This window comes from Lewinella cohaerens DSM 23179, from assembly GCF_000379805.1.
GTDB lineage: Bacteria > Bacteroidota > Bacteroidia > Chitinophagales > Saprospiraceae > Lewinella > Lewinella cohaerens.
Map to the genome: position 1 here is coordinate 1 of NZ_KB903544.1, position 115,343 is coordinate 115,343.

The 115,343-nt window shown below is 45.0% G+C and carries 98 protein-coding genes and 1 tRNA gene (1 of these 99 running past the window's edge); 51 read left to right on the forward strand and 48 right to left on the reverse strand.

The window, feature by feature from the left end; all coding sequences use genetic code 11:
- Positions 1–369: 369 nt before the first annotated feature.
- Positions 370–987, reverse strand: a complete 618-nt coding sequence (locus A3EU_RS0113420; RefSeq protein ID WP_020536690.1) for a DUF4294 domain-containing protein — start codon at positions 985–987, stop codon at positions 370–372.
- Positions 988–1,371: 384 nt separating this feature from the next.
- On the opposite strand from A3EU_RS0113420, the gene A3EU_RS0113425 reads away from it, so the two are divergent.
- The gene (locus tag A3EU_RS0113425; RefSeq protein ID WP_063824175.1) at positions 1,372–4,482 is read left to right on the forward strand and encodes a basic secretory protein-like protein; all 3,111 of its coding nucleotides are present in this window, start codon (positions 1,372–1,374) and stop codon (positions 4,480–4,482) included.
- Between the two features lie 231 nt (positions 4,483–4,713).
- On the opposite strand, the gene A3EU_RS0113430 is transcribed toward A3EU_RS0113425, so the two are convergent.
- Entirely contained in the window at positions 4,714–6,555 is a 1,842-nt protein-coding gene (locus A3EU_RS0113430; protein ID WP_020536692.1) for a hypothetical protein, read from the reverse strand.
- 165 nt (positions 6,556–6,720) lie between these two features.
- Between A3EU_RS0113430 and A3EU_RS35270 the strand changes: the two genes are divergently transcribed.
- The 4 genes from A3EU_RS35270 to A3EU_RS0113445 all read left to right on the forward strand — a co-directional run bounded on the left by A3EU_RS35270 (position 6,721) and on the right by A3EU_RS0113445 (position 10,494).
- Complete coding sequence (locus A3EU_RS35270; protein ID WP_156825758.1) at positions 6,721–7,077, forward strand: MFS transporter; 357 nt, start codon at positions 6,721–6,723, stop codon at positions 7,075–7,077.
- Between the two features lie 2 nt (positions 7,078–7,079).
- The gene (locus A3EU_RS30420; protein WP_169433353.1) at positions 7,080–8,042 is read left to right on the forward strand and encodes an MFS transporter; all 963 of its coding nucleotides are present in this window, start codon (positions 7,080–7,082) and stop codon (positions 8,040–8,042) included.
- Positions 8,043–8,137: 95 nt separating this feature from the next.
- Entirely contained in the window at positions 8,138–10,060 is a 1,923-nt protein-coding gene (mnmE, locus tag A3EU_RS33630; RefSeq protein ID WP_020536693.1) for a tRNA uridine-5-carboxymethylaminomethyl(34) synthesis GTPase MnmE, read from the forward strand.
- Between the two features lie 17 nt (positions 10,061–10,077).
- Positions 10,078–10,494 carry a hypothetical protein gene (locus A3EU_RS0113445; RefSeq protein ID WP_020536694.1) on the forward strand — a complete coding sequence of 139 codons (417 nt, stop codon included), beginning with the start codon at positions 10,078–10,080 and terminating at the stop codon, positions 10,492–10,494.
- A 28-nt stretch (positions 10,495–10,522) separates the two neighbouring features.
- Here A3EU_RS0113445 and A3EU_RS0113450 read toward each other — a convergent pair whose 3' ends face one another.
- Positions 10,523–11,326: an alpha/beta fold hydrolase gene (locus tag A3EU_RS0113450; RefSeq protein WP_020536695.1), complete on the reverse strand. Its 804-nt coding sequence runs from the start codon at positions 11,324–11,326 to the stop codon at positions 10,523–10,525.
- Positions 11,327–11,483: 157 nt separating this feature from the next.
- On the opposite strand from A3EU_RS0113450, the gene A3EU_RS0113455 reads away from it, so the two are divergent.
- Entirely contained in the window at positions 11,484–12,452 is a 969-nt protein-coding gene (locus tag A3EU_RS0113455) for an endonuclease/exonuclease/phosphatase family protein (protein WP_020536696.1), read from the forward strand.
- Here A3EU_RS0113455 and mqo read toward each other — a convergent pair.
- The 5 genes from mqo to A3EU_RS0113480 form a co-directional block, all read right to left on the reverse strand.
- Entirely contained in the window at positions 12,439–13,947 is a 1,509-nt protein-coding gene (mqo, locus tag A3EU_RS0113460; RefSeq protein WP_020536697.1) for a malate dehydrogenase (quinone), read from the reverse strand. The genes A3EU_RS0113455 and mqo overlap by 14 nt on opposite strands.
- A gap of 120 nt (positions 13,948–14,067) precedes the next feature.
- Positions 14,068–14,466 (reverse strand): VanZ family protein, encoded by a 399-nt coding sequence (locus tag A3EU_RS0113465; protein ID WP_020536698.1) that lies wholly within the window; start codon positions 14,464–14,466, stop codon positions 14,068–14,070.
- Between the two features lie 184 nt (positions 14,467–14,650).
- Positions 14,651–16,054, reverse strand: a complete 1,404-nt coding sequence (locus tag A3EU_RS0113470; RefSeq protein ID WP_020536699.1) for an L-serine ammonia-lyase — start codon at positions 16,052–16,054, stop codon at positions 14,651–14,653.
- A 255-nt stretch (positions 16,055–16,309) separates the two neighbouring features.
- Entirely contained in the window at positions 16,310–17,227 is a 918-nt protein-coding gene (locus A3EU_RS0113475; RefSeq protein ID WP_020536700.1) for a kinetochore Spc7 family protein, read from the reverse strand.
- A 416-nt stretch (positions 17,228–17,643) separates the two neighbouring features.
- The gene (locus A3EU_RS0113480) at positions 17,644–19,017 is read right to left on the reverse strand and encodes a glutamine synthetase family protein (protein ID WP_020536701.1); all 1,374 of its coding nucleotides are present in this window, start codon (positions 19,015–19,017) and stop codon (positions 17,644–17,646) included.
- Between the two features lie 165 nt (positions 19,018–19,182).
- On the opposite strand from A3EU_RS0113480, the gene A3EU_RS0113485 reads away from it, so the two are divergent.
- From A3EU_RS0113485 to A3EU_RS0113505, 3 genes are all read left to right on the forward strand, one after another.
- A complete protein-coding gene (locus A3EU_RS0113485; RefSeq protein ID WP_020536702.1) occupies positions 19,183–19,473 on the forward strand; it encodes a hypothetical protein in 291 nt (96 codons plus the stop codon).
- A 481-nt stretch (positions 19,474–19,954) separates the two neighbouring features.
- Positions 19,955–20,296, forward strand: a complete 342-nt coding sequence (locus A3EU_RS35525) for a T9SS type A sorting domain-containing protein (RefSeq protein ID WP_020536704.1) — start codon at positions 19,955–19,957, stop codon at positions 20,294–20,296.
- 445 nt (positions 20,297–20,741) lie between these two features.
- Entirely contained in the window at positions 20,742–21,668 is a 927-nt protein-coding gene (locus A3EU_RS0113505; protein WP_020536706.1) for a glutaminase, read from the forward strand.
- Positions 21,669–21,674: 6 nt separating this feature from the next.
- Here the strand turns inward: A3EU_RS0113505 and A3EU_RS0113510 are convergent, their stop codons facing one another.
- Entirely contained in the window at positions 21,675–23,177 is a 1,503-nt protein-coding gene (locus A3EU_RS0113510) for a leucine-rich repeat domain-containing protein (protein WP_020536707.1), read from the reverse strand.
- A gap of 199 nt (positions 23,178–23,376) precedes the next feature.
- Between A3EU_RS0113510 and A3EU_RS0113515 the strand changes: the two genes are divergently transcribed.
- Both A3EU_RS0113515 and A3EU_RS0113520 read left to right on the forward strand, forming a co-directional pair.
- Complete coding sequence (locus tag A3EU_RS0113515) at positions 23,377–24,600, forward strand: hypothetical protein (protein WP_020536708.1); 1,224 nt, start codon at positions 23,377–23,379, stop codon at positions 24,598–24,600.
- A 57-nt stretch (positions 24,601–24,657) separates the two neighbouring features.
- Positions 24,658–25,758, forward strand: coding sequence for a glycosyltransferase family 4 protein (locus tag A3EU_RS0113520; RefSeq protein WP_020536709.1), 1,101 nt, complete (start codon positions 24,658–24,660; stop codon positions 25,756–25,758).
- Positions 25,759–25,869: 111 nt separating this feature from the next.
- On the opposite strand, the gene A3EU_RS0113525 is transcribed toward A3EU_RS0113520, so the two are convergent.
- From A3EU_RS0113525 to A3EU_RS32815, 5 genes are all read right to left on the reverse strand, one after another.
- Positions 25,870–26,451, reverse strand: a complete 582-nt coding sequence (locus tag A3EU_RS0113525) for a pseudouridine synthase (RefSeq protein WP_026211389.1) — start codon at positions 26,449–26,451, stop codon at positions 25,870–25,872.
- 65 nt (positions 26,452–26,516) lie between these two features.
- A complete protein-coding gene (locus A3EU_RS0113530; protein WP_020536711.1) occupies positions 26,517–27,068 on the reverse strand; it encodes a PepSY-associated TM helix domain-containing protein in 552 nt (183 codons plus the stop codon).
- A gap of 24 nt (positions 27,069–27,092) precedes the next feature.
- A complete protein-coding gene (locus A3EU_RS0113535; protein ID WP_020536712.1) occupies positions 27,093–27,932 on the reverse strand; it encodes a 2,3,4,5-tetrahydropyridine-2,6-dicarboxylate N-succinyltransferase in 840 nt (279 codons plus the stop codon).
- Positions 27,933–28,069: 137 nt separating this feature from the next.
- Complete coding sequence (locus A3EU_RS0113540) at positions 28,070–28,876, reverse strand: hypothetical protein (RefSeq protein WP_156825759.1); 807 nt, start codon at positions 28,874–28,876, stop codon at positions 28,070–28,072.
- Between the two features lie 5 nt (positions 28,877–28,881).
- Complete coding sequence (locus A3EU_RS32815; RefSeq protein ID WP_020536714.1) at positions 28,882–29,541, reverse strand: hypothetical protein; 660 nt, start codon at positions 29,539–29,541, stop codon at positions 28,882–28,884.
- Between the two features lie 88 nt (positions 29,542–29,629).
- Here A3EU_RS32815 and A3EU_RS0113550 point away from each other — a divergent pair, with 88 nt between their 5' ends.
- The 4 genes from A3EU_RS0113550 (at position 29,630) to A3EU_RS0113565 (ending at position 35,208) form a co-directional block, all read left to right on the forward strand.
- The gene (locus tag A3EU_RS0113550) at positions 29,630–30,055 is read left to right on the forward strand and encodes an HIT family protein (RefSeq protein WP_020536715.1); all 426 of its coding nucleotides are present in this window, start codon (positions 29,630–29,632) and stop codon (positions 30,053–30,055) included.
- Positions 30,045–31,067 carry an SGNH/GDSL hydrolase family protein gene (locus A3EU_RS0113555; protein WP_020536716.1) on the forward strand — a complete coding sequence of 341 codons (1,023 nt, stop codon included), beginning with the start codon at positions 30,045–30,047 and terminating at the stop codon, positions 31,065–31,067. The genes A3EU_RS0113550 and A3EU_RS0113555 overlap by 11 nt, the downstream gene beginning before the upstream one ends.
- Positions 31,068–31,205: 138 nt before the next feature.
- On the forward strand, positions 31,206–32,660 hold the full coding sequence (locus tag A3EU_RS0113560) for a hypothetical protein (protein WP_020536717.1): 1,455 nt from the start codon (positions 31,206–31,208) through the stop codon (positions 32,658–32,660).
- Between the two features lie 205 nt (positions 32,661–32,865).
- The gene (locus A3EU_RS0113565; RefSeq protein WP_020536718.1) at positions 32,866–35,208 is read left to right on the forward strand and encodes an efflux RND transporter permease subunit; all 2,343 of its coding nucleotides are present in this window, start codon (positions 32,866–32,868) and stop codon (positions 35,206–35,208) included.
- A gap of 393 nt (positions 35,209–35,601) precedes the next feature.
- Here the strand turns inward: A3EU_RS0113565 and A3EU_RS0113570 are convergent, their stop codons facing one another.
- Both A3EU_RS0113570 and A3EU_RS0113575 read right to left on the reverse strand, forming a co-directional pair.
- A complete protein-coding gene (locus A3EU_RS0113570; RefSeq protein ID WP_156825760.1) occupies positions 35,602–37,395 on the reverse strand; it encodes a hypothetical protein in 1,794 nt (597 codons plus the stop codon).
- A 143-nt stretch (positions 37,396–37,538) separates the two neighbouring features.
- Complete coding sequence (locus A3EU_RS0113575; protein WP_020536720.1) at positions 37,539–38,798, reverse strand: M16 family metallopeptidase; 1,260 nt, start codon at positions 38,796–38,798, stop codon at positions 37,539–37,541.
- 73 nt (positions 38,799–38,871) lie between these two features.
- Here A3EU_RS0113575 and A3EU_RS0113580 point away from each other — a divergent pair, with 73 nt between their 5' ends.
- Positions 38,872–39,342, forward strand: a complete 471-nt coding sequence (locus tag A3EU_RS0113580; protein ID WP_020536721.1) for a hypothetical protein — start codon at positions 38,872–38,874, stop codon at positions 39,340–39,342.
- A gap of 60 nt (positions 39,343–39,402) precedes the next feature.
- Here the strand turns inward: A3EU_RS0113580 and A3EU_RS0113585 are convergent, their stop codons facing one another.
- From A3EU_RS0113585 to A3EU_RS0113605, 5 genes are all read right to left on the reverse strand, one after another.
- Positions 39,403–40,890, reverse strand: coding sequence for a tetratricopeptide repeat protein (locus A3EU_RS0113585; RefSeq protein WP_020536722.1), 1,488 nt, complete (start codon positions 40,888–40,890; stop codon positions 39,403–39,405).
- Between the two features lie 54 nt (positions 40,891–40,944).
- Complete coding sequence (locus A3EU_RS0113590; RefSeq protein WP_020536723.1) at positions 40,945–41,694, reverse strand: zinc ribbon domain-containing protein; 750 nt, start codon at positions 41,692–41,694, stop codon at positions 40,945–40,947.
- A gap of 168 nt (positions 41,695–41,862) precedes the next feature.
- Positions 41,863–42,903, reverse strand: a complete 1,041-nt coding sequence (locus tag A3EU_RS0113595; RefSeq protein WP_020536724.1) for a Nif3-like dinuclear metal center hexameric protein — start codon at positions 42,901–42,903, stop codon at positions 41,863–41,865.
- Positions 42,903–43,388, reverse strand: a complete 486-nt coding sequence (gene rfaE2 / locus A3EU_RS0113600) for a D-glycero-beta-D-manno-heptose 1-phosphate adenylyltransferase (protein ID WP_020536725.1) — start codon at positions 43,386–43,388, stop codon at positions 42,903–42,905. The genes A3EU_RS0113595 and rfaE2 overlap by 1 nt, the downstream gene beginning before the upstream one ends.
- Positions 43,385–44,311, reverse strand: coding sequence for a PfkB family carbohydrate kinase (locus A3EU_RS0113605; RefSeq protein WP_020536726.1), 927 nt, complete (start codon positions 44,309–44,311; stop codon positions 43,385–43,387). The genes rfaE2 and A3EU_RS0113605 overlap by 4 nt, the downstream gene beginning before the upstream one ends.
- Positions 44,312–44,417: 106 nt before the next feature.
- Here A3EU_RS0113605 and A3EU_RS0113610 point away from each other — a divergent pair.
- The 6 genes from A3EU_RS0113610 to A3EU_RS0113630 all read left to right on the forward strand — a co-directional run bounded on the left by A3EU_RS0113610 (position 44,418) and on the right by A3EU_RS0113630 (position 48,830).
- Positions 44,418–44,491, forward strand: a tRNA-Asn gene (locus A3EU_RS0113610).
- A gap of 62 nt (positions 44,492–44,553) precedes the next feature.
- Entirely contained in the window at positions 44,554–44,685 is a 132-nt protein-coding gene (locus tag A3EU_RS35530) for a GIY-YIG nuclease family protein (RefSeq protein ID WP_083937404.1), read from the forward strand.
- A gap of 111 nt (positions 44,686–44,796) precedes the next feature.
- A complete protein-coding gene (locus A3EU_RS30435; RefSeq protein WP_020536727.1) occupies positions 44,797–45,321 on the forward strand; it encodes a C40 family peptidase in 525 nt (174 codons plus the stop codon).
- A gap of 218 nt (positions 45,322–45,539) precedes the next feature.
- Complete coding sequence (locus A3EU_RS32820) at positions 45,540–47,729, forward strand: PAS domain-containing sensor histidine kinase (RefSeq protein ID WP_020536728.1); 2,190 nt, start codon at positions 45,540–45,542, stop codon at positions 47,727–47,729.
- A 14-nt stretch (positions 47,730–47,743) separates the two neighbouring features.
- The gene (locus tag A3EU_RS0113625) at positions 47,744–48,145 is read left to right on the forward strand and encodes a nuclear transport factor 2 family protein (protein ID WP_020536729.1); all 402 of its coding nucleotides are present in this window, start codon (positions 47,744–47,746) and stop codon (positions 48,143–48,145) included.
- 316 nt (positions 48,146–48,461) lie between these two features.
- Positions 48,462–48,830, forward strand: coding sequence for a hypothetical protein (locus tag A3EU_RS0113630; RefSeq protein ID WP_156825761.1), 369 nt, complete (start codon positions 48,462–48,464; stop codon positions 48,828–48,830).
- Positions 48,831–48,883: 53 nt separating this feature from the next.
- On the opposite strand, the gene A3EU_RS35020 is transcribed toward A3EU_RS0113630, so the two are convergent.
- Both A3EU_RS35020 and A3EU_RS0113640 read right to left on the reverse strand, forming a co-directional pair.
- Positions 48,884–49,600 carry a diacylglycerol/lipid kinase family protein gene (locus A3EU_RS35020; protein WP_425412685.1) on the reverse strand — a complete coding sequence of 239 codons (717 nt, stop codon included), beginning with the start codon at positions 49,598–49,600 and terminating at the stop codon, positions 48,884–48,886.
- A complete protein-coding gene (locus tag A3EU_RS0113640) occupies positions 49,527–49,853 on the reverse strand; it encodes an acylglycerol kinase family protein (RefSeq protein ID WP_026211391.1) in 327 nt (108 codons plus the stop codon). The genes A3EU_RS35020 and A3EU_RS0113640 overlap by 74 nt, the downstream gene beginning before the upstream one ends.
- A 45-nt stretch (positions 49,854–49,898) precedes the next feature.
- On the opposite strand from A3EU_RS0113640, the gene A3EU_RS0113645 reads away from it, so the two are divergent.
- The 5 genes from A3EU_RS0113645 to A3EU_RS0113665 all read left to right on the forward strand — a co-directional run bounded on the left by A3EU_RS0113645 (position 49,899) and on the right by A3EU_RS0113665 (position 54,021).
- Entirely contained in the window at positions 49,899–50,810 is a 912-nt protein-coding gene (locus tag A3EU_RS0113645; RefSeq protein WP_020536732.1) for an ABC transporter ATP-binding protein, read from the forward strand.
- A gap of 12 nt (positions 50,811–50,822) precedes the next feature.
- Positions 50,823–52,133: an ABC transporter permease gene (locus A3EU_RS0113650; protein ID WP_020536733.1), complete on the forward strand. Its 1,311-nt coding sequence runs from the start codon at positions 50,823–50,825 to the stop codon at positions 52,131–52,133.
- Positions 52,134–52,143: 10 nt separating this feature from the next.
- The gene (yjjX, locus tag A3EU_RS0113655) at positions 52,144–52,677 is read left to right on the forward strand and encodes an inosine/xanthosine triphosphatase (protein WP_020536734.1); all 534 of its coding nucleotides are present in this window, start codon (positions 52,144–52,146) and stop codon (positions 52,675–52,677) included.
- 260 nt (positions 52,678–52,937) lie between these two features.
- Entirely contained in the window at positions 52,938–53,333 is a 396-nt protein-coding gene (locus A3EU_RS0113660) for a 2TM domain-containing protein (protein ID WP_020536735.1), read from the forward strand.
- Between the two features lie 13 nt (positions 53,334–53,346).
- Entirely contained in the window at positions 53,347–54,021 is a 675-nt protein-coding gene (locus A3EU_RS0113665; protein ID WP_020536736.1) for a Crp/Fnr family transcriptional regulator, read from the forward strand.
- Here A3EU_RS0113665 and A3EU_RS0113670 read toward each other — a convergent pair whose 3' ends face one another.
- Entirely contained in the window at positions 54,022–54,954 is a 933-nt protein-coding gene (locus A3EU_RS0113670) for an NAD(P)-dependent alcohol dehydrogenase (protein WP_020536737.1), read from the reverse strand. It lies immediately after the preceding gene.
- A 256-nt stretch (positions 54,955–55,210) separates the two neighbouring features.
- On the opposite strand from A3EU_RS0113670, the gene A3EU_RS32825 reads away from it, so the two are divergent.
- The 5 genes from A3EU_RS32825 (at position 55,211) to A3EU_RS0113695 (ending at position 61,318) form a co-directional block, all read left to right on the forward strand.
- Positions 55,211–56,857 (forward strand): serine hydrolase domain-containing protein, encoded by a 1,647-nt coding sequence (locus A3EU_RS32825; protein ID WP_020536738.1) that lies wholly within the window; start codon positions 55,211–55,213, stop codon positions 56,855–56,857.
- A 123-nt stretch (positions 56,858–56,980) separates the two neighbouring features.
- A complete protein-coding gene (locus A3EU_RS0113680) occupies positions 56,981–59,191 on the forward strand; it encodes an amino acid permease (RefSeq protein ID WP_020536739.1) in 2,211 nt (736 codons plus the stop codon).
- 27 nt (positions 59,192–59,218) lie between these two features.
- Positions 59,219–60,157, forward strand: a complete 939-nt coding sequence (locus A3EU_RS0113685; RefSeq protein WP_020536740.1) for a hypothetical protein — start codon at positions 59,219–59,221, stop codon at positions 60,155–60,157.
- A 37-nt stretch (positions 60,158–60,194) separates the two neighbouring features.
- Entirely contained in the window at positions 60,195–60,947 is a 753-nt protein-coding gene (locus A3EU_RS0113690) for a hypothetical protein (RefSeq protein WP_020536741.1), read from the forward strand.
- Positions 60,948–60,949: 2 nt separating this feature from the next.
- Positions 60,950–61,318, forward strand: coding sequence for a hypothetical protein (locus tag A3EU_RS0113695; protein ID WP_020536742.1), 369 nt, complete (start codon positions 60,950–60,952; stop codon positions 61,316–61,318).
- Here A3EU_RS0113695 and truA read toward each other — a convergent pair.
- The 5 genes from truA to A3EU_RS0113720 all read right to left on the reverse strand — a co-directional run bounded on the left by truA (position 61,315) and on the right by A3EU_RS0113720 (position 66,388).
- The gene (gene truA / locus A3EU_RS0113700; protein WP_020536743.1) at positions 61,315–62,061 is read right to left on the reverse strand and encodes a tRNA pseudouridine(38-40) synthase TruA; all 747 of its coding nucleotides are present in this window, start codon (positions 62,059–62,061) and stop codon (positions 61,315–61,317) included. The genes A3EU_RS0113695 and truA overlap by 4 nt on opposite strands.
- A gap of 3 nt (positions 62,062–62,064) precedes the next feature.
- Entirely contained in the window at positions 62,065–63,249 is a 1,185-nt protein-coding gene (locus A3EU_RS0113705) for a S41 family peptidase (protein WP_020536744.1), read from the reverse strand.
- A gap of 76 nt (positions 63,250–63,325) precedes the next feature.
- Positions 63,326–64,135, reverse strand: a complete 810-nt coding sequence (locus A3EU_RS0113710) for a hypothetical protein (protein ID WP_020536745.1) — start codon at positions 64,133–64,135, stop codon at positions 63,326–63,328.
- Positions 64,136–64,257: 122 nt separating this feature from the next.
- Entirely contained in the window at positions 64,258–65,433 is a 1,176-nt protein-coding gene (locus tag A3EU_RS0113715) for a Pycsar system effector family protein (RefSeq protein ID WP_020536746.1), read from the reverse strand.
- A 112-nt stretch (positions 65,434–65,545) separates the two neighbouring features.
- Positions 65,546–66,388, reverse strand: coding sequence for an aminotransferase class IV (locus A3EU_RS0113720; protein WP_020536747.1), 843 nt, complete (start codon positions 66,386–66,388; stop codon positions 65,546–65,548).
- 253 nt (positions 66,389–66,641) lie between these two features.
- On the opposite strand from A3EU_RS0113720, the gene A3EU_RS0113725 reads away from it, so the two are divergent.
- Together A3EU_RS0113725 and rsmG are read left to right on the forward strand one after the other, a co-directional pair.
- Positions 66,642–67,328: an RluA family pseudouridine synthase gene (locus tag A3EU_RS0113725; RefSeq protein WP_020536748.1), complete on the forward strand. Its 687-nt coding sequence runs from the start codon at positions 66,642–66,644 to the stop codon at positions 67,326–67,328.
- A 26-nt stretch (positions 67,329–67,354) separates the two neighbouring features.
- Positions 67,355–67,984 carry a 16S rRNA (guanine(527)-N(7))-methyltransferase RsmG gene (gene rsmG, locus A3EU_RS0113730; RefSeq protein WP_020536749.1) on the forward strand — a complete coding sequence of 210 codons (630 nt, stop codon included), beginning with the start codon at positions 67,355–67,357 and terminating at the stop codon, positions 67,982–67,984.
- Positions 67,985–68,238: 254 nt separating this feature from the next.
- Here rsmG and A3EU_RS0113735 read toward each other — a convergent pair whose 3' ends face one another.
- Together A3EU_RS0113735 and gpmI are read right to left on the reverse strand one after the other, a co-directional pair.
- A complete protein-coding gene (locus tag A3EU_RS0113735; protein ID WP_020536750.1) occupies positions 68,239–68,811 on the reverse strand; it encodes a hypothetical protein in 573 nt (190 codons plus the stop codon).
- 17 nt (positions 68,812–68,828) lie between these two features.
- On the reverse strand, positions 68,829–70,367 hold the full coding sequence (gpmI, locus tag A3EU_RS0113740) for a 2,3-bisphosphoglycerate-independent phosphoglycerate mutase (RefSeq protein WP_026211395.1): 1,539 nt from the start codon (positions 70,365–70,367) through the stop codon (positions 68,829–68,831).
- A 296-nt stretch (positions 70,368–70,663) separates the two neighbouring features.
- On the opposite strand from gpmI, the gene A3EU_RS0113745 reads away from it, so the two are divergent.
- Both A3EU_RS0113745 and rlmN read left to right on the forward strand, forming a co-directional pair.
- Positions 70,664–71,044, forward strand: a complete 381-nt coding sequence (locus A3EU_RS0113745) for a DUF4783 domain-containing protein (protein ID WP_020536752.1) — start codon at positions 70,664–70,666, stop codon at positions 71,042–71,044.
- Between the two features lie 246 nt (positions 71,045–71,290).
- Entirely contained in the window at positions 71,291–72,346 is a 1,056-nt protein-coding gene (gene rlmN, locus A3EU_RS0113750) for a dual-specificity RNA methyltransferase RlmN (RefSeq protein ID WP_020536753.1), read from the forward strand.
- Between the two features lie 7 nt (positions 72,347–72,353).
- Here the strand turns inward: rlmN and A3EU_RS0113755 are convergent, their stop codons facing one another.
- Entirely contained in the window at positions 72,354–72,914 is a 561-nt protein-coding gene (locus A3EU_RS0113755) for a hypothetical protein (protein WP_020536754.1), read from the reverse strand.
- Between the two features lie 40 nt (positions 72,915–72,954).
- On the opposite strand from A3EU_RS0113755, the gene A3EU_RS0113760 reads away from it, so the two are divergent.
- A complete protein-coding gene (locus A3EU_RS0113760; RefSeq protein ID WP_020536755.1) occupies positions 72,955–74,622 on the forward strand; it encodes an ABC1 kinase family protein in 1,668 nt (555 codons plus the stop codon).
- 71 nt (positions 74,623–74,693) lie between these two features.
- Here the strand turns inward: A3EU_RS0113760 and A3EU_RS0113765 are convergent, their stop codons facing one another.
- Positions 74,694–75,230, reverse strand: a complete 537-nt coding sequence (locus A3EU_RS0113765; protein ID WP_020536756.1) for a GNAT family N-acetyltransferase — start codon at positions 75,228–75,230, stop codon at positions 74,694–74,696.
- A 224-nt stretch (positions 75,231–75,454) separates the two neighbouring features.
- On the reverse strand, positions 75,455–77,296 hold the full coding sequence (locus tag A3EU_RS0113770; protein ID WP_020536757.1) for a glycoside hydrolase family 13 protein: 1,842 nt from the start codon (positions 77,294–77,296) through the stop codon (positions 75,455–75,457).
- A 347-nt stretch (positions 77,297–77,643) separates the two neighbouring features.
- Between A3EU_RS0113770 and A3EU_RS0113775 the strand changes: the two genes are divergently transcribed.
- The 7 genes from A3EU_RS0113775 to A3EU_RS0113805 all read left to right on the forward strand — a co-directional run bounded on the left by A3EU_RS0113775 (position 77,644) and on the right by A3EU_RS0113805 (position 91,103).
- Positions 77,644–81,846 (forward strand): hypothetical protein, encoded by a 4,203-nt coding sequence (locus A3EU_RS0113775; protein ID WP_020536759.1) that lies wholly within the window; start codon positions 77,644–77,646, stop codon positions 81,844–81,846.
- Between the two features lie 24 nt (positions 81,847–81,870).
- Complete coding sequence (locus A3EU_RS34575) at positions 81,871–82,020, forward strand: hypothetical protein (protein ID WP_020536760.1); 150 nt, start codon at positions 81,871–81,873, stop codon at positions 82,018–82,020.
- Positions 82,021–82,045: 25 nt separating this feature from the next.
- The gene (locus A3EU_RS0113785) at positions 82,046–85,462 is read left to right on the forward strand and encodes a hypothetical protein (RefSeq protein WP_020536761.1); all 3,417 of its coding nucleotides are present in this window, start codon (positions 82,046–82,048) and stop codon (positions 85,460–85,462) included.
- Between the two features lie 45 nt (positions 85,463–85,507).
- Complete coding sequence (locus A3EU_RS0113790; RefSeq protein WP_020536762.1) at positions 85,508–85,861, forward strand: hypothetical protein; 354 nt, start codon at positions 85,508–85,510, stop codon at positions 85,859–85,861.
- A 75-nt stretch (positions 85,862–85,936) separates the two neighbouring features.
- Entirely contained in the window at positions 85,937–86,296 is a 360-nt protein-coding gene (locus A3EU_RS0113795) for a hypothetical protein (RefSeq protein WP_020536763.1), read from the forward strand.
- Positions 86,297–86,340: 44 nt separating this feature from the next.
- Entirely contained in the window at positions 86,341–89,022 is a 2,682-nt protein-coding gene (locus tag A3EU_RS32830) for a DUF6603 domain-containing protein (protein ID WP_156825763.1), read from the forward strand.
- Between the two features lie 20 nt (positions 89,023–89,042).
- Positions 89,043–91,103: a hypothetical protein gene (locus tag A3EU_RS0113805; RefSeq protein WP_020536765.1), complete on the forward strand. Its 2,061-nt coding sequence runs from the start codon at positions 89,043–89,045 to the stop codon at positions 91,101–91,103.
- A gap of 136 nt (positions 91,104–91,239) precedes the next feature.
- On the opposite strand, the gene A3EU_RS0113815 is transcribed toward A3EU_RS0113805, so the two are convergent.
- The 6 genes from A3EU_RS0113815 to A3EU_RS0113840 form a co-directional block, all read right to left on the reverse strand.
- On the reverse strand, positions 91,240–91,752 hold the full coding sequence (locus tag A3EU_RS0113815; RefSeq protein WP_020536767.1) for a DinB family protein: 513 nt from the start codon (positions 91,750–91,752) through the stop codon (positions 91,240–91,242).
- The gene (locus A3EU_RS0113820) at positions 91,749–92,270 is read right to left on the reverse strand and encodes a DUF6985 domain-containing protein (RefSeq protein WP_020536768.1); all 522 of its coding nucleotides are present in this window, start codon (positions 92,268–92,270) and stop codon (positions 91,749–91,751) included. The genes A3EU_RS0113815 and A3EU_RS0113820 overlap by 4 nt, the downstream gene beginning before the upstream one ends.
- A gap of 10 nt (positions 92,271–92,280) precedes the next feature.
- Entirely contained in the window at positions 92,281–93,324 is a 1,044-nt protein-coding gene (locus tag A3EU_RS0113825) for an aldo/keto reductase (protein WP_020536769.1), read from the reverse strand.
- An 87-nt stretch (positions 93,325–93,411) separates the two neighbouring features.
- Positions 93,412–93,927, reverse strand: coding sequence for a DUF2867 domain-containing protein (locus tag A3EU_RS30455; RefSeq protein ID WP_020536770.1), 516 nt, complete (start codon positions 93,925–93,927; stop codon positions 93,412–93,414).
- Between the two features lie 10 nt (positions 93,928–93,937).
- The gene (locus A3EU_RS0113835; protein WP_044085912.1) at positions 93,938–94,276 is read right to left on the reverse strand and encodes a hypothetical protein; all 339 of its coding nucleotides are present in this window, start codon (positions 94,274–94,276) and stop codon (positions 93,938–93,940) included.
- 4 nt (positions 94,277–94,280) lie between these two features.
- Positions 94,281–94,727: a hypothetical protein gene (locus A3EU_RS0113840; protein WP_020536772.1), complete on the reverse strand. Its 447-nt coding sequence runs from the start codon at positions 94,725–94,727 to the stop codon at positions 94,281–94,283.
- A gap of 360 nt (positions 94,728–95,087) precedes the next feature.
- Between A3EU_RS0113840 and A3EU_RS0113850 the strand changes: the two genes are divergently transcribed.
- A complete protein-coding gene (locus A3EU_RS0113850; RefSeq protein WP_020536774.1) occupies positions 95,088–95,675 on the forward strand; it encodes a nitroreductase family protein in 588 nt (195 codons plus the stop codon).
- A 306-nt stretch (positions 95,676–95,981) separates the two neighbouring features.
- The gene (locus tag A3EU_RS0113855) at positions 95,982–98,240 is read left to right on the forward strand and encodes a sodium-translocating pyrophosphatase (protein WP_020536775.1); all 2,259 of its coding nucleotides are present in this window, start codon (positions 95,982–95,984) and stop codon (positions 98,238–98,240) included.
- A gap of 458 nt (positions 98,241–98,698) precedes the next feature.
- Here the strand turns inward: A3EU_RS0113855 and A3EU_RS0113860 are convergent, their stop codons facing one another.
- The 4 genes from A3EU_RS0113860 to A3EU_RS0113875 all read right to left on the reverse strand — a co-directional run bounded on the left by A3EU_RS0113860 (position 98,699) and on the right by A3EU_RS0113875 (position 102,639).
- Positions 98,699–100,318 (reverse strand): alanine/glycine:cation symporter family protein, encoded by a 1,620-nt coding sequence (locus tag A3EU_RS0113860; protein ID WP_020536776.1) that lies wholly within the window; start codon positions 100,316–100,318, stop codon positions 98,699–98,701.
- Between the two features lie 219 nt (positions 100,319–100,537).
- The gene (locus tag A3EU_RS0113865) at positions 100,538–100,876 is read right to left on the reverse strand and encodes a hypothetical protein (protein ID WP_020536777.1); all 339 of its coding nucleotides are present in this window, start codon (positions 100,874–100,876) and stop codon (positions 100,538–100,540) included.
- Between the two features lie 135 nt (positions 100,877–101,011).
- Positions 101,012–101,380, reverse strand: a complete 369-nt coding sequence (locus A3EU_RS30460) for a hypothetical protein (RefSeq protein WP_020536778.1) — start codon at positions 101,378–101,380, stop codon at positions 101,012–101,014.
- 152 nt (positions 101,381–101,532) lie between these two features.
- Complete coding sequence (locus tag A3EU_RS0113875) at positions 101,533–102,639, reverse strand: hypothetical protein (RefSeq protein ID WP_020536779.1); 1,107 nt, start codon at positions 102,637–102,639, stop codon at positions 101,533–101,535.
- A gap of 79 nt (positions 102,640–102,718) precedes the next feature.
- Here A3EU_RS0113875 and A3EU_RS0113880 point away from each other — a divergent pair, with 79 nt between their 5' ends.
- On the forward strand, positions 102,719–103,204 hold the full coding sequence (locus tag A3EU_RS0113880) for a GyrI-like domain-containing protein (protein ID WP_020536780.1): 486 nt from the start codon (positions 102,719–102,721) through the stop codon (positions 103,202–103,204).
- A 117-nt stretch (positions 103,205–103,321) separates the two neighbouring features.
- Here the strand turns inward: A3EU_RS0113880 and A3EU_RS0113885 are convergent, their stop codons facing one another.
- From A3EU_RS0113885 to A3EU_RS0113895, 3 genes are all read right to left on the reverse strand, one after another.
- Entirely contained in the window at positions 103,322–104,575 is a 1,254-nt protein-coding gene (locus A3EU_RS0113885; protein WP_020536781.1) for a tetracycline resistance MFS efflux pump, read from the reverse strand.
- A 43-nt stretch (positions 104,576–104,618) separates the two neighbouring features.
- Positions 104,619–105,893, reverse strand: coding sequence for a heparan-alpha-glucosaminide N-acetyltransferase domain-containing protein (locus A3EU_RS30465; protein ID WP_020536782.1), 1,275 nt, complete (start codon positions 105,891–105,893; stop codon positions 104,619–104,621).
- A 342-nt stretch (positions 105,894–106,235) separates the two neighbouring features.
- Positions 106,236–106,526 carry a hypothetical protein gene (locus A3EU_RS0113895; protein ID WP_020536783.1) on the reverse strand — a complete coding sequence of 97 codons (291 nt, stop codon included), beginning with the start codon at positions 106,524–106,526 and terminating at the stop codon, positions 106,236–106,238.
- Between the two features lie 160 nt (positions 106,527–106,686).
- Between A3EU_RS0113895 and A3EU_RS0113900 the strand changes: the two genes are divergently transcribed.
- From A3EU_RS0113900 to A3EU_RS33790, 3 genes are read left to right on the forward strand one after another with little or no spacing between them, the layout of a single operon-like run.
- Positions 106,687–107,778: a hypothetical protein gene (locus A3EU_RS0113900; RefSeq protein WP_020536784.1), complete on the forward strand. Its 1,092-nt coding sequence runs from the start codon at positions 106,687–106,689 to the stop codon at positions 107,776–107,778.
- Positions 107,775–108,713: an AAA family ATPase gene (locus A3EU_RS0113905; RefSeq protein WP_020536785.1), complete on the forward strand. Its 939-nt coding sequence runs from the start codon at positions 107,775–107,777 to the stop codon at positions 108,711–108,713. The genes A3EU_RS0113900 and A3EU_RS0113905 overlap by 4 nt, the downstream gene beginning before the upstream one ends.
- Positions 108,714–108,719: 6 nt before the next feature.
- Complete coding sequence (locus A3EU_RS33790) at positions 108,720–113,300, forward strand: SUMF1/EgtB/PvdO family nonheme iron enzyme (protein ID WP_020536786.1); 4,581 nt, start codon at positions 108,720–108,722, stop codon at positions 113,298–113,300.
- 115 nt (positions 113,301–113,415) lie between these two features.
- Here A3EU_RS33790 and A3EU_RS0113915 read toward each other — a convergent pair whose 3' ends face one another.
- Complete coding sequence (locus A3EU_RS0113915) at positions 113,416–114,270, reverse strand: tetratricopeptide repeat protein (RefSeq protein WP_026211396.1); 855 nt, start codon at positions 114,268–114,270, stop codon at positions 113,416–113,418.
- Between the two features lie 251 nt (positions 114,271–114,521).
- Here A3EU_RS0113915 and A3EU_RS30475 point away from each other — a divergent pair, with 251 nt between their 5' ends.
- Positions 114,522–115,343: the 5' portion of a flavin-containing monooxygenase gene (locus A3EU_RS30475; RefSeq protein WP_020536787.1), read on the forward strand. The gene runs 318 nt beyond the window's last position; only the first 822 of its 1,140 coding nucleotides appear in the window; its start codon is at positions 114,522–114,524; the stop codon falls past the right edge of the window.

Genomic DNA, 115,343 nt, shown 5'->3' on the forward strand with positions numbered 1-115,343 from the left:
GAGTCAGAAGATATTATGCCTTTGGTGAAAGCCGAGTTGGGTATAGAAGAGTAAAGGAAGATTGCCTTGAATCTCGGGGGACTTTAAATGAGTCATCCCGAATTTTGGCTTAGGCCAAAATCCAAGCTGACTACAACTAAGAACTAGTCATTAAGCATCTGAAAAGAGTGATTTATCTGACTATTTGTACGAAACCCCATGATTTCACTAGTAGAAATCATGGGGTTTCGTCTTTAACGATAGGTTTTGCAGTTGGTCAGCACGGATTTTGATGACAATCAAAATTCGGGATGACTCATGTTGTTTTTGATGTGATTAGCATAGTTGAAGAATAGCGGCGTCATATTTATTATGGCTCAATAGCTATACTTAGTTACCGGTAGCTGCAGGGACATCATAGGATACATTAAAGTCATCTAGGACTGCATCCAAAATCCGATCTTCACCATCGATGTAACCGTCTTTTATACTGTGACCAAAGAGCTTGCCCATGGTGTTCCAGTAAGAGGCCGTTATGCCGCCGCGCAAATTTTTGATCAAATCATACATCGGGGTATCAAGCTCTCGCTCAATCATCTTGATGAGGATTAACCCTTGTGTTTTACTCAGGTTCTTTAGAGGGTCGGCAAATTCATCTTTTAGTTCTCTTTGGAGTCGACGGATATAGCGCTTGGATTCTCGTTTGGAGAGGTTATTCATGGCGTATTCCGTTTCTCTGAAAATACGAATTGCTTGTATTGCGTAAGGGTAAACCTTGAGTGCATACTGACGGTAGCGACGATAGCGGCGATAGTCATCTTCGTTTTCAAATGCACGTAACGAAGAAATCGATACTCCTTCCAGGCTGGCGACAATCAAGGTGTCTCCGCAATCATCGATCATGTATTTGTAGTATTGATCATTTACTCTGGTGTACCCCCCTGTTTCCTGAGCGGTCAGGCTGGTTCCAAAAAAGATGATCAGGCTACTTAAAACTAGGTACTTCATAACATTCGGCTTTTATGCTTTTCAGCATTTCACTTTGACACTATCCTTAAGATACCGCATTTACACCATTTGGCGGGTGTTGTTTTGGGGTATTTCATAATTGAGACGTCAAAGCTCTGGATAATAACGCTTACAGGAGCTATTTAGTCGGCAAATTGTAGAAGAAATTTAATGCTTTAGCAATACTTAGAGCAAACTAATCACTGATAATCATGGTTTTAGAAAGAGAGGAGATGTGTCTTCAGGCTTGCGCTAGGCTTTAGTTTAAGAAATGTTTAACGCATTGGGTACCCATCCTATACATCTTGTAATGGCGTCTAGCGTTTTATATGTGCTTGATTAAACTTGTTATCCCTTTTGAACCAAATAAAAAAATTGCCTCTCATGCGATTATCAATAATCACAATGGTTTTGGCACTCTTCATTGCCTCACCAGAAGCCGAGGCTCAGTACTTCGGCCGTAACAAACCTAATTACGAAAACTTTGATTTCAAGGTTTTAAAATCCCCTCATTTCGAGTTGTATCACTATCTCGATAATGATGCCTATATCCAGAATTTTGTCGCTCAGGCAGAAGAATGGTATGGGCAGCACCAAGCGATCTTACACGACACGATCAGAGAACGAAATCCCTTTATTCTTTATGCTAACCATGCTGATTTTCAGCAAACCAATGCTATCGGTGGTAGTATTGGGGTAGGTACTGGTGGAGTGACGGAGGCCTTCAAAAATCGGGTTATCATGCCCATTGCTATGTCGAACCAGCAAACGCACCATGTTTTGGGGCACGAGCTGGTACACGCTTTTCAGTACAACATGATCATTAACGGGGACTCTACGAGCCTGCGCAACTTGGGGAATCTTCCGCTTTGGATGGTAGAAGGTTTAGCCGAGTATTTGTCGATAGGGTCAGTGGATGCCCATACAGCTATGTGGATGCGCGATGCCGTTTTGCATGATGATTTTCCTACTCTGAAGCAACTCAATAATCCTAAATATTTTCCCTACCGTTATGGACAGATGTTTTGGGTGTTTGTCACGGGTTTGAAAGGGGACGATATTATTGCTCCTTTCTTTGAGGAGACAGCGAAGTATGGTTTTGATACTGCATCTAAGCGAGTCCTCGGTATGGGAAGTGACGATCTTTCGAAATTATGGAAGAACACTATCGTTGATTATTATCAAAAAATGATTGACGGCCGAACAGAACAGTTTCCTGGGAAAGAACTAATCAGTAAAGAGAATGGTGGCCGATTGAATATTGCTCCAGAAATTAGCCCTAACGGTCGTTATGTGATTTTTCTTTCCGAGAAAGATGTTTTTGGTATCGACCTTTTTCTGGCGGAAGCCCGCACGGGTAAAGTTATCCGTAAGGTAGCAAGTAGTACACGTAGTGGTCATATCGATGATTTCAATTACATCGAATCATCGGGTACCTGGTCGCCTAATAGTCAAGAGTTTGCTTATGTAGGTGTTGCGAAAGGCGACAATATTCTTCTCATCAGTGATGCGGAGACTGGTAAGACAACTTTTGAAGAACCAATTCCGGGCGTACCTGCTTTTAGCAATCCAGCATGGTCGCCAGATCGTCGAACGATTGTGGTGACGGGCTTGGTGAATGGCCAGGTAGACTTATACGCTTTTGATATTCGTACTAAAAAAGTGACCCAGTTGACGGACACTCCTTTCTCTGAATTGCACGCAAGTTGGTCAGAAGATGGTAGTCGACTCTATTTTGCAACCGATGAAAGCAGTATGCGCGAGGATAGCCGTCCTTTTGGAAAATACCACTTTAATATCGCTGAGTTGGACGTAGCTTCAGGCGTAATCACGAATTACCCCTTTTTTCCAGGAGCAGATAACCTGAACCCGGAAGAAGACGCTAACGGAAACATCGTTTTCTTATCTAACCGTGATGGCTATCGCAACTTATATCGTTACAATAAGGGTACCGCAGAGATGGTACAGTTGACAGATTTGATCACTGGTGTGAGTGGTATCACTCATTTCTCTCCTGCATTTAGTATCGACAGGAAACGCAATCGCTTGGTGTATACCTACTTTAGTTCCCAGGGCTACCGCATTTATCAGGCGGAAACCGAGGATTTATTAACCGAGGTAGTAGACCCTTTGGCAGTAGATATGACGGCTGCGACTTTGCCTAGAGTAAATAAAAGGGCTCCGAGTATCGTAGATCCACTGTTGGCGTTGAATACCGCCGGAGTTGATTTAAACGACAGTCTTTCTCTGCAACCGGGAATTTACCAATCGAAATTTAAGCTAGACTATATTGGCGGCGGTGGTGGTGTAGGTATTGGAAGCAACCAAACCTTTGGGACTACTACTGGTGTTGCTGGTGGCGTAGACCTGATGTTTAGCGATATTTTGGGTAACAACCAGTTTTTTGCGAGTATTGCGATGAATGGTGAGCTGATAGACGTTGGCGGTATTGTCGCGTATATTAACCGCAAGAACCGAGTTAATTGGGGTGTTTCCCTATCTCACCAGCCTTTCCGTAGTTTTAACGGAAGTGAGATTGAATTAAGAGATACACTTTTCGGAACTGGAGGAGAGCCTATTTCTCTGGTTGATCGGCAATCGTTATTTGAGACCAGGATTTTTCAGGAACAGCTTGGTGTATTCGGGCAACTCCCCCTGTCTAGTACAATGCGGGTAGAGCTGAATGCCAATTACTCTCTTTATTCAGGTCGTTTAGACCGTCGTGATTTTTACTACCAACCCAATACATTTCTCTTAGTAGGGCAGGAACGCAACAAGGTGGATGATATCCCTGGTTTTCAAATCGGACAAGTAGAAGCTGCCTGGGTGAGCGACAACTCCTCTTTTGGGATGGCAGCTCCGCTAAACGGACATCGTTACCGAGTGGCATTGGGTAAGTATTTTGATGAATACAACTTTACCTCTGCTACGGTAGATTTTAGGAAATATGAATTTGTGCGTCCAGTAAGCTTTGCTTTTCGGGCGACCCATTATGGCCGTTATGGTGGTAATAGCGATCAACTCTTTCCGCAGTATCTGGGATACCCCTGGTTTATTCGTGGATTGAATACAGCAGCTGGTCAGGAAATTTTCTTAGGTTCCGGTCGTGATTTTGATGAACTGACGGGATCTAAGATTTTTGTTTCCAGCTTTGAGGTGCGCTTGCCGTTTACGGGGCCTGAGCAATTGGCATTGATAAAGTCAAAAGCCTTGTTCTCCGATTTCAACCTCTTCATTGATGGGGGGATAGCGTGGACGCAGAATGATCAGCTTAGCGGCCCTATTTATACCTTGGATCGTAATGGTGAACCATTGATTAACCCGGAAACGGGGAACCCTTTTGTGGCTTATCCGCAAGTGAAGCCTGTTTTTACAGCGGGTGCTTCGCTTAGAATTAACCTTTTTGGCGCTTTGGTGGTGGAACCTTACTATGCGGTACCATTGGTAAAGAATACCCGAGGGGTCTTTGGGTTAAACTTGATCCCGGGCTGGTAGTAATGGACTTTGGTACGATAACTTTATAAGGAGTAGTAGTAACCCTAGGTCGCTATGAATAGTTGCGTCAGTGTGATTTTCTCAAAAAAGCTGATTGCTACTCAATAATTGAGCGGTATCGAAATACTTCGATACCGCTCATAATAATAGGGTCATCTTAACCCAATATGCTGATTTTTATAGGCTCAAGATTTGGGGTGGCTTATATACCTCCTCGTTTGTCAGCCTGATTTATAAGATGTTTAAATAATCACGTTCCTCTACGCTTTTGGTAATGGTTGATCCATCGCCTATTTTGTAAGAAATGTCAAGCCTTTTTTTAATACCATGGTAAGGATCATGTCCCATGATATTGTTCCGCACATGTATTTTAGTTGAGCCATTATTGATATATGCTTGAATACGGTCTTTAACGTCGATTGTTTGCCCATTTAATCCGTATATAGCACTTGTTACTACGATGTCTTCAACGGTTGAATCCCAAGAGCTAGACTCATACCCCAAAAAGTTAGCGGCAAGTTTTTCAGCGTTCGAAAGATGAGTCCATTTTTTGTAAAAAGAAGTCGGCTTTGGACTGTTGGTATCCCAATTTGTTGCACTCCAACCCAAGGTTTTCCATAAATCCTGTTCTGTTGTTGCAATATCATCCCAATTAAACTCATACCAATAAGTATCTGGAGCACCAGAGCTTCTCGCCAAATAACCTCGGGGTGGATCATTGTCCCAACTTTCCTGGTCGTAACCAAGATCTTTAACGGCCTGTTTTTCAGAAGAATTCAAATTATTCCATTCCGTGACAAATGTCCTTGGGTATTGACTTCTTGGGCCATCCCAATTTCTATCATTCCAGCCTAGGTTGCTCCATAATGACTGGTTATAGGAGCCCAGCTCTTCCCAAGAGTACTTGTTCCAGTAAACATCTGGATCCTTTTCTTCTTTCGCTGCTTTTGCTGTAGGGTAAGTCGGAGGTTGTTCAGGGCCGGCATAGATCTTAAAATCTGAGTACATTGTTGCAATATTGAAGCAATAGCTAACACCTAAACCTACTCCTGCTTCTCCTCCTACGCCTACACCGACTACGATTTGTACCAATGAAGGGGGGAAGTAAGATACAGGGTCAAAGGCTACTGCAATGCTGGCACCTGCTTCACATTCAAAAGATGCCCCTACGTCAATTGCTACACCAGGAACGCCTTCTGGTTTATTCACATGGTAGCCTAATAATAAATTAGCAGATACCCCTCCTTCTACGCCTAAGCCAAGTCCAGCAACAGCGACAAAAGCAAAGATGGCTCCGTTGTAATCTTCGATCAATTTTGCATCTGGTGTGTTGAGTATCTTGTTGTATAAATTGTCCGCATTTTTAATCATGTGGATAAATATCCCTATGTCAATTACTATACCAATCGCGGCATTCACACTTACTACGGCTCCTCCTTCTACAGATCCGTAAATCACAATACTCCCAATGTCTTCATCCTCTATTTTGTTGATAATAGCGTCGAACGCGGATAATTCCTTTAGTAGTTTCAGGAGCTGTAAGATAGTTTTTTTGCCGTCACCGTCAGCAATAGCTTTACCTAGGTCGACAGCCTCGTCAAAGATTTCTTTTAGGTCTTCAAACCAATTTAATACAGGCAAGGAATGATCAGCTAGTGTATCTGCAAGTGTTTTAAGGCGGTCGGCTAGTTGTTCTTCGACAAACTCTTTAGCTGCCTCGTAGCCTTCTTTAGCCAAGTCTTTAGCTCCTTCTAATGCGTCATCTCCTATTTCTTCAACACCATCAATAATACCTTCTCCAAAGTTGGCGGCGTCTTTTCCTATGTCCACCATTTTATCAAATCCAGCTTCTCCTTGTTCACGGGCAAATCTAACTCCTTCTTCTATAATGTCTTTGCCATTTTCGAAAAGGAGTTCTCCCCCTTGTTCACCAGCTTCCTTCATGTGATTAGCAAATGCTAACCCTGATTGAAAAGCATCCCCTGCTGCACCGGAAACGACATGTAAGCCATCTTGAGCTGTGTCAGAAAGTGTTTCGAACCCTTTTTTCAGGGTTTTTCTTGGATCCCACATAGATTTTAGTTTTAGTTGCTAAGTGTTGAAACCAATGATAAATTTTTCACTTAGCTGTTCAGTTAAGAATGATTTGGCTTCATTCTTTTATGTAGATGAATTGTCAAGAGGTAAGTGGAAACGAGATTTTTTTCGGAATTGCTGATTTTTTAGTTCAAAAAATCTTTGTGTAGACTTCAAATCTGGTCGTTGGGGCTTCAGAAAGGTAGAATTTCTATTGTCTTTATAAATACCTTTAAACTAGAAGAAATACTGAGCGTAAAGTACCTTGTACTAGATGTCAATATTGTAATTTCGCGGATGATTCCTAACCTCCATTTACGACTTTCCGTCTTACAGTTTTTGCAATTCTTTATTTGGGGCAGCTGGTTTGTAACAGCGGGCACTTACCTGCAAGGCACATTAGGCTTTAGTGGCTTGGAGGTGGGGATGATTTATGGGACTACAGCCATAGCGGCTACTATTTCTCCTTTTCTTTTAGGTGTTCTTGCTGATCGTTTTTTTCTACGGAAAAGATTTTAGGTTTGCTACATATTGTTGGTGGAGGCTTGTTGTTTTGGGTCTCACAGGTACAGGAATTTGCCTGGTTTTATCCGCTAATGTTGCTGTATGTGCTTTGTTATTTACCGACCTTTAGTTTGTCGAATGCACTGTGTTTTCATCATATTGAAGACACGAAGCGAGATTTTCCTCGAATTCGAGTTTGGGGTACTGTTGCCTGGATTTTAGCTGGCCTTTTGATAAGTTGGTTGAAAGTAGAAGATCAAGTGTTGCCTTTTCAGATAGCGGCTACCTGTTCGGTATTACAGGGGCTCTATTCTTTAACGCTCCCTGCAACGCCTCCGCAAAAGCAAAAAGAAAACCTGTTACAAAGTCTGCGTGGATCTGAAATGCAGGCATTGTTCAAGGATCGTTCGCTGGTAGTGATGGTTGTCGCAATAGCGCTTATTTGTATTCCGTCTTCTTATTACTACAGTTTTGTTAATCCATTTTTGAATGAATTTGGGGTAACCAATGCCGCCGGAAAAATGGCTTTGGGCCAGATCACGGAAATCATTTTTATGCTGGCGCTGCCCTGGTTTTTTGTGCGTTGGCGTTTGAAGTACATCATTTTTGTGGGTTTACTGACTTGGGGCTTGCGCTATGGTTGCTTTATTCTCGGGATTCATTTTCATTCAGAAGCTTGGCTAATGTTGGGAATAGGAATGCATGGGCTTGCCTACATTTTCTCGATGTTATCAGCGCAAATTTATCTGGATACTCGGGTGCCTGTTCATTTACGGGGTACAGGTCAGGGGTTTTATTCTTTGCTTACGTTGGGGATCGGTGTTTTTATTGGTTCCACAATTGCGGGTCAGACAGTCAGTGCTCATACGCTTGCCGATCATTCCCATAACTGGGCACAAATTTGGTGGCTTCCGACTTGGTTTGGGGTAGCTGTAGCGTTTGGCTTTCTCTATTTTTTCAAAGGGAAGCAGCGGGCTTAGAGCAAGTCTGAAACAGACGCTTAGTAATTCTAGTTTTTATTCTAATTTTGTTTTTGTGTCGATTGTATTGCTGTTTTTTCTTATTAAAACGCTTCATGGGATATTCTACGCATAATTTATCGGATACGATTGTGGCTTTAGCTACTCCGCAAGGAGTGGGAGCTATTGGAGTGATTCGGCTTTCAGGGCCGGCAGCGATTTCCATTGTAGACAAGACGTTTAAAGGAAAAAACCTAAGAGAACAAGCAAGTCATACCGTACATTTTGGCACTATCCGTGATGAATCGGACAAGATACTGGATGAAGTATTAGTGACCCTGTTTGTAGCGCCAAGCTCTTATACAGGTGAAAATGTGGTAGAGGTAAGTTGCCATGGTTCTGACTTTATTATCCAGGAGCTGATGCGGTTGTTCATTCGCCAAGGTGCGCGTTTGGCGCAAGCCGGAGAGTTTACGATGAGGGCTTTCTTGAATGGGCAGATGGATTTGAGTCAGGCAGAGGCGGTAGCCGATTTGATAGCCTCTAGTTCGGAGGGGAGCCATGAATTGGCCATGCAGCAGATGCGAGGTGGTTTTAGTCATGAAATTGCTGCTTTACGGCAGCAGTTGATCGATTTTGCAAGTCTAATTGAGCTAGAGCTAGATTTTGGTGAAGAAGATGTAGAGTTTGCCAACCGGGATGACCTGCGCGAGTTAGTAGAAAAAATTCAAGGTGTACTGCGGCAGTTAATTCAGAGTTTTCAGCTAGGCAACGTCATCAAGCAAGGCGTAAATACCGTAATTGCAGGTCGGCCTAATGCAGGCAAGAGTACCCTTTTGAATGCCTTGCTCAATGAAGAGCGCGCAATAGTAAGTGAGATCGCAGGTACAACGCGTGACACGATTGAAGAAGTACTGAATATAAAAGGTATCCAGTTTCGACTGATTGACACTGCAGGTATCCGAGAAGCAGAAGATGCAATTGAAGCCATCGGTGTAGAAAAAACTATGGAAAAGGTACGGCAGAGTAGCCTGCTGGTTTACGTTTTTGATGTGGTTGATACCCAGCCCGCAGAGGTTCGTGCCGACCTTGCTAAGCTGGTGACGCCCGGTATGCACGTGCTGGTGGTCGCGAATAAAATGGATTTGAATCCGTATACGAAGTGGGAGGACTATGGCTCCACCCCCGGCCCCTCCTCGCGAGGAGGGGAGGTAAGGGAGGGGGAGGAGATTGCCTTCGGCTCCTCCTCCTCCTTTGGTTCTGCCTCCTCCTTAAAAGGAGGTGTGGTTGGTAAATGGAGGACAGCGGAAGGTAGAATTTACAAGCTCTTGAAAGAGAAAGCACGGGAGATGAGGAAAAATCCTACTGAGGCAGAGGCGGCTTTGTGGATTCATCTGCAAAGAGAACAAATGGAGAATTGCGAATTTAGAAGACAGCATGTCATTGGTAATTTCATCCCTGATTTTGTTTGTCTAGACCGGAAATTGATTTTGGAAATAGATGGGGGTTATCACCAATTGCCAGAAGTGAAGTTGAGCGATCAGCAAAGGACTACGGTTTTAGAAGAAATGGGCTACCGCGTACTACGCTTTAAAAACGAAACAGTCTTTAATAACATAGGTAGTGTGCTGAATACTATCAGGCAAGCGCTGCAAGAGCCCTTGCCTAGCGAAAATCGCGCAGCTGTCTCCCCTCCTCCGGAGGAGGGGCCAGGGGTGGAGCAAAACAACTGGGTACCTATCATCGCTCGCGAGGGCATGAACGTACCTCACCTCAAAGACAAACTCTATGAGGCAGTGCTCTCAGAGAAAGTGAATGCCGATAGCACCATTGTGAGTAATGCTCGCCACTATGAGGCGTTAGAAAAATCCTACGAAGCACTAGCTGCTGTGTTGGAGGGGATGGCAACAGGAGTGACTTCCGACTTTATAGCGATGGATATCAGGCGATCACTACATCACCTTGGAGAGATTACGGGAGAAATATCTACGGATGATTTGCTAGGGAATATTTTTGGAAAGTTTTGCATCGGGAAGTAGTAATAAAAACAAACAACATGAAAGAACCACCCCTGTATCAACAAGCCTTTATTCAATCCATCGAGTTTACGGTGCTCGAAATTCGGGAGGAGTTTCCTAAATTGTTGGATGGTGATGTGGTATTTGCTTTTGATCAACTCGTTATCTATTTTCAGACCTTGGCTAAGGGGAAAGAGGCCAAAGAGCCCTTGTCTTCTTCTGACAGGCGCCAAGCGCTTTTAGATGAAATACTCAACGTTATTGAAGAAAGGGAAGAGTTGGAAGCAGACTCGTCTGTTGTCAATAATCCGGAAATTAAACCTAATGGTAACCCGATACCCTCGTTGCCGGCATTTTATGCAACATGTATAAAAACGTTATCAAAATCTGTACGGTTCTGGAGCAAGGAGGCAGGGAAGACGGGATATCTAAACTACATTAATAATTTCCTCTAAGTTGTTGCTTATTCAGGCGTGCCAACAATCACTCCCCCATCTTCTCGTTCAGGAATTCAAGGCACAATTGGTTGAATATGCTTGCCTTTTCGATAGAAACGACATGGCCGCATTTAGGTACAATCTTCAAGTGGGTATACTGGCTGTGCATCCTTGCGTATGCTTGGGCAGCATAAAGAAAAAGATGGTCCTGTGCACCACTCACAAGTAAATGAGGATGTGATAGTGGTTGTTGAAAAAGCCTCTTTAGTGTTTTGTTTAGACCATAGTACATATTGGTCCATTTACGGAACTCCTNGGTAGTGAGTACGCGTGACTCCTTAATGAAAACTTTTCTCGATTTTTGGTGATTGGTGCGCGGCATCATAATCAGCGCACTAAGTTTGTAGAAGTTGGGATAACCAATGATTTTGGCCAGTCCCAAACTCATGGAAGCGAGCACTTTTAGCTTGGTGTTTAACTGAAGGATAGGCCCTGATAAAATGATAGACATGGTTTGTTTCGGGCGCAATTCCCGCATCTCTAAAACAATAATAGCACCTAAGGATACCCCTACCAGATGAGAGGCTTTGATCTGTAAATGGTCAACGACTTGCCAGATAGCAGAAGCAATGGCTCCAAAGGTGTAAACATCAGCAGAGTTGCTGCGTTTAGCCATCTCGCCGTGCCCTGGCAAATCAATAAGGAGTAGGTTGTAAGTTTGACTCAAGTCATCAATTTGTCTACGCCAAGTCCTGGTACTTCCTCCTGCGCCATGTACAAATAGCATCCAAGCCGCATTGGGCTTGTCGCAAGGATAGGTTTCATAATAAAGCAATTGGTTATTCAACATGCAGTAAAAACGTATTAAGGACGGAGTGGTTATTTTTTCGGCTAGTTATTATGCCGAATGATAGCCTTTGTTAGGAAGTATCCTGATGAAAATCAACACAAAGTACTTCTTCTGCGTTAAAACAATGTTAACTTAAGGACAGATATAACCACTGGCCATGAAAAATGAACTTGCATCCGCTAAAATTCCTGCCAAGATAGCAGCAGAATTAGAAGAGTTAGAAGATGTACTCGACCAATCGATTCCTGCTAAAAGCCTGGATCGTAACCTCCTGGTTGCTACCTGGAATATTAGAGCATTTGGGAATATCACCAAGGAGTGGCAATCGGGGAAAGAAGATTCTCCTCGTAGAGATATGCATTCCCTTTATCTGATTGCAGCCATCGTAGAGCGGTTTGACGTCATTGCTATTCAAGAGGTGAAAGCCAATGTTGCCGGGTTGCACCAAATGATGGAAATATTGGGGGACGATTGGAGTTTTATCCTTACGGATGTTACGGAAGGAGATGCGGGGAACGGAGAACGAATGGCTTTTGTCTTTGATACACGACGGGTAAAACTCTCAGGTCTCGCCTCGGAGTTGGTTGTTCCCAAGGAACAGCTTGATAACATTTCAGCAGGGGCTTTAAGAGAGCAGTTTGCCCGCACGCCTTATGCTGTGAGTTTTAAAAGTAAGGGCGAAACGTTTATTCTGGTAACCCTCCATATTCTTTATGGAAAATCTAGTGGAGACCGTATTCCAGAACTTAAAGCAATTGCAGATTGGATGGCAAAGTGGGCTTCTGGCTCCGATAGCTATAGTGATAATTTAATCGCTTTAGGAGATTTTAATGTAGATGCTCGGGGCGACTTGTTGCACGAAACTTTTATTTCCAGTGGGTTGTATATTCCTGACGATTTAGCCGCTGTGACCAGGAGTATTTTCAATACGAGCAAGTTTTATGACCATATTGCCTGGTTTAATGGCCGTAGCAAAAAGTCTAAGTTGAGTATGGAATACATTAAGGGAGGAAATTTCGACTTTGTCCCGCATGTATTGAAAAACAGAGGTCTTAATACCCAACAAATCTCCTGGATGATTTCGGATCATTATCCGCTTTGGGCGGAGTTTTCTATTCGGGATTAGTAACATCCTCTTCCAACTTCAAAATATCTGTCGTCCTTGTACGGGTTTTATCAAGAAGCTCTTTATTGGTAATTAGAGATTGCCCATAGGATGGGATCATCGTTTTTATCTTCTTGGTCCATTCTGGAGAAGCTAGATTGTCAGGGAAGCATTTAGTTAGTACCTCCAGCATGATTGATACGGAGGTAGATGCCCCAGGGGAAGCTCCCAGAAGGGCAGAAAGTGTTCCATCTGAACTGCTCACTACTTCGGTGCCAAACTGAAGCTTGCCGCCTTTTTTGTCGTCTTTTTTAATGATCTGTACGCGCTGCCCTGCGGTTTCTTGTTGCCAGTCTTCGATCTTCGCTTCCGGATAATACTGCTGGAGGAAGCGGAACTTATCCTTTTTATCTTGTAGCACCTGCTCTACCAGGTATTTAGTAAGGTCCAGGTTTTTGGCACCTGCTGACAGCATTGGCCAAACATTGTGCATCTCAATAGAGAGAAAAAGATCAAGGTAGGAGCCATTCTTTAAAAACTTGGTAGAGAACCCTGCATAAGGACCAAACAGCAGACAGCGTTCGCCATTGATCATTCGGGTATCTAAATGAGGCACCGACATAGGTGGCGAACCCACAGCTGCTTTCCCGTATACTTTGGCTTCGTGCCGTTGGATAATATCTTTGTTGTTGCAGCGCAACCATTGCCCGCTCACGGGGAACCCACCGAAGCCATTGGCTTCCGGAATGCCTGATTTGTCTAATAGTTTTAAAGCTCCCCCACCAGCGCCGATAAACACAAAATCGGCTAATACTTCTTTATTCTTTCCTGTAGTAAGGTTTTCTGTACCCACTAGCCAGCGGCCGTCTGGCTGCTTTTCGATATCTTGTACTTCGTGCGCCATATTCACCTCTACACCCTTCAAATCCTCAAGGTAGCGGATCATGCCGCGCGTGATATCACCAAAGTTAACGTCGGTACCAATGGCCATCCGGGTAGCTGCAATCGGATATTCGTCCGTGCGTCCTTTCATCATCAGAGGAATCCATTCAGCGATCTGTTGCGGGTCTTCTGAGTAAAGCATATCTTCAAAAATGGGATACTGCACCATGGCCTCGTAGCGCTTCTTGAGGAACGCAACATTGTCAGCACCCCAAACCAGCGACATGTGGTCGATATCATTGATGAATGCTTTCCTTTGAGACAAGTTTCCTCTTTCTTTGAGGTAAGCCCAAAACTGTTTGGACACTTCAAATTGTTCTGAAATCCGCAAAGCTTTACTCAGGTCTATCGTCCCGTCTTCTTTTTCCGGCGTATAGTTTAGTTCACAAAAAGCCGAATGCCCGGTACCTGCATTGTTCCAGGCATCGGAGCTTTCTTGTCCGGCCTTGTCTAGCCTTTCAAAAATGGTGATTTGTGCATTTGGGAGCAGCTTCTTGAGCAGTACCCCTAGCGTAGCGCTCATGATTCCGGCCCCGATTAGGGTGATGTTCTGCTTAGATTGCTCAATATTCATTTAGCTGGCAATGATTTCGTTTGGGGCAAAAAGCTGCTTGTGTTACGATCTACTTGATCGCAAGGAGTCCGTAAGTTACGGAACTTGTATATTCTGCCCATTTCTGCCCGCTAAAAGTAATCAGTTCTCAGGTTTACTAATTCGTAAAGCCAACCAAGAAAATAGGGTAATTCCCAGTAGGTCGCAAAACATATCCCATAGCTCAAAGTTGCGTGTCGAAAGGGCCATTTGTGTAAACTCCTCTAGTATTGCAAAAACCAATACGAGCAAACCTCCCAACAGTATTTGATGGCCTGAGATAGCAATCTTCCTGTTTTTTAATGCCAGGTTGACCAAAAAAGCAAGGACACCATAGAGGAAAAAGTGCCCCAGTTTGTCCCCAAAAGGCAGGTGCCTGACGAACTTACTAAAGCCTATGCTCTGGCCGAGGTCTGCCTGGATGATGATCCAAAAAATGAAAGCCAGGAAGGACAGTGCCAAGACGGGCCAGAAAAGTTGTTTTATCGCTAGTTGCTTCATTAGTCAAAGTACTTTGAATTTAAAAGTCAATAGATATAACCGAATGACAAGCACATTTATTTTCCAGGGAGCTTAATTGTATGGTGTTTTTTTTGGGGCTGAATGGCCCCAATGTAAAACCCAACAGCCAGGGCTAATTCATGAATTAGCCCTGGCTGTTGGGTTCACCCTAGCTATTGATTTCTTAACAGTTAGGTAGCACTACCGGCAGGTTAAAAGCAAGTCCGCCCTCGGACGTTTCCTTGTACTTGTGATTCATGTCTTGGGCGGTATCCCACATGGTTTTTACGACCACATCGAAGTTTACTTTACAATCATCAGGATCGCCGGAGAGTGCCAGGTTGGTAGCAGTTATTGCTTTGATTGCTCCCATGGTATTGCGCTCAATGCAGGGTACCTGAACCAGCCCTCCGATGGGGTCGCAGGTAAGGCCAAGGTGGTGTTCCATTGCTATTTCGGCGGCCATGAGTGCCTGTTTGGGGCTTCCGCCTAAAACCTCGGTGAGACCAGCAGCAGCCATAGCGGAAGAAACGCCAATTTCGGCTTGACAACCACCCATGGCTGCGGAAATGGTAGCCCCTTTTTTGAAAAGGCAGCCTACTTCACCCGAGGCGAGTAAAAAACGTTCGACATGGTCCAATGTATTGCAATCACAAAAACAATACATGTATAAAATCACGGCAGGAATAACCCCTGCTGCGCCATTTGTTGGGGAGGTGACTACCCTGCCTAGCGCTGCGTTTTCTTCGTTGACCGCGAGCGCGAAACAACTTACCCACTTGTTGACGGTTACAAAATCTCGGGACGATTTCATTACGAGCGCTAGCCACTCGTCGCGATTACTAAAAGCTGCCCCTTTGAGTAATTCCTGGTTTAGCTTGTAGGCGCGGCGGCGGACGTTTAAGCCTCCGGGCAAAATACCCTCGGTGGTGACNCCTCGGTATACACAATCCAGCATCGCTCGGAAAATGCCATCCATTCTGCTTTTGAAGGACCGGAAATTGCGAAATCGCAGCTCGTTGGCCCAAACAATATCCGAAATCCGACAATCGTGCGTATTGGTATAGTCCAGTAATTCCGATCCCTCGTCGATCGGGAACGGTAGCCACGCTTGCCGGATATCTGTTTGGGATACGCCCTCTTGTTCGATAAACCCACCGCCGAGAGAATAGTAGGTGTGTTCTTCTATCAATTCATCCTTATAGAAGGCCTTAAAGGTAAGGGTGTTGGGGTGGCCGGGGAGGCTGTGCCCGTGGAAGATGATGTCCTGTTTGGGGGAGAAAGTGATATCGTTCTTATTGACTTCCAGTCGCTCCTCTCTAAGAATTCGTTCAATGATGGCGGGAATTTCCTGGGTGTCAATAATGACGGGGTCGTGGCCTTCCAGGCCTAGCTGTACGGCCACATCGGTGGCGTGCCCGCGGCCTGTTTTTGACAGTGAACCGTAGAGGTGAACCTCGAGGTGGTCAATGTCTTTTCCCCAAAGTGCTGCCGCAAACTGGGTTGCAGCATTCCAAGGGCCAAGCGTATGCGAGCTGGATGGGCCTACGCCGATTTTGTAAATATCAAATATGCTTAAGCGTTCCATAGTAAAACACTTGTGGTGACCACTGGTTAGCAGTGGCAATGGTGGTTAGGGCAAAATACCTTACGGCAGCTATACTTTGGTAGAAGTAAATCTTGAATTTATTCCTAGCTCTTAGCGGGTGCAAAGCTACAGGTTTTAAACAGGTAAGCTCATAAAATAGGTAAAATAAAAAACGGCTAAGTGCGTGAGCGCCTAGCCGTCAATTATCCAAAGGGATACTTGGGAAAGTGTTTGGGTATTAATGCAAAAAAAATATTAACGCAGACGGAAGGTAGATGATCCTAGGAACCCTACGTCGGTATAGGCACTTAGCGTATAGTTTCCGGCATCGAGTTTATTCTCTAGCTCGTGGGTAAAGGTCAAGCGTTGTGATTCCGTCAACTCCTCCTCACGGGCTTCTACCGCCATGATATCCTGTGGTTGACCATCAAGCGGGCGGACAGTCGTAGTGATGTAGTCCGTGCGGGGGATCGGTGTTCCCGTTTCGTCTGTAATCACCAGGTAAATAGGGCGTGAACCCTGGTAATCAGCTGGTACACCTTCCAGCTCAAAGCTGGCTGTAATCCTACGTGCTCTTCCTGATTTGGCCGTTGCATTACCGCTTTTTACCTCTGGAGAAATCTCAAAAGAAGTGGCTTTGAAGCTTTCATAAGTCAGTGCTTTAATTTCACTGTCTTTTTGTTCATTGGATTCATTGAGCATAGTGTTCTGCTCTGTAGACATAGCCAGGTCGCCTTCGAGTACGCCAATTTCCAGGCGTAAAGAATCGTTTTGAGCCAGCATACTGTCCATGTTTAATTGCAGATCCTGCTTGACACGCTGCAATTCTTCGATCTGCGCCCGTAGATCGTTGATTTCGCCAGCAGAACTACGCTTGGCCTTGCTCAGTGCTGCTTTAGCACGGTTCAGGTCTTCCTGCGATTGTGCCATCTGCCCTTGCAGGCTGTTGTTGTCCTGGGCTAGTTGGTCGTACTGTATGACCATGCTGTCTACTTCGGCAGCTAGTTCATCCCGGAGGGTTGACATGTCTTCTAAAGAAGCTGTTACCGCCATTTTATCGGCTTGTAGTTTGTCTACTTTGCCCGAGGTGCTGCTACCCCAAATTAAAGAACCGATTAGTGCGATCGCCAGTAATACCACCGCAACGATTAATCCGCTTTTTTGATTTTTCATAATCTCTAAGAAGTTTGAATAAAAATGTAGGCTACCCTTTGGTGGGGTAACCAATAGATGATGTTGTATAAAAAAGTCTTGTTAACTGGAGAAATAAACCTTCATTAAGTGATCAATACGTAATCACTTGAAATCATGCTTTTTTAATGAGGTTTAAATTGTACCTGAAGGCAGATAATTAAAATGTCGTGGTAGAAAACTCACATAGATGTGTATTGCGCAGAAAACAAACTGCGATTTTTCTCAAGTTTTCCAAATAGTTAAATCGCTTAAAATAAATCGCTTATTTAACTATTGTGAAAAATAAAATCGCTTTTTGTTTTCGTGCTGTTCTTTATTTACGGGATTTAAAACGGCGCGGGATTCTTAATATTATGTTAAAATTGCTTTTTTTCTCAGAAAAAGGCTAGTCTAAGTTAGATGCGCTCGAAATAACGTCTTCTTTCCCAGTCGGTTACCGATTTTTCGTAAGCACGGGATTCCGTTTGAAAAAAATGGGTGTAATGGGCTACAACGTCTTCGCCAAAGGCATTTTTTGCGAAGCTACTTTGTGAAAATAATGCCGTTGCATCTGCCAAAGAGGTAGGCACCATCTCCAATTCTTTGGCCGCATAAACATCTCCACTAAAAGCTTCGGGCGGCGCTGTTTGGTCTTTTATACCCTGTAAACCTGCCGCTAGTGAAGCCGCAAAAGCGAGGTAAGGGTTGCAGTCTGCGCCTGGGATGCGACACTCTATTCGCAAGCTTTCGCCTTTTCCAACTACGCGAAACCCTGCTGTGCGATTGTCATAGCTCCACGCCAGGCGTGTGGGTGCCCACGAAGCATCCTGGTACCGTTTGTAGGAGTTGACGGTAGGTGCAAAGAAAGGCATGACCTCTGGCGTATATTTCATCCACCCTCCCAGAAACCAGCGAAAGATGGGCGAACAGGCAACACCACCAAACGACTCTTTGCCAGCGAAGGCATTTTTGCCATCCTTCCATAAACTCAGGTGGATGTGGCAGCTTGATCCCGCTTGGTCTTCGGCGTATTTGGCCATAAAGGTCACGGCGTAGCCCATGCTGTCGGCCACTTCTTTGAGGCATTGTTTGTAGACGATGTGCCGATCGGCCATTTCCAGTACTTCAGCGTAGCGAATATTCAGTTCGTGTTGGCCAAGGCCCCATTCTCCCTTGGAGGTTTCTACTGGCACGCCCGAACGCTGCAAGTGGCGACGCACCCGCCCGTGGAAATTTTCGGTACGAGTACCTTGCAGAATGTGGTAATCTTCGAGGTACCAGCCTACGGCTTTTAAATCTTGGTAATGCTGTTCGTGTGCTTGGCGGTAAGAATTTTCAAAGAGGTAATATTCTAGCTCAGAGGCACCCGCAGCAGTATAGCCCAAGGTTTGGAGCAGCTTCATTTGATTTTTTAGTATTGATCGGGGGGCAATACCTTCTAATTGGTGTTCCTGGTTATGAACATCGGCCAATACGATAGCTGTTTTGTCCAACCAATCAGCAATCCGTAAGCTCTTCAGGTCAGGAACGAGGTGGAAGTCGCCGTAGCCTTTTTGCCAGTTGGCAGAAGCGTAACCGGGTATAGGCTCCATTTCCATATCTGTCGTAAGGAGATAATTACAGGCATGGGTACCTTCCTCGGCAATCTTTTCTACAAAAAAATCTGCCGCAACACGCTTGCCCACCAAGCGGCCATAATGGTCGGTGAAAGCTACGATGATCGTTTCTATTTCTTCGTTAGCTGCCATCGTGTGCAGCTCTTCCATACTCAACATTCCTTTTAGCGTCATCTTTGGTGCCCTTTTTGTGTAGGGGTAAAGGTAAGCGCTTCGGGTAAAGGACCAAAGTTGTTCTATCTTTGGGGTGTTGGGGGGAGTGGGAAGTAAGTTGGCGGCCAATTTTGAAAAGGAGAAAGAGTACTCAAAAAATATCGCGGCTTTTCTAAAGAAGAACCAATGAATGTATCAAAAAAGGTTATTGAATTCCTAAATAAAAGAACTCATCCTGAACTTCTTTTTCTTGCTGATATGAATGGCTACGGTGCGTTATACCTAGAACTTTTCAATGAAGTGAAAGACTTTGAGGACGTTGCTTTGGAGTTAGGGTTAGAGGAAGACTTTAGAAAATACATAAGCCAGGTAGAGAATGAAAAAAATATTCCTAGACGATCATTACTTGTGGGTGAATTTGAAGATTTTTTGCTTGAACATATATGCCTGTCTTTTGCGAAAAAGATTTATTCCTAAAGTAAGAGGTGTTTGTTTGCTATATGATTTTTGATTTTTTTTTAGGACGTAGAAAAGAGATTGGGTACTAATCGTTAGCAGGGGATGATTGACACTTCATTTGTAATTAAGCGTCGTAATGATGTTCTACCTTAGATTTGACTTTCGACTATTACTGTTAATTTAATGGTTTTATAGCTTAATAAAAACACATGTTTAATAAGTTTATCATGAAAAATATTCTTTTCCTGCTGTTGCTTTTAGTAAGCAAAATATATGCTCAAGGCATATTTAATTTTAGTGAGGCAAGTCTTTTATGTTATTTGGAAGTTCCAAGTCAATCAGTTTAGCACCAAGATAATTGTTTTTAACTTTACTCCAATCTACCTAAGTAGTTACGTGAAAGGTATAATTGAAAATGGAGAGATCAATTTTATTGGCGATACGCTAATTGCTAGTAACCTTTCAATTAATAGCTATATCCCGATGACAATTTTGCAAAATGACATGTTTTGCATTTCAGTATCTTGAAGAGCTTTCAAGAGGTTATGTAAATGTTGCTAGCGAGTCGGCACTTGTGTCATGTTTGACCTCAACCGAGGATAGGCCTAGTGTCGAATTCACTGTTTTTCCAAATCCAGCACAAGAACAGATAAATATTACTACCGAAGATCAGGATTACTATGATGTACAAGTTGTTAACAGTAGAGGGTTAACGGTTCTTGAACTAAATAAAAGTCTAGGGTTAACAACTATTGATATTAGCGGACAGGAAACAGGGTTCTACATGTTAATACTCACTACTAAAAACGGAAGAGATATAAAGAAAATAATAGTAAGGTAGCTGGTTACAACTTAGCTTGTGCGATAAGCCTCGTTCTTCGGCACTACACCACAGCCTAGCCGTTGTGTGCAAAAAAAATACTACAAGGAATTAATTATGAAGTTCACAGTGTTTCTTTTTGTTTCCGTATTATTCGCTTATTTGACTTGGGCCAGTCATCTCCTTTTTTCAGGAGTCAATCCGTTTCCTGAAAATCTTAGTATGCTAGCAGGTGTTATTGGAAAAGTATCACCGCTTAAGATTTCAGTATTATATTCTCTTGTAATGTTTGCTATGTTTTTTCGAAGCATGTTTTTCAGCAGGAAAGCAGCTTCTCCGTATCCAGAAATACTGGATCAAGACGGGTCAATTGAGATTGATTGAGAACTGTATAGATTTAGAATGTAATACCTTGCAGAGGTGTTAGGTATAAAATAAAAACAAATGAAACAGGAAACCTTGGACTATGACCAATTCAAAACCCGATTATAACGAGCTCTTATCTGGCATTGTCCAGGAATTAAAGCCTTACTTTGGGCAAGGGCAGCAGGCCGATTATATTCCGGAACTGGCCAATATTGACCCCAATAAATTCGGCATTAGCTTGGCTTTTCTTGATGGAAGGACTTTTACCTATGGGGATAGCGAAGAACGATTCTCTATTCAGAGTATCTCCAAAGTATTCACCACGGCGGCTGCTTTTGGTCTGGTTGGTAAAAAGCTGTGGGAAAGAGTAGATGTAGAGCCTTCGGGGACACCATTTAACTCTTTACTTCAGTTGGAACAAGAACAGGGGATTCCTCGCAATCCTTTTATCAATGCAGGAGCACTGGTGGTAACGGATGTTTTGATGAGTAACCTCAATGATCCTTATGCAGATATGCTCAACTTTGTACGCGAATTGAGTGGTTGTCCAAGCATTGAGTATAATCAGGTCGTTGTTAATTCTGAACTGGATACCGCCTATCGGAATGCTGCCTTGGCTTACTACCTCAAGTCTTTTAACAATCTTGATAACCACCCGATTGAGGTGTTGAAACTCTATATCCATTACTGCTCTATTGAAATGAGTTGTACGGAATTGGCGCAGGCTTTTCATCTTTTTGCCCGCCGAAATCGGCTCGATTGTAACATTCCAGATCTAACGCCCAGCCAGCTCAAGCGCCTGAATGCACTGATGCAGACTTGTGGTTTTTATGATGAATCTGGCGAGTTTTCTTTCCTTGTGGGGCTACCCGGCAAGAGCGGTGTGGGTGGTGGCATTGCGGCCGTTTACCCTGATTTTTATAGTGTTGCCGTCTGGAGTCCGAGACTTAACGAAAAAGGAAATTCTATCTTGGGCATGAAAGCGCTGGAGTTGTTGACTTCCAAATCGGGGTTCTCTATATTTTGATATAGTCTACTGCATCAACTTCCACCAAACAGCGGCTTTTCCACGCCTGGAAGGGAGCGTAAGCATTCGCTCTCGCTGAGCCAAGGCGATATTAAGACTTCCTGGTAGATAAGGCAAGAGTACATCTTCCCAAGTAGCACGATCTGCTGGTGAAGCTACTAACCAGCGCTGTAATAAAGTACTTACGAGTTCATCGGGGGTTCCCTGGTTTCGTAGTAGCTGTATTCCCAATTGGAAAGTCCCCGAATCTGGCGCACGGAGCATTCTTTCGAGGTTGGCTAACTGTACCCGGTCTCGGGTTTGAGTAAGGTACCGGCGCTCTTTGCGATCCAACCATTGCACCAGTTGACGTTCTTCCATCACTGGCATGGCCCCAACTTGTTGATCGAGGGTAGAAAACTGGTGCCCGAGAAGGACGCCGGTCGCTTTGGCGGGTTTGTCTGTCCAGTCGATACCCGCTGCGGTGAGCCGGTTTTTCATCATCGTCATATCACTGGCCATGTTGCCACACAACCACCAGGTTCGGCTACGGAGTTGGCCGTCGCGAGCAGGATATTTACGAAGTAGTTCATAATGTGCCCCCAATTGGATGAGGGGATGCAGGTTGGCGTTTAAGCAAGACCAAAGGCTGCCAATTTCTACCTGTCCTGCGGCAAAACCTTGCCACAAACGAAAACACAAGGCCCGCCGAGAGGCTTCCATCCCCGGTGGTAGTTCTGCCAGGAAACCACTCAATTGTTCCTGCAGCTTGCGGCTCAATCCACCGTAAAGGTGTCGAAGTTGCGGGAGCTTCAGCAGCAATGCTTGCACGCCAGGCCAGTTGGTCGGTGTTTGGCGAACATCAATATAGCTGAGTTGATCATTTTGGGCCAATTGGGGCAAACTCAGCTGTATGGGGTTGTACGAAGCTTCCAGTCGTTGCAATCGTTTTAGATCAAGCCAATTGAGCGGGAGGCTGGATAAACGGTTGTTGTTAATAACTAGTGCGTATAAACTCGCGGGCAGTTTCGGTAATTTTTGCAAACGATTGAACCCAAGATTCAGATATTGCAGATGTCCGAGGTTTTCCGAAAGTACGGTAAACTCTTGTAGCTTGTTATTGGCTAGATCCAGGTGTAATAGTTCCGGGCAATGCAGTTGCAGGGGGGCAATGCCTTTGAGTTTGTTTTCACTCACGTCCAGGCTTTCCAGCGAAAGCGAAATGAGGTGTAATTGTCGCAGGCGGTTGTTGCGTAAATCCAGGTGTTTAAGCAATGGAAATAGGCCGAAAAAATCATCTTCTACCCGAGTAATCCGGTTAAAGCTTAGCTGTAGACTCCTCAGTTGGGTAAGTTCTGCCAGGCCAGCGGGTAGTTTTTTTATCCGGTTGTGACTTAAGTCCAGACTCTCAAGGTTGGGTAGTTTTTTCCAGACTTTGGGAGGTACTCTTTCGAGGTCTTGCCCGCTGAGTACCAGGTGCCGAATTTCATGAGAATGAGCTAATGCTTCCGCCAAGCTGTTCGCGTGCATAGGGAGATAAGTCAATTTCCAATAAAGATAACTATTTTTGCAGCGTTCAAGTGAGCGTATAAAAATAAGGTGATCCAATTTGGGTTTAGTAAGAAAAAGATAAGCAACGGACTAAAAAGAGGTTGTGTTCTTTTTCTTACTAAACCTTAAAACAAATTGGATCATCTTGTTTTAGCTCGAATACCAACGACGAATAGCTATGCAAATACAAGAAGTAACGACGCCTGCACACTGGCGAATTTTCTATCAGGTACCTCATTATATTTATGCCAATGATCCTCATTGGATCGCTCCCTTGGAAGGCGATATCGATAAAATATTTTCCCCTGCATCCAACAAGGCTTTTGAGGAGGGAAAAGCAAAGGTTTGGGTACTTCTTGATGCTGCGGGTAAAGGTATCGGCCGTATTTCTGCCTTTATCGACGGGCGGAGAAACGCAAAAATTGGTCGCGAGGATGGCGGCATCGGTTTCTTTGAATGTGTCAATGATGACGAGGCTGCCAAGCTGCTTTTTGACACTGCTGAGGCATATCTGGCAGCGGAGGGAATTAGCATGATTCACGCGCCCATCAATTTTGGGGAGCGCGATAAATTCTGGGGTCTACTCACAAAGGGATGGTATCCGCCGCTTTATCACGAATATTATCATCCACAATACTACCAGCGGTTTTTCAACGCACGTAACTACCAGCCGCAAGAGCAGGTCTTTACTTTTGGTGGTAAAGTGGAGAACTTGGCCTTTGAACGGCTTACGCAAATTTCAGGCAGGGTACGCGAACGGTACAATGTACAATCAAGGGTGATCAATCTTCGTGACTTGCGCACCGAAGGGGACCACATGGCCACAGTGTACAATTCTGCCTTTGCCAATATGCCACACTTCAAACCTTTGGAAGGCGAGCAGATTTACAAGATGTTGAAAATGATGAAGCCCGTCATGGACCCCAATCTTACCTGTATTTCCTTTGCAGGCGATGAGCCGGTAGGCTTCTGTGCCCTGATGCCTGATATCAACCGTTCACTCAAATTTGCGAAAGGAAAACTGAGCTGGTGGAAGATGCCCCGCTTCTTGTACAATTTGAAATACAGCGGACAGCCCAATATCGTAAAGGGAGTTGCTTTCGGTATTCATGCCGATTACCAACGCCGTGGCGTCTTTTCTGAGATGGTCGACTTCCTCACCACAGTAGGTGATGGACACAACCTGAAAACGTATAAAGAACTGGGGCTCGCGACGATCCGAGGCGGCAATTATGCGATGCTGAAAAGTTCTACCGCAGCCCTCAATGTTTTCGTTGAGCGCGTGCATCTTTCTTTTGTGAAAATATTAGATGAAACCCCGTATGAGCCTTACGGAAGCTCCGATGTGAGTGAAGTGCCTATGGGAGAGGTGCCGCCAGAGGGTATTTATCCGAAAGGGTAAAAAGGTGTAAGGGTTAGGTGAGTGTAAGGTTGTAAGCGTTAAAAAAAAAATAGGAGCATGCGTATTCTGGTCATTAGTGATTATGATGATAACTACAATGCTGTTCGCCCGGAAGGGGAATTGTTCATTGGGCTGCATCATGCAGGTGCTGATGTGCAGGTGATGACCTACGGAGATACGCCCTTTGCCCAAAAGTTTCGCGATGCCGGAATGCGGGTCATAGATTTTCACCCAAAGAAGAAGTTTTCAAAGGAAGCAGTTGCCAGAATAAGGAAAGAAATCATTGAGCAGGATCGACAGATTATCCACTTATTTAATAATAAAGCCATCATCAATGGCATCCGCGCGGTTCGTGGATTGGATGTAAAAGTCGTCACCTATCGTGGTTATACAGGAAATATCCACTGGTGGGATCCTACTAATTACCTGACTCACCTGAACCCGAGGGTTGATGCGATTACCTGCGTTTCAGGTGCCGTAAAAGAGGTTTTTGACCGGCAACTTTTTTTTCCAAAAGAGAAAGCTGTAACCGTCAGTAAAGGACATAACCCAGCTTGGTACCAGGACATACCGACAGGCGATCTCGGTGAATTTGGTTTTCCCAAAGAGGCTGTTATTGTGAGCGTGGTGGCGAATGCACGACGCATGAAGGGCATTCCTTACCTGTTAGACGCCATTGAACTACTCGCCAAAGAAAGCCCGGCTCATTTTCTGCTTATTGGTAGAGGCTTGGATGATCCTGCTACCTTAGCGACATTGGATAAGAAAGGTATCCGAAACCGGGTCGTTTTTGCGGGCTTTCGCAAGGATGTGTTGTCACTCGTCAAAGCTTGTGACCTCAGCTTACTTCCTTCCGTAAAAGGAGAAGGTTTGTCAAAAGTATTGCTGGAAAGCCTGTTTCTCGGTAAGGCTACCATCATGACCAATATTGGGGGTAATAAAGGCTTGGCCATCGATGGTGAAAGCGGCCTCGTGATTCCGCCTCGTGATCCGGCAGCAATGGCTACAGCCATAAGTAGCTTGGTTGATAATCCTGATTACCGCAAAAAAATAGGCGCTGCCGGGCAGGTTTATATTCAGGAAAACTACACTGTGGAAAGGAGTGTAAAAGAGTTGATGGAGGTTTACGAGAGATTGTTAGGGGAGACTGTTCATTAATGTGTGTCTGATGAATAATTGCCGAAATGTATCTACTTGATAACCAGTAATAAAAAAACTCTGCGGGCTCTGACGGCACTGCGCGAGACACACAATTTTGAACACTCTCTGTTAGGGGAATAGCGGAAAATCAGTCATTTCTACTACATCGCCAGCACGCATATCATTCAACATTACGCCACCAACGCGAATACGAACCAACCTCAGCGTAGGAAACCCTACCGCCGCAGTCATTTTACGAACTTGCCGGAATTTACCTTCGCTAATGGTTATCGACAACCAGCTTGTTGGGCGATGTCTTCTACGTGCGGATTTACTTGTGGTGACCTCAAAAACAGGAGCGGGGTCCAGAAGCATAGCCTTACAAGGCAAGGTGAGGTAAGCTGTTTTTCGTGCCTTTATTTCTACACCAGCCTTTAGTTGTTCAATGGCTTCCTGAGTGATTTCGCCATCCAACTCAACATAATACTCCTTTTCCACTTCTTTACTGCGTACTTGTGCACTCACCTTACCATCGGTCGTAAGCAATAACAGGCCTTCAGAATCTTCATCTAACCGTCCAATAGCCATTGTTCCCTCTGGGAAATCTTGGAGGTCACCCAATAGCTTTTTGTTCCTCCGCTTGGTTTGGTTGTTGACAAACTGCGACAAATACCCTCCGGGCTTGTGGATCGCAAAATGGCGGTGGTTGATTGTTTGGTTCGATGGTTCGATGGTTCGATGGTTCGATGGTTGGTTTGATGGTTTTGGACCGCCCCCTACTTTCGCATCCGTTTCGGCCCGTACCAGAGCCAAAACCCTGTTACTGTAAAGACCAAAAGGGCTAATCCCGCTACGGTGGTATAAAGTAATTTGAAGAATCCACTACCAAATTGCTTGTCAATGATGGAGCCATCATGAATATGTTCCAGGAGGTCGGAGCGCCGCTTGCCAGAACTTAGGAGACTGCCAGTGCTGAGATCCAGTTGCAGTTCATGGTAGTGATTTTCAAAAGTAAACTTGACAATGCCTTTGCCTGGGCGCACATCTAGCCTGTCAATACTGCTGTCTAGCTCTGGATGGAGAGAATCGATCAAAAATAGGGCACGGTCTTGTAAATTATTCAAGGCTAGCCAATCTTCTGCTTTAGCAGAACTTCCCTTCTGGGTATCGGGCAAAAGATAGCCTTTACTGTCTTTTTTCCAACCTAATAGCAATCCAGTGATACCTACAAATAAGAATACAACAAAGAGGCTGGCACCAGTCCAACGATGTATTTTCCTTACAACCCTCAGGAGTTTTGCCTGCTCTTGGCGCCGCGTAGTGCTCATTTTTTTCTCGGGACTCTTGGTTACTTACACTGCGACATTGTATTCCCGCAAAGCACTATTTAGACTAGTTTTTTTATCCGTACTTGCCTTACGCTCGCCGATAATCAATGCACAAGGTACTTGGTAATCGCCCGCGGGGAAAGATTTGGTGTAAGAGCCAGGAATAACGACCGAACGAGCTGGTACACGGCCACGGTAAGTTACAGGCTTAGGGCCGGTAACATCGATGATCCGAGTCGTTTGGGTAAGAACAACATTGGCACCCAAAACGGCTTCGCGCTCGATGTGTACACCCTCTACTACGATACACCGGGAACCAATAAAGGCATTGTCTTCAATGATCGTTGGTGCGGCTTGTGGCGGTTCTAACACACCACCAATACCCACGCCACCACTGAGGTGAACATTCTGGCCAATTTGGGCACAGCTGCCCACAGTAGCCCAGGTGTCGACCATGCTGCCACTGCCTACATAGGCACCGATATTGACGTAGCTAGGCATCAGGATCACTCCTTCTTCCAGGAAAGAGCCATAGCGAGCTAGTGCCTGTGGTACAACTCGCACCCCTTGCTGTGCAAAGTTTTTCTTCAACGGAATTTTATCGTGAAACTCAAAGGGACCCACTTCGATGGTTTCCATTTTGGCAATGGGGAAATAAAGGATAACGGCTTTTTTTACCCAATCATTGACTTGCCACTTGCCGTCTGTTTCCGGATTCTTAGGTGTAGATATCTGCTCTGCTACACGTAAGCGGCCTTGGTCGAGTTGTTCAATGACCGCCATTACAGCTTCTTGAACATTTTTGTCTTTTAACATGCTACGGTCCTCAAAGGCCGCTTCAATCAACGAACGAAAAGCTGTCATGAGTGAGATTTTATCCTTTTAAGAAAATAAACTAAGCCGACGTTTTTCAAAAAGTAGGTTCAATTTATTTTGTGCAATACTTCGGCAAATCTAGGCTTGGCGAAGTATAAAAGTGATCGACAAAGATACGAGAGATTTTATTCTTCTACTTGAGGGGTCAACGCGCCTCTGAAACCGAGGTAAAGACTGCAGTACACCCAGGGCAGAATCAAAAACAAGCCAAAGGAAACCACATTAGCTAGGCCCGGTGCTGCAATCGCTAGCGGAGATAGCAATATGCTGACTAACATAAATAGCGAGAAAAAGGTCAGCAGTAGCATAAACTGTGCTCCCCATCGCTTGGTCACCAGCCGTCTGCTTAATTCTAGTGCTTCTAGAGGGTTTGCTCCCCAAAATAAGATCAACGGATAAGCCCAACTAAAACCTACCTGGAGGTAAATGAGCGGGACCAAATTCAGAAAAAACACCGTAGAGTCGGTGCTGCTCATCTGAGGTGGTTCAGGCGGATTTACAGGGTTGTTGAGCACCTCCTGGTACCAGTCCATAAAACCAATACGCTGAAATAAATAGTAGATCGGAAGTATCACAATTCCGGTTATAAGAATACCGAGTAGATTGTTCAAAACCAAAGGCCCTGCCTGGGGAATAGCACCCCAGAAACGTTTGAAGTCCCAATCTCCTCCTTCCATGACACTGTGAGCTGCCAGGTAAAAGCCTGCATTTAGCACCGGAGAAATAATCAGGGTCAGTAATATTGTCCCTATCCAACCAAGGCCGAGAAGGGTGAAAACACTCCCTACAAAAGGCACCAATAAAGCAAAAAGAGCAAAATCTTTAAAATGCTTCCGATACAATAATAAGCCTTCCCTCATTCTTAATGAGGAGGAGTGGAAATACCCTTTACTAATCGCTTCTTCTAGTTGCGTTCTTTGTTCTGTTGTCATAATAGCTAGTACCGCTGTGTAATGGTAACGACCTTAAACGGATAACGCCTCAGGGCTGGAAGGGTTGAAATTATTTCCTGGTCGCCCAGAAGTTGTTCCATATCCTCCTCTGTAAACTGGGCAGCGTCGACATCGTACCCCAGAACAACCATGAAGTCTTTATCGGCAAAGGTGCCTCCATTCCAATTGGTGACGGTGCCGCCGTAATCCCAATCGAAGCCTGTCAGCTTAAATGGCTGCCCGTTTATTTTTTCTAAATCAGCTAGGCTACTGCCTATTTTTAGGCCTCCTTTTGTAGCCCATTCACTACCCTCCTCTTGGATGCGATACATGATTGGATACCCGTCTTCGTCAAGTAAGACCTCTACTTCTTCGGGACTGTCGGGATATAAAACCAGGCCAGGTGCAGTTTCGCCTTCTCCCAGATAAAATGCTCGCGGAGCAATGCGATTTTTGCCCAAAAGACGCATAAGATCGGCTTTCGCCAATTCATCATTAAAATCACCAAACCCTTCGCCGGGGCGAATGAGGAAAGTATTTTGCTGAGTTGGTGCTTCTTCTTCGGTCGTTTCGGTTGCTTCAGCTTCAGCATTGGCAGGAGGAGCCTCTGGTCCGCAACTCCAACAACAAATAGCAAGTAGTAACAGCAGCGTGATATTTTTCATTATGCTTAACTTTAGGATCTGAAAAGGACTTGGTTTATTCTCTGGCACAAGTTAATCATCATAGGGAACAAACAAAAAGGCAACCGCTATGAACCATTGCATTTTTTGTAAGATCATCAATGGAGAACTCCCGGCTCACCGGGTCTATGAAGATGAGCAAGTGCTCGCTTTTATGGATATTTCGCCCATTAATCATGGCCATGTGTTGATTATCCCCAAAGTCCACTACAGTGAGTTGAGAAGTATTCCTTTGGCGACTTCCATTGCGGTTTGGAAGGTGGTCAAGAAAGTAGAATACGCAATTTGGCAAACGCCTGATTTGGTTTGTGATGGGACTAATATTCTCCAAAATAATGGCGCAGCTGCAGGGCAGGAAGTATTTCATGCTCACTTTCATGTAATACCTCGCCGTGAGGGGGATGGCTCCCGCTTTGGTTTCAAGACGGTCAACAGTTCCGACCAGGTGCGCAAGGATTGGGCCGCGAAAATAAAAGACCAGATTGATGCAGCATAATTCGCGGAAGAAGAACCTGCTTTACGCGATTTATCTTCTTCTCCTTCTTCTCCCCTGTTTGGAAATAGCTTTGCTTATTCTTGGTTATCGCCCCTATCAGCAGGTAGATTTCAAAATTGAGTCTACGCCTGATCATTGCCTTATTCCTCATGCTTCACTCGGTTTTGCGTTGCATCCGGGCACTTTTCAAGTCACGATCAACGAAGGGCTTACCTATACTGCCACTCACGGTGCCGATTCTATTCGTATTGCAGCCTATGAAAAGCAGGGGGAGCTGCCTGCTATTTGGTTTTTGGGTTGCTCCTACACCTATGGCATGGGTATCGATGATAGCCTGACTTTTCCTTTTTTAGTAAATAAAAATTTACCCCAGTTAAGCGCTAAGAATTTTGGTGTGCCTGGTTATGGCACGGTTCAGAGCTATTTACAGTTAAAACAACAGCTCGCTATCCAGCCTCCACCGGCGTGGGTCATTGTTAATTATGCCGATTTTCATGACGAACGAAACGCGCTTACGCCTGCCTATCGTCGAGATTTATTCATGGGGTATCAACGATCAAATGACGCTGTAAGTACGCTGATGAAAACAGCTGCTGTTCCTTATGTTGTCACCAGTACGCCTGGTAAACAAATTCGCTTTTGCCCCTGGGACAGTATTTACCAGAATTGGCAATACCGGGAAACTTTTGCTTCCGTTAATTTTCTCCAAGATTTAAGTGATCAAAAGCAAAGCCAGCAGATTGACAAAGCAGAAGTAAATCGCTATATTTTTCAAGAGATTAAAGCCCTATGTGATTTACATAGGGTACGGCTTTTGGTCACTGGAATAACGCCTTCTTCTAAAACGAAAGAAACATTGAAAGTACTCGATGCGCTAGGCCTGGAAACCCTCGATATTTCCGTCGATCTAGCTCTGGAAGAATACCGAAACGCCCCTTATGATGACCATCCGAATGCTAAAGCAAATGCCTTTTTTGCGAAACGCATCACCGAGTTTATAAGCGGTCAATAATTTGTTCCGGCTAGGCTTATGTATCCTTAGAGCGTTGTTTTGATTAGTAATCAGGTATTTATACCCTGTTTTAGAATCAAAAAATAAAGGATTTTTGTAGAGTATTATATTCCTTAAATCCTTTACACCCATATTAAAATGAAATTTTCCACCACCTTTCTTACGAAGGTACTTGTGTTGAGTACCGTAGCTGCTATTTATCTGTTATCCTGCACTACGGAAAAACCAGATGCTACCTCCTCTTCTACCTATGATGATGTATTGATGGCCGATGCCTCAACGGCGTGTGAATGTGAAACTAGCTGGTTTCCGCATAGTCAAACACCCGCACCTGCGGAAGGCAAGGGCAGCCCATTTGACACTACGAGTACCACTAACTGCATGTTTCACCAATGGTCGTGGCAGAAGTTTTTGTATCTGACTAAGCCACAGAGCAATGGCAAGCCGCTCTTCCTGGATGAATTTACCGAAGTAGATGCTAAAATGGATGTTGTACAGCCAGAGCTTGGAGAAACACTGGTTCTTTCAAGCACTGAGCAAGCTGGCGGCGGCGGTATATTGAAAACCAACCCTCACTACAGCACAAATCAGAGCGCCGCTACGGTTTATTATTCCATCCACATGAATGCTACCATGTTTGATGCTGCTACCGCTTTTCGTACGGCTATTCTTAATGGTAGTTTACCAGCAAACAATAAAGAAACCTTTCCTATCGGTTCGGTAGAGTTGAAGGTTTCATGGGTGGATGTAAATGCGATTGACCCATCTGTTGCCGGTTCTTATTACACCACTACGGCTGCCGTTCAGCAATCAGACAATACTTATACGGTAGAGACCGTAGCATTGTTGGGGGTTCATGTAGTAGGTGTTGTCATTAATCACCCGGAGTTTATTTGGGCTACTTTCGAGCATCATGATATGGCACCGGATTTTGACTGGAATACTAGCGAGGCGAGTTCCACAACAGAAACGTTACTCTTTGAGACGGGGTCAACGAATACACTGGCGGGAATCCAATGGAATGATACTACCAAAGTACCAGTTCTGGCTAATAAAGCTTATACCCTTTTCGAATTAGGGATTCCTAGAACGACAAACAATGCCTTTGTAAATACCAGTCAGGCAGAGCCTGCGAATTATAACAACATTACAAGCATTGACAGCTGTGTGGCGGCCAACCTGCAAGATATTTGGAATAATTACTATTACAAAGGCTCTATCTGGCTAAATATGGATGGCCTCACTCCGACACAACAAGCGGATACGATCGTTTCTTTAGCTTACGGTATAGGGAACGTAGCCCCTGGAGCAATGCCCCGGGGAAGTACGGGCAACGCCAACCTTACGATGGAAACTTTTGAGCAAACCTTTGCTCCGAACATTTCTCAAACAGGTACGATTAGCAAAATTTCTAACTGCTTTTCTTGTCATAGTGGTGTTGGCTTTGCCAGCGATAAGCCAAAGTCTCCGATCTATATGAGCCATGTTTTTGACGGTTATATGCAAGCGGGTACTGGAAAAACAATGCAACAGATCAATGAGCTGAAGTTCATCCAGTATCGTGAACTGAAAGAAACCCTTACGAAGGAGTAAGAGAACACCAGAATGAGCGAGATTCTTCGCTGTTAAAGATTTGCATAGCCTCGGATTTTGCACTCACGCCTTATGTTGGTGTATGCAAGGCCCGGGGCTTTTTCGAATAAGGAATATTGCAAAGCTCCTTGATGGCGACAGGCAAATGCCAAGGCAAATGCTATTTTTGTGCTGTTTCTAATCCACTTTATTAGTAGCTAATAATTTGTCCAGACAGCCACGCATCTTCTTTTTTGTCATTGCCTTGATTACCATCGTTCAGGGGTATTTTGCTACGCAACTCAACTATGATTATAATATTGAGCAGCTCTTTCCCAAGGATGATCCTGAGCTGGCGTTTTATGAAGAAGTCAAAGAAAAATTTGCGCACCATCAGGACTATCTTATTCTTGGATTAGAGAATTCCGAAAGTATTTATCAGGGCGATTTTCTTCTCCGCTTGGATAGTTTGGCCGGTTTTCTTGAGCAGCACGCCTTGGTCAAGGAAGTCAATTCTCCGACCAATTTGCGCTACCATTTTCGTACCCCTTTTGGGATTCAGAATTCACCGTTCCTTCATCCGCATGATGTCGAACGTTACGCGGTTGATTCTGCTTTTTTACAAGCTCATCCGGATGTTTTTCCAAAATTCATCTCCAGGCAGAACGATGCTGTTTGCGTCTTTTTATTCTTGACAGAAGCTTTAAATGATCAAACCAAGGATGAATTTCGGGATTTTATCATCAAGCATACGGGTCAGCTGGGCTTTAAGCAGCCCCACCTCTACGCGGATATTTATGCACAGGACGCTTACCTTAAGGCGCTTGAGGCGGAAATGTATTGGTTATCTGGCCTAGCTATTCTATTGATTTTGGGTATTCTTTTTGTCAGCTTCCGTTCGGTGGCAGGCATTCTGGTGCCCATTTTTATTGTTGCCCTCACGATCATCTGGACGATGGGCACCATAGCACTACTGGGTGGTTCGATCAATATGATGACCGTATTGATTCCGACCATTGTGGCTATCATTTCGTTGAGCGATGTTATTCACGTTATTAATCGCTTCAACGACCATCGGGAACTTGCTAAAGAAGAGGCCATCCGATTTACCTTTCGGGAAATGCGCAGTGCTATTCTAATGACTACGCTGACGACGGGCTTAGGGTTTGCAACACTGGCTTATTCGTCGCTGCAGCCCTTTATTGAATTTGGTGTTTTTACTACGATAGGGGTTGCTTATGCTTTTTTATTTGCTATTTATCTGTTGCCGGTACTGTTGAATAAGGTTTCATCAGAAGCACTAAGTTGGAAAGGAAATCGATCAGATTCGCAGATAGCGGCCGTTTATCAATTTCTGATAAAGCAGCCACGACTGGTTTTAGGTATTACGGTTGGCTTAGTATTACTTGCGCTTGCCGGAATATCAAAGCTTCAAATCAACGCTTATCTCTATGAGGAGCTTTCTGCCAAGGATGATTTCAGTAAGACGCTCCAGTTTTTTGAAACCCGTTTTTCCGGGATTCGAACCTTCAGTATGCACTTCGAGGTTGCAGATACCACCTCCTCCATCTTGAGTCCGGAAATTTTGCAAGAAATTGACCAACTGGAACACTATCTACTCGAGGATTACGGCTTACGTGATGTTTATACCATAGCAACTCAGATCAAGCGGGCCAATCGCCTCCATCATCAGGGCCAACCGGAAGCTTATGTATTGCCCAAAGATTCTGCTTTTCTAAAATACCTTGTCAATAAGGTGCTTGTTGCGAGAGAAGACTTGGGGCTGCAATCCATTCTTACTGCCGATCATAAAGAAACCCGAATTACGGGTAAAATGGAAGACAGAGGAAGCGCTGCTACCCAGGAATTGAATCGTAAACTGGCTGCTTATTTAGACAACTCTCCTGCACAAAAGTTATTGAATATTCGCCTTACCGGGAATACGCTGCTCTTGGATAAAAGCAATCACATTATCACTTACAACCTGCTCTACAGCTTGATTTTTGCAGTAGCGGTTGTTTCCTTGCTGATGGGATGGATGTATCGATCGGTTCGTATGAGCTTACTGGCAATCCTTCCGAACTTGCTGCCACTTTTGCTGATGCTAGGCCTTATTGGTTGGACGGGGATGGGCCTGAAAATGTCTACAGTAATTGTTTTTACAATCGCTTTTGGGATTGCGGTCGACGATACCATCCATTTTATGAGCAGATTCAAAAATGAATTGGCGGCAGGCCATTCACCAGCATTGGCTATTGCCAACACCTATCTCTCTACCGGGAAAGCCATTGTGATTACGTCTATTATATTGGTGCTTGGCTTTAGCGTCTTGCTTCTCTCCTCCTTTCAGACCACCTTTACGACGGGATTGTTGGTGAGCTTAGCTTTGTTGTTTGCACTCTTCGCTGATTTGCTGCTCTTGCCGGTGTTGTTGATCTTTTATTATGGTATTGATAAAGGGGCAGCAAAAAAAATAACTCCAGCTAGCGCACCGTGCTCAGCGCAGCATGGACGTAGTAGCAAAGTGTGCCGAATTCTATTTTTTTTAAATACTGACCTGCCGTCATAACAGGAATTTTTGAAGCTTTAAAGTCCTTAAGGTTTCTAGTAATTATTATCTCTGCTTCGTTTTCCAAGGCTGTATAATATTGAAGACCATCTTCGAAATCTTTAAAATTATCATCATTCAATGAGAGTTCAACTATCTTATCCGTTAGATCAAGAACAACTACCAGTATCTTGAATTTCAATAAAATAACGCTCGCTTCTTTTTTTATTTAAAAAATGAACTTCGGCAAATCCGTTCTCGTCTTCTGGGACAAACCTATGCAGCATTAGATATAAACGTCTTTTCCATGGTTTACGAACCGCCTAGTACGGATACGTATGCTATGCTAGGTGGTGTGAGAGGGGTAAGAAAGGTCATCTTGTCTTTCTTACCCTACTCGATTAGGCATAGTAGTTATAGTCTTTCAACAACTTTTGAAAAACTCCTAATTCTTCTGTTCTTCTTCACTAACCGAAGAATCATCATTAAACTCACAAGGCTCAACTTAATGTAATCTTTCTTAAGTCTTATAGTGACAAATTCATTTTCGTGTTTACTGTGGAAGTGAAGATTTCTAGCTAGATAAACTTCATTGACAGTATTCTCTATCCATTGATCAACCTGGAGGTAAAATCTTGCTTTATCAGTCTCAAATAATTTTATAGCTTCTGCCTTTAATCGAAATAGTAGAGGGCTATTCGGTAGCGCATCATCAATATACCGATTGAACCTTATCTTGGATAATTTTTCACCCAATCCGATCTTATTTAGTATCCGAGAACCAAAGTAATGATAGTGTTCTCCACTAAACATTTGCGACTCTTTCAAATTCCATCTTAGTCCTTGTAACGTCCTGCTGATGTATCTTTCTTCCAAGTACTTCCGGTAGCACTTTACATGAATTTCTGTCAGTCTTTGTTTTTTCTCTTCAGCGGTTCCTTGAACAAATAGGACTTCCCATATGGACCAGAGTTCTCCGTAGCCTTGCAACCATTCATGATTTTGCTGTCTTCTCAATTCGAAATAGAGATCTAATAAATGCTTCTGATATGTGATCTCAGTATTCAAATTATCAATGTAGAACTCCTTCGAAAAATAGAATTCCTCCTTGTCTTCATCTTTACTGATCAAAACCTTCTTTTCAATGGGGACTAATCCGGCAAGTCCGACTTCTGGGGGTGAAAAGTCTTGCTTAAGAAGTATTTTTTGTTCTAGCTGAATACTAGGTGATATTTTTCTGTGTTTTGAATACTTTGATGATATATGTTCCAGCCAAGGGAGGGCCCTATTTATTTCCCTGTATGCTCGATGGAGATCAATAGATCGCCTTTCTTTCTCAATTGCTCTAAATTTAATTGGATAAATTGCATTGCAAGTCGAAGGAAGAACATCCTTGAATTTGTCTGGCAGAAATTGAAATAACTCGACTTTCTTCATGGCTTCATCCTCATTCCACTTGCCAAGTTTCATTTTCTTAATTCGTTGAGGATTATAAAAGGTGATTCTATCGACAACAATTTCTTCTGGCTCGATTAATTCGACACCATTAATTCGAAATACGACATATCCATTTTCTTGTTCGGAATCAAGTAAGTTTTGGATTCCTTTTATAACGGTGTGCAAAGAAAAATTTTGACACTGTTTATTAATATATTGCTCCTTGGATAATTCGTCTAAACCTTCTAATTCTATACCCCAAGGAAATTTGTCTGGCCCGAGCCGCATCAGGATCAACTCTGGAATATTTTTGATAAAATCAAGGTCGTAGCCAGCATAGTATAGTTCAACTAATAAAGCGTTAACAATGAAATTGAGATTACTAATATCACGAGATCGCAAGGGTGAATTCTTTCTTAATATCTCAAATAACTCCCCATTCAAGAGACTACCATAGGAATAATTTTGAAAAAGAAATTTTGATATTTGATTTATCAATTTCCTCATCTCCCTCTTAGTATCATCATTGTTTCCACTAAGAGATCTTAGCCGTTCAATCCTCCAACGAACCGGGCGATATTTTGATATTACCGTATCTCTGTCAAAAATATTCCTAGATGCATATTCTTTGATTCGCCGATAGGAATACTGATAGTTGTGGTCAAGTTGATCTTGCATTTTCAAAAGAAGAGATCGATGAGATTCAAAAGACAAACCGACATCAACTTCTTCTGACTCATAGGTGGAAATTATAGCTTTCCACACATCCATGACATACTCTACTTTTCTACTTACGTGCGTAAGTATATCTCCATTAGAATCCTTGAACCTTACTTTGATATACATTAATTAGTCTAATCTTCTTCTTAATTGCACCTAAACTCCGTTCCATGCACAACACCAAGCACGAAAACCTATACCTCAGCTACAGCTTCCTCTAAAGCAGCTTCGTAGGTGACCTCTGAGCAATTGTCTTCTACAAAGATGCGCTGTGCCAGGTTCTGTAATTCTTTTCCGGTAATTTTCCGGTACAATTGCGCTTCTTGGTTGATCAATTCCGCATTTCCGAGGATTTCAAAAAAGGCCAAGTTGATAGCTTTGTTAAGCACGCTCAATTCCGAAAAAATCAAGGTGCTTTCTACCTTGTTTTTTACTTTTTCTAATTCTCTTGTGTTTACGCCTTCCCTTTTTAGTAACTCCAGCTCTTCCCAGATGGCTGCTCGTGCTTGCTGGTTGTTAATCCCCTCTACAGGCTTGGCTTCAATGATTAAGAGCCCGGGATCAATACTACCGGAGACGTAGCAGTCGATAGCAGAAAAAAGCTCCTTGTCCTTGAGTAAGCGGCGGTAAAGACGAGAAGAAGGGCCATTGCCCAAAATATCCGACAGCATGTCTACCCCGTAATAATCACGATCTACCCGGCTTGGAATATGAAATCCAAGATAGAGGGCATCGGCAGGCTCTTGGGCTTTTAGTATTCTTTGTTGTAGCGCCTGCTGAGGTGGTTCTGGCGGCAATACTCTCTCTATGAGTGGCCCGGAAGGTAGATGCCCAAACCATTTTTCTACCAGCACCTCTACCTTGTCCGTGTCTACTTTTCCTGCCACGATCAATACAGCATTGTTAGGCTGGTAGTATTTGTCGTAAAAAGCTTGAACATCTTCTAGTGAAGCCTCACTAACGTGTTCGGGGACCATTCCGATGGTAGGCCAACGATAAGGGTGAACCTTGTAAGCGAGCTCTGCCAGGTGATGCCAAACATCTCCGTAAGGCTCATTGAGACAGGTTTCTTTAAATTCTTCAACAACTACTTTACGCTGTACATCCAGCTTCTTTTCGCTGAAGCGAATATTGTGCATCCTGTCGCTTTCCAACCAGAGTGCAACCTCAAGATTTTCGGCAGGAACGACGTTATAGTAGTTGGTGATATCGTTATTGGTGAAGGCATTGTTTTCTCCACCGGCCATCTGTAAAGGGGCGTCAAAATTAGGCGCTGCTTTTGTTCCGCTGAACATAAGGTGCTCAAAAAGGTGAGCAAACCCTGTTCGTTCTGGCGACTCATCGCGTGCACCTACGTAATAACAAAGGTTTACCGTGGCCATAGGGGAACTGTGGTCTTCGTGTACCAACACCCGCAATCCGTTAGCCAGGGTAAAGCGTTTATATTGAATCATTCATTCTAATTAAGAAACCACCATTTTGAAGTGGTCCTGCATCTTGTTATTGACGTACAAAAGTAAGGACAATATGCAAAACGCTCTCTATCTACTAATCGTTTGCGCCAGTGGCATATTCTTTTTCCAAGCCTGTCAGCCGGTGCCAACAGAAAGTAGCAGTTTAGGACTGGCGTCTATTGTCTTGGAAGACACCAACGGTTGGGTTTTAAGAGTGCAAGCTGATGGTTCCGCAGAGTTACGCCACCAATACGTCAGGCTGGAAAGTGTAACCTGGCCTAGCGAAACTTTCGCTTTTACCCAACTTCGCTTATTGCCTGCTTTTGCACCGCGCATCCAAGAGACTTACCCATATCGATGGACTTACTGTAGCCATGTAGAAAATGACACCCGGCAATATGGCTTGCCCGATACCGCTTGGGGAGCCGCCTGGTTCGAAAAAGCTTACCACGCCCTTGATGAAGTAGAACTTTCTCCCCGTGCAGTACGAAAATTGAGAAAAAACTGGGAAAATCATCCACCGCCAGGCGTAGCGGTTAGATAAAGAATCTGGTAGTTTATGACGAGCTGGGAAGCATCTTCGTAAGGGGGGCTTCCCTCTTTTCTATTCCCCCATCCGGGAAAGACCGGCTTTGGCTTGTTGGTGGAGGCCTGTACGGTATTCTTCAGGTTTTAAAGAAAGGCAGCGATTAAAATAAGTGCGAGCACTTGTCTTTCGTCCTCTTTTTTCCTCAATCAAGCCAGCTTGTAGGGCCGCATTACAAGCAAAAAAAGCTTCACTTGTTTGCCCTTGTTCGATCGTTCGATCGTATTGAGCCAATGCTGCATCGTATTTTTTCAATCCGTGAAGAATTCGTCCTTTGCGGTAAGTATATTCGAGTCGACCTAAAAATGTAGGCAAGCTGCTTTTTTGCTGGGTAGCCAATATGTCGAGTGCGCGTTGGTAGTAGCCGCCATCATAAAGCAGCCGTGCTTTAAGGAGAACAAGCGGCGGAACAATGCCCGCTTCGGCTTCGCGTTCGGCGTTTTTATCACCACCAGCGGCATTGGTGCCTCGTTGTTGTAGGAGGGTCATGTAATTTTGATACCCCTCGGGGCGGCCATTCAGCAGTTCCGCCCACGCTAACTTTTGGTAAGCCTCTTTAATATAATGGCGCCCTCTTGTTGTTCTCAGGAAGTCTCGTAAATGACGGCGGCTATCGGTATTCAGTCGCCTCAATTTAGCAACTCCCAGCATATAATCGAGATAAGGAAAGGGAAAGAAAGCTTCTCCTCTTGGGGCTTGTTCCATCCAGCGGATAGCTTCATCATTACGGCCAGTGCGCATGGCCACATTTGCTAAGACAAAGGCATGTAATGGAGTGTCGCTAGCTCGCAGGTCGGCGTTTTCTAGTGCTGCCCACGCTGCTTCGGGGCGACCATCCAGGTGTAGTAGCAAGAAAGTATAAAGTACTTGCGTTTCTTGCCTAAAGGGGAAGTTGGTGCTACTTGCCGCACGAAGTACACCTTCTACTTCCTTTTTACCCTGCTCTACCGTTCCTTCCAGGCTACTGAGCATTTCCAGCGCCCAGCGGTAATTGTCTGGCACCGTGCCTACTGCGGCATGCAAAATACCGAGGTCTTTCTGGTTGCCCAGGAAATCTGGAAATTGGGCCTGATTTTCCAGTAATAACTTATGAGCTCGATTGATATCTGTAAACGCCGAAAGGTACTCTTCGAAACGGAGCTTTAGCAAGGCCCAGTGGAGTCGTATTTCTGCTTGGGTATAGAGGTAGTAAGGGGAATTCGGGTTTCCTTCAGCAATTTTTTCCAGTCGGCGATCACGATTAGCCTTCATGCGCTGATAGGCTTGTTCGTCTTCAGAGACATAGATCGTGAAAAAATCGACGTAATTTTCCAGGTGGTATGCGATGAGATTGTCTGGCTCATTGAGTTTCAACCGAGCAATGAGGGATTGGGCCTCATTCAGGCGCAACTCAAAAATCTTGTCGTAGATTCTTTGCGCATTGGTATTAAAATCAAAATAACCTGCTGCCTGGCTCGAAACCGGTAGCAAGGAACTTAGAAAAATAAGGAGGAAGGAAAAACGCATAGGGGAGGTAGAAAGTAAAAAGCCGCTAAGTTCATCACTTAGCGGCTTTTCTTTTTAAGCTTCGGCTGTGATGCCTGCTGTCTCATCATCGACGAGAACACGACCACAGTGCTCACAGGCAACAATTTTTTTGCGCTGAGAGATTTCCAACTGAATCTGAGGAGGAATACGGTTAAAGCATCCGCCACAAGAATTCCGTTCTACGGTAGCTACAGCTAAACCGTTGCGGTAGTTTTTACGAATCTTGTCGTAAGACTTAAGCAGGCGATCTTCGATGCCTTTACGTGCTTTGTCGGAAGCTTTGTGCAGTTTCTGCTCTTCTTTTTCCGTCTTCTCGATGATCTTCTCCAACTCGACCTTCTTAACTTTCATGGTCTCGTTTTTGGTTTCCAAACGAGCCTGAGCAGCTACTACGGTTTCATTTTTAGCTTCGAGATCACGCTTGATCTGGTTGATCTTCTTATTCGACAGCTGGATTTCGAGACGTTGCATCTCCTGTTCTTTCATCAGGGCTTCGTATTCCCGATTGTTTTTCACATTATCCATCTGCTTGCTGTAGCGTTCCAACAGGTTCTCTGCCTCAGCAATATTATTCTCGTGCTGAGCCATCTCGCCCTCCATATCTTTGATCTGGGTCTCCAGACGACCGATACGCGTATTCAGTCCAGCGATCTCGTCTTCCAGATCGCTCACCTCCATTGGGAGTTCGCCTTTGAGAATCTCCAGCTCATCCAGCTTACTATCAATAGTCTGGAGGTTATATAAATTCTCTAGCTTCTCTACAACTGTCTTTTCGGCTGCCATTGGCAATAATATTTATTAGTTGAACAACATTCAGGAACAGCACAAATATAAATTTAGCCGACGTTTTTCAAAAAGTAGGCTAAGTGATTCATTTAAAGCGTGCCTGCTTTTTGGAAAACCCAAAAGAAGGCTCAATTTGTATTTTGCGCAATACTCGATGTAACGTTTTTAAAGATAATTTACCGGGTTGGTGTTCACCTCCGTTAAATGAACCGCAAAATTACCAAAATTTTTCCGGATTATGGTAGCTAGTAAATCAATCGTAAATTGTTCACTTTCATAGTGTCCCACATCGGCAATGATGATTTTACCATCCGCATCAAAAAATTCGTGGTATTTGTAATCAGCAGTAACAAAAACCTGTGCTCCGGCAGCAATGGCCTGGGGAAGTAAAAATCCTCCGGCACCGCCACAGAGTGCGATCTTTTGTATCGGTTGATCTTGTAACGCCGTGTACTTAATGCAACTGACTTTTAGCTGCTCCTTTAGTCGCTTGAGAAAAGAAATTTCTTTCAGCGGTTTGGGCAGCTCCCCGATCATTCCGGATCCTACTAGTGGATTTTTGTTAAGTACCTCACTATAAACAGCATCTACCCCGGAAAAGTTACTTAAAGTGGCATTTATTGCGCCTTTTTGATGAGTAGGGTACATTACTTCTAGTTGAATGCTAACTCCACCATCGGCACCAGTACCCAGGCTAAGCTGACGTACGATAGGTTGCGGCGTTTGAAGGCCATCGCTTAAGTTGGCCAAAGCCTCCTTCAGTTGATCTGCTACGGCTAAGGGGACAAAGGCCGTGGCACGGCTCATGACACCAGCTTTCGGTGCTAGAATACGTGTGTTTACCAATCCCAAGCGTTCCGCAATCATTGCATTCACCCCTTGTGCGTAAACATTATCGAGGTTGGTATGAATGGCATAAATGGCAATATTGTTACGTATTGCCGAAAGAATTACCCGCTCTACATAGGTTTTACCTGTAAATCGCTTCAACCCTTTGAAAACAATGGGATGATGAGCTACAATTAAATTGCAACCTTTCGCGACAGCTTCTGCAACGACATCTTCGGTAGAATCCAGGCAGGTAATTACCCCTGTGCATTCTTCCTGTGCGTTGCCTACGATGAGTCCTGCATTGTCGTAACCTTCCTGGTAAACAGGAGGAGCAACGCTTTCCAAGTGTTTTATGATCGCTCCAATTGAAGTCATTAGCTCGATTTTATTTTTTCTTCGATTTTGCTGGTCGAATATCCGGGTACAAAGGTCAAGAGTGCTACTTTTCCGCCCCAGCTTTTTACTTCGGGGGCACCCACAACATCTTTTTCTTCGTAATCGGCACCTTTGACCAAAACATCAGGTCGCAGGGCATTGATTAATGTGAGAGGAGTGTCTTCATCAAATATAATGACGGCATCCACAAAAGCGAGGCTTGCCAACAAAAGGGTCCTTGCCGTTTCGTCCATGATCGGACGATGAGGGCCTTTCAATTTTTGAACAGAAGCATCACTGTTTACACCAATAACTAGTCGTTGGCCCAACTGCCGAGCTTCCGCCAGGTATTGAAGGTGTCCAGGGTGCATGAGGTCAAAACACCCATTGGTGAAAACAATCTGCCCACCGCCAAGGCGCCAACCCGCTACGGTAGCACTAGCGGTGGGTAAATCTTGTATCTTTTGTTTAATTAATTCAATCATTTGCCCAGTTGCGCATCAAAATTAACCAACTGTACAAATCGTAGCATCCGGTCGGTGATCATATCGTCATTAAGCTCTTTGAGGCGCTCGGTGCTGAACTTTTCCACACAGAAACTAGCCATCGCTGAACCATAGACAACCGCACGCTTGAGGTTCTCGAACGACAAATCACGGGTAGAAGCAATGTATCCCATAAGGCCGCCGGCAAAAGTGTCGCCTGCTCCGGTAGGGTCAAATACTTCAGCCAGTGGTAATGCTGGTGCAAAGAATACTTCGTTGTTATAAAACAAAAGGGCTCCGTGCTCTCCTTTTTTGATCACCAAAATACGTGGTCCCATTTCGTGAATCACCGCAGCAGCTTTCACCAAGGAGTGCTCTCCAGACAATTGGCGAGCTTCCTCATCATTGATAGTGAGGAGATCGATTCTTTTTATAACCTCCTTTAGCTCGTCCATGGCAGTGTCCATCCAGAAGTTCATGGTGTCTAACGCCACTAATTTTGGACGAGTCTTTAGCTGGTCCAGTACGCGTGTCTGAACAGCAGGGGTCAGGTTACCCAGCATAAGGTATTCTGTATCCTGGTAGTCAGCAGGAAGCACAGGATCAAAATCGGCAAGGACGTTGAGTTGGGTGTCCAAGGTATCGCGGCCATTCATGTCTTTATGGTAGCGGCCCGCCCAGAAGAAAGATTTTTCACCTTCTTTTACTTGCAGTCCAGCAAGGTCTACTCCACGAGACCGGAGATCATCCAGGTCAGCTTCCGGAAAATCATCCCCGATCACGGAAACTATTTTAATCTGTTTCGTGTAGTAAGAAGCAGCTAAAGCGATGTAAGTAGCGGCTCCACCAACTACTTTTTCTGCACGACCAAAGGGGGTTTCGATGTCGTCAAAAGCAACGGTACCCACAGCCAATAAACTCATAGAAATATTTTTTTGAAAAAAATCTCTGCAAATATTGCAATTTTTGATCAGACACTGTACATTTGCGCTCGCTTCTTTAAAGAAGGAAGTTGAAAAAACATAAAATGCCTCCTTAGCTCAGCTGGTTAGAGCGGCGGACTGTTAATCCGTAGGTCGAAGGTTCAAGTCCTTCAGGAGGCGCAAAGAAAGGTCACTGTAGTTTACAGTGGCCTTTTTTTATTGCCTAAACTGAATATGCGCTTATGTTCTCTGTATACATTCTCTATTCTGAAAAGCACGATAAATACTACGTCGGTCAGACGGATGACCTGGAGCGGCGGCTACTCCAATGCTACGCCCCTTGTTCAATAACTTATATCAGGCTGGAATGTTAATCATTCCTACCTCAAAAAGTTAAGTATCTCCTAAGATGCAATACCACCAAATAAACCGCTCAACCTTGCCGTTAATACAGGACTAATTTTCGCGAATAATCCAACGTTATTATGTCTAAGCGTTTACTGTATTTTCCTTTGTTATTATTGCTGAGTACTTTATTTCTGACCCAATGTGACAGTCTGCAAGGTCTTAAGGGGCCTTCAACCCCTCGATCAACCACGGGGAATAGTAATACTTCTCAGATTCGAAAGAATGTGGTGTCCTTTGCCGCTGAGCAAAAAGGAGTTCGTTATAAATATGCTGGCCGTAGCCCTCGGACAGGTTTTGATTGCTCAGGGTTTACTCATTATGTTTATGATGCTTTTGATGTTGATCTCACTCCTGTTTCCAGGGTTCAGGAAGATGAAGGCAAGCGTATTAACCTCGGTGATGCACAGGCGGGAGACTTGATTTTTTTTCGTAAAAGCAACAACGGCTCCGTCTTCCATGTAGCGCTTGTGGTAAGCCAAAGCCCAGGTAACCTCACGGTTATTCACAGTACTTCTTCCAGAGGGGTAATTATGGAGAATATCTATGCCAGCTCTTATTGGCGCACGAAAATAATGAGCGCTCGGGACGTTATTTCTCGCTAACGCTTTGGTGAATGATGTGCAAGAAGTGTAGGCGAAGGTCCTTCAATCAACCATTTTTATTCATTTTGACATTGAAATATTCCTTATGTTAATATTTTATTCCTAGCTTTAATAGACTTGGGAAATTCGATTGTCTTTTCGTACTGTAATACAAGCTTATAATCCAGGGCGAGCTTTACTATAGCCCTTGGCATAGTCATTCTAATAACACAGGAAGAGTGCAAGAGACGTATAGAGATATTTTATTAAAGGATACTAATCGGTTGGTCATTGAGTTGACCAACTCAAGAGCTTTTCGGAAAAAGCTTCCTGAGGTACTTAAGACAATATCTGCTCATTTAAAAACAGAGCAAAGCTATTTACTGGAGGTAAGGCCAGTTAAAGGAATGCTGAACCAGTTAGTCTATAAGAAAATTATAGAAGTCTCTGCTACGGGCGAAAAAACAGAACATACTCTTAATCCACTTTTCTCTGAGATCATTTTTTCGCAGCGGGTGCTGAAATCATGGTTGACTGATTTGGCAAATTTGTCAAAAACACATTTGTCGATAGGGCAATCGTCAGAAAATAGTAACCTCCCCAACCTTATTTTTGTCGATCAGCAGGAGGAGGTAGCACTTAATAAGGTTAATAATAATCAGATTTGTAGAAAAATCTTCGATAGCCTTGGTATTTCCTTTTCCTCCTTTCTTCTTGTACCGTTGGTTTATGAGCAGGCAATTTTAGGTTTTTTTGCAACCCATAGTAGCAATCTTATCTCACACGCTGAGCCTCAACTCGAAATGATCGTTACCTTGATGCAATTAACGGCGAACCTTTATGCATGTGAATATGTGGAGGATCAGCGAGTTCTTCACGAAAACTACCTACTTAAGACGAGCGAAAAACGGTACCGGAAATTCATCCGCCACAGTGTTGAAGGTATCTACTTCATGAATTGTGGCAAACCAATTTCTATTAACGCAGAGATAGATGCTCAGGTAGAGTCATACTATGCTAATGCGTATGTTGAAGAGTGTAATTTAGCGATGGCTGAAATGTATGGGTTCGAAAAAGAAAGCGACCTTATCAGTAAACGAATAGAGGCTCTCCATCAAGGAGAAAACTATGAGCAAAATAAGCTCACCTTCAAGAGGCTAGCAGAAAACAACTATCAAATAAAAGGGGAGCATACCAAAGAACTGGATAAATACGGCAACTGGAAGTATTTTATAAATGAAGCTTTTGGGATTGTTGAAGACAACCATTTGCTAGGTATCTGGGGGATTCAGAGAGACATTACTGAAAAGTACCAAAATGAGCGAGGGGATGCATTATTAGAGGCCGTGTTGCATGCTATCCCTGATATTAAAATCCGTATTAATGTTGAAGGGGAAATACTGGCTCTTTACGGTTCAGAGCAGAAGCAAGATAAAAATGGACTTACTTTTCAAGACAGCATCATCACCGGAAAGCACCTTACAGAAGTACTTCCGGTTTTTGTAGCAAAAGGCTTATTGTTTAATGCCAGGAAGTCGCTTGAGGAAAAAACTTTGCAAGCGTTTGAATTCTTGGATGCTGATTCCAGTGATGGTAATGTACGCTACTATGAAGCCAGAATCAACAACATCAATACAGAGGAACTTATCATTATCCTCCGAAATGTCACACAGTTAAAGATTGCGGAGCAGGCCCTTACAGAGCAAATCAGCCAGGTTGATCAAAAAAACCGCCAGCTCCAAAAGTATATTGAGTCTAACCTACAGCTTGAAAATTTTGCCTTTGTAGCATCGCACGATCTACGAGAACCGGTTCGTACCATGCGTACGTTTGGGCAGTTTTTGAAAAAACGAGTAGGTCATAAGCTCGATGAAGAAAGTATGATTCACCTCGACTTTATCATCAATAGCGCAAGTCGGATGAATCAGCTCATTGAAGATTTACTCACCTATTCTCGTGTAAATACAGAGTCCGTTACCCGTGACCCTATCGAACTGGGCCCATTGTTAGAAGAAATCACCGATAGCCTAAAAGCAACAATTGAAGAGACAGGCGCAAAAATAATTTTCAAAAGCCTCCCCTCTGTTATCCTTGGTAATAGGTTGAAGATTCAACAGGTTTTTCAGAACTTGTTAGCTAACGGGATCAAGTTTCATCGCAAAAATGAATCTCCGAAAATCATTGTTTCAGTCAAAGAAACCAAAACCCACTGGCGGTTTATGGTTGCCGATAATGGTATTGGTATTGAAGAAGAGTTTCATGAGCAAATTTTTGTCATTTTCAAGAAACTCCACAATTACCAAGAATATCAGGGAACAGGAATCGGTCTCACCTTGGTGAAGAGTATCGTCAATCAGCACGGTGGCGAAATCTGGCTGGAGTCAAAAGTAGGAAAAGGCACTACTTTTTATTTTACACTACTAAAGTAATTTTGCAATCCATTATGGGGAATTTTCAGCACCATGTTGAAGAGCTTAGTCAGCGTTATCTCGATGGCCTTGCTCAGGCAGACCTGGAAGGTATACTGGGCTTGTTTACGTCTACAGCCCAAGTGCAATCCCCACTATATGGTAAAGTAGCAGCAAGTTCTTTTTACCGGGATTTGTTCTCAGATACCCAGTCTTCGGTAGTACAACTCAAGGACGTATTAACCAATGAAGAAAACCTTTCTGCTTGCTTGTTCTTCTCTTATAGCTGGACCCTTGCCAGCGGTAGTAGGGTGGAATTTGATGTTGTTGATTATCTGAAGTTTAATAAAAATGGCCTGATTGAATTTCTACAAATCGTCTACGACACTCGGCACAGTCGCCAAGCCTACGAAGGGCTTAGTCAACGTGAGGTTTGAGTATAAAGGTCTTGTTTTTAGCAAAATAGCCCTATTAAGCCTTACGTTAATTAATCAATCTGTCGAGTAAATCACTTTGTCTATCGGGTTTTCAATGCAATTNGTTGATTACACAAATTGTGACTGCAACTTTCTGTTCCTACCCTCCGTCTATTAAGGGTATCCAATTCCTGATGAAAAATAATTGGCGATGGAAATAGCGCTTTAATCAAGCAATCATTTTCGTCAAGGAAATATTATCAGGATATTTTTGAAATCACGAAGTCTTGAAAGAAGTATTGTTTTAAGTATTTCCAAGAGACCTTCAAAACCCGACATGATGAAAAATTTTCTTAGTGTACTGGCAATCGCCAGCGCAGTTTTATGCTGTACCCAAGTACAAGCAAACACCACTCCTGCAAAGTTACTACTGAAAGTAGAGGCTGTAGACGAAAGCCATCTAGCGTTGCATCTTGCCAACCTCCAGCAGGAAACGACAGTACTTCGTATTTTAGATTTTGATGGAACAACCTACCTTAGGAAAACGATTACGGAGCACAATGGCTACGCGCTCAATATCAATTTAGAGGATTTACCAGATGGGCGTTATTTCCTTCGCGTAAACCAAAAAGGTAGCCAGATTGACCAGGTTATCTTCAAGGGAGAAGGTTTACTTCTTGTTAGTAAGCCAAAGTCTTCGAGCTAATCAAGAAGCTCTAAGAATGGATGGGAGTTTGAATTAATTTTCAAGCTCCCATTTTAATTACTAGTCTTGTTTGGTGAAAGAAAACGCAAGGCATTAGGAAGGAGGCTTATCGTTGCCGGACAAGCCCCAAGGAATTCTCCATCGGCTTCGATTAATAATTCGTCCCCAGCTCGTGGAGTAATGTCTATCGTTTTACAGTTGGTGAGATGTGCTTTTCTATAGCCCGCAATTCGTCCTTGATAAAAGCGGAAAGAGTTCAATACAACGGCCAACTTGCTTACTTTTTCTACATAAGTAAGTGCCATTGTTTCTCCCTGGCTCTTCGCTTGGGGGACCAGTTGCATCCCACCTCCCGAAAATCGCCCAATACCAGCATTGATAGTATAGTAAGCCGCTTCATGCTGATGCTCATCATATTTGATGATTCCTCCTTGAGGTTTATACATAAATAAACATCGGAAAGTGGCCCAGAAGTAGAAGACCTTGCCTGGCAAGCGGCTTTNTTTATCCATCATGTAGCGTACCACAAAGGCATCATAGGCCAATCCTGCTACATTCATGAAGTAACGCACGGAGGGGCCATCAGTTGACTGATAATTGATTTGCCCCAAATTCTGATAGGCGGGCACCGCCATTAGGAAATACTGTTTCCAGCTCGACCATTTCTTAGGAACTTCGTGTGATTTTATCCAGTCATTACCCGTGCCGAGGGGCAATAGCGCAAAAGTGATTTCTCTGGAGGGGATATTTTTTTTGTTGAACGATACCATTGATTACCTGATGAGCGATCCCGTCACCACCGACGGCCATAATGTGACGAATACCCTCACTGACGGCCTCTTCCACGAGTTGGGTGGCGTTGCCGCTGTGTTTGCTCATCACTATTTTAGTATCAGGTATTAGCGCTTGTAGTTTCGTTTGTATAGTAGGCCACCATTGCGCCAGGTTGCCATTATTGGCCTGGGGGTTGACAATAACTAACCAGCGGGCGGTCAGATGCGATCTCTTAGTATTTTGTATCATTGTGGCAGCATAAAATAATTTCCAATATCCATATTCCGATCAGTAGTGACAAATATCCTGGAAATAAAAGAGGTCGTTAAGGCCTACGGCAGCAAAATAGCTGTCGATCGAGTCTCCCTTACGGTACCCAAAGGAACCATTTTCGGTTTGCTAGGCCCTAATGGCGCTGGAAAAACGTCACTGATCCGTATGATCACTACGATTACTCGTCCCGATGCAGGAGAGATTATCCTCAATGGTGAACCTTTGAATTCAGATCATCCTCGCCAAATTGGTTATTTGCCAGAAGAGCGAGGCCTGTACAAAAAAATGAAGGTAGGGGAACACCTCCTTTATTTAGGCCAACTCAAAGGTTTAACGGCAGCTGCCGCCAAGGAGGCATCACAACGTTGGCTGGAAAAACTAGGCATGCTAGATCGCTGGAACCAGCCCGTTGAAGCACTTTCTAAAGGCCTACAGCAGCAAGTACAATTCATCGCTACCATTATTCACGAGCCTAAGCTCTTGATTCTCGACGAGCCTTTTTCAGGCCTTGATCCGGTAAACACCAATCGGTTGAAAAGAGAAATCCGGCTGCTCAATGAGCAAGGGACAAGCATTATCTTTTCTACCCATCGGATGGAGCAAGTAGAAGAAATCTGTGAAGACATTATGCTGATCAATGCTGGGCAGAATGTCTTGCAAGGTGCTGTAAGTGAAATCAGAGAGCGTTACAAGCAATACCACTTTCAATTACTGTATCAGGGAGAGTTGCCAGCGGCTTTTGCTGAACATTTTCCCATTATTGAGCAGGGAAAACAGTCTTTGACTTTTGCAGGTAAAGAAAACGAAACCGCAAATACTATCCTTCGGCAGCTTTTGCAGCTGGGGGTTCAGATTCGTTCCTTCACGGAGGTGTTACCTAGCTTGAATGATATTTTTATTCGTACGGTTGGGGCGGCTGCTCCCGCTTCCTAAAATCGCCGCTTTATGCGACAACTTCGACTAATTATTAAGCGGGAATATTGGACCCGTGTACGTCGTAAATCCTTTTTGATCGCCACACTGGTTACACCTTTGGCCTTCGGCCTGTTTGTGGTGGTCGTCAACTATATTTTACAGTACAAAAGTGATGAAGCTATTCGAATAGCGGTCATCGATGAAGGTCAGCTATTTGATGGAGGTATTGCCGATGAAGAAAACATCTTCTTTAAGATTGTTGACACCGATCTGGAAACCATCAAGGATAATTTTTCGTCTTTCAAGTATCACGGTATTCTTGTGACGCCATCCTCGGGGAGGCTTCAGCAGCAAGAATACCGAGCCAGTTATTATACCGACCAAAAGCTTACGCTGGAACTAGAGCCTGTTCTTGTAGATCGTCTGCGTACGGCCTTGCGCAAGCACAAAGTAGCCGAACTACAGCTTGATGAACGAAGCCTGGAAGCCCTCAATAGCCAGGTAGATATAGAACCGAAACCGGTGACGCCGGAAGCCATCGTAGGCACCTCCATGGCTGGCAAGATTGCGGCAGTTATCGGTATGGTTATGGCTTTCTTTATGTACATCACGGTCTTTATTTATGGTATGATGGTGATGCGGAGCGTCATGGAGGAAAAGACCAACCGGATTGTGGAAGTGATGATCTCTTCCGTCAAGCCATTTCCGTTGATGTTAGGTAAAATTATAGGTGTCGGCATGGTGGGGCTGACCCAAGTGCTAGCTTGGGCAATTTTGGTTCCCCTCATGCTGATTGGTGTCAGCCTCTTATTTGGGTTTGATATGGGAGCCACCAACCTGCCAGATACTCCCCCGGAATTTGGTGATGTTGACCCACAAGTACTGGCTGCACAAATCATGACGGAGCTAGGGTCTTTCAATTGGTGGGTCATTTTGCCTTTGTTTTTACTTTACTTCCTGGGGGGCTATTTTATGTACGCAGCGCTTTTTGCGGCGGTTGGTTCTGCCATGGGCGATGACCTTGGCGAGGGGCAATCCCTGACGATTCCCATTACTATTCCCGTTATTCTGGCTTTTTATATTACCATTGCGGCCATTCAGTCACCCAACTCGGGCTTGGCGATCTGGGCCTCGTATTTTCCGCTTTTCTCACCCATTGTAATGCCTGCTCGACTGCCTTTCGATCCACCCTGGTGGGAAATAGTAATCTCTCTGGTATTGCTTCTTGGTACCTGTATTGGCCTGATATGGTTGTCAGGCCGTATTTATCGGGTCGGCATCCTTTTGTATGGCAAGAAGGTAAGCTTGTGGGAAATGGGCAAATGGATTTTTAGGAAATAATGCTTTAAAAATGACATCAAAAATAATTGTAGCATCTAAGAATCCTGTCAAAGTTGATTCAGCGTTAGCGGGCTTCCAGGAAATGTTTCCAGACCAATCATTCACCGCCGAGGGAATCAGTGTTCCTTCTGGCGTAAGCGACCAACCCCTAGGAGACGAAGAAACTTATCAAGGAGCGTGGAATCGGGTTCAGGCAGCAAAAGCAGCACTTTCTGACGCTGACTTTTGGATAGGTATCGAAGGAGGCAATATCATTAAAGACAAGGAGATGGAAGTGATGGCCTGGGTGGTTGTACTTTCCAAAACTCAGCTGGGTAAAGCACGAACGGCAGGTTTCTATCTGCCACCAAAAGTCATTGAGCTAGTAAACCAGGGCTACGAGCTTGGCCATGCCGACGATCTCATTTTTGGCGTCTCAAACTCAAAGCAAACGGGCGGCTCCTCGGGTTTGTTAACCGATGGTGTAATGAACCGTAAGCGTTTTTACGTGCCTGCGGTTATTTTGGCCTTGATTCCCTTTCTGAAGGTGGAGCTTTACAAATAAAGAGAAGGCTGACTACAACAATGCATCAGCTTCGGATTTGATATTTAGGTGTATTATCAGAACACTTTGCTATTTTTGACGTGAGTCGTTCGGTTAGGGTTTGGTTTTCGTAAACCAAAATACAAGGCCCAAGTATCTTCTCTACAGATTAGCTTTTCGATCCAATTCATACAACAAGGCTGTTACAAACAAACGTTCGATTATTTTTTAATTAAATTTTACTAATCTCAGAATTAGAAAATCGCATAAATATTTCGACGATGGAAAACGAAGACATTTATAAGGAGGCACGCAAAAAAGTACAAGCTAAGAAAGGGTTTCTTTATCATTTTGCGGCTTACGTTGCTATAATCGGGATGCTTTACGCAATCATTCATCTTGAAGGGAATGGTAAAATGCTTCCGGTAATTATTGTGGCTTTGAGTTGGGGTATTGGGATCGCTATTCATTATTTGAACGTATATGGCACAGAAAATTTAGATTTTCTTGGAATTAGCCCTAACTGGGAAGAAGAAGAATTAGAACAAGAGATTGAAAAGTTGAAAAAGAGAAGAGAACTGAAAGAGCGTATCAGAAAGGAAAAAAGTCTTGAGGATGACTTGGACAATTTAGAACTCAAAGAGATTGAAATAAGGCACAAGCATCAGAGCGAGTAAATAATGCTCGCCAATGCTTCCGGCATCGACTCCACTTTTTGCCTTAAATCAGCATAAAACTTGGGGGTACTCGCTCGATCAGGAAAACTTAAACAAGCTCTTAATGCACGAAAAATTCATCAATTACTTCTCTAGAATATCGCCTCTTTCAAAGGAAGAATCAGACGCAATAGCTGAAAGTATGCAAACTGCAGCATATAAAAAGGGGGATTATTTATTGAAAGAAGGGCAGGTTTCTGAAAACACCTATTTTGTACTTGAAGGCTGTATAAGAGAATATATTCTATCTGATGGAGAAGAAAAGACGACAAATTTCTTTTCTGAGGAGCAATGGGCTATTTCGCTAAATAGTTTATCTCCTAAAAGTTCAGCGACCCACAATTGGGTTTGTATTGAAGATACAACGGTCGTTGTGGGCGATGAACAACAAGCTCAAAAACTCTTCAAAAACTTCCCAAGGTTCGAAACAATTTCTCGTGCAATAATGGAATCAGCTTTTGCTGAACAAAAAGAAGCATTGACTTCGTACTACACAGACTCACCTGAACAGCGTTATCGTAAGCTATTAAAAACAAGACCTGAACTAGTACAGCGAATTCCCCAATATCATCTTGCCAGCTATATTGGGATAAAACCTGAATCCTTAAGCCGTATTAGAAAGCGGATTAACTCATCCCCTCTTGAATAACTATACCGTAATAATCACATTACCTTTTTTGTGCCCGTTCTCAACATAATCGTGAGCTTCAGACATCTTTTCCAAAGGATAAATACGATCAATTACAGCCTTAATACTTCCTTTTTCTGCAAGAGTCTTTAGATTGACAAATGCGCTTTTGGGTGTTAATGGAACCCCATCGTCAATTGAAATATATTTCCCAGTTGGGGTAACCGCTGCTTTGCTTTTTTCTTTAACAATTGACGATTTCGAGTTGCCAACAGCGTCTATTACATATTTGTACATTCCTAATTGATCTTCAGCATTTTTAGCAGTGTAATCAATCACCTCGTCGCTCCCCAAAGACCTGACCAGTTCGAAGTTTCTACCGCTGCATACACTAGTGACGTGGGCTCCTGCATGTTTCGCCAATTGTATCGCCATAGTACCTATACTTCCTGAAGCACCATAAATAAGGACTTTATCTCCTTTGCCAATAGAGGTCTTATTCAACAAGTGCGAGGCAAGTAAGCCGCCATATGGGATAGCAGCAGCCTCATTATGACTTATACCAGTAGGCTTATGGGCAATATTCCAGTCTTCAGGTAGGCAGATGTATTCGGCATACGAACCAAAATGACGCTTTGTTGGAGAGATTGAACCGTATGCAAAAACTTCATCCCCTATACTAAATGATGAAACACCATCCCCTTTGCCTTCTACAGTACCAGACGATACCATTCCCAAAATTGGGTTTCTTGGCTTTCCAAAACCAAAGATGAGTTGGAGTATTAACCTTGTAATAAGTGGTTCATTCAACCTACGAATAAGGACATCACTTGCAGTCACTGAGGTAGCGTGTATCTTTATAAGCACTTCATTGTGCTTTGGAGATGGCTTTTCAGCTTCTACGAATACTAGGTTTTCAGAACCGCCGTACTTTATACATTTAATTGCTTTCATGTCCTCACCATTATGTTTAAAGCAAAATTGCACATAACAGGATTCAATTTCATTGACTTGGGTTAAGAAATAAACTCATGTACGATGAGGTTTTAGATATCTTGGAAGCGTTACCTATTATGGAGATGTTATCAAAAGATAAATAATTAAAAACATATGCTAATAAAGTATAGACTGTATTAAGACGACTGCTTGTACTAAACGTTGGCATTAATTTAAACGGTATTTTTTTCTAAATCAGCATTACAATTAAAAAATGAGAAAAATTCTTCTTCTAATATTTACAGCTTTTAGTGTTTGCTCTTTTGGTCAAATTAGTATTAATGAAAAAATAAATTCGATTTTAGCTGATCAGGTGACTACAGCACTAGCCCCAGGTTTAACAGTTGGTATTGTTAAGGATGGCGAGCTTATTTATCATAACAGTAAAGGCTTGATGAATTTGGAGTACGATCTTCCATTTAATGATTCTACGACATTCGAACTTGCTTCTGTTACCAAGCAGTTTACATCTGCTTGTATTGCAATTCTTGAAGAAAAAGGTAGTCTCTCGGTAAATGATGATGTAAGAAGGTTTATACCTGAGTTAACTTTTTCGGGAGACACGATTAGAATTAAGCACTTATTGAATCACACTAGTGGGATACGAAATCATAATGTTTTATTAGACTTGTCTGGGTTTGATTATGAGCACCGTGGCTATACAAATAAAATGATTCAACAACTGATGTTTCGTCAGAAAGGAATGAATAATAAGCCAGGAGAGAAAATGCTTTATTCTAATACAAACTATGTTTTATTAGCACTTGTAATAGAAAGAGTATCAGGGATGCCGATTGATGAATTTGCTAAAAAGGAACTATTTGACCCTCTTCAGATGTCAAACACTTTCTACAAAAGTGATTTGAGAAGAGTCGTTAAGAATCGCGCTTATTCCTATTACAAAGAAGGGGGAGAATACAAACAGCCAAAGTCACTAACACTTTGTGTTGGAGCTGGAGGTGTGGAAAGTACGATTTCTGACTTAGCAATTTGGTCTCAAATTTTTCTGGATACTAGTCATAAGTACTCCTATATATCGGATTTTATCACCAAGCTTGATCAGCTTAATAATGGTGAAGAAATGCTACACGCTCGCGGAATGTTTGTGACACCTTACAACGGCCTCACTACGTTTAATCATAGCGGTCGTGACCTAGGAATGCGGTCTCAATTCATCTGTTTACCTGATTTAAACCTAGGAGTAATTGTTTTTGCTAATGCTGAGCATATTAATGCAGTGAATGTATCTTATCAAATACTCGAGCTTTTTATCCAAGAACTTCCTCAGAATAAAAATCCACAAAAAACACACCTACATAGTGATGAGGAATTGAATCAAGTAGTCGGGCATTATCAAGAATTAAATAGTGACTTGAGAATGGATATATTTATCGTTAATGACACCCTTAATGCTCAGAGTAGTTTTGGGAGTAATCCTGTCCAGCTTAATTCAACCTCAAACAACTCTTTCTCTAGAATTGATAATGCTTCGGTGAGGTATACTTTCCTTTCAGGAGAAAATTCAGAAGCTGATCTACTCGTTGATTTTGGAGGTGCTCTTTTTTACTTTGAAAAAATTGAATTAGCTCCTGCCCCAAATCCAGATGTTTCTGAATATTCAGGCATATACTTTTCTGAAGAACTCAATGTAAGCTACGAGTTGATTGTAGCTGGAAATGAATTGATTTTGAACTACCCAAATAATGAAGGATTAGTATTGAAAGAAGGCGTAAAAGATGTTTTTGGAGCAAATAGAAGAACAAAATATACGTTCATCCGAGATGATAAAAACGATGTGATATCTTTTTATGTAGCATCAGAAGGTACTGTGAAGGATATTTTATTTGAAAAAATAAATTAATACCAAAAACGAATTACTTTTTAAGGCTTACTCAACTATTCTGCTTGGCTGCCGTTTTTTTTCGTATCATGGTATTTGATAGCGGAGCCAAATCTTGGCCTAACAACGAGACCTTAATCATAGATGAAGAAACTTGAACGCCGATTATCCTTGTCCTACGTAGTAGCTATTGGAATAGGGGGTATGTTGGGAAGTGGCATTTTTGTTTTGCCTGGAATTGCGGCGGCGAAAACTGGCCCCTCTATTTGGCTGGCTTACTTATTGGCAGGCATTTGTGTTTTACCTGCCGCTTTATCCAAGTCGGAGCTTGCGACGGCGATGCCTACTTCTGGTGGTACCTACGTGTATATCGAACGTGCCTTCGGCCCGGTGATGGGGACCATTTCTGGCATTGGCCTTTGGTTGTCGTTGTTGCTTAAAAGTTCTTTTGCACTTGTAGGGTTTGGTGCCTATCTGGCTGTTTTGGCCCGAGTACCGCTAAAGTCGGTCGCTTTAATTAGCTTGGTACTCATTCTTTGCCTCAATGTTCTGGGGGTTAAAAAGGTGGGCAAGGCCCAGCTCGTCATTGTTAGTGTTAGTATTATAGGTTTGATCGCACTGATTTTTGGGGGCGTGATTTCTGTACAACCGACAAATCTGCAGCCTGCTTTTTTGAATGGGAATATGGGCTTGTATGCAGCTACTGCATTTGTATTTGTCTCTTACGCTGGTGTCACTAAAGTGGCAGCAATTGCGGAAGAAATAAAAAATCCTGGGCGTAACCTTCCTATAGCGATGTTGCTTTCGCTGGTGATCGTTACTTCACTGTATACGTTGGTAAGTTTCGCGATGGTAGGGAATATCCCTATAGAGGAATTTAGTACTGATTTGCACCCTGTTTATACCCTTGCGGATAAAGTTATGGGACACTGGGCGGGCATTGCTGCAGCCGTGTTGGGGGTGGTTACGCTGATCTCTATGGCCAATAGTGGTGTACTTGCTGCTTCTCGTTTTCCTTTTGCGATGAGCCGTGACCGGTTGGCCCCGGAGCTTTTAGGGAAGGTCCACCAAAAATACTTGACTCCAATCTTGGCGATTGTCCTTACTTGTGGGATGATGGCACTGGTTATTGTTTTTTTGGAAGTAGAAAAGATAGCCAAACTAGCTAGTGCCTTCAAGGTGATGATGTTTATTTTGGTGAATTTTTGCGTTATCGTTTTACGAGAAACTTCGGTAGCTTGGTATCAACCTAAATTCCGATCTCCTTTGTATCCATGGATGCAGATCTTCGGAATTCTTTCCGGCATGGGGCTACTCTATGTTTTGGGTATGTCAGCACTCTTCGGGGCACTTGTTATCATTACTGCTGGCTTAATTACCTTTTACCTTTACGGAAAGTCAAGAGTACAACGGAGTGGTGTGCTAAAGGTTTATGGCCATCGCCCGGCAGCGTTTTTGCTTTACCGGCGTCGCCAAAATGCTGCTAAAGCTGCGGGGCAACATGCCCTGGATACTGGGCATGAAAACACAGCCAACCTTGACGGTGCACTCGCCACGAATGTCCGTACCGTCACGCCGCTTTTTGGTGCGGAACGTTCGGCTGAAATGCTGGTGGAAATGTCTGCAGCACTTGCTCAGGGGAACAAGGTTCAGGTCGTTCATTTACGAGAAGTGCCCGACCAGACTCGCTTGGCAGATGTCTTGGATGACGACCCCAAAGTGAATGCCCTCAACCGTCGGATTGGTGTCATGGCAAGAGAGCAGTCCATTGACGTTGATTTTGATGCTGCTGTCACGCACGATTTAGTACAAACCATCCAGGATATTAGTGAGCAGACCCATTGCCGTTGGTTGGTCGCCGGTTGGAATGGCCGGCAAACGGCCAATAGTATTTTTGTACGTAACCCTATGGGGTGGTTGCTTACTCATATTGACAGTAATTTTGCGCTTTTTCTTGACAATGGCGTTCGCTATATTCGCCGGATTGTAGTGGCTATTCGCCCTGGTCGACAGAATCCAGAATTCATTCAGGCCTGTGACCGGATTGCACAGTTTTACGGTGCTGAACTGACGCTAATGCGGGTGACTATGCCCAAAGCAACCAAAGAAGAATTAAAAGAACTGGAAGCACAATCCCAAGCCTTGCTAAGCTCTTGCGATTCTCCTGCTAAACTTCGAGTAGAAGTATCGGCAGACCCCGTTCAGGCGTTATCTGAAGCTTCTGCTGAATACGACTTACTTATCATCGGTACACCAGCTAAAGAGAATTGGTTAGATGTGCTGGTGGGTGTAAACAAGGACCGTTTTGCAAAAAATGCAGCTTGTTCGGTGCTGAGATTGACATTTAAGAAGTAAAAAAAAGACCCTTGATATAAAACGGAGATGAAATTAATTCTTCAAATAGCATTTGTTTTTGTTCCTGTTTTGTCAATAGCACAGGACTATATTGACTATTACAGCAGTATCAATGATGCAAAAAGAAGGGTTCTTGAGGGAGAGTACGATACCGCTCTGGTTATTTACAAGCAAACTTTTGAAACCTTTGAGTTTGAATATGCCCGAGACTGTGTTAATGCAGCAGAGGTAGCAGCATTTCTTAACGAACATGAGTCTACCAATTACTTTTTAGAATGTTCGCTAAGAATAGGGGTTCCACTAACTTTTTTCGAGGAGAAAGAGAAGTACGAGGAGTTTAGAAAAACCGATTACTGGATTCAATTAGTTGTAGCATCTGCAATGTTACATCGTGAATACCTTGGTGCAATAGATTCTACACTCCGAGCAGAGATAAATGAAATGTTTAGGGAAGACCAAAGTATTAGGTCGTCGTATTACAAATGGTGGAATTTCCTCTGGCGTCCACTGATTGCTAAAAAATGGAAAGCCTTAAATAAGCGCCAAGTAAATCGCTTGGTAGAAATCACGAAAGAGCAAGGATTTCCCGGAGAGAAGTTAATTGGTATCGACGTAGAAGAATATCACCCTAAGATTGATGGGAACCAATGCTCTGCAGGAATGCCGATTGTGATCTTGCTTCATCATTATAGCCAGCCCAACGCATCTCATTATTCGCTCTTTAAAGAACAAATCGCATTAGGTAATCTCCTAAATCAACATTATGCGACAGTAAGTGACTTTGAGGCCAAGTACGGGAAGGGACAATATGCCAATGACGGGTTTTATGGAGTTGGCCTGCCGCTAGACGGTGATACTTCTGAAGTAGAGGTTAAGCGTGCTCAAATTGGCCTTCTTGATGAAAAGGAGATGCGTAACCTTAACCAACAGGAAGTACTAACGAAATTTTGGAATAGGTTATATTGAGGGATAATTCGAAATTATACGTTCAAAACGCGCTACAATGAAACTCCTGACATTTATTGCTAATGTTTTCATGCTCTTATTTCTGGGTTTTGCCAATCCTCTTTTAGGGCAAAATATCCCCGTTGAAATCTATATAGCTCCCGAGGCATCCACGTTAAGACTCAACGGCGAGACTTATGAAGGCGTCACTTACCTGAAGTTGGAATTACCAGAAAAAGAATATATCGTTGAAGTTTCGAACCCCAAATTCGAGCTATTTATAGATACCATTCAGGTTAAGGCTAATAGAAGGAATGTCTTTAAGTTTGGTTTGGTTAAGCAAAGCCAGCGCTATAAAGACTATAAGGTTGTTTACGATGAATATCGAGATTCCAGAGTGGAAGCCATCACTTATAATACGGTTCTATGGGTCTTGAATGGAGTTGCGTTGTGGTATGCTATAGACGGAGGGGCGACGAATAGAATTGACAAAGTTGAAGGTAATCTGGCTGGCGTAAGGGTGTTGTATAGCAATGCGATTAATGCAACGGAAGGCGCGATGTATGCCTCACAATATGATGCCTTGTCAGAGGACTATGAAAGCAAAAGAAAGAGTCTCTATAATAAAAGGATGATCGGAATCCCGTTGGTTATTGGTTCTTCTTATTTTACGTATAGGCTGCTGCGAAAGATCAATAAAGCTCAATTGGAAAAACCAATATTTGATCCTGAGAGTTTGTTGACGATCCATTCTGTAAATATTGTTCCTGCCTTTAGTGGTTTTGCATTGAATATTAAGCTTAATTTCTAATCATGTATAGAATCATTTTGCTCTTTTTAACCTCAATTCTGTTTTCTACCTGTGTAGATGATGTTATTCCATTGCCGGAAAATCAGCTGCTTGATGAAGAATTTGATATAATTACTATTCTGGGAAGCCCCTATGATGGCGTAGGAGGTCTAAGGGTTATTTACTCGATCAATTATGATTATTCAGAGAACCCATCTATAAATGGTGTTGGTGTATTCAGGAATGGTGTACTCATCGCCACGCTGCCACTCTACCGCAATAGTTTTGTGCAATCGGGGCTGGCACCCAATATTACCGTTTGCTACTCTTTGGCGCTCACTAACGGGGAGGAATATTCTCGCAAAACGGAAGAAGTCTGTATTGACACCTAGGCTTCCAAAAAGGCATACCGAACTTCTGTCAGGAAAAGTCCTTCGGGGGCAATACTCAGGCTTTTGGGCAGATGCTCTTGCTTATCTAGTGCTTGGCGAACCTGTGCTATGGTTAACTTACCTTCCCCTACGGAGATGGACATGCCTACGATCAGGCGCACCATTCCTCGTAGAAAGCGATTCGCGGCAATATGGTAGACCCACTCTCCTTCATTGAATTCCCATTCCGAGCGAAAAAGCTCACAATGCATGGTTTTAGCATCGGAGCCTGTTTTACAGAAAGGAAGAAATTCATTGTATTCCAATAATAATGCTGCGGCCTCCTGCATCAATGCTTGATCGCAGTGTTGTGCTCTATGGAGGTGGAAAATGGTGTCTTGGCGAAAGGGGTCTTTCTGCCAGGTCAGGTGGTATTGGTAGGCTCGATAGTGTGCATCAAAGCGCGCATGCTGGTCATCGGCGACCGGAAAAATGCGCCGGATGGCAATGTCCTTTGGTAGGAATTTGTTGAGCCGAGACAAAAAACCTTTGGGAAACTCCCCCGTGAAATCAAAATGAGCAAAATACTCACTGGCGTGAACACCAGTGTCGGTTCGGCCACAGCCCATAATTTCCAGTTCGGGGGAACGCAAAATCAACGACAGTGCATGGGTGATCGTTTCCTGAACAGACACTTGCTTGGGCTGTACTTGCCAGCCGTGATAAGCTGCGCCATTATAGGCGAGTTCTATAAAATAACGCATGGTTTATTTTTCGCTGATGGCTGCTGCCGCTTTTTCTAAAATAACAGCCTTCCCTTTCTCAATAATTGCATCAATACCTTTCAGTTCTTCTGCGGGGCCTGTCGTTTGGTAAATGTCTGGTTTTATCCCTTTTTCAATATTATAACCATTTGGCAAGTAGGTGCGGGTAGCAGAAATGCGAAACTTCCAGCCATTGGGCAGTTCAAAGGAAACGGGAACACCGCCGCCGCCACCGCTCTGGTCGCCAATAAGGGTGGCATTAGGTAGCGTAGACATATAGGCAGAGAAAAAGTTGGTCGCAGAGTAACTGTGCCTGTTTATTAATACCACAATAGGCTTGTCGAGCATCATTCCGGTGCTATCAGCTACGGCCCATCGGCCCGGCCCTGTTTTCTCTTCTGTAGGCGTTTCGTCCTCTTCTTCTTTCTCCTCGTCCTCCTCTTCTTTGCCTTTTTTCTTTTTCTGCTTTGCTTTGGCTTCAGCAATTGCTTGATAATCTTTCAACGGCTTAAGGAAAACACTATCAGGCGTTGAAAATTCATCTGGCCCTGGCCCTGTTTTGTATTGCATCGTTCCGAAGTAGGTGCGCTCAGGAATGAATCGTTCCATCAATCGGAAAACATTCCTCATGGAACCACCGCCATTTTCGCGAACATCAATAATTAGTCCTTTTGCGTTGGCAAAACGGTTGAGGACATAGTCGAGATTACCTTTTGAAAAACCAGAGCGGAAAGAACCATAATAGACATAGCCAATAGAATCGGGTAACCAAGTATTAATTAAAGCTCCGGATGTTTGATAATCAGTTTTCCAGTACTGTCGGTTGATAAATCCCCGATTAAAATTGGCCGGATAATCGAGGTACCAATTAGCATTGCGGGAACGGTCATTGTTGATATAAAGGTTTACATGGCCGTCTCTGAGTTCAAAAAGCATCGTAGAAAGGATGCTATACAGCGAGTCATTACTGAGGCTGTCATTAATCAGAGGGCGGTATAGTTGATCCAGAGAATCCCACTTGACTTGCTTTTCTGCAAAGAAAGAATAGTTCTCTTTTACGGCACTATAAAAATAATCGTAGTTGTTGCTGACTGTATTTGGTGGGTTTGATCCTACAATCCACTTTCCACAAGCCGTTAATAAAAAGACAAAAAAGAGAAAGCTTATTGTTCGTGTTATATTATTCATGCCTGGAGTTTGATATGCTAAGTATTGCGCAAAAAACAAGTTGAACCGTCTCTGAACTTTTCGTTACCTCCGGTTTTTACAGGAGCACTCTAAAACCATAACCGAGGCTACCCACAGTAGCGATCATTGGCTTGGTTCTGGGTAGAGGAGTATAGAGCAGGCTCCAATCATAGGCAATACGATCCGTACGCCAGTCGCGTGCCTGATGATCTGCATCAACGCCCACGGTGAATTTGAAAAATTTATTCAGCGTTACGATTTCAACGGCTTTGAAAAATTCTTTACCCCCTGTTTTAGGAATATGTAAAAACGGACCTATACCAATATAAGTAGGCCGATAAAGCGCGGTAAGGAGAGGTAAGTCGACCCTGGTCGTAGCCACCCAACGATCACTTCCGTCAATACTTCTGCGGTCTAGCGCACCTACGCTAAGAGAAGATTGAAAGAGAAGGCTTTGTGTATTATTCGTAGGTAGTGGATAGCTCCGGTTATTAAACTGGAGATTGTAAGCTCCGCCCACGTATTGCCGATTGTCGCTACTAGCATCATCGCCTACTCGGGTGTAATAACCTACGCTTAGCTCCATGTTATTGAGTTCGGCAGTACCTTTTGTATCCCGCCGGGGCTTTATTTTCGCTTTAAGGGTAGCAGTCTCAATGGAAAAGGACAGCCTAAATATTCCATTGTCTTTAACCTCTTCAAAATTCGTAAAAACGCGAAAACCTGACCCCCGATAAGCAAAAGGGGTGTGGGCTTGATCACGAACAGTATGAATGGGAATACCAACGCCTATCGTCAGATACTTACCATTGGTATTTAGAATATTTTCCTGAGCGCTAAGATTTAAGCAGCACAGCAAAGCAAAAAAGCTGAGCCCTGTTTTCATGATTTTCTTTGTTGATCTGGAGAATTGTTAGATTAAAATCAGCAGCAAATACTTGTCGCGACTTTCCCAAATAGTTGTTTTATTCTCGTGCTGTTCCTAATTTTTGAAACCTGCATCCTATCTTACTGAAAAACAGCATAGCTAATGCCAAAAAGCAATACGGATAATACCACGCCTACCATAAATAGGTTGTAACAAATGCGTAGTTGGTTGTACTTTTTACCCAACGAACGCCCGAGGAAATAAAGATCACGCTTAATCGCCGATTCCAGTGTATCGTCATCAGCGATGATAATATCCATGCCGGCATCATACTCTTTGATCCCCATTCGGTAGAAGTTACCGAAGAAGAAAAGGTTAGACTGTCCTTTGTTGATGTCCTCCTGTGTGGTGATCCCCGTCATTGGAATAGGCCGGGTGGCCAAGGTCGCAAAAATCATCGAACACAAGCAAGTCAGCAAAAGCACAATAACCGGAATCATCAGGTGAGGTGCATCATTGACGTAGCCAGCAGCCATAGGCACAGCAATCGTGACGATCAAGGCATTCACGGAAAGCATGATATTCGCTTTGTTATCTGCCAGGTTGCTTAGGTCCATGTGATTTCGCAGTGCTGTTTTAAACATCATCTGCGCACTACGGTTGGTACTGATCGTATTTCCTGTACGAGTATTTTGCTTTGATTTTTTCTTCTTTTTTTTCTTCTTCTTTTTTTTGCGCAGCTTCTTTAACGTCTTCTCGTTTTGCTGGTGTTGTATGCCGTATATTTCTTCGGCAATGTTGGTGTGGTATTTATGCCCTTTTACAAACTTATAATTGAGTTGGTACCACGCTCTCTCGTCATAAACCTCATTGCGAAAAACTTCCCATTCATGGCGTAATCCTGAAAGTAGAGCGAGGTAGTCTGCCCGTCCGATATTACTTAAATCAGCATCCCGCAGGATCATTTCCATCTGATCGGTAGGCTCGTGGCTGATCTTCGTAGCTAGAATGAGCCGCTTGATGGTAGCAATATCTTCTTCTGAATAATCTAAATCCTTTAGGAACTCGGCTGCCATTTCAGCACCGTTGGCTTCGTGATTTTCGTAAGATTTTACGTAGCCGATATCGTGAAACCAGGCTGCGACCTCTAGCAGCTCACAATCTTTGTTCGAAATTTCATGCCTGGCTGACAATAGCCTCACGGCATCTACGACAGACAAGGTATGCGGAAGGTTATGGTAATAATGATCGGGCGTTAACTTCTCTTGCAAGAGGTTTTTTACGTGACGCTCGGTCTTACTTACATTCGTTGGCATATTCTTTTTTTTCCACGGTACAGAGCATGTCGAGGGAATAATGTCGGTTAGCTCCCCCTATCCGGGTTTTTATCAAACACTAATTTAAGCATCAAAAGCCTAACCTAATAATTTACTTCTCCTGTTCCTCGGCTACTAACGCCAAAAAAGCAGCTTGCAAAGCTTTTGTATGAGCACCAGGTTCTCCGTTTCCTATGGCTTTGCCGTCAATAAAACTAACCGGCAAAGCCCCTTTGGTAGAGCTGGTTAGAAAGGCTTCTTTAGCTTCTTTCCATTCTGCTAAAGAGACGTCTCTTTCTTCTGTTTGCATCCCGCTTTTACGAGCCAATGCTAATATTTTAGCACGGGTAATGCCTGCGAGCACTTTGTCTTTTGCGGTGACCAACACATCATCCTTCGTAATGAGGAAAAAATTAGAGCGGTCGCTTTCCCTGATATATTTACCATCGTGGTACAAAATATATTCCGCTTCCTGTTTTTTTAGCCAGGGTAAGAGGTGTATCCCGATCAGGTAATTAAGGGATTTGATTTCAGGGAGCTCACGTTGGTATTGGTAGGTGGCTACCCGCGCTCCGCGCTCAAATTGAATAGGTGGCGGCCCAGGAAAAGGAGATTGTAAAATAAAGAGATTACCAACGGTAGGTGCGTAGCCATCTGGCGTGTAGCCACCCGTAAGGACTAATCTTATTCCTCCGGAAGGTTGCTCATTGGCTGCAATGAGTTGATGTATACCTTGCTTGAGGTTTTCTCTTTCAATGGGTGATACCAACCCAAGGCGCTTTGCTGAGCGATAAAAACGATCGAGGTAATCTTCTAAAAATCGAGGCTGGAAACGCTCGAAAACGAAATAATCAAAAATGCCAAATCCTCGTAAAAGGGCCAAATCATTTAATCCCAACTGAGCAGTCTCCTCGGGAATAATTGCTCCGTTTAAGTAACACTTTAGCTTATTCAAGGTCCTTATTTTCTTTATTTGCCGAAATATACCGGTAAAAACCGGATGTTTGCAGCAAATTTAGTGACAGAGAAAAAAATAAGCGTACCGTTTTTTACCTTTTTAATACCTCTAAATAATTGACTGTAAGCAAATTGTGTGGTAGGTTTGCAGGGGCGTTGAAAAAAATGGAAGATTATTTTTCGTTAACCTCAAGTGGGGGGCGACGATCAGCGAAGCTAAATTTCTTATTGAGTTTGTCAAAAAATGAAAAATGGACAATTATATCCCAATTGGTGATCAGGTGCTGTATAATAATCACCACTTGGTGGCTTTCAATAAACCGAATGGCATACCCGTGCAACCTGACCAAACAGAAGATCCTTCTCTGTTGCAGTTAGGCGCGACCTATTGTCAAACACATCTTCACCTCATTCATCGTATTGATCGCCCGGTGAGTGGTGTTGTGCTTTTGGCTAAACGCAAAGATGCCATGCAGGCCCTGCATGAACAATTTAGAGAACGGAGCGTAAAGAAAACCTATTTAGCCCTGGTAGCTCAAGAGCCGCCGGCAAACGAAGGAGAGTTGGTGCATTACCTGCGTAAAAAGAAAGGAAAATACCAAACGGAAGTACTTGACCAACCAGCATCTGATGCCGTTGAAGCACGCTTAAAGTACACGGTAGTTGGCAAAAGTGACCGTTATTTTTTGTTACAGGTTGATCTTCAAACTGGGCGTTATCACCAAATCAGAGCACAGTTGGCCCATATTGGCTGCCCAATAAGGGGAGACGCTAAGTATGGCTTCCGTCGTAGGAATCCAGATCGGAGTATTGACTTACACGCTTGGCAGTTAAGGTTCAGTCATCCACGTACGGGTGTCGCAGAGCATATTGTTGCATCGCCGCCTGCTACTCCATTGTGGGAAGCTTTTAAAATTCCTACTCCCTGGGAGGAATAAAATGTCAAAGAATTTAAATTTTCTGTATGGACGCTATTAAAACTTATTTTCCTGATTTAACGGCGGATCAACTGGCGTTGTTTGAGCAGTTAGATCCCCTCTATCGCGAGTGGAACCAGAAGATTAATGTTATCTCTCGGAAAGACATCGATAACCTTTACCTCCACCATGTTCTTCATAGCCTGGCTATTGCTAAAGTGGTTAAATTTATGCCAGGGGCCAGGATTTTAGACCTTGGCACAGGTGGCGGTTTTCCGGGTATTCCTCTTGCTATCCTTTTTCCGGAAACGGAGTTTGTATTGATTGACGGGATTCGTAAAAAAATCACTGTTGTTAATGAAGTAGCTACGGCACTAGGCTTGAAAAATGTACAAGGCTTTCAACAACGAGCAGAAGAGCGTAAAGGTCGTTCCTTTGATTTCGTTATCACTCGTGCAGTAGCCTTAATGGAGAAAATTGTCCCCTGGAGCATGCCGCTTATTCACGATAAACAGTTGCATGCATTGCCAAATGGTATTATTGCACTGAAAGGAGGGAACGTCAAAGAAGAACTACAGGCATTACCAAGAGGGACTTATTCCGAAATTTACCCAATCAAGAAGATGTTTTCGGAAGAGTTTTTCATTGAAAAATCTGTGGTGTACGTGCAGTATTAAGAAGAAGGGAAAATCTATAATGTATTTTGTTTTTACATATAAATGTAAATTAAATGCTGATTAACAGTGTTTTTTACTTTATGTAAAAATGTTATATTTGTAATCGTTATCAATGACAGTTCCAGTAAAAGGGAGGAATTGAACTCCTGACACTATGAACACTTTCTAGTGAATTGTCAACGATCCGCGTTTATGCTGCTTCCGGGTTATCGTTCAGGTAATCCGGAAGCTAAGCGCAAGATACTCCTTCAGCCTTATTGCGCTACAAACCTCCCTTTTATCTCGATATTCAGTGTTTCAGCCGTACGGTTTTCTTGCTGTGTTTTGATGAGGTAGCCGACTTTTGGCTCGTAAGTCATCCAGCTTTTATTTCTTGCGAGGGCTGTTTCTGTTTGGCTCACGATGTCAATCTTTTCTACCTCGCCTTCTTTATTCATCATCACAAAGAGCTCCTGCGTCTTCAATTCCGGATCAAGACTGGTATATTTTATCTCTAGTCCGCCCTGCTGTAGGGTTGAATCTGCTTGGTATTTATCAGACCATGCCGGGCGGTTGATATCTGCTTTGCGAAACATGCTGAACTCCCTGGAATAATCAATATCCGCGATGAGCTGTTGCTCTTCTTTTTCGTTGATACGAATCTCTTTGTCAAGGCCAATGTTAGCACTTTGCAAACGTTTTTCTTCGGCCTCGAAAAATTTTTCCAGTAAAAAAAAAGTGTCTTCTCGGTCTACTGCGGCCTGTGCTTCGTCGGCTTGGTTGCAGGAAGAGAATAGCAAGACCATAGTAATGATGGTCGTTGCGTAAAACAAGTATTTGCTGATCATGCTAATTAGTTCTGTCGCTATTTTTCCTGGATCAGGATGTTGCCGTCCATTTCTGTTGGCGCAGGCACACCCATCATCCATAGCAGTGTTGGCGCGACATCCCCAAGCTTTCCATCCTGAAGTTGCCAGCTATCCGATCTTTGATTAACAAAAATACAGGGCACCAGGTTTTTAGTATGCGCAGTATTGGGTGAGCCGTCTTCGTTGATGAGGTAATCAGAGTTGCCGTGATCAGCAATCACAATCGCTTCGTAGCCGTATTCGCGACCTGTTTCCAGTAACCTGCCCAGGCATTCATCTACGGTTTCAGCGGCAGTAATTGCGGCAGAGAAGACCCCTGTGTGGCCCACCATATCCGTGTTGGCGTAATTGAGGCAGATAAAGTCTGGCTGATTCGCTTTTATGTCTTCGATGATGGCATCGGTAATCCCAAGCGCACTCATTTCCGGTTTGAGGTCGTAAGTAGCCACTTCTTTAGGCGAAGGAATGAGCAGGCGGCGTTCGTTTTCAAAAGGCTCTTCCCGGCCACCGTTGAAGAAAAAGGTGACGTGTGCATATTTCTCTGTTTCGGCGATCCTTACTTGAGTTTTTCCGTTAGCGGCCAAAACTTCACCCAGGGTTTTCTCAAGGTCTTTCTTTTCAAAAAGCACCTCTAAACCGGTAAAGGTTTCGTCGTAACGTGTCATTGTAAGGTAGCGAACATCCAGTTTTTTCATCTCATAATCTGGGAAATCTTGCTGTGTAAGCGCCGCAGAAATCTGTCGAGGGCGATCTGTCCGGAAATTGAAACACAACAATACATCTCCATCTGCCAATGCAGGAGGCGTTTCTCCTTTTGCATTGGTAACCAAGGTTGGCTGGATAAATTCATCTGTTTCGCCCGCTTCGTAGCGTTCCTTGAGGGTAGCAATAATATCGCTGGTCGTTCCACCTTCTCCTTTTGCAATAAGGTCATAGGCTAGTTTAATACGTTCCCAGCGCTTGTCGCGGTCCATTGCGAAATAGCGGCCAATGACGGTAGCTAAGCGGGTGTTTTTCCCTTCCAGGTGAGCGAGTAATGTTTGCAGGTAATCCTTGCCACCTTGCGGAGAGGTATCACGCCCGTCGGTAAAAGCGTGAATAAAAGTTTTATCGTGACCTGTTGCTTCAATGATATCAACCAAAGCAAGGAGGTGGTTCAATTGGGAGTGTACTCCACCATCCGATACCAAGCCCATCAGGTGGATAGCCTTGCCGTTTTCCTTTGCGTAGGCGATGGCGTTTTGTAGCTTTTCGTTTCGAGCTAAATCGCCGTCCCGGATAGCTTTGTTAATACGTGCTAACTCCTGATACACGACACGTCCGGCGCCAATATTCAAATGGCCAACCTCTGAGTTTCCCATCTGACCTTCCGGCAAACCGACCTCTTCTCCATACGTGACGAGGGTGCTATGAGGGGCGTTTTGCCAAATGTTATCAAATACGGGTGTATTTGCCTGTGCAATGGCATCGGCACCAGGAACCTGGCCCAATCCCCAACCGTCAAGAATAACTAACATCGCTTTTTTAGTGCTCATCGTCTGCTAAGTATAGGTTATAGTGCCCAAATATAAGCACTTAGTGTAAACAAAACACTAAACAATAGTGCTTGTCTTTCAGGAAAATTGTTCTTACTTTTGAGATAGGCTAAGCAATGAATACCAACTGGTACTCGTTATTACCACGCCTGAGCTGCAAATTAGCAATGTAGCCAACGTTACTGCAACTATTCAAACTATCTCGCCTAAGGAAAAATGTGACTATAAGTACATTTTTCGTCTAATTCACGAAGCAAAGTTACTGGTTATATTACCGATAACTTAAAATCGAGCTTATGAAACAGTTGTTGTTTGTTCTAATGTTATCTCCCATTGTGACTTTCGCCCAAGGCGGAATGTCCCAAATTACGGCTGCTTTGAACAGTGGTGATATGGAAACATTGGGCACTTATTTCGATGAATCACTGGAATTATCTATCCTCGAAGAGGAAGGGATATACAATAAAGCACAGGCTTTACAGAAAGTAAAGCGCTTTTTGGGCCAAAACACGGTCTCCTCTTTTACAGAGGTGCATCAAGGTGCTTCCCGTAGTAGTGATTCCCAGTACGTAATTGGTAATATGAAGACCAGTGGTGGTACCTACCGCGTGTATTTGTATCTGACCAATCGTAATGGAAAAATGATTATTCAGGAATTTCGCTTTGACAGCGAATGATCTTTAGTATTGCGCAGAAAATAAAACGCGATTTTTCTTAAGTTTTCCAAATAGTTAAAACACTTAAAATGAATCGTTTATTTAACTATTGTGAAAAACAAAATCGGTTTTTATTTTCGTGCTGTTCCTTAACATAAAATACGAGTGAACCGAAAATTGATTTCGCCGGTTTACCTACAAAACACCCGCTAATCGTACTGATTAGCGGGTGTTTTGTATTAATACTATTAGACTTACCTTTGTGCTATGAATACCAAGGCATCCATACAAATGGACATTCGTAAACTCAGTTTGGACGACCTCAAAGTTGTCATGAAAGAACTGGGGCAGGCGGGCTTTCGCGCCAAACAAGTCTATGAATGGCTGTGGCAGAAAGGTGCCCGTTCCTTTGCGGAAATGACCAATCTCTCAAAAGCGCTGCGTGAGCAACTAGAGGAAGGCTATCAGATCAATGCCATCACAGAAGATAAGGTACAGCACAGTGCGGATGGGACGATCAAGTCTAGGTTTCGCTTACATGATGGGCATCTTATTGAGTCCGTTTTGATTCCAGTGCCGGATGATAATCGTTTCACGGTTTGTGTATCCAGCCAGGTGGGCTGTAGTTTGAGTTGTAAATTTTGTGCGACTGGCCAGATGAAGCGCCTCCGCAACCTGGATGCTGCCGAAATTTTTGACCAAGTAGTGCTCGTCAACGAGCAATGCCTTGAGAAATTTGGCCACCCCCTCACGAATATCGTCTACATGGGCATGGGCGAACCGCTTTTGGCCTATGCTCCTATGCTGGAGAGTATTGAGAAAATAACGACGCCGGATGGTTTAAATATGGCTCCCCGTCGTATTACCGTAAGTACTGCTGGTATTGCAAAAATGGTCCGTAGACTGGCTGATGATGCTACCAAAGTCAATCTAGCCCTTAGTCTGCATGCTGCCGATGATGTCAAGCGAGATGAGATTATGCCCATCAATGAGCAGAACAATCTGGCCATTCTGATGGACGCACTTGAGTATTTCTACAAGCAAACAAAAAATCGGATCAGCTACGAATACATCGCTTTTCAGGATTTCAATGATAGCCTGGAGGATGCGCATAACCTGCTCCAACTCTGCAAGCGTTTCCCAGTAAGGGTCAATATCATCGAATACAACCCTATCGATGGCGCTGATTTCCGTAAAGCAACGGCTCATCGTATTGATGATTTTGCGCGTTATCTCCGTGATCATGGCGTCATGGTTACCATCCGGCGTAGCCGAGGGAAGGATATTGATGCTGCTTGTGGCCAGTTGGCTAATAAGGGGTAAATCGTAATTAATCAAGGCTAAGGTAGAGTTCGTATACAAAGCGATCGAATAACTGGCGCCCGCTAAAACTTAGTGGACGTAGCTTAGGAAGGTCGCGTACCAAATAGGACTGCATACCTAAAAGGTCGTCATGACCAAGAAGACTATCTGCTTGCAAGAAGTTGAACTTTTTTGGGAAGGCAGACTGTTGGACCCAATTGGCCAATAAGGAATCTACTTCAGGTGGTAGCGTTTCATTGTCAAGTTCCACAAGGAAAAATGTACAGCGGTCTGATTCTTCTGGTGGTTCGAGTAATAGGTTTATTGGAAACATAAATGTTTCTTTTGAAAAGACGAGTTGGTGTGTTTTATGTTGTTGAAGAATTTCTTTTTGCCGATGCAGAAAAGTGAAAAGAAATATCTCATCTTGATGGGTCGAAATCCGGCTCATGTCTTCGCTCAAATCTTTGACCACTAAGCTGTCTAGATAGATTTTTGCAACAGGAATTCGTTCTTCTAATGCTGGCGCCTTTGTTTGACAGCTATTCAGTGAAAGAAAAATAAAGCTATACCAGAAATACTTTAGCATAATAAACGTCCTTTGTTACCCGAGTAAATCCTCTCCTTGTATGGCTACCAACAAACTTCTTCATTCTCCCGGTAAACGGACACGTCGGGCATATAGCGTCGCCGCTCGTGTTGGTTTCAGTTATTTGTGGCTTTATTGGTGTAAAAAGATATTTGGTCAAGCCTATTACGATCGGCGTATTATGGTTTTACACCAGAAAAATGCCACGAGGGTAAAGACGGCAGTGCTGGAACTTCAAGGGCTTTTTATAAAGGTAGGACAATTACTTTCTATCCTGACCAATTTTCTCCCGGAGGCATTTCAGGAGCCGCTAGAGAGTCTTCAGGATCAAGTGCCAGCACGGCCTTACGAGCAGGTAAAGCAACGAGTTGTTACCGAATTGGGGGCAGATCCTGAGCAGCTTTTTGCTACGTTTTCAAAAGAACCATTGGCGGCAGCCTCCATCGGACAGGCGCATCGTGCGCAACTCAAGAGTGGAGAAGAAGTGGTTGTTAAAGTCCAGCATCTTGATATCGAATCTGTCGCAGAGGTAGACCTGAAAATAATCCAACGCTTACAATCGATTATGTCCTGGTGGTTTAACATTCAAGGCATGGAGCACCTGTACACCCAGGTGAGGCAGATGATTGAAGAAGAACTGGATTTCGTTGCAGAAGCCAGAGCCATGCAAGAGATTGCCGAAAACTTAAAAGAGGAAGAAGGTGTAGTTATCCCTATCGTTTTTGCTGACTATTCTACGACTAGAGTAATGACGACAGCCTACCAGTCTGGGGTGAAAATCAGTAAAAAAGATCAGCTAGAGACCTGGGGCGTAGATCAGGAAGCACTAGCGCGAAAAATATTAAGGATCTACAGCCGGATGGTCTTCAAAGATGGCTACTATCACGCTGACCCTCATCCCGGCAATTTGTTGGTACAGGCTGATGGCACCCTCGTTATTCTGGACTTTGGGGCGGTGGCTCGCTTGCAACCTGTTATGCGAGAGGGCTTATCGGAATTGATCGAAGCCGCTGTCAAAAACGACCTGGCTGGCATGGTGGAGGCTGGCCGTAAAATGGGTTTTCTCGCCCCTGGGCGCGAAGCCGAACGTATGGCAGAACAAATGATCGATGCAATGCGCACATTCATTCAGCAAGAAATCAAGCTGGAAGGGCTCGATTTTAAAAATATCGAAATTGATCCTTTCAATAATAGCCTTTTTGAACTTTTGAAAAACATTGGTATTGGTGGTATCACCAGCACGGTACAGGTTCCGAAAGAATATGTCTTATTGAATCGGATGGCTACACTGCTGCTGGGGATCAGTAGCACCTTGGCACCGCAGCTGAACCCGCTGGATGTGGTACGGCCCTATGTTCAGAAATTTGTTTTGGGCGAAAAGGGGAACCTCGTTTCGTTTGTGACACGTGTGCTCCGCGATACCACTAGTCAATTATTGAGTATTCCCGGTGAGTTGCAGGGCGTCCTTCGCCAGGCTCGTCAAGGCCAACTGGATCTAGCTTCAGTAGATACGCGCAACAGTGGCCGTTTGGTTTATCAGGGCCTGCGGCAGCTGCGTTTGTCCCTTTTATTGATAGCTGGAGCTGCCTTTTGTTATCTTTTTTGGAAACAGTCAGAAGAAGTGCTACTACAAATCAGTGGAGGGGCTTGCCTTGTTTTTTGCTACCTTTTGTGGCGTTCTGGGCGCAAGGTGAAAAGGATATATTAGGTCCCTTTTGTGCGATTATCAGCCGCAGAGGTACAGAGACGCGGAGGAAAACAAAGTAAGCGTGGTGATTATCACTTCATCCGTTGCCATTCTGCCTTGGTGATTTTATACCAATTGTGTGGCACCTGGCAGTATTCAAACTGATCTATTAATTGCATACCTACCTTCTGTAGGACTTTGTTGGATCCAATGTTATCAAGGTCTGCTGCGGCATAAATTTCTTCGAACTGCCGTTGCTGGAAACCATATTGCAAGGAGGCTATGCCTGCTTCGGTAGCGATGCCCTGGCCCCAAAATTTCTTTTTTAGGCGATACCCTAAATCGTAATAAGGAAAACCAGCACGAACAATGGTCTCGTATCTGAGGCCCGACCAGCCTACAAATTCTCTGGATGCTTTATCAATAATGGCTAAACGGCCAATGCCGTTTTCCTCGTATTGTTTTTGAATATCCTTGATCATCTCCTCCGATTCTTTGAGGTGCTTTACGGGGTGGTTACCCAAGTATTTATGAACCTCCGGGTCTGAGTCGAGTTCAAAAAAGCCAGGAGCGTCTTCTGCTTTAACGGCTCTTAAAATGAGTCTTGGAGTTTCGATATATGCATTCATTCATAAGTTGTTTAGCGTTTGACTTTGGTCAAAGTAGTATCGGGATACAGGCCGCTTCGCGTCCTTTGGGTAGAGGGTAGAGAGATTTAATGACCATCCCTGCTTGATTTCAACATCAGTCAAGTAAGTCGATGTTGGGAATTAGTTGGTTAGCTTTTGTGGGGAAATACAATCCCTCTACCCTCTACTTCTAGGGCGATTAGCCCCACGTCTCTCTACTACTTTTAATCCAGCTCCAATATCATTACTCCTCGTGCAGGTATTTGTAGCTGTTTGTCTAAGGTATGGGGCTGACCTGTGAGAATATCTTTCCCGATGGTTACCCCTTCCAGCATCTCTGCAAACCGTTCCAGGTCCAGAGAAGTTCCCTCGTCGTTTTTATTGAAAGCCACCATCACTTTTTGTTCGTCGTTGTAGCGAAAGTAAACGTAGGTGCCATCTTCGGGTAAAAAGTGGGTCATTTTGCCATAATGGACAGCTTCCGCACTTTTGCGCCATCGCAATAAAGTCTTGGTAAAGTCTTGTGCAGCTACTTGCGCGCTGGTCAACCCGTCACCAGTGAAGGCATTGACTGGGTCACCGGCCCACCCGCCGGGAAAGTCGCTGCGAATATCACCATGATCACCGGCGGGAGCGTTGCTCATCAAAATCTCCGTACCGTAGTAGATTTGCGGAATCCCCCTGGTGGTTGCAAAGTAAACCATGGCCATCCGGAACAGGTCTTCGTCTTCATTCACTTGCCGGAAAATTCGGCTCATATCGTGGTTATCGGGGAAAATGACGAGGTTCATTGGGTCGGCGTAGAGGAAATCCTGGGCCAGCATTTCGTAAGCGGTGATCCAACCGGATTTGAATGCTTCTTCCTCGTTCAGTGCTTTTATGAAAGCTTGCTGCAAGGGGAAGTCCATCAAGCTAGGCAGGTAGGAGGTGTAGCCGTTGGGGTTGTCCTTGCCTGCCTGCCAGTAGGCTACCGTGCTGGGGTTTTCAAACCACTCTTCCCCGACGATATTGAGGTAGGGAAATTCCTCCATTACACGACGAGTCCATTCAGCCATGAAGTCTTCGTCGGGATACGGGTAAGTATCCATTCTGATGCCAGCAAGGCCCAGGTATTCTGTCCACCAAATGCTATTTTGAATCAAGTAAGTGGCCATAAATGGGTTGCGCTGATTGAGGTCGGGCATGGTGGGCACAAACCAGCCGTCAGCGAATACTTTCTTATCAATAGCAGAAGCATAAGGGTCTTGCCAAACGGTCTTTCGGTGGTTGGTTTGGGTATATTCGTCCCAGGTGTTGATCCAGTCCTCGGAGGGTAAATCTTTCATCCACCAGTGCTCCAGGCCGCAGTGGTTGACGATCATGTCCATGATGACTTTTACGCCTTTTTCGCGGCTTTCGTTAGCCAATAGTTGGTATTCTTCATTGGTGCCAAACCGAGGGTCGACACGATAAAAGTCTGTGGTAGAGTAACCATGGTAGGAGTAGGCCTCCATATCGTTTTCGAGCAGCGGGTTTACCCAGATCGCGGTGAAACCAAGATCGTGGATGTAATCCAAGTGTTGGCGCATACCTGCAATGTCTCCGCCGTGGCGACCACCCAAGGTGCTACGATTAGCTGTTTCGCGCATCCCGGCGATGTTATCATTATCGGGATTGCCATTCGCAAAACGGTCTGGAGTGATGAGGTACAGAACATCTGCGTTGTCAAACCCCTTTCGCATGGCGGGATCTTGGTTACGATCCAGTAGTTGCCATTCTTGTTGTAAAACTTCTTTACCATTTTTGGTAAACGACAATACGACATCTCCTGCTTTAGCAGCGGCGGTTATTTTTAAATCAACGAAAAGATAATTGGGGTTGCTCACCCTGCTTACCCGCTCAATATTTATGCCGGGGTGGGTAGTTTTAGGCAGCAGGTCACCGATGTTTTTACCGTAAACCAAAAGTTGAACCTCTGGGTTATGCATGTCTGTCCACCAGTTAGCGGGCTCGACGCGCTCGATTGAACTTTGCGATTGGAGGCCAAAGCTTATCAATAGTAACAGGGAAAGGAAGGATAATCTCATCGTTGTATGTTTTTGTACGAACAGCTAAGATGAGAAAAATCGGGTAATTGCAGACTTCCTTAATCTGCGTTTCTGGTGTTCAGATCAAAATCGTCATAGAGTCTTGGTGACGGAGTAGATGGCCTCTTCCTTCCTGATGATTTCTAGTTCACCTTTGGTGTCCAGAATTCCACCATTGGTATTTAGGCAAATTTTAGATCGAAAAACAAAATAAAAAAATACTTTTATTTGGCAATTAAGCCATTGGGGAGAAAAAAGCATACATTCACCAGATCAAAGTTGATCAAGCTCGATGGGTTAATCAATAACCTTCCAAATATTGATCATCAGATTAAGCATTTCCCTTTTTGAGTAACACCATATTCATACCATTCCGCGTTAGGCAAATCCACCTAACCGTAGCTACTCCAGTCGCCGCTGCGGTCGCCGAGTTCAGCAAATTACCTTGGTACGATCCAGATCGGCAGGTCATCGTCAATGACGACAGTCCTTTCATTAGTGAAAAGGTCGTCAATGAGCCCTTTCAGGACAACCTAAAATCACTGGGTAAAGGCAATCACCTGCATTTTATACTTCCGCCTCAATTTACCCACGCCAACACGGATGGCGAAAACCTGCCAACGCCCAACCGATGGCTCGTAAGAAAAGGGAACGAGCAGTGGATTATAGAAAGCGATTTCCTGAGCAAAACACCCATGCCGGGGCAACCCAATGTAACGACCATGGTTCCCATTGATCCTGCCGTGGCACAAGCCCCCGGGTTTGCGCTAGACCAGACCGGTAACTGTCAGCCATTCCGCTATCTTGGCAGGCAACTCCCTATTGAACAATGGAAGCGCACGGGCAACCAAGGGGATTACTGGAAAACTCTTTTTGGCGGACCCCTTACTGCTTTTGCTTATGGCGACCCCGAATTTTCCATTCGCTACCCCAATTGCCGCTCTGTTTTTGGCTTTTATGACGCCAATGCACTAACAACCGCTGGTTATGAAATCATTGGCTGGTACCAAGAATTAGCAACAAGCGAAATTTCCGAAACCATCACCTCCTTACTAGCGCCCGTTAAGGAAGTCATTGAAGAAGTGGATGCCGATGATAGCCTGACCTCTGACGCAGTTCGCTGCACTGCTTTTTTTGAACGTAGTCTTGCAGTAGGATGGAATTTTGGCGGCGACGCAGACAATAACCCGCTAGGGTACGATTGGCGATCCACTAAACAAGCCATCAACCAAGCTGATCAAATCGTGTTTTACAACGCCTCTAACGATACCTTAGAGCCACCACCTGCCGACCTGACGGTAAAGCTGGCCGTGGGCAACAATGGTGTTGAAGCACTATCGGCATTTCTGGCGGGTGAAACCTATAATGGATTTAATGACCGTGAAAAACGGTTACAGTTAGAGGACCAATTGGAAGCCATCCAGTTTGACTCCCTTAAGTCGCTGCAAAACGATCTTCAGGCTAAATTTGCGGAGGCCCGGCACGCGAAAGGCTCCCGAGCAGTTCCCGCCGGCATCTTATGGGATTACTGCTATGTAAATAAAGAGACCGGTCAAAAGATCTCTGACGAACAAACCGAAGCGATCAAAGCTTTTGAAGGTGGACAGAGGTTAGCTGTCCTAGCACTGTTATTGAGCCACCTCAATGAGCAGCAATCCGTTTACGAAAGGAGCAGCACGATCGTTGCAGACAAGCAAGAACAGCTTTTCGCTTCCTGGTACAAGTACATGCTGTCCGCCCATCCGCCCCGGATGCACCACGAGGCATACCCTGATCTTGACGAGGTGCTGGTTTTCATCACCGAGCATTTGCTACCGGAGTTGGATCTGCTGATGTACAATACCGGCCTGCTGCTCATCAATGAGCACGAAAAACAGGAAACCATTGCGAATCCTTTGGTTATTGAGAGTGAAACTGGCCAATTGGTGGTTACTGCTACAGCGTGGTTAATGGGCGCGAAGTTTAGCGTTGAAAACAAACATTACAACGCCAAATCCAATAACTCCACCTCCATTGCTCAGCAGGTATTAACGGCCATAAAAGCCGCGCTTACCGAGCTGGATGAACTTAATAGTGCCAACCGGTCGTTGGCCGAGGCTGGCATCGAAATTCGGCTCACCACCAAAGTGGGTACGCGCTACCATCAACCCAATGACCCAGTACTGTTGATTTCGGGTGATGTCATTCCGGAAGCGGTAAACGATGAAGTCCCGGCACTCCTGACCTTGAGTAGCCCTTCTGTAGACAAAAACTTGGGAAAAACAGCCAATGCTGTGATCTGCGCCAACCAGGCGACTCAGGCCTTTGATGCACTAGCACTGATTCCCAGTAGAACATTGCAATCGGAGGTATTACCGTGGCACCCGGTTTTGATGGAATGGGAGGCGTCCTTTTATCCGCTGGACAATCCAGTAAATGGTGGCGTTTATCATCCAGACTACCTTGCTAATATTTTTGATTTGCCCTCCGGCCAGCCTGATTTCGCAGCTACGGAAGACATCAGTAAGAAGGACGAAATTGCCCCGACACGAGCCATTTCAACGTATCGCGGCTTTTCCAATCTCAGTGCGTATGCGCTGAATTTCTTAGCGGATAAACTGGCTCCTTATGCTGCCAGCGAAAACATGTCCGAGACGGATCCGGGCCTCAAAGCAGCTTACGAATATATACAGGATAGCAAAATGGCCGTACTATCACAAGGGCTGAGCGGGTTTAATGATGCCTTTATTATGCGCAAGCAATCCTTGCAGTTGGCTACGATTATTGACCCCGTCGCTTTTGACGAATACAAAGACTATATCGCAGATATTGGTTTATTTATTGGAGAGGCGACTATTACATCGCCCTTACCCAATAATGATTTCAATCCCATCAGGGCAGGAGGTTTCAACCTGAGCCGGCTCAACTTAATCGACACCTTTGGGCAAAAACGCAAGGTGTATGATTATTTCGAGGGGCCGCCAACCAAGGTGTACGCTCCCCAAACGATGACTCTGACTGCGCCAACACCATGGGACACCGACACCATTTCTTACAATATTCAGGCATTTCTGTACCCACGGTTTATTCAACCCACCCGACTCTATACCCGTTGGCTCTCTAGTGAAAACGATACTGCCGAATGTGGAATGAATCCGTCCGACACCCCGGTTTGTGGTTGGGTGGTACACAACATTCTTGATGACAGCCTGATGCTATACAATACCGAAGGCGGACTGCTAGGCAGCCTCACTACGGTAGAAGGAAACCAAGTAGCTTTTGTTCCGAAGCCGGAATCAACCGCGCCCAGAACAACAGGCTTGGCCAACGACAACATGGTTCCCAACCAACACCTGCGCAATTTTGCCAACTATCTATTGGCGAAGGACGGCACCTTTTTAGGCCACTTCCTGACGGTAATCACCCATGCGCAAGAACACAATGACCCGGAAACGTTCGAACAGCACCCGGAGCTCTCCCTGCTCATGGGGCAGCCGATGGCACTGGTGCGAGCCAAGCTCAATTTTGAAGTAAAAGGCAATTATGCGATGAACCAAAGTTGGGCAGAATTCCGAGAGAGCTTGCAAGCCTCTAAGGAACCGGGTTACCAGTATTCGGAAGCACATTATACCGATGGTTTTGAAGACGTGAAGATTCCGATTCGTTTGGGAGATTACCAGCAGCTCAATGATGGCCTGATCGGTTTTTGGGACGATGCCAATGTGGACGAAGCCGATGTAGATAGTGTGTTCCATTCTCCGATTGGTGATCTGTACAAGAGTGATTACTACCGAGAAAAAGGCATTAACACGGGTCCGGGGTTTGAGGCCTTTGTGAACCAGCATGTGAAGATGGAAATCCGGCAAAGCGCGGCGGACGCTCCGCACTTACTCACCATGCTATTTGATCCGCGCGCCCAGCTCAATATCACCTCCGGGGTACTACCAGTAAAGACCATCGACATTCCTTCCGCACTCTATGCCGATGCCCTCAAGAATATTAGGGTTACGTTTTTAATGTCGCCCATCATTACGCCCAAAGACAAGCTGCAATTCCCCGTCCCCAACCAGGTCGGATACCAGTGGAAATGGATTTATTTCAACTCCACGACGCCCGTGACGATACCTGCAACGGCCACAGTTCTGAAAAACATCCTCACTGATAAATGGGACGAATGGGTGAAAAGTGCTTGGCCTGACGAAACAGCGCAAAAGCAAATCACCCAAGCGATTCCTGATCTCTGGGAGAAATTACGACAAGCTATCGAGGTGGACGGGCTGGCACAAAACATCCTGGTGGAGTTGCCCTCAAAAGAACAGCTTACGCTGGAAGACGATACCAGAGCCTATATCTACTTTGATTTACTGACGGCGGAAAATCTGGCCCAAATCGTGGAAGTTGATTCGGTCGACCTCACTGCGGTGACTCAACAGATCATGCAGTTGTTACTCGACCAACACCAGGGCATCGATTCGGTGCGCACCCACGCCCAATACGAGCCCAACGAAATTCGAGAAGGCTGGCTGGAGCTGACCGATGAACCGGAAATACAGGCACAACCAAATAATTAAAACACATTACCAACAAAAAACAGTATGGATACAAAAACATTAAAACTGGAATTAACCGTAGAAGAAGTGAACCTTATCCTAAGCGCGCTCGGCAAATTGCCCTTTGAGCAGGTGTTTAGTCTGGTAAATAAAATACAGCAACAGGCTGCGGAACAATTGGACGTAAAGCAATAGACTCCCCTCTAAAAACAACATCAAGATGCGTCAAAGTGTAACTATCGAAATGGACAATCGTCCACATCCGTCCAAAAACTCAACTAACGAATTATATCATTTCCCCAACCAGAATATCGATCTAAAAAACAAGGTTGAGTTGATTGTTCGGATGGCTACTGCCAATGAAGCTGTTTTGACATCGGGTGATGGAAACGCTGGAGCCGACCGATATTCATTTTACCTCAGCTTTCCCGCTAATCTTATTCAGCTGAATCAATTTCAGCTAGAGAATTTTTCCTTTAATATATACGATCAGCGGGGAGGTGAAAATGGTCGTACTATTCCCTACGATCTGTACCTGGAAGAAACCGAAAGTGACATACGCTTCTACGTCCTCTTCCGAAAAGCGTGTGCCATTGGAAGATCAATGGAACGTTACCAGAGCCAAAATGATACCCGTTGGGGATTTAAGGCAACACTTCCCGGTTTTTTGTTGAGTCCCAATATTCAGGAGCGTTTTCAGATTATGATTGTTGCTAATTGTGAAAATGAGGAATCACCTACGCTTAACGGTAATACCGCTGTGGTGACGTGTGTACCATTTCCTGAGCCAGAAAAAATCAAGGGTGAAATCCAATTGCGTTCAAAAAATTACGTGGCCGGAAAGAACGTAGATGACACATTATATCACTTTACAGACAACCTCAAATTAGAAAACAGACTTACACTTTCACTTTCACAAAGAAATTTCAACTACCAAGCCAGGACATTGAAGTCGGGTGCTGGGCAAGCCGGATTTAATCAATGTTCCTTTTACCTAAGCCTGCCTGCTAATACCATTCAGCTGGCTGACATTGAGCTAAATGATATTAGGCTAGGTTTTTCAAGTGATGGTAGCTTTACTAACTATGGCATAGCAGATGGCGTGTTTAGCCTGCACATTGGTGAAACAGGGGGAGAACTACGAATCTGTGTACTCTTTAAAGAACCTGTGAAAATCGGTATGGAGAATAGGTATACGAATGGGGAGTGGGCTTTTGTGTCGTACAACATGAGTTTGCAAATAGGCAGAGTTCTTTTGGTATCTAAAGCTCCGTCACAATTTACCTTTTCGGGAATATTTTACGTGACCACTACCGACATTGAAGATGCATACGGCGTTTCCTCTCACATACCAGTAATTAGCAGTGAATCTGTCAATTGTATAGATTTCCCGAAACCGGTGCCTACCGTCAATGAAGATCTCGCGCTGCATTTCCAAAACACTTCTGGCAATACGTCTGATGTTTTGTTCATCCAGGACGATACCGAAGACGGCGACAACATAGAACTCATTGTTGGCACCGAAGAGGGCACACCTGCTATTTCGCTCTTTTCGGAGTCCGTCACCGCATCCAGAGAATCGTTTTCCTTTTCCTTTAAGTTCACCCCTTCTTCGATTGAGAAAGAGATGAAGGTGATGGATATCTACACCTACGTCAATGACGAGTGGAGGAAAGCATTAGAAGGAGAATGGTCTATTGAAAGCGTCATCAACGACGATAAAAGCCTCGTCATTTATTGTCTGAGCCGGCAATCGGTCTCGTTTAATCGCCCCCATTCGGTCAAGCTCGTGATGCGTGGGGTAAAGCCGGTCGTTCGGAAAAGCAGTTCACCGAAAGTGGAATTGTACCTCCGCGACAGCAATTACCTGAATGAGTATTTCTGCTCTCAGCCGTTCAATATCGTCAGCCACGCTGGTGATCGCTATATGCCAATTAAGGTAGCCGTTGACGGTTGGCAACTCTTAAACAATGGCACTGCCAACCGGGTGGTACTAGCGCTCGTTAATGACCATAACGAATCCATCGTTTTTAAGAAATCCACGATTGAGGTGTCCTGGGATATCTCAGAAACGGAATCGTTTGCGCTAAGCAAAGACAGTGTGACAGCTGATAGTGTAAGAATTTTTGACAAACCTGTCGAACTACCCGGCATAGCAGAAACGGGAACTGCTCGCTACCTCTTGAAAGGCTACTCTGGCCGCATCAACCCCGGAGATAGCTTGCCCATAACGATTGCTAACCTAAAGACGAACCTGCCCGCAGGGACTGCCAAAATCTACATCCGCTACTACGACGTACCTGAATATTGGGATGGCGTACTCGAAGCGCCCCTCCTGCGCACCAGCGTATTCCAAGCCGATCAGGAACATATCGGAATTGGAACGAATAATCCGAAGACGAAGCTCCATATTGCTGATGGCGATTTGCTGGTTGGCGGTGCTCCAAATAGATTAGAGGGTATCCGATTAACGTCCCTGAAAGAAAGGGAACAAGGAGGCGGGCGAATTTTTTTCCAGGAGAACGCAAATGGGCTAGACGGTTTCTCGCTGGGCTATAATGGCGTAAATACAGATGGTGATATTTTAAATTGGCCAGCCAAAAGTTTCAATATTTCCAATCATCATGAATCTGAAAATGGTGGCATCTGCTTAAATATTGACAGAGACACTGGCAATGTAGGTATTGGCATCGTAAGTGGCGACAATAAACTTACAGTAGCGGGTTCCGTATCCATTGGAAGGCATGATGAACCAACAGCAGTCCCGGAAAATAGCCTCTGGGTAGAAGGGCAGGTTGGAATTGGAATAATTCGTACCAAGGTGAAACTGGCTATTGGAGTTCCCGAAGAGAATACTGGATTATACATTGAAAGAGGTGATTACGAAACCCATCTTCCCTACGTTAATGGTTGGAATTATATTTCTGGTAAGGGTTTGGTTGTTCGAGGAGAAGGTGGCCTACATAATATTGAGGTTGATGGGAGTACAGGTAATGTAGGTATTGAAAACGACTTGTCAGTCAATGGGAGTATAAATATCGGAGTCGGGACCTCTGATCCACAGATAAAACTCCATGTTGCCGAGGGTGATTTATTAGTTGGTGGTGCTCCGGGCAAACTAGAGGGCATCCGATTAATGTCCCTGAAACAAAGCGAGCAAGGAGGCGGACGACTATTTTTCCAGGAGAACGCGAATGGGCTATACGGTTTCTCGCTGGGCTACAATGGCGCAAATACAACTGGGGCAATCTTAAACTGGCCACCCAATAGTTTCAATATTTCCAATCATTATAATTCGGAAAATGGCGGCATTTGCTTGAATATTGACAGAAGCACTGGCAATGTAGGCATTGGTAAGAACTCAGATAATTCAAACAAGCTAAGCGTAAAAGGTACAGTTCAGGCTACCACCCTCAAAATTGGCGACACTGAACTGAATGAGACCCAATTGAAAAACCTCGTCAAGTTTTTGGCTGGGACACTAGAGGTCAGAATCAAAAGTAACGTCGCAGGAAGAAAATACATGTACGCATCCGGTTCCCAACCCCAAACGAATTGCTATGAAGTCCGATACAATAGAGACGGAAACAATGAAGAGGACGATCCTGAATTCGTTTGGCGGATCGAACCTAAATAACGAATCTCCTCCAGTGGCTATCCGCTGGTTCAAAAAAAAGCAAGCATGTCAGCAACTTCAAAATATCTCTTTGGTTCCATTGCCGTGAATCTTGAACCCGTAACGGAAACGGAAGCAGAGTTCACTCACAAACTGGTGCAACCCGGACCAGTACTGGTAAAAGCCGATTTACAGCAAGGCTTGTGTACTACACTCCGTATTTCGCCCTCCTACTGGAATGCACTTCCGGATGCTAATAATGAGCTAACGGATTTGAAGTGGAAAGAAAACCCGGAAACAACGGTGCTCTGCCTACAATTCAATACCAGTCCTTTGTTTGATAAATTTAGTGACGTCATCGATCAATACTCCGCATCACTGAACCTGGAAACCCAGCAGGATATCCTGACCGGTACCTAATGGAGAGGATAGTTCCACCGGGAGCTATACCTCGACTTTGAATTTTTTCTTCTAACACGCATAAAAAGTAAAACTATGTCTTATTCTATTTCAGCAGAAATTACCTTTCTCGGGCAGCCAGTAAGCCTAAAACCCAACCCAAAAGTACCCTCTAGGATTGAATCCGAAACGGGTATCACCATTGATGGCTCGGCGCTTCCTACGCTGAAAAATGCCTTTGGTCTTGATGCCTTACCTGCGGGTTTAGATATGCCAGAAGGAGCATCCGTCAAGATTTCCGACTTGGTGATTGATACCGCGACCAGCGAGTTTCAAGTCGCCCTTGAGATGGATCCTGGTACAGATTTTTTCCTGAATAAATTGGCTGGAAACGGGGATGTCTTTTCACTCGACAAAGTCTATCTTTTTGTTGCTCACAACCCCGCATCAGAGTAGACTTTTGAGTTTTCCTTTTTCGATAAATCCTTACCCATCTAATCATGTCGATGCAGATTAAAGCCGAGGTCACCCTGCTCAATAAACCCGCTTCCGTTTTGCTGGAAGAGGACGAGGCTGGGCGTTTTTTAGGTCGCCTATCGTTTAATGATAGGCCCCTCGATTTGTATGACACCTTAGAAGGGTTGCTGGGCAACAACAAGTCTCCCTTTCAGGGCCTCGATCAGTTAGATTTGGCCTTCACCCATTTTGATGTCTTGAGCTATGATGGCCTCGCCACCGGGTTTATTATTTCGGCCACCGCAATGACCAATGGCGTTGAATTTACGGTTCGCTATGGTACTTACACCAGTGCAGACGGACAATCAGCGCAGAGTTTCTCGCTCTTATTAGAGCCTTTTCAGCTCGATAAATTGCCGGTTATCAATCTGCCGCTAGACCCGCCCCTGAAAATTGACATTAGGGAAGCAGGGTACGCTACGGGTGATTTTATCGACGAAAATGGTAAAGCTGTTAAGGCAGGACTGTTTGCGCTAGGGGAGTTAGCAGGCCCCGGTGGCCTTGATATGCCCTTGGTTTATCCCGCTCTAGAAGAAGATGCTGCTGATCAGTCAACCCGCAGTCTACCTTCTGAGCGGAGTGTTAGCGAGCAAGCTCCAGCAACGGATCGTGGTGATGTCTCTTGGTACGATGTCGACAAAGTTGTGGGGGCTGCCCACCTGAAGGAAGTTGGCCTGCAATGGAAGGACGGTAAGATCTGGGCTATGGTCAATGCCAATATTTCCTTTGGTGGTATCACCCTCAGTTTGATGGGGCTCAAAGCGGGTGTGGAAGTCGCCTTGCCTCCCGGAATGCCGAGCTTCGGCCTCGATGGATTAGGCATAAGCTACAGCGAAGGCAAAATTGAAATTGCCGGTGCTTTTGCCAAAGGAACATCAACGCTACCCGGTGTCACGGATCAATACCTGGGAGCTGTGACCGTTCGCTTTACGAAGGTCTTGATTTATGGAATGGGGGCTTACGCCAAAATCAATGGACAGGACTCCATATTTGTGTATGCCTATATGGGGTATCCGTTGGGAGGCCCCGCTTTCTTCTTTGTCGAAGGGTTAGCTTTGGGTTTCGGTTACAACCGAAGGTTTATCTCCCCTAAGCTTAGCGAACTGGAATCATTTCCGTTGATCGCACAGGCGATGGGCAGCCCGCCAGGCAATCGCAATGACCCCATGGCCATGCTGCAAGGCCTGGAAGCCAATATTCCTCCGGCAGAAGGCGAAATGATGCTGGCTGTAGGCATCAAATTCAGCACCTTCAATGTGGTGAAGTCTTTCATGTTACTTGTGGTGTCGTTTGGGGAGAACACCCACTTTGATGTGCTGGGCATGTCGCGTCTTTCACTACCTGCTAAAGCCGCCGATCCTGTTGTTTTTGTGGAAATCGCACTCAAGGCCGCTATCGACCCTAATGCTGGTATCGTTAAAGTAGACGGACTGATTACCAAAAACTCGTACGTCTATTCCAAAGATGCTAAGCTCACGGGCGGTTTTGCGTTTTATTCCTGGTTCAAAGACGAGCCAGAAACGGGCGCGCGCGCCGGTGATTTCGTCCTCACCATGGGCGGCTATCACCCAGACTTCAAGAAACCCGACCACTATCCTTCCGTACCGCGGGTTACGCTCAACTGGAAGGTAGACAAACACCTGTCGGTAAAAGGCGAAGGCTATTTTGCCATGACGCCGGCCTACGGGATGGCGGGTTTCGAGCTCAAGGCCACCTACAAAAATGGTTCGCTCACCGTTGTATTTACGCAAGGTGCTGATTTTCTTATTCAGTGGGAGCCGTTCCATTACGACATTGTGGCCTACGTGAGCATGCGGGCATCGTTCTACGCCAAGATCAAGCTGCTCTTTGTCACCATCCGAAAAACGTTTCACGTAGATGTGGGCGCCAAGCTCCATATTTGGGGGCCTGACTTTAGCGGCCATGCCGATATTCACGTGCGGGTGATGGGCGTTGGCTTTAGCTTTGATGTTGATTTTGGTGCTAAGGCAAAACCACCTCCAGCACTCACTTGGGCAGAGTTTAGCCATGCTTTCCTACCCGAGCCAGAGAAAGTTATCACCATCACCCCAACCAAAGGATTGTTGAAGGTAGTGAACGAAATTTGGGTACTCAACCCCAAGGAGTTTTGTTTGGAGGTAACGACCGAAGTCCCAGTTACGTCCGTGAATGCAAAAGGGGAGCAACCCAATGGTCCTTCCTTCGGTATTGCCCCTATGCAAATCTTAAAGGGCGATGATAACAAACCCAATTCCACCTTAACGGTAAGTATTGACGGAGGCGATGAAGAGGACTTTACCTTTACCCAAACCTCCAAAAACATGCCTGCTGCCCTTTGGGGCGAATACCAGGAAAAAGCGGATCTCAATGAGGATGCTTTGGTAGAGCTTACGTCTGGTGTAGAGATCACCCTTTCGAAAGATCCAGCACCGGGTGCTTCTAGTAAAATTAAAGAAATCAACCTCGCTTACGATATCGAAAAATTGGCATCGACTGATCGGGTGGCTCCGCCAGCCCGCTTTAGCTACGATTTGTTGACGGCTTCCTTCTCTCCGACTTATAATACAGATGATTTTCCGCCTTTAACATCAGCACACCAGGAGATGGCTACCCTTGCTGAGGAACAGTCGTTTATCGCCATTCCCAAGTCAGCCCGCTTAATCTAATACTTCTAACCAACCCACTCATGAGCACATCTGCGGATTATTCAATCTACCAGGAAAAGATCAACCAAGTCATTGCTTGTATCTTCAAGAAATTTGACCCCACGAACAACATGGAGGCCGCGGAGCCTGGCGATACGATTCAATTTGTTGATAGCCAAATTCCGCAGCTCAGAGGCGGAAACTATCAAGTAAACACCAGCCAATCTACGAATCAGCAAGGTGGCTTAAACATAGTAGGCAAGCAACAAAAATTCCACATCGATGGCCCACGTTTCCAAATAGCCCCACAGGATATTCTTTCGGTCTTCCCTCCAGCGGGTTCCTCCGGCAACCACGGCCACGTATTACCCCACCTGGCATTGAAGCGGGTAAGTATCCCCTGGGAGACAGGCAGAGCACAGACCTTCCCTTGGAATAATCCTGACGAAGCTACGGGGACGGAATTCGATCCCTGGATAGCACTTTTGTTGTTTGATGAATCTGAAATGCCCGAAGTGATCCCAGAAACACTGGAAGCAATAAAGCTTGACGATGATTTTAATGAAAAAGATCAAAAAGTAAATACCATTGAGGTAGAGAAAACCTTAATGGAAAACCTCCTTGCTGGAGATGACCTGAGATACCTGGCCCATATCCGGCAAAAAACGGATAGTACCAATCACCATAAACTCATTTCCGAGAAAGCCTTTGTAGTCAGTAAGCGCTTGCCTAAAACGAATGGCACCAGTACTGTACACTTAGTCTCATTGGCTAATTTCCCAGAAGCTTCTGACAGCTCAAAAGTCAAGTTTATTTCTTTATACAGTTGGAGTTTTACTTGCGCAAAAACCAAACCTGTCTTCCGGGATTTATTGCAAAACCTAGACGCTCGGGCCTTTCGAATGTATGGCGAAAACTATACTGTTGATCACGCTTATGCGGATAAGGGATATGTTCCGCTACCCCATTTTTTACGCAAAGGGTTGCAAACGATTTCCTGGTATCGAAGTCCGCTGTTACCCAATACGAAATGCTTCACCAGTCCTAACTTAACAATGGCACATGGTTCCGATCATTACCTGGAATTTGACGATACAGGTAGCAAAATGCTCCATGTTTCCTATGCAGCTGCCTGGCAATTGGGGCGTATGCTTACCCTTAAGCAAACCGAGGCAGCCTTGGCTATTCAGCGCTTGAAACGCAGGGTGGCACAAGCTGTCAAAACGAATCAGCTTCAAAAAGGAGAGTATCTTGATTTCTTGCGAGCAAAATCGCGTTCGGAGAACCAGCAAAAAATAATAGATTGCGTCAAAGCTTTGGCTAATTCCGCTGATTGTTTGGATGCTCCCGAAGTTTGTCAAGGGCTTTCCTTTGATAGCGTAATTGTCAAGTGGCTCATTAAACTCATCAGCTTGGATGCCGTACCCTTCAATTACCTCGTTCCACATCAGGCCATGCTGCCACAAAATTCGCTGCGTTTCTTTGCCCTCGATTTCAACTGGATCATTGCACTGATTGAGGGGGCTTTATCGGTTGGTGGTAATGAACGCTTTAACCTACCCACCCCAACGTATAAAAAGCGCATTGTCTTTTCCGGTTTCCTGTTGCGTTCGGAAGTCGTGGGCGATTATCCGGACATGAATATTGCCGCTTATCCACAACTCCTTGACGAAGACGACACCACTGCTATAGGTCGCGCACCATTGATAAAACGCCAACTCTCCAATGAGGTATTGCTGTGCATGTTCCCCATGTCTGGACACCTCAACGAAGCCGGAGAATTAATTAACGAGAAGCCTATTCAAACGCTCGATTTCTTTCTGAACAAAGAAGCCTTACAAATGGGCTTTGATGTAGATAATGAGGTGCTGGTAAAAAAGGTGCGCAACAAACAGGGAGAACAAAAGCAAGAGTCCCCTGATGCAAACTATCCACTCAAGGTGGCTAGTTTACTCAACGAACAGAGAGCACTTAATCTTCCTGCATTTCTTGCCGGTTTAAATCAATTTTTAATTGGAGACGACAAAGTCAGTGAACCCTTCGAATTCGCTTTGCAAATGATGGAAGGAGTGCCCAAGGTTAGGGTTAAGGTTGTTTCGTAAGTACTGCCGGCACTTGCGTTTTCTGCGCTACCATGGATTTTTTTGCTAAAAACGGGAAGATCATTGAACACGGGGATGCCATTCAGAAAATACCAGCACAAGCGGAGAATGACAACGGAATGTACTAAGGAAATAGCTAGTCCGCGTTTTTGGTGTTCAGATCAAAATCATCGTACAGTCCTATTTGCTGATCATTTCGCAATTTCACCAAATAAGCCACCTGCCCGGTATGATAAGAAAGGTGCTCCACCGCGTGTAAAATGACGCCTAGTCCTGAGAAGGTAAACCCCTGTACTTCGCGCTCGCGCAATAATTCTTCCTCTCCGCACGCAAGCACTGCCGCACAAGCCTGATCGATGGTGGCACTTATTTTCTCGAGCAATTCCTCCTTACTGAGTCCACCTTCTGCGCTAAATTCCAGATCACGTTCTCTCGCATCAGGTTGCTGTGCAAGCGAAGAAAGGATATACTGGCCGATGTTTCCGCAAAGGTGCAGGATGATATTACCTACGCTGTTGGAGGAAGCGTTAGGTCGCGACCACATATCCTGCTCGGTCAATTGCTGGAAGCATTTGGCGATATGTGCTTTCTTCTCTTGGAAGCGGAAGATAGCTTGGTCTTTAAATTCTTGTTGGATTGTATTCATCATTTATCGGCCTCTATCTTATCCAAAACCAGGTCTTCCTCCCAGCCCAAAATTCGGGTTTTGTGAGCGATCAGATAGACCCCGTGTTCAAAATCGCCGGTAAAGTCAAAGTAATAAGCGACATAGGAAACGCCTTCTTTCTGCTGCGGCCAGATATAGATATCGTTGATTCCTAAGGATTTTCTTAGATCCTTGGCGCTGTTGATTTCGGGGAAGTCAATCTCGTCAAAGCCAATGAATTCGATGTAGTTAGGATACAGTACTTCTTTGGTGTACTTGTAAAAAGCCTCTACCAATTCCACTTCGTGGGTTTTGATAAAATCCAGGGCTTGGAGTTGCTCAGGGGAAGGCTGGGTTACTGGTTCGTAATCCTCCGAGTAGAAAACCATGGAGACCTCTCCTTTGTCTCTTTTGGCCTCAGCCGTACTTCCCAGCATTTCATTGCCGGGTTGGTCTTTTTGAGTTAACCCGGGGAGATTTAGGACGATTCGTTGATCCTTGTTGTAATTAATGTCTTCCATGTTTTTTTCGTTACCCTACCAAGGGATGTTTGTTTCCTTTGATCTGATCGACCATGCCGCCGTAGATCATTTTTTGTGCGCCAGGGCGTGTCACGAAGTCGTGTGGAAAGCCCAGGTCAATACTACTCACCTCGTTCAGTTGCTGCATTTGTTCGGCACTGATGGTTACGTCAAGTGACCCCATGTTGTCTTTCAACTGGTTGAGCGTGCGTGCACCAATTATAGGGATGTGCCCCTGTTGGCTGATCCAGGCGAGTGCTACTTGGGCCGGAGATATATCCAGGGATTTGGCAATTTCTACCACCGTGGCGGCGATGTTGTAGTTGCGTTCGTTGAGGCGGTAGGAAGTGGTGCCTTCCATACGCCCGCCCGAGCCTTTGCCATTGTCCTTGTTGTATTTCCCAGTGAGAATGCCGGCTGCCAAGGGGCTCCAGGCGACAACACCTAGACCAAGTTCCTTACTCATTGGGAGCAAGTCGCGTTCGGGGGTGCGTTCCGTGAGGTTGTATTCTAGTTGGTTGCCAATAAAGCGTGACCAGCCTCTGAATTCGGCTATGGTATTGGCACGCGCCGTCACCCAAGCTGGTGCATCGCTAATGCCGATGTAGAGAATTTTGCCTTGAGCAACTAGGTCGTCCAGCGCTCGCATCATTTCGTCAATGGGCGTCAGGTAATCATAGGCGTGTACCCAGAGGAGGTCGATATAATCGGTGTTGAGGCGGCGGAGGCTCTGCTCTACTGATTGTACCAGGTTTTTGCGGTGATTGCCGCTGTTGTTGGGGTTGTGAGTTGTATTTGAAAGGGTATATTTCGTGGCCAAAACGACATGGTCGCGATCAGCGGAGATGAGGTCGGCCAGAATGCGTTCACTACTGCCCTCGGTGTAGACGTCTGCGGTGTCGATAAAATTACCGCCAGCTTCCATAAAAGCGTCATAAATTTCTTTTGCTGTGGCCGCATCGGAGCCCCAGCCCCAATCTTTACCAAAAGTCATTGTACCTAAACACAAGGGAGAAACACGCAAGCCAGAACGGCCAAAGAGTTGATATTTCATGATATGGAAGTATTAATGTTTGCTAGTAATCACCACTAAGCCATTAATACAACAGAAGAAAAGCAATTGTTTTCACTTATGAGCTATTCAACGAGCAGAAGGTGCTGCATCACTGTAACCCTGCCCTACCATTCTTTTTACAATCAGCCGATGAAAGGGTGCAATGATTGCCATATAAATTTTCCCGAAAGTATTGTTCAGCTGAACCAGCGTCGTGACTTTTATATTATTGGCTACTGCATGTGTGTTGTGAATTCCTACCCGAAATTTCAAATGCTTATCGTCTGCTCCCAAAATGAGCTGCTCGTCACTGATGGCATATATTTTGAAAAAGCCGACATAACCACCCACAACAAAGTCTTCCTTATAGTCAGAAGGGATAGCTGTTTTTAAACCAAACACACTAACAAGCTTATTTCTTAACTCAAAAAGGGCAATGATCCATTTTGACTTTAGCGTAAAAATACGTTTGGAGATTTCTTCCAGACTATCCTCGTGGTTAGTTGTCGAAAAAGTGTCTGCAAAATCTAGCGGGTCGAAGAGTTTGCTGGTTTGTTCCGTAAGGAAAACTTCCTCCTTTTTACTTACGCGTGTATTGCTCATAACAGTATTGTTATAGTTCCCAGAATGATCGTGGTCGTCGCAGTACGACTTGGTAGTCGCGCACGGTATGCCAGATATAGACTACTGCGCAAATTGCTAGGAGTAATTTTCCAAAAGAGGAAAATAAGGCCAGTACCAATAATACCGGTGCCAGTAGGAGGTAGGGCTTGCGGCTGTGGTGTCGATAATCGAGCCACAATTCAAGGGCGCTGCCTGTTTGCCACAGCCATAGCAACCAAAGTAAACTCAAGGCAAGTACGAAGTTGTTGGTGGCCCAAGCTGCCAGACTACCTGCGCCCAAGAGCAATTGTACCAAGCTATCTATTTTTAATCTCGTTCTGCTAATCATAAAACTATTGTTCTTTTAGTGCATCGTAGCAAAGCTTGGTATAGTAAAAAGCAAAAGCCATCGGGATCAATATCAAACCAGTAATAGCGATAACTACTTCAAAAGACTCACCAAATGCAGTGTTGGCATACATATACACTCCGCTTAAAATGGCCAAATACGTGATGGCTGCTACAAAGTAAATAAGTTTTTCGCGGTTACCGCGTATGCTGCCAATCAAGCCACTCAACAACTGGTAACAGCCGAGGAAAAAGGCACAAATCATCACGATCATGATCATCCCTGTATCAAAAATAGCGGCTAACCCGCCTAAAACGAATAGAAACAGTAAAACGACATTTACGCCAAAATCCAGCTTGAGTATACCCATTGGCGTATGATGGGATTTACTGTTTATAGAACCTAATGTTTCTGTTAAGGGCGCATCCAAAACATCTTTGCTCGTATTCATAATTCAATGTTTTTCGATGAAATAGTAGGTGTTCTTTCAATTCTTAACCAAAGATAAACCTTTCTATCAAAACTTTCAATAATTATTGAAAATAAATTACCGGCTCTCTACTCTTTGAAGAAACTGCGCTGAATTTTCGAAAAACCAGAACAAAGGATTGTATGTTTACTACCGTAGTAAGACTCAGAGCCTGTTTAAATTTTCCTGATCGAGCGAGTGCCACCAAATTTTATGCTGGTTAAGGCAAAAAGTGGAGTCGATGCCGGAAGCATCGGCGAGCATTTTCAACGTAAAGCAGCGCAAAAATTGGCAAGCGCAGCCGATTGAGGGAATTTTAAACAGGCTCTTAAATAATCTATCATGAGTAATCTTCCCAGCCCTGAACAAGTAAGGGCCATAATAAGTAGTCGCAGTTCTATCTTTCCGGCCATGTATACCGATAAGCCAATTAGTAAGGAGGTTATCGATGATCTTCTAGAAAATGCCAATTGGGCACCTAATCACAAGAAAACGGAGCCTTGGCGTTTTAAGGTTATTCGCGGTGCAGCTCGGCAGCGGTTGGCAGACTTTCTGGGAAGCACTTATAAACGGCTTACGCCGGAGGCTTCCTTTTCTGAGCGAAAGTTCAAAAAGCTCTCTACCAACCCTATCAAGGCAGATACCGTTATCGCTATCTGTATGCAGCGCGACCCAGCGGAGTCTTTACCCGAATGGGAAGAGCTTGCGGCTACAGCTATGGCTGTGCAAAATCTATGGCTCACTGCTACATCGCACGGCTTGGGTGGATACTGGAGTAGCCCTGGCTTGATTACCCACCTTGGGCCGTTTCTGAACCTTGCTGAAGGAGAGCGTTGCCTCGGCCTGTTCTACCTTGCACACCACCAGTCGCCAGCACTTCCTCGTGAGCGTGGTGATATTAATAAAAAAGTGGAATGGATGACCGAATAACAACGAAAGAAAGTTCGTATGAATAAAAACGTAGCTGGGGTCGGCGTTTAGGTGTGAGTATCCCTTGCTGCAAAGCTTTTACAAATCTCACACAGCACCTAGAGCAATAGTAACACTATCTTCTTAAAATTACTTACCTTTGCGGACTGCTAAACCAAAGCAAAGTTAATTTGGAAAACCAACGGGCAAATGAAAGCAGGTCAAACCTGCGTTTTCCCGAAGATTAATAATTAAAAGGGCTTCTCCATCACCCGGTGGGGGGGCTCCTCTATTTTACAAAACGACGACTTTTTAAACAGTAGAATTATGGGTCAAACAATTATGTATACTATCCCTATTTTTGGGATCCTCGCCTTGCTGTTCATGGCTTGGCGTTCCGCATGGGTAAGCAANCAAGAAGAAGGTACGGAGCGTATGAGCCGTATCGCCAAGAACATTGCCGACGGTGCAATGGCCTTCCTTAAAGCCGAGTACCGCGTACTGGCTATTTTTGTAGTTGCAGTCGCTATCTTGCTGGGCGTAACGGCTAATGCCGAAAACTCTAGCCCATTAGTGGCGGTTTCTTTCGTGCTGGGAGCTATTTGTTCTGCATTAGCTGGCTATTTTGGTATGCGTATTGCGACCAAAGCCAACGTACGTACGACCAATGCTGCACGTACCAGCTTGGGTAGAGCCCTGGAAGTAGCCTTTGCGGGTGGTTCTGTAATGGGTATGGGTGTTGTTGGTCTTGGCGTACTAGGCCTTGGCAGCTTGTTTATTGGTTACAATGCTATTGACGGCTGGGACATCAATAAAGTAATCACAGTACTTACTGGTTTCTCTTTCGGTGCGTCTTCTATCGCACTGTTTGCCCGTGTAGGTGGTGGTATTTATACCAAAGCTGCCGATGTAGGTGCTGACCTTGTAGGTAAAGTAGAGGCTGGTATCCCTGAGGATCACCCGCTAAACCCTGCCACTATTGCCGATAACGTAGGTGATAATGTAGGTGACGTTGCTGGTATGGGAGCTGACTTGTTCGAGTCTTTCGTAGGTTCTATTATTGGTACAATGGTATTGGGTGCTGCTTTTATTGCAGTAATTGACCCTAACATAGCTGATCCTGCCAAAGCACTCGTTTCTGGTGCCAGAGAATTTAGCACTGGTAACCAGTTCAATGGTCTCAACGCCGTACTGCTTCCTTTACTTCTTGCAGGTGTAGGTATTATTACTTCTATTATCGGTACTTTCTTTGTGAAAGTAAAAGAAGGTGGTGACCCACAAAAAGCACTGAACCGTGGCGAGTTTATCGCTGCTGCATTGATGCTTGCTGCAACCTTCCTGATCGTCAACTGGATGCTTCCTGAAACATGGAGCGTTGGTGGTTTCGATTACTCTGCCATGGGGGTTTTCTGGGCAGTTATCTTCGGTCTTGCCGGCGGTTTATTGATCGGTATTGTTACTGAATTCTACACAGGTACAGGTACCAAGCCCGTACAGAGCATCGTAGACCAGTCGGTTACAGGTGCGGCAACCAACATTATTGCTGGTTTGGGTGTAGGTATGCAGTCAACGGCTATTCCTATCCTTATTTTGGCAGTAGCCATTGTAGGTTCTTACTCTTTTGCTGGCCTTTACGGTATCGCTATTGCAGCGGTAGGTATGCTTTCAAATACGGGTATCCAATTGGCAGTAGATGCTTACGGACCAGTATCTGATAACGCTGGTGGTATTGCAGAAATGGCTGACCTTCCTAAAGAAGTTCGTGGACGCACCGATAAGTTGGATGCTGTAGGTAACACTACCGCAGCTATTGGTAAAGGTTTTGCGATTGGTTCTGCTGCCCTTACGGCACTGGCACTCTTTGCTGCCTTCATCACTGCTTATAACTTGAGCCACCCTGATGCACAGCTTACAGGGATTGATTTGACCAATCCTTACGTTATGTCTATGTTGTTTGTAGGTGGTATGTTACCATTCTTGTTCTCTGCCCTTTCAATGGGAGCAGTTGGCCGTGCTGCAATGGATATGATCCAGGAAGTACGTCGCCAGTTTGCTGATATCCCTGAGTTGAAAGCAGCACTTGCTGTAATGAGAAATAACGGCGATAAGGAATACAAAGACTGGAACAAAGCGGATCAAGATACTTTTGATGCTGCCGACGGTAAAGCGGAGTACGACAAGTGTGTAGAGATTTCTACCGCTGCGTCTATCCGCGAGATGGTACGTCCGGGTCTTTTGGCGGTACTTGCCCCTGTAGTGGTAGGTATTACGCCTGGCCTTATTGGTTTGGGTAGCGCCATGGGAGCACAAATGCTTGGTGGTTTGCTAGCGGGTGTAACCGTTACCGGTGTATTGATGGCCATCTTCCAGTCTAATGCTGGTGGAGCATGGGACAACGCCAAGAAGATGTTTGAAGAAGGCGTTAGCATCAATGGCGAAATGCACTACAAAGGTTCTGATGCACACAAAGCAACCGTAGTAGGTGACACCGTAGGTGATCCGTTCAAGGATACTTCTGGTCCTTCACTGAACATCTTGCTGAAGTTGATGTCAGTAGTAGCTTTGGTCATTGCACCAATGTTGTAAAAGGTATTTGGTACAAGGTACTTGGTACTTTGTATTAGAGACAGCACGAAAATAAAAAGCGATTTTGGTTTCAAAATAGTTAGCTAAACGATTCACTTCAAGTGTGTTAACTATTTAGAAAACCTAGGGAAAATCGTAGTTTGTTTTCTGCGCAATACTTAGATTTAAGACGAATCCCGAAGACGGCAGCTGCTATCTTCGGGATCGTTGTTTTTAGGCTATTTTGGCAGCTGGCTTTGCCTATCGGCTCGCCATCGCGCTATTCGCTATCACCTCCCGCTGGTCGGTACCGCTGCTATCGCTGCTGCTCCTCCTCCGTGCGGCGCGTTCCGCTGTTCGCTCCACGCATTTTTTAACTTCATCTAATTGATACTGTTCGGCGTGGGTTTGTACCTAGCGTGCTCAAAACATGTCCTGTTCGGCGTAGGTTGCACCTCCGTCGCCTCGCCTTTACGCCTCTACCTACTCTCAAAGTACCGATCCGTCAGTTTCTTAATCGTCCCAGATAGTAATACCAGTGCCAATACATTGGGGATCGTCACAAAAGCCAGTACCAAGTCCCCCAGACCCCAGATGACGTTGAGTGCCGTGATCGCACCCACAAAATGCATCAGCACATAAACCACCTTGTAAGGCACGATTCCCCGCTCTCCAAAAAGATAATGGACACAGCGGTCGCCGTAATAACTCCACGAAATAGACGTCGAAATGCCGAAAAGGAAGACACAGAGGCCTACAATCACGCTCCCTGTTGTTCCCAATACCGAAACGTAGGCCAGGCGGGTGAGGGGCGCACCATTCTCGACCGCCTGTCCGTAGAGTGCTGTCTTTGTTTCGCCATTACTTAGATAGGCCATCCCTTCTGCTGGAGAAATGGTTCCTGTGAAGGGAGTTTGCTGTTCAGCATCTACGAAGAGTTGTGCCACCGCTACTTCATGCCATGCGAATTGGTGAGCTTGCTCCTCTTTGGGAACGCCATTTTCGTAAGACAGTTCTACAAAGTCCATCTGTTCTTTCGCCGATAAGGCAAGACCTTCTGTCGTTACAATACTCAGGTCACCTCCGCTCAAGGCGAGAGTGGTGGGCGTTGTCGCTGACCATACCCCAGTGGAGATAATCACCAGGCCTGTGATTGTACAAATGACGAGCGTATCAATAAAGGGCTCAATCAAGGCAACTACTCCCTCTGAAGCAGGTTCCTTGGCCCGGGCGGCAGAGTGTGCAATCGGCGCCGAACCCTGCCCGGCCTCATTGGAGAACAGCCCTCGCCGGATACCCCACATCATGGTTTGCAAAAATACGCCTACACCCGTACCGGCCACCCCGGCGGTAGGATTAAACGCCTCCGTAAAAATCAACTGAAACGCGGGTAGAATACTATCTGCATGAATAAAGAGCACCGCCAGGCCACCACCCACATAAAGCAGTGCCATCACCGGGGCAATGATGCTCGTAACCTTACCAATACGCTGGATGCCTCCCAGGATAACCACGCCCACCAAGACGCTACTGACGAGGCCCGTCCAGGCCGGAGCGACGCCCAATTCCGTTTGCGCCAAATCCGCGATAGAGTTGGCTTGTATAGCATTGCCCGAAAGGAAGGCCGTCAGCATCAAGGCACCAGCGACCAGCATGGCCACAGGCTTCCAGCGTGGACCCAGGCCTTTTTCGATGTAATACATAGGGCCACCCGCGATATTACCCTTCGCATCGACTTCACGAAAGTGCTGGGCCAGGGTTACTTCGCCGTATTTGGTGGCCATGCCCAGCACGGCGGTTACCCACATCCAGAACAGTGCCCCTGGCCCGCCCCAGTGGATCGCAATCGCAACCCCCGCGATATTCCCAATCCCCACGGTAGCCGACAAAGCCGTCGTGAGCGCCTGAAAATGACTGACATCACCAGGATCATCCGGATCGTCGTACTTGCCACTGGCGACCGCCACCCCATGCGCAAAGCGCCGAAATTGAATAAGCCCGAGCCTAATAGTAAGCCATAGGCCCGTGCCCAATAACATGGTGATCATTACCGGCTGCAAAACCGCATCCAGCATTTCTTTGAGTTGTTGTAAATCCATTTTTTTTGCTCGCAATATCCCGCAGGTAGCGGTGAGGAATGGACTTCTTCAGAAATGATCAGGGGAGATGTCAGAAAGAATTTGGGATTTGTCAGTAAGTGTCAGAAGTGGTTTTGGGAGAAAAACTATGTGCCTATGTGTTAAAATACCCCCACTCTTTTCAACACATAGCCACATAGAAAGTAGTTCCAATTACGTAGACCTAAACCTCCCACATCGCTAATCCTGTTTCTTTATATTGATGAGGGCCAATGATAAAAGGGCAAGTAAAGAGAGTATTATCAAGAAAGTAAAAGTATTGAATCCTTCAAAATACCCGTTTTTTGAAAAGTGAAAAGTAAATAGACCAACAAGGAGAAGTCTGGTGATGGTTGGTTTAAAGGTAACTTCACTACTTTCATCAATCAACGCAGGTCTAAAGAGAAATAATGTCGTAATGGTCATCACTGCAGGATATAATATGGACAGGTAAGACTGTTGATCTAAATTCTTAGAAAACAACAAAACTCCACTGCTCACCATAAGGCCAATAAGCATCAAGAATTTGAAATATTTCATAATTGTTGTTTTTTTGTTCGATGTAGGTTGCACCTACATCTCTGTGTCTTGTATTTCGGCCATTTAAATTTCTTGCTCACCAATCTCTTTGTATGATTTTCTGGCGGCTTTACTAGGATGAAATGTGATAAACTATTACATTTTCCATTGATTACGGTCATCTACTGGATATGGAAGTCTTGCCTCAAGCCATTCTGCTGCTAGTTTAGGTGTGAATTTTTCGTCAGTATTTTCAATTATCCAAGACAGATAGACCTGAGGCCCGCCATTCATATAGGGTGGAGGGGAAACTGGATAAAACAAACTAGGTAAAGGTTCTTCCGTCGAAAGATAATTAAGGACATGACCAAGTTCTTGAACTACATTCCATGAAAGCGGATCAGTTATTTCGATGGAGAACTTTACCCACCATAAGTTATCCTTAACTCCGAAAGACATCTCGTTTCTAACAGCAGGAGTTCTTTTTAAAAAAGCCAATAATGGCTCGAAATCTTTTTCTGACATATTTTTTTTATAATAGGGTGGTAGCCTGCCCCCCACTCTTTTTAAAAGATAGCCACAGAGAAAGTACTTCCAATGATACGCGCCCAATAATCCGACTATGTGTCTATGTGTTAAAAACCCAAAAACCTTGGTGCCCTTGGTGGTTCAAAAACCTATGAGGTAAGCCCAAGCTCCTCCACCCCCAACCTCAATCGAATATGCCGCTGCTTGCCGTATTCAAACAAGCGGTCTTTAAGCCATTGCTTGTGCTCGTCGTTAGCGTCTGGGATAGCTTGCAGGATGTTTGCTAGCAGGCGATTGATTTCATTGTAATCCTTGATGTCGTAATTTTTGCCGTTGCTCGATTTGGGCTGGATTTCTAACCATCCCGCGTTGGGTTGTGCTGATTTGCTTTCGGCGAAAGCCTGTAAAAGGGCATAATTTTTTTCGGTGAGCAACAATCGTTGCCCATGCAAATATGGAGGTAGGTGAAGGATGATTTCATACAACCACTTGCTTCCTTCCTTTTTTTGGTTGAACAACAGAAAACCAGCAGTACTGGCTTGTTTTACCGTCGTTTTGGCGAGTTCTTCTACCCAGCTTAGTGCCAAGGCAAAAAACAAGGTGATTAGGATGCTTTTAAAAGTACCGTTGAGGAGCATCTTGTAAAAAGGGGCATCTGTCAGTTTGAAAACTTGCGCCAGTAAGGTGAAGGCGATGGAGAATATCGCCAAATAGGCCAATAGCCGTAAGCCGCGTTTCTCAAAAGAATTCCAGAAGGTGAGGCCGAGAAAGAAAAGGGTAAAAACAGCAAAGGCAAGATCTATCGCGTAAATAAATTGAGCTTTGACCGGCACGATCCAGCCCGCCAGCATCAGGAGTGTCAGAATACTGGCAAAGGTGAAACTTACACCTACCAAAATTCGCCACGAATCAGACTGAACGACAGGTTTGATCAATCGGGGTAAATGTCGGAAACGAGGGAGGGCCAATAAAATAAAAGCACTGTTGAAGATCGACAGCATGCTTTTCCAGCCTTCAAAACGCAGGTGGTCGGTGGCGCTGCCGGCAATGGTGTGCGCTTGTGCTACTTCTACCCAACCCGATAAACCCCATACCAACACCGAAATTGATAACCACAAAAGGCCGGGGTCGCGCTGGAGCAAATCGTTACCTCGGGTGATATGGTGCCAGATCGCCAAGAGGGCTACACCCGCGAAAGTGCAGACGCTGATTTGGCCGTAACCGTAGAATAATTGTAATAAAACTTCTTGCGTCATAATACCGACCTTGAGGTAGTCGTGCCTAAAGGTACGATATTACGTATTTTGTTGCCCATTGTTAAAATACCTGCCTTTCATGTACCTCAGAACAGCACTTCTCCCAGAAAAAAAGTTTATCGGTAAGTCTCTCCCAATGTCTTTAGCGGGGGATCGGACCTCGGAACTTTGGCAGTCATTTATGAAGGAGAGGGGAACCATCCTGCAAATTCCAGGAACGGATCTTTGTAATTTGGTAGTTTACGATCCACCGCTTGATCTCCAAAATTTTCAGCCAACGACGGTTTTCACCAAATACGCTTTGGCGGAAGTCGCCAGTTTCGATGAATTGCCAGAAAACATGGAGTCGTTCCTATTATCTGGTGGCCTTTATGCGGTGTTTCTCCATCGAGGGCACCCGGCAAGTTTTCCTCAAACGCTTGGGTATATTTTCGGGCAGTGGTTGCCCTCGTCTGGTTATACACTAGACAGTCGTCCTCACTTTGAATTGCTAGGTGAAAAGTATAAAAACAATGCTCCTGATTCTGAAGAAGAGGTGTGGGTTCCTATTCGGAAGAGCGACTAGTGTCCTGTAGCTTGGGCTTCAGCCCGAGCGCAAAACCAGCGCTCGGGCTGAAGCCCAAGCCACTAGCGCGATGGCCAGCCGATAGGCAAAGCCAGCTGCCCTGAAGTTTTGCTCGAATTATAATTGTTTCGTATCGAGGGTGTTAGACTGCTTATTTGGCCCGAAAAAGACGACGAATACCACCCAACCCAAGAGGATCAATCCGCTCCCGACCCAGATAGGCATTGAAGTGTTGATGGTGATGAGGTAGCCCCCGATGAGTGGTGGAATAAGCTGGCCTAGTGACTGCATCGACTGGTTGATCCCCAGAATTTCGCCTTGCTGATCTTCGTTGGCTTGCATGGAGATCGTCGCTGTCAGGTTAGGCGAAGTGATCCCCTGGGCCAATGCTACAAAAGGATTGAGGGCATACAGTAACAAGTCGTTATTGGGAATTAAAATCAGTATCAAGGAGGCACTGAGGCCCAGAATGGAATAGGTCAGGATTTGCTGCGGAGGGTAACGTTTGCTGAGCCTGGGAACAATAACTCCCTGAGTAATCGCTAGCCAGACGCCTACCCAGCCAAAGAGCAGGCCAATGCTTTTTTCGGAATACGCAAAATCCTGGATCAGGTAAACGGCAAAAAACTGCGTAAAAAAGGTGAAGCCCAATGATAAAAGCAGCACTACGGTGAAAATACGCCGCAGGTTGGGACTGCCAAACGAAAGCGCCAGGTTGCGGAAACCGGTGAGTAGATTAATTTTTGTTTCCCGCCGTTTTTTGAGTGTCTCAGGAAAGGCGACGATCACAAAGATGACGTTGAGTAAGGTGAGAACCGCCGTAAACCAAAAAGGTGTGGCGGCAGAAAACCAGGAAACGACGGTGTCGTCCGCTAAGATTCCACCGATAGTAGGGCCCAGGATAAAACCCAAACCGAAAGCCATGCCTACTAATCCAAAGTTCTTGGCCTTGCTGCTGTTGTCGCTTAAATCTGCGATACTGGATAGGATGACCGCAATATTTCCTCCGGTAAAACCGGGAAGCATCCGCGAGAAAAAGAGCAAAGGCAGGTTTTGCCAATAAATGGCCAGTGCCAGTAGGATGTACCCAATCATGGTTCCTGTTTGGGAAACCAACAAGACGGGTTTTCGCCCATAGCGATCGGATAAACTCCCGAGCATTGGCGCACCAAAGAATTGTAAAAGCGGGAAAACCGCGAGTAGTGCCCCGTATAACAACGAGCGTTGGTCGGCACTAAAAGTGGTGGAAATAATGCTCGTTTCGGGATCGAAAAATAAAGCAGGTAATACCGGGATAATGATCCCTACACCCAACATGTCGATAAACACCGTCAAAAAAATGGTAACCAACGGTGAGCGGTTATTCTTCATGTAAAATTCGCTGTATTTTGTCTGGAGGTGGCGTTGTTAGGTTCTACTCTTTCGTTTTCCCTGCCAGTACTTTCACTAAGGGGAGCAACCAGCTGGGGCTGGTTTCCAGGCGGTCTTCCCAGCGTTCCGCCATTTGCTCACGGAGCCTTGGCCAGTCTCTTTTGAACCAAACTAGCGCCAGGCGATACTGTCGGGTGATCCAGCCAGGGATTTGTTCGTATACAAAATGGCGGATGACTTCAATGTGCTGGATGAATTTGATATGCGCATAGACGAAAACAGCAGCACCTACGATACAGGTTAATGGATCAAGGCTGCGGTAGCCTACTATTTGCGAGATACCTATTCCCAGCCACGTTCCATAAAGAATAACGTAGTGGGCGCCATAGATGGTCAAGGTTTCGCTCCCTATTTTAGTTATCAAACGAGGGATAGTGCCGATCCTTGGGATGGCCCACATGAACAGTGACATGACAATAAATACGTGACCTAATCGCCAGAACAGATAGTTGTTGTTAAATAACACTGGTAGATAATGCCAGCCGGTAAGCTCGTAGAGGTTTACCAACATTTGCCATGACCCCAGTGTGAGCGTAATACCAAACGCCATGAGTAAGGCGGGAAACCAGTGCGTAAACGCCCACTGTGATTTTTTGCTCAAAGCATATCCCAGTGCGCCGCCAAAAAAGGCAAAGCCCAGCCAGGGGACCATCGTGAAGTTGGAACCCAAGTCTCTGGTAAAGTAATGAGCAAATACGATAGGTAAATGATCCCAGGTGTTTTCTGTAAAGAAAGGATCAATAAAGAAAGTAACCGTCCCAAAGGCAATCATCCAAGTCGCTAATGAACCCCCAAATAGTTCGCGTATGCCACATACCGCAATCAGGGCGATCAAGGCCAAACCAATGATGTGTAGCACATCTACCGCAAAAATCCAGGTGCTGAAGTAGCCAAAAAGAAGGCCAGGGAAGTTTACCTTGAGTAGGTAGCCGATGCCCAACAGGAATAGGCCCCGTCGTAATCCTTTTTTTACCCTTTTGTTTTCTTTTAGCGGTCGACCGTCTTTTAAAAGAAGGTAGGTAAACACCAAGCCTGTAACGGTGAAGAAAATAGGGGCAGTCATTCCACGCATAAACGACCACAAGGTAAACAGCATAGAATCTGCACTCCGGTAAGACTCTGCTAATAGCGTATCCACAAAGTGGCCTTGCAGCATCATCAGGATGGCATAGGCTCGCAAGACATCGATAAAGACAATCCTGCTTTTGTTAAGCGGTGTTGTTGGCAGGTGCTCCAATGGCAAAAGTGAATTATTCAATTAAACAAATAGTGTCTCTTTTGTTTAAAATAGAGACTCAAGCGTTTGTGATGAAAAATATTGAATAGTAAGTAACGTGTACGGGGTGTGTGGGGATTAACAACTGCAAAGTTACGGGAAAATTTTATTTGGCGCTGCTAATTTTTTGATTTTCAGTAGCTATGTGCCGAAAGCCGGAAAGATTATTACTGTTTTTTACACGCTGCAGCCTGTTTCATTTAGAAGTAAACACCTATTGGGGAATTTCATTTGGTGAAAAGCAAAATTCGCCAATAAGTACAAAAAAAGCAGAGATCAGGATGATGTTCCTGATCTCTGTAAGTTCCTTTGTGTTTGACTACTCTAAGGATAGTTACTTGTATTCTCTGCAAGCGTATTGCCATCTTGTTGGACGGTAACTTTTATCTGGGCCTCACCGGCTTTACGGACAAAGAGGCCGGTGTTGGTAGTTCGAGTGCCTCCAGGAGCTTGTTCTAAAGGCAAGAGCTGAACAGTAACTTCTCGGGTGGCACTACCCTCTGGTAAGGTAATGCTGGTCACGGCGAGGAAATAACCTTTTGGCACATCGGTGACGGTAATATCATCATCATAATTGTTCTCGTTGACGTGGTTGATTTGCTGAGAAACGTTCATAAATATGGGTTTAAAAAAATGAATAATTCTTAAATATAGTGATAGCTAAAGCCGTTTGCAAAAAAGCTAAATGAAAAACAGCGCTTGGCAGCCCTTAATCAGAGTTGTTATGAAAAAATGTAAAATCGTATCTTGAGCCTTCTGGTATCCTTAATTAACTATGCAAGCACTCCAACAAGTCGGTCAATTACTGGTGGAAAGCAAACCACTGCCGGCGCTGGAACAACTCCTTGCCTGGGCAAGAGAACAGCTGCCGGAGATGGTTAATGACATCGAACTACAGATGTCGAGGGTAAATCTCGTTGTCCAGAATTTCCAGCAAGGCCTTATGACCATGTCTGACTACCAGACGAACCTTCTTCAGATCAATAGCGGTATTCTCTATCTACTAGAGGAGTGTAAGAAGAGTGTCGGAACTAGTACTACTGATGCCGGAGGAGCGGCCCTGCACGAGTACCATGCCTATACTTGCGACCGAGTAGCCCATAGCGATACCTTTCGTCAGTTGTTTGGTGAGCAAAAACAGCCCGTGCAGTTTTATTTTCTTTATGGAGGTGATTTGCAATCTCATGAAGGGCTTTTTCGGCGTATTTCCTACGACCTGGAAGGGCGATTGCAGGATTATCTCAACCCGGAATTAAAAACCAATATTCAGTCGCTACAGCTAGAGATGACGTTTGAGTTCAGTCGTCAACTGGAGCACTATAAGCAAAATATTCTGCGGAGTTTTTTCTCTATGCTGGGCCTGCCTCCCAACGAGCATGAGCCATTGCTGGAGAAAGACCTGACGTATGCCCTAGAGCGTAGTCCGCGCCTGCAAAACCTGAAGCCAACAGATTATGTGTGTGTATTTTTGCACATTAGTCAATATGACTGGGACCCCGACCTCACCCCTGCTGCTGCGCGCTGGTTTATCAAAGAGTTCTGCCAGGAAGGAAAAGTCAATACTTCCGTAGCGATCCTCTTTTTTCTTGCCATCGAATATGACGAAGAAGATGCCGACTTGAAGTCTGAGGTTGTCGCGGCACTGGAAATGGCCGAACGGCTACAGCCATTACCTGAGTTAGATATGGTTGCCCAGCGCGATATTGGTCGCTGGCTAGAACACTATAAGCAAGTTTCACCGAATTCCCGTACCCGAAAGGAATTGATGAAAACCGTTTTTGGCAATAGCCGAGAGCACTATATGGAAGACGTAGAACTGGAATTGAAAAAGATCATTGATCAGTATAATAATAACATCGTGCAATGAGCATTCGCATTCATACCTCCGCGGCCAGCCAACCTTCGGCCGAAAAATACATCATGAGTGATGCCCTGCGCAACGCCGTAGAAGTAGCTATCGCGCTGGAACAGCCACTGCTGCTTACCGGCGAGCCGGGCACGGGCAAAACGCGCCTGGCTTTTAAAGTCGCTGCTGATCTGGCCAGCCAGAAGAGTGATTTTAGCTTTGTAGAGAAGCCGCTTATATTTAATACCAAGACGACTTCCACTGCTCGTGATCTTTTTTACACTTATGATGCCTTGGCTCATTTTCAGGCGGCCAACATTGATAAAAAAGGCGGTATCAACACTTCCGAGTTTATCGAACTTCAGGCACTGGGCCGCGCGATAGCGCTCACTAACCCAGAGGGACAAGCCGACGGCCGTTTTCGTGCTGATTTGGGTGATGAGGCCCGCAGTAGTGTCGTGCTGATCGACGAAATAGACAAAGCACCGCGTGATTTCCCCAACGATATCCTGGCGGAAATCGAGCGGTATGAGTTTCAAATCAAAGAGCAAGATAATTATTCGGTTCGCCGCGCTGGTAATCAGCGAGTAGTGGTGATCATGACGAGTAACTCCGAGAAAAACCTGCCGGATGCTTTTCTGCGGCGCTGTGTTTTCTACCATATCCCTTTTCCTGACCAGGCAACGTTGCTGGCTATCGCCAAAACCCAATTGGGCGAAGCCACCAAATTTACGGATGATCTACTCAAAAGTTTGATCGAGAAATTCCGTCAGGTGCGTCAGCAAGCTGTTCGTAAGCCACCGGCTACAGCCGAACTCGTAGCTTGGTTACGTATTTTGGAGATGCGTGATATTATGAGTAAACCCTCCGGCGAACAGAATGAATTCCTTCGCGATCACCTTTCTGTTTTGGTAAAAACCAAAGAAGACCTAGATGCCATGCAGGGCATCTTTTAGAGTTTAATGGCCGACCTCAAAGCGCATATTGATACCTTTCCGCTGGAACACCTCTTCCAGCGTCTGACTCTGGCGGGTTTTCGCCTGAGTCCGGGTGATCGTCTGCGTGCATTACGCGTATTGGGCGGCCCTGGCAAAGCTTACCTCCGTAAACCAGAACAACTTAAAGCTTTACTTGCTCCCGTTTTGGTGCGTAGCGAAGCAGAGCAATTGAAGTTTTACGAAATTTTCGATCAATACTATCGAGAAGTTTCCGAACCACTGGAACTAGAGGAAATACCTGTTCGCGAAAATGATTGGTGGCGTTGGTTGCTGATCCTTCCACTTTTGGGAGGGCTTTGGTATGCTTATTACGCGCTCACCCAGCATGAAAACCGCTCAGAGAAGTTGTCTGTTTACATCGATGGGCCTGGTTTTGGCGCAGCAGGGGATACGGTGTTGTTGAAAAATTTGAGTCGCTATTCTGGCGATAGTAGTACGTTGCGTTGGCGGTGGAGTTACGTGAATCTAGCTACTCAGCAAGAAGAAGTTTTTGATACCAATCAGTTTGATTGGCCGCTGATCGTGCCCCCATTGGACAGTGGTTCTTATCTCCGGGAAATCCGCCTTGATGTTTATCATCCAGCAGAAGATACGCTTTACCAAGCCACTTTGCCTTTCACGGTTCTATGCCCGGAGGCACCTACTGTTACGGGCATTTCAGGGCCACAGCAGTTGGAAGTTGGCCAACAAGTCGATTTTCGCGCTCTTTTTGAGGAAGGAGAGGAGTATATTGCCAATGCCACTACCGACAACGAGCGGCTTATTGGACCAGCATTAAACTGGGTGTTTACCTGGGAGTTTGGTGATGGTACCCAGGAAGAAGGTACTTATGCGATGCAACATGAGTATGCCCAGAATGGACAATACCGAGTGCGCCTGACGGTGAGAGATACAACAGCGAAGGGCTTTTGTGTTACCAGCCAAACACTAGAGGTAAAAGTGGGGAAAGATCAGGCGTTTTTACCTCTGTTTGAATTGCATAAAGACAAGTTGTCGGTGCTGGCGACTTGGGGCTGGGGTTTCTATGTTGTACTGGCTTTATTGGGCATCAGTCTGCTTTATTATTGGCTGCGTTGGTTGGTTCGTCGCAAGAAGCCACTTACGCCGAAACAGCAGGAAGATGCTCGCGACGAGGCCTTTTCGGCACGTTTCGCTCACAGCGATAAAGCTCCTTATTTTATTCCTTTACGGAATCAATCTTCTACAATTACGTTCTCGCCAGTGCTGTTACGTTTGGCGGACGCGCTGCGCTTAAGGCAGGAAGGTTTACGTAAGGAGATTGATGTGTCTAAAACCTTGCAAGCGACGATTGATCGTGGAGGTTTTCCGGAGGTGCGCTTCCGTTTTGCGACCCAGCCGAGTGAATATTTGTGCCTGATTGATGAGCAAAGCAGGGCCAGCCACCTGGGGGAGTTGTTCAAATACCTGGCACATAACCTGAGTGCACAAGATGTACACCTTGAGGTTTATTATTATCGTAAACATCTCAGCCAGTTTTGGAATGCTTATTTCCCGAAAGGGCGAGCATTAGACCAGTTGCAACGAGCTTATCCCAATCATCGTTTGTTGGTGTTTGGTGATTTGCACGAGTTGGTCGATCCTCATGCGCCAAATCAGCCTCGTCTAAGGCTAGCAGCAGCAAGTGTATTACGACAATGGCCGCTACGCTTATTGCTTACGCCTGTACCACCCGTGAGCTGGAGCTATCGCGAAAAACTATTGGCGCGTGTCCTGAACGTATTTCCAGCAGATGAAGAGGGCTTGTCAGCAGCAGCCTTGCACATCGAAAATGAAGAAGAGCTACTGCCCAATGGTTCCGCTTTTGACCGTTGGCAAAACCGGCAGAAGGATCAGCGCAAAGATGCAGATACAGAACATCGTAATTGGCGACGCTGGCGTTTTATCAAAGCATATCTCGGTGCTTATGATGATGAGCTGGTAAGGTGGTTCAAAGCTTTGGCGGTATTCCCGATTCCTAGCTGGGAGATGACCATTGCCATTGGTAAGGCTTTAGGTATTGATGTTACCTACGATAAGCTGTTGCAATTGGCCCGTATTCCTGTGCTGCAAAGTGATCGCTTCGATGAACGATTACGCAGAGAGTTGATGAAGGAGTTGGACGAAGCCGATGAGCAGCGTGCCCGTGCAGCAGTACAAGCGGAGTTGGCGGCGGTAAAAACCATCAGCGAAGGGTCTCATGCGCATCGAGACTTAGAGACCGCGCTGGCGATTCAGGATTTCGCCCTTGCGCCTGACGACGACGATCACCGCGAAACCCTGCGCTTCTTGCTGCGACGCAATTTACTCACGCCCGCGCAGGAGGCTGATCTGGACCGGGTAGCGAAACGAGAAACAGAAGCTGCTCAACAGCCAATGAGTAAAGTAGCGACTAAAATTGCGCCACAGGCTAAGTCGGTTCGGGATTGGCTGGAAGAAGATGTTGATTATGAACTAGATGCGCCCACTCCTGAGGAGCCAGCAGATCGTAAAGATTTGAAACGTGCCTTGTGGCTCACCGCAGCGTACGTGGTGCTATTGTTGTTGGGGTGGAAATTCGGTGCTACGGATACCCTTTATCAGCTGGCTTTCGCCGAAAGGCCGGAACAACGTAACGAAAGGCCAGGAAAACCCTTGCGTAATTACATCCTGGTCAAAGAAACGGCGGTCATTGATAGTGCGATTATTTACAATAACCAAGGCGTTGAGCAGGCACAGATTGGAGAAGGTAGAGATACGCTTGCAGCAACCTATTTTGAGCAAGCGCTAGACGCTGCAAATAACCTCATTCACGGCAATGGAGAGACGTTTAATGGCCAAACAGTGTCTTATTCTCTTGCCAATGCAAATTTAGGGCGCTTGTATTTCAATGCCGCCGCCGCCAACCTGAATGCCTATTTACAGGATAGTTTAGGGCAGGCGATACTACCTCGTTCGTTAGCCTTGTTAGATAAAGCGTATATCAGTGACAGTGTAGCTCTTGATGTGTGGCATGCACGTGGCGTGGTGCATTATTATGCCGGGAGCCCTGAAGATTCGAGCCTGTATTATTACGGTTTACTTGATTCGCTGGATTACTTTTCAAATCTTGAATATTCCCCCAACCTGGAAACGTTGCTGGGGCGGGAGCGATCGAGAATAGTGGCCGTTAATACCACAGACATAGAAAACGAGGCTTTGCAAGTAAACGTGGAGTATTACCTGGATCGTAGCGTTGATCGGGAGGCCGAAATTGTTCTGGAGCCTCTTGGAGAAGGCAGCCAGCCAGCGGTACAAACGAAGGGAATTAGTCCAGGGAGCGGATCGCTTACTTTCCGTTTAGAACCTCCTTTGTCTTCGCCGGGTAAGATGAATAGTATACGCCTACAGATGCGCCGGGTACAGGAAACGACGATCATTGATAAAAAAGAAGAAGCTTATTCACATGACTGGCAAGCGGCTCGACAGCAGCGAGAACGACAAGAACCGCCACCGTCAAAAGCAAAACGCTTTGAGTTGCGCGGACAGCTACTAGATGCAAGAACGCAAGAAGCTATTGCCGGACAATCGCTGACACTATCGGAGCAACCCAATCTGTTGAACCAGCGACTACTTGCTTTTGATGGTGAAACAGACTTTTATGGTGAATTTGTCTTGAGAGGCGATATCGAAGGGAGAACTGCGAGTACGTTTATTTTAGAAATAAAAGCAGATGGCTATAAAACCTATAGCCAGACCTTCCAGTTTGGTGATGAATTACTGAAAACCAATCCGCTTCAGTTAGCGCCCATTCTTTTAGAAAAAAATATTGCCCGCCCCCGTATGGAACTCATCAGTGGCGGCGGTTTCGAAATGGGCAACGGAGAGAAGGGAGCTTATGAAGACGAGGTTCCTGTCCATGAAGTGATTATCGGTAATTATTACCTGGGTACACGCGAGGTCACCTTTGCTGAATACGACCTCTTCTGTGAACTTACCGCCAGGGAGAAGCCCGACGATGAAGGTTGGGGCCGCAACCAACGCCCAGTTATCAATGTCAGCTGGCTGGATGCCGCCGCTTATTGTAACTGGCTCAGTGAGCAACACGGCTATTACCCTGTCTATAATATTGAACAGCAGAAAGGAGGAAGGGTGACTGTTCGCAGTACAAGAGGCGGCGGAATGCCCGATGGTTACCGCCTGCCTACCGAAGCTGAATGGGAATACGCCGCCCGTGGCGGCATTATGGGCGATAAAACAGAACGCTATGCAGGTAGTAATTACCTGGAAGAAGTAGGCTGGTATGAAGCCAATAGCAGAGACCAGACCCAACCTGTAGGACAACTGCAACCCAACAACGCAGGCATGTACGATATGAGTGGCAACGTATGGGAATGGTGTTACGATTGGTATGGCGGCTATCCGAGTAGTTTGCAAAGAGGCCCCATTGGCCCCGATTCTGGTTCTCATCGGATCATTCGCGGCGGTGCCTGGCTACAGTCGGCTGATGATTGCCGCGTCACTGCTCGTCAATATCGGCGTCCGGAGGAAAAGACGGTTTATATTGGTTTCCGTTTAGCGCGGAACTAAGCGCACCACGCTCCGTAGCAACGGGTTTAAAACCCATTGCTACGGAGCTTAAATGGCCTTATAATCTCTTTTTGGGTTCAAATTAAATTCCCTAAGATAGCTCTTAAAGAGCTGTCTAATACCCCCGCAAATCTGAATATTGCCCCAGTGCAATAACCTCCCAGGCATCCAGGACGTGTAGTACTTCTGCTTGGTTTTGGGCGGCAATGGCTATCAATGCGTGATCGCGTGGTGTGTCTTCTTGTTCAGGAGGGAGGATAGCGCGGCCATAATATTCTGGGAAAGCCTGCGGGTTGTCGATAACCATGCCACGGGCGGCGTTGGACCATATTTCGAATCCTAGCCGAGCATCGTAACACAAGCGTTCCAATTGCTGAATCTGCTTGGCCGAAGCATCGTGGATGAGGCAAGAATACGTGCGGTAGTGAGATGTTTTGAAAACACCCATTTCGGCGTAAACGGGCACGCGCTTGCGCGCTACAATATGGTGGCCAATGGGTTTGCGTTCGTACAATACTTCATCGCGAAAGCGAAAACCCGAAGCAGGGTGTGGAATGCTGAGAATCTTGGCACGCGCCGGATCAATGGCCGACATCCACAGAATTTCAAAAGTACCATCGTAGGTCAGGCGTAAGCCTTCTGGGGTGGTGGGGAGTTCGCTCAGTCCAAATTTTGACCAAACATTGCGGGCGATACGCGTTTTTCTTAACGCAGTAGCCGCAATACCCAGGCACCACCAGCCTTCGCGCAAATCAGGAAGAAAAGCGATGGTTTTCTTAAAATAGTAAAAGGAAGGTTTCCATTCGCGGCGCTGGTGATAGATGCGCGCTAAAGCCAGATAAGGAGGATGCCAATCGGGTACCAGCTTGATGATACGCTTGTGTAACTTGACGGCGTGGTATACGTCGCCTAGTTTCCAGTAGCGTTCTGCTTCTTCAAATAGTTGCTGATGATCCGGTGGTATGTACATAAATCAGTCCCCTCTGCTCGTTGATAGTTGGATACAGAAAACATCATACAGACGCTTCTTGTTGCGACAAAATTAAGGGGTGAAAGGCTAATGTGCAAGGATATTAACGTTGTTTAGCTCATCGTCCGACGAAATTGAGTTTTTTATACCCAATTGGCCGAATTACTAAAAAGCACGGTGTCGCAGCTCATCCGTCACGCAGGAATTCAAAAAAATCCCTACCTTTCAAAGGTAAAAATCAGACTTCAGCAATGACATCACCATCGGTCATCATTATTGGCGCCGGGCCCGCCGGATTAGCATCGGCAGGCCAGCTTCGGGAAAAAGGAATTTCTTTTATTATTTTGGAAAAAGGCCAGGGGGTCGCCCAATGTTGGCGTGACCACTACGACCGGCTGCACCTGCATACCGTCAAGGAGTTGTCTCACTTGCCGGGTGAGGATTTTTCCGACGATTATGACCGTTACGTTCATAAGACCGACCTCGTGCGCTACTACGAGGAGTATGCTACAAAAAGAGATATCAAGCCGCTGTTTGGCAAGACCGTCGTAGATATTGAAAAAACGGGCGAACAGTGGCAGGTGATGTGCGAAGATGGTAGCAACTACCAAGCACCTGCCGTGATTATCAGTGCCGGGATGAACAGGGTTCCTTTTCGGCCTCATTATCAAAACGAAGAAGACTTTACGGGAGAAATTCTCCACAGTCACGACTATCAAAACCCTGCGCCTTACAAAGGCAAGCGGGTATTGGTCGTAGGCATGGGTAACAGCGGTGCCGAGATAGCGCTAGACCTCTGCGAGCACGGGGTGGAAACAGCTATCAGCGTCCGTGGCCCGGTAAACATTGTCCCACGCGAAGTCTTAGGTAACCCTACGCAGGTGACTGCCTTGAAGATAGGTAAACTACCTCATTGGTTAGGCGATGCCCTGGGCTTGGTGGTACGTAAGTTTACCGTAGGTGACTTGCCTAAATATGGAATTGAACTCCCCGCGATTTCCCCCGCCAAACAACTCAGGGAAACTGGCCAAACACCAGTGATCGACTTAGGGACCCTGGATTATATCCGCTCC

Bases quoted from the DNA above. Each gene is read 5' to 3' on its own strand.
- rlmN (WP_020536753.1), top strand. From the start codon at position 71,291: ATGAATACCAAGGCATCCATACAAATGGACATTCGTAAACTCAGTTTG.
- rfaE2 (WP_020536725.1), bottom strand. From the start codon at position 43,388: ATGATTGAATTAATTAAACAAAAGATACAAGATTTACCCACCGCTAGT.
- A3EU_RS0113905 (WP_020536785.1), top strand. From the start codon at position 107,775: ATGAGCATTCGCATTCATACCTCCGCGGCCAGCCAACCTTCGGCCGAA.
- A3EU_RS0113715 (WP_020536746.1), bottom strand. From the start codon at position 65,433: ATGCCAACGAATGTAAGTAAGACCGAGCGTCACGTAAAAAACCTCTTG.
- A3EU_RS0113570 (WP_156825760.1), bottom strand. From the start codon at position 37,395: ATGGATGTGTGGAAAGCTATAATTTCCACCTATGAGTCAGAAGAAGTT.
- A3EU_RS0113680 (WP_020536739.1), top strand. From the start codon at position 56,981: ATGAAGAAACTTGAACGCCGATTATCCTTGTCCTACGTAGTAGCTATT.
- A3EU_RS35530 (WP_083937404.1), top strand. From the start codon at position 44,554: ATGTTCTCTGTATACATTCTCTATTCTGAAAAGCACGATAAATACTAC.
- A3EU_RS0113630 (WP_156825761.1), top strand. From the start codon at position 48,462: ATGATGAAAAATTTTCTTAGTGTACTGGCAATCGCCAGCGCAGTTTTA.
- A3EU_RS32825 (WP_020536738.1), top strand. From the start codon at position 55,211: ATGAGAAAAATTCTTCTTCTAATATTTACAGCTTTTAGTGTTTGCTCT.
- A3EU_RS0113820 (WP_020536768.1), bottom strand. From the start codon at position 92,270: ATGGAAGACATTAATTACAACAAGGATCAACGAATCGTCCTAAATCTC.
- A3EU_RS0113760 (WP_020536755.1), top strand. From the start codon at position 72,955: ATGGCTACCAACAAACTTCTTCATTCTCCCGGTAAACGGACACGTCGG.
- A3EU_RS0113790 (WP_020536762.1), top strand. From the start codon at position 85,508: ATGTCAGCAACTTCAAAATATCTCTTTGGTTCCATTGCCGTGAATCTT.
- A3EU_RS0113785 (WP_020536761.1), top strand. From the start codon at position 82,046: ATGCGTCAAAGTGTAACTATCGAAATGGACAATCGTCCACATCCGTCC.
- A3EU_RS0113420 (WP_020536690.1), bottom strand. From the start codon at position 987: ATGAAGTACCTAGTTTTAAGTAGCCTGATCATCTTTTTTGGAACCAGC.
- A3EU_RS35525 (WP_020536704.1), top strand. From the start codon at position 19,955: ATGACATGTTTTGCATTTCAGTATCTTGAAGAGCTTTCAAGAGGTTAT.
- A3EU_RS0113505 (WP_020536706.1), top strand. From the start codon at position 20,742: ATGACCAATTCAAAACCCGATTATAACGAGCTCTTATCTGGCATTGTC.
- A3EU_RS0113475 (WP_020536700.1), bottom strand. From the start codon at position 17,227: ATGAAAAATCAAAAAAGCGGATTAATCGTTGCGGTGGTATTACTGGCG.
- A3EU_RS0113445 (WP_020536694.1), top strand. From the start codon at position 10,078: ATGAAAGAACCACCCCTGTATCAACAAGCCTTTATTCAATCCATCGAG.
- yjjX (WP_020536734.1), top strand. From the start codon at position 52,144: ATGACATCAAAAATAATTGTAGCATCTAAGAATCCTGTCAAAGTTGAT.
- A3EU_RS0113430 (WP_020536692.1), bottom strand. From the start codon at position 6,555: ATGTGGGATCCAAGAAAAACCCTGAAAAAAGGGTTCGAAACACTTTCT.
- A3EU_RS0113425 (WP_063824175.1), top strand. From the start codon at position 1,372: ATGCGATTATCAATAATCACAATGGTTTTGGCACTCTTCATTGCCTCA.
- A3EU_RS0113755 (WP_020536754.1), bottom strand. From the start codon at position 72,914: ATGCTAAAGTATTTCTGGTATAGCTTTATTTTTCTTTCACTGAATAGC.
- mnmE (WP_020536693.1), top strand. From the start codon at position 8,138: ATGGGATATTCTACGCATAATTTATCGGATACGATTGTGGCTTTAGCT.
- A3EU_RS0113665 (WP_020536736.1), top strand. From the start codon at position 53,347: ATGCTTCCGGCATCGACTCCACTTTTTGCCTTAAATCAGCATAAAACT.
- A3EU_RS0113515 (WP_020536708.1), top strand. From the start codon at position 23,377: ATGCAAATACAAGAAGTAACGACGCCTGCACACTGGCGAATTTTCTAT.
- A3EU_RS0113650 (WP_020536733.1), top strand. From the start codon at position 50,823: ATGCGACAACTTCGACTAATTATTAAGCGGGAATATTGGACCCGTGTA.
- A3EU_RS0113605 (WP_020536726.1), bottom strand. From the start codon at position 44,311: ATGAGTTTATTGGCTGTGGGTACCGTTGCTTTTGACGACATCGAAACC.
- A3EU_RS0113550 (WP_020536715.1), top strand. From the start codon at position 29,630: ATGAACCATTGCATTTTTTGTAAGATCATCAATGGAGAACTCCCGGCT.
- mqo (WP_020536697.1), bottom strand. From the start codon at position 13,947: ATGAATATTGAGCAATCTAAGCAGAACATCACCCTAATCGGGGCCGGA.
- A3EU_RS0113895 (WP_020536783.1), bottom strand. From the start codon at position 106,526: ATGAACGTTTCTCAGCAAATCAACCACGTCAACGAGAACAATTATGAT.
- A3EU_RS30435 (WP_020536727.1), top strand. From the start codon at position 44,797: ATGTCTAAGCGTTTACTGTATTTTCCTTTGTTATTATTGCTGAGTACT.
- A3EU_RS0113480 (WP_020536701.1), bottom strand. From the start codon at position 19,017: ATGACGCTAAAAGGAATGTTGAGTATGGAAGAGCTGCACACGATGGCA.
- A3EU_RS0113685 (WP_020536740.1), top strand. From the start codon at position 59,219: ATGAAATTAATTCTTCAAATAGCATTTGTTTTTGTTCCTGTTTTGTCA.
- A3EU_RS0113695 (WP_020536742.1), top strand. From the start codon at position 60,950: ATGTATAGAATCATTTTGCTCTTTTTAACCTCAATTCTGTTTTCTACC.
- A3EU_RS0113765 (WP_020536756.1), bottom strand. From the start codon at position 75,230: ATGAATGCATATATCGAAACTCCAAGACTCATTTTAAGAGCCGTTAAA.
- A3EU_RS0113770 (WP_020536757.1), bottom strand. From the start codon at position 77,296: ATGAGATTATCCTTCCTTTCCCTGTTACTATTGATAAGCTTTGGCCTC.
- A3EU_RS0113860 (WP_020536776.1), bottom strand. From the start codon at position 100,318: ATGGATTTACAACAACTCAAAGAAATGCTGGATGCGGTTTTGCAGCCG.
- A3EU_RS0113915 (WP_026211396.1), bottom strand. From the start codon at position 114,270: ATGTACATACCACCGGATCATCAGCAACTATTTGAAGAAGCAGAACGC.
- A3EU_RS0113575 (WP_020536720.1), bottom strand. From the start codon at position 38,798: ATGATTCAATATAAACGCTTTACCCTGGCTAACGGATTGCGGGTGTTG.
- A3EU_RS0113465 (WP_020536698.1), bottom strand. From the start codon at position 14,466: ATGAAGCAACTAGCGATAAAACAACTTTTCTGGCCCGTCTTGGCACTG.
- A3EU_RS0113660 (WP_020536735.1), top strand. From the start codon at position 52,938: ATGGAAAACGAAGACATTTATAAGGAGGCACGCAAAAAAGTACAAGCT.
- A3EU_RS0113885 (WP_020536781.1), bottom strand. From the start codon at position 104,575: ATGAAGAATAACCGCTCACCGTTGGTTACCATTTTTTTGACGGTGTTT.
- A3EU_RS0113825 (WP_020536769.1), bottom strand. From the start codon at position 93,324: ATGAAATATCAACTCTTTGGCCGTTCTGGCTTGCGTGTTTCTCCCTTG.
- A3EU_RS0113745 (WP_020536752.1), top strand. From the start codon at position 70,664: ATGAAACAGTTGTTGTTTGTTCTAATGTTATCTCCCATTGTGACTTTC.
- A3EU_RS0113850 (WP_020536774.1), top strand. From the start codon at position 95,088: ATGAGTAATCTTCCCAGCCCTGAACAAGTAAGGGCCATAATAAGTAGT.
- gpmI (WP_026211395.1), bottom strand. From the start codon at position 70,367: ATGAGCACTAAAAAAGCGATGTTAGTTATTCTTGACGGTTGGGGATTG.
- A3EU_RS0113640 (WP_026211391.1), bottom strand. From the start codon at position 49,853: ATGATACAAAATACTAAGAGATCGCATCTGACCGCCCGCTGGTTAGTT.
- A3EU_RS0113865 (WP_020536777.1), bottom strand. From the start codon at position 100,876: ATGAAATATTTCAAATTCTTGATGCTTATTGGCCTTATGGTGAGCAGT.
- A3EU_RS0113540 (WP_156825759.1), bottom strand. From the start codon at position 28,876: ATGACAACAGAACAAAGAACGCAACTAGAAGAAGCGATTAGTAAAGGG.
- A3EU_RS0113705 (WP_020536744.1), bottom strand. From the start codon at position 63,249: ATGAATAATATAACACGAACAATAAGCTTTCTCTTTTTTGTCTTTTTA.
- A3EU_RS0113625 (WP_020536729.1), top strand. From the start codon at position 47,744: ATGGGGAATTTTCAGCACCATGTTGAAGAGCTTAGTCAGCGTTATCTC.
- A3EU_RS30455 (WP_020536770.1), bottom strand. From the start codon at position 93,927: ATGAGCAATACACGCGTAAGTAAAAAGGAGGAAGTTTTCCTTACGGAA.
- A3EU_RS0113510 (WP_020536707.1), bottom strand. From the start codon at position 23,177: ATGCACGCGAACAGCTTGGCGGAAGCATTAGCTCATTCTCATGAAATT.
- rsmG (WP_020536749.1), top strand. From the start codon at position 67,355: ATGGACGCTATTAAAACTTATTTTCCTGATTTAACGGCGGATCAACTG.
- A3EU_RS0113455 (WP_020536696.1), top strand. From the start codon at position 11,484: ATGAAAAATGAACTTGCATCCGCTAAAATTCCTGCCAAGATAGCAGCA.
- A3EU_RS0113805 (WP_020536765.1), top strand. From the start codon at position 89,043: ATGAGCACATCTGCGGATTATTCAATCTACCAGGAAAAGATCAACCAA.
- A3EU_RS0113485 (WP_020536702.1), top strand. From the start codon at position 19,183: ATGAATGTATCAAAAAAGGTTATTGAATTCCTAAATAAAAGAACTCAT.
- A3EU_RS0113710 (WP_020536745.1), bottom strand. From the start codon at position 64,135: ATGAAAACAGGGCTCAGCTTTTTTGCTTTGCTGTGCTGCTTAAATCTT.
- A3EU_RS0113735 (WP_020536750.1), bottom strand. From the start codon at position 68,811: ATGATCAGCAAATACTTGTTTTACGCAACGACCATCATTACTATGGTC.
- A3EU_RS0113590 (WP_020536723.1), bottom strand. From the start codon at position 41,694: ATGGCAGCCGAAAAGACAGTTGTAGAGAAGCTAGAGAATTTATATAAC.
- A3EU_RS0113900 (WP_020536784.1), top strand. From the start codon at position 106,687: ATGCAAGCACTCCAACAAGTCGGTCAATTACTGGTGGAAAGCAAACCA.
- A3EU_RS0113670 (WP_020536737.1), bottom strand. From the start codon at position 54,954: ATGAAAGCAATTAAATGTATAAAGTACGGCGGTTCTGAAAACCTAGTA.
- A3EU_RS33790 (WP_020536786.1), top strand. From the start codon at position 108,720: ATGGCCGACCTCAAAGCGCATATTGATACCTTTCCGCTGGAACACCTC.
- A3EU_RS0113690 (WP_020536741.1), top strand. From the start codon at position 60,195: ATGAAACTCCTGACATTTATTGCTAATGTTTTCATGCTCTTATTTCTG.
- A3EU_RS30460 (WP_020536778.1), bottom strand. From the start codon at position 101,380: ATGTCAGAAAAAGATTTCGAGCCATTATTGGCTTTTTTAAAAAGAACT.
- A3EU_RS32830 (WP_156825763.1), top strand. From the start codon at position 86,341: ATGTCGATGCAGATTAAAGCCGAGGTCACCCTGCTCAATAAACCCGCT.
- A3EU_RS0113585 (WP_020536722.1), bottom strand. From the start codon at position 40,890: ATGCGTTTTTCCTTCCTCCTTATTTTTCTAAGTTCCTTGCTACCGGTT.
- A3EU_RS0113580 (WP_020536721.1), top strand. From the start codon at position 38,872: ATGCAAAACGCTCTCTATCTACTAATCGTTTGCGCCAGTGGCATATTC.
- A3EU_RS0113520 (WP_020536709.1), top strand. From the start codon at position 24,658: ATGCGTATTCTGGTCATTAGTGATTATGATGATAACTACAATGCTGTT.
- A3EU_RS0113815 (WP_020536767.1), bottom strand. From the start codon at position 91,752: ATGATGAATACAATCCAACAAGAATTTAAAGACCAAGCTATCTTCCGC.
- truA (WP_020536743.1), bottom strand. From the start codon at position 62,061: ATGCGTTATTTTATAGAACTCGCCTATAATGGCGCAGCTTATCACGGC.
- A3EU_RS0113560 (WP_020536717.1), top strand. From the start codon at position 31,206: ATGAAATTTTCCACCACCTTTCTTACGAAGGTACTTGTGTTGAGTACC.
- A3EU_RS0113530 (WP_020536711.1), bottom strand. From the start codon at position 27,068: ATGAGCACTACGCGGCGCCAAGAGCAGGCAAAACTCCTGAGGGTTGTA.
- A3EU_RS0113795 (WP_020536763.1), top strand. From the start codon at position 85,937: ATGTCTTATTCTATTTCAGCAGAAATTACCTTTCTCGGGCAGCCAGTA.
- A3EU_RS0113725 (WP_020536748.1), top strand. From the start codon at position 66,642: ATGGACAATTATATCCCAATTGGTGATCAGGTGCTGTATAATAATCAC.
- A3EU_RS0113555 (WP_020536716.1), top strand. From the start codon at position 30,045: ATGCAGCATAATTCGCGGAAGAAGAACCTGCTTTACGCGATTTATCTT.
- A3EU_RS0113875 (WP_020536779.1), bottom strand. From the start codon at position 102,639: ATGACGCAAGAAGTTTTATTACAATTATTCTACGGTTACGGCCAAATC.
- A3EU_RS32815 (WP_020536714.1), bottom strand. From the start codon at position 29,541: ATGAAAAATATCACGCTGCTGTTACTACTTGCTATTTGTTGTTGGAGT.
- A3EU_RS0113835 (WP_044085912.1), bottom strand. From the start codon at position 94,276: ATGATTAGCAGAACGAGATTAAAAATAGATAGCTTGGTACAATTGCTC.
- A3EU_RS0113535 (WP_020536712.1), bottom strand. From the start codon at position 27,932: ATGACAGCTTTTCGTTCGTTGATTGAAGCGGCCTTTGAGGACCGTAGC.
- A3EU_RS0113880 (WP_020536780.1), top strand. From the start codon at position 102,719: ATGTACCTCAGAACAGCACTTCTCCCAGAAAAAAAGTTTATCGGTAAG.
- A3EU_RS34575 (WP_020536760.1), top strand. From the start codon at position 81,871: ATGGATACAAAAACATTAAAACTGGAATTAACCGTAGAAGAAGTGAAC.
- A3EU_RS0113840 (WP_020536772.1), bottom strand. From the start codon at position 94,727: ATGAATACGAGCAAAGATGTTTTGGATGCGCCCTTAACAGAAACATTA.
- A3EU_RS0113595 (WP_020536724.1), bottom strand. From the start codon at position 42,903: ATGACTTCAATTGGAGCGATCATAAAACACTTGGAAAGCGTTGCTCCT.